The sequence below is a fragment of the Candidatus Zixiibacteriota bacterium genome (genome assembly GCA_036397555.1).
GTDB lineage: Bacteria > Zixibacteria > MSB-5A5 > WJJR01 > WJJR01 > DATKYL01.
In genome coordinates, this window is the sequence record DASWIS010000008.1 from 173015 (window position 1) to 288357 (window position 115343).

General features: G+C 60.3%; 94 protein-coding genes, 2 tRNA genes and 2 pseudogenes (2 of these 98 running past the window's edge). 51 read left to right on the forward strand and 47 right to left on the reverse strand.

Features of this window, described 5'->3' with window-relative positions; translation table 11 throughout:
- From moeB to VGB22_02245, 3 genes are all read left to right on the forward strand, one after another.
- On the forward strand, nucleotides 1-785 hold the 3' portion of the coding sequence (gene moeB, locus VGB22_02235) for a molybdopterin-synthase adenylyltransferase MoeB (protein HEX9750099.1). It extends 421 nt beyond the left edge of the window; only the last 785 of its 1206 coding nucleotides appear in the window; its start codon lies beyond the left edge, outside the window; the stop codon is at nucleotides 783-785.
- 5 nt (nucleotides 786-790) lie between these two features.
- Nucleotides 791-1045, forward strand: coding sequence for a molybdopterin converting factor subunit 1 (gene moaD, locus VGB22_02240; protein HEX9750100.1), 255 nt, complete (start codon nucleotides 791-793; stop codon nucleotides 1043-1045).
- A gap of 76 nt (nucleotides 1046-1121) precedes the next feature.
- A complete protein-coding gene (locus VGB22_02245) occupies nucleotides 1122-1553 on the forward strand; it encodes a molybdenum cofactor biosynthesis protein MoaE (protein HEX9750101.1) in 432 nt (143 codons plus the stop codon).
- 121 nt (nucleotides 1554-1674) lie between these two features.
- On the opposite strand, the gene VGB22_02250 is transcribed toward VGB22_02245, so the two are convergent.
- The 5 genes from VGB22_02250 to selD all read right to left on the reverse strand — a co-directional run bounded on the left by VGB22_02250 (nucleotide 1675) and on the right by selD (nucleotide 7875).
- Complete coding sequence (locus VGB22_02250; protein ID HEX9750102.1) at nucleotides 1675-2463, reverse strand: class I SAM-dependent methyltransferase; 789 nt, start codon at nucleotides 2461-2463, stop codon at nucleotides 1675-1677.
- 216 nt (nucleotides 2464-2679) lie between these two features.
- Entirely contained in the window at nucleotides 2680-3774 is a 1095-nt protein-coding gene (locus VGB22_02255; GenBank protein ID HEX9750103.1) for a VWA domain-containing protein, read from the reverse strand.
- 7 nt (nucleotides 3775-3781) lie between these two features.
- Nucleotides 3782-5257 carry a magnesium chelatase gene (locus tag VGB22_02260; protein HEX9750104.1) on the reverse strand — a complete coding sequence of 492 codons (1476 nt, stop codon included), beginning with the start codon at nucleotides 5255-5257 and terminating at the stop codon, nucleotides 3782-3784.
- A gap of 261 nt (nucleotides 5258-5518) precedes the next feature.
- The gene (locus VGB22_02265; GenBank protein ID HEX9750105.1) at nucleotides 5519-6826 is read right to left on the reverse strand and encodes a DUF1015 domain-containing protein; all 1308 of its coding nucleotides are present in this window, start codon (nucleotides 6824-6826) and stop codon (nucleotides 5519-5521) included.
- Nucleotides 6827-6882: 56 nt separating this feature from the next.
- Nucleotides 6883-7875 carry a selenide, water dikinase SelD gene (selD, locus tag VGB22_02270; protein ID HEX9750106.1) on the reverse strand — a complete coding sequence of 331 codons (993 nt, stop codon included), beginning with the start codon at nucleotides 7873-7875 and terminating at the stop codon, nucleotides 6883-6885.
- A gap of 778 nt (nucleotides 7876-8653) precedes the next feature.
- On the opposite strand from selD, the gene pruA reads away from it, so the two are divergent.
- The 3 genes from pruA to VGB22_02285 all read left to right on the forward strand — a co-directional run bounded on the left by pruA (nucleotide 8654) and on the right by VGB22_02285 (nucleotide 12086).
- On the forward strand, nucleotides 8654-10279 hold the full coding sequence (pruA, locus tag VGB22_02275) for an L-glutamate gamma-semialdehyde dehydrogenase (GenBank protein HEX9750107.1): 1626 nt from the start codon (nucleotides 8654-8656) through the stop codon (nucleotides 10277-10279).
- Between the two features lie 91 nt (nucleotides 10280-10370).
- The gene (locus tag VGB22_02280) at nucleotides 10371-11111 is read left to right on the forward strand and encodes a hypothetical protein (protein ID HEX9750108.1); all 741 of its coding nucleotides are present in this window, start codon (nucleotides 10371-10373) and stop codon (nucleotides 11109-11111) included.
- 180 nt (nucleotides 11112-11291) lie between these two features.
- Entirely contained in the window at nucleotides 11292-12086 is a 795-nt protein-coding gene (locus VGB22_02285) for a PhzF family phenazine biosynthesis protein (protein HEX9750109.1), read from the forward strand.
- Nucleotides 12087-12358: 272 nt separating this feature from the next.
- On the opposite strand, the gene VGB22_02290 is transcribed toward VGB22_02285, so the two are convergent.
- Entirely contained in the window at nucleotides 12359-12754 is a 396-nt protein-coding gene (locus tag VGB22_02290) for a spore germination protein GerW family protein (GenBank protein ID HEX9750110.1), read from the reverse strand.
- Between the two features lie 16 nt (nucleotides 12755-12770).
- Entirely contained in the window at nucleotides 12771-13409 is a 639-nt protein-coding gene (locus VGB22_02295) for a DUF2953 domain-containing protein (GenBank protein HEX9750111.1), read from the reverse strand.
- 148 nt (nucleotides 13410-13557) lie between these two features.
- On the opposite strand from VGB22_02295, the gene VGB22_02300 reads away from it, so the two are divergent.
- The 4 genes from VGB22_02300 to VGB22_02315 all read left to right on the forward strand — a co-directional run bounded on the left by VGB22_02300 (nucleotide 13558) and on the right by VGB22_02315 (nucleotide 16817).
- Entirely contained in the window at nucleotides 13558-14343 is a 786-nt protein-coding gene (locus VGB22_02300; protein ID HEX9750112.1) for a hypothetical protein, read from the forward strand.
- A 409-nt stretch (nucleotides 14344-14752) separates the two neighbouring features.
- Complete coding sequence (locus tag VGB22_02305) at nucleotides 14753-15757, forward strand: amino acid--tRNA ligase-related protein (protein HEX9750113.1); 1005 nt, start codon at nucleotides 14753-14755, stop codon at nucleotides 15755-15757.
- A 126-nt stretch (nucleotides 15758-15883) separates the two neighbouring features.
- A complete protein-coding gene (gene mscL / locus VGB22_02310; GenBank protein ID HEX9750114.1) occupies nucleotides 15884-16327 on the forward strand; it encodes a large conductance mechanosensitive channel protein MscL in 444 nt (147 codons plus the stop codon).
- 121 nt (nucleotides 16328-16448) lie between these two features.
- A complete protein-coding gene (locus VGB22_02315; GenBank protein ID HEX9750115.1) occupies nucleotides 16449-16817 on the forward strand; it encodes a hypothetical protein in 369 nt (122 codons plus the stop codon).
- 14 nt (nucleotides 16818-16831) lie between these two features.
- Here VGB22_02315 and VGB22_02320 read toward each other — a convergent pair.
- Nucleotides 16832-16917 (reverse strand) — tRNA-Leu (locus VGB22_02320).
- Nucleotides 16918-17027: 110 nt separating this feature from the next.
- Nucleotides 17028-17099 (reverse strand) — tRNA-Lys (locus VGB22_02325).
- 200 nt (nucleotides 17100-17299) lie between these two features.
- On the opposite strand from VGB22_02325, the gene lpdA reads away from it, so the two are divergent.
- The 4 genes from lpdA to VGB22_02345 all read left to right on the forward strand — a co-directional run bounded on the left by lpdA (nucleotide 17300) and on the right by VGB22_02345 (nucleotide 20431).
- Complete coding sequence (gene lpdA, locus VGB22_02330; GenBank protein HEX9750116.1) at nucleotides 17300-18706, forward strand: dihydrolipoyl dehydrogenase; 1407 nt, start codon at nucleotides 17300-17302, stop codon at nucleotides 18704-18706.
- A 142-nt stretch (nucleotides 18707-18848) separates the two neighbouring features.
- Nucleotides 18849-19139, forward strand: a complete 291-nt coding sequence (locus tag VGB22_02335; GenBank protein HEX9750117.1) for a nucleotidyltransferase family protein — start codon at nucleotides 18849-18851, stop codon at nucleotides 19137-19139.
- On the forward strand, nucleotides 19136-19471 hold the full coding sequence (locus tag VGB22_02340) for a HepT-like ribonuclease domain-containing protein (protein ID HEX9750118.1): 336 nt from the start codon (nucleotides 19136-19138) through the stop codon (nucleotides 19469-19471). The genes VGB22_02335 and VGB22_02340 overlap by 4 nt, the downstream gene beginning before the upstream one ends.
- A gap of 144 nt (nucleotides 19472-19615) precedes the next feature.
- Nucleotides 19616-20431, forward strand: coding sequence for an alpha/beta hydrolase (locus VGB22_02345; protein HEX9750119.1), 816 nt, complete (start codon nucleotides 19616-19618; stop codon nucleotides 20429-20431).
- Between the two features lie 16 nt (nucleotides 20432-20447).
- Here the strand turns inward: VGB22_02345 and VGB22_02350 are convergent, their stop codons facing one another.
- Complete coding sequence (locus VGB22_02350) at nucleotides 20448-21338, reverse strand: hypothetical protein (GenBank protein ID HEX9750120.1); 891 nt, start codon at nucleotides 21336-21338, stop codon at nucleotides 20448-20450.
- 179 nt (nucleotides 21339-21517) lie between these two features.
- Between VGB22_02350 and pdxS the strand changes: the two genes are divergently transcribed.
- The 5 genes from pdxS (at nucleotide 21518) to ccsA (ending at nucleotide 27703) form a co-directional block, all read left to right on the forward strand.
- Complete coding sequence (gene pdxS, locus VGB22_02355) at nucleotides 21518-22396, forward strand: pyridoxal 5'-phosphate synthase lyase subunit PdxS (GenBank protein ID HEX9750121.1); 879 nt, start codon at nucleotides 21518-21520, stop codon at nucleotides 22394-22396.
- A gap of 152 nt (nucleotides 22397-22548) precedes the next feature.
- Nucleotides 22549-23223 (forward strand): pyridoxal 5'-phosphate synthase glutaminase subunit PdxT, encoded by a 675-nt coding sequence (gene pdxT / locus VGB22_02360; GenBank protein HEX9750122.1) that lies wholly within the window; start codon nucleotides 22549-22551, stop codon nucleotides 23221-23223.
- 105 nt (nucleotides 23224-23328) lie between these two features.
- Nucleotides 23329-24240: a lipoyl synthase gene (lipA, locus tag VGB22_02365; protein HEX9750123.1), complete on the forward strand. Its 912-nt coding sequence runs from the start codon at nucleotides 23329-23331 to the stop codon at nucleotides 24238-24240.
- A gap of 8 nt (nucleotides 24241-24248) precedes the next feature.
- Nucleotides 24249-25427 (forward strand): flavodoxin-dependent (E)-4-hydroxy-3-methylbut-2-enyl-diphosphate synthase, encoded by a 1179-nt coding sequence (gene ispG / locus VGB22_02370; GenBank protein ID HEX9750124.1) that lies wholly within the window; start codon nucleotides 24249-24251, stop codon nucleotides 25425-25427.
- A gap of 11 nt (nucleotides 25428-25438) precedes the next feature.
- Nucleotides 25439-27703: a cytochrome c biogenesis protein CcsA gene (gene ccsA, locus VGB22_02375; protein ID HEX9750125.1), complete on the forward strand. Its 2265-nt coding sequence runs from the start codon at nucleotides 25439-25441 to the stop codon at nucleotides 27701-27703.
- 77 nt (nucleotides 27704-27780) lie between these two features.
- On the opposite strand, the gene VGB22_02380 is transcribed toward ccsA, so the two are convergent.
- The 9 genes from VGB22_02380 to VGB22_02420 form a co-directional block, all read right to left on the reverse strand.
- The gene (locus VGB22_02380; protein ID HEX9750126.1) at nucleotides 27781-30417 is read right to left on the reverse strand and encodes a M1 family metallopeptidase; all 2637 of its coding nucleotides are present in this window, start codon (nucleotides 30415-30417) and stop codon (nucleotides 27781-27783) included.
- A gap of 146 nt (nucleotides 30418-30563) precedes the next feature.
- Entirely contained in the window at nucleotides 30564-31367 is an 804-nt protein-coding gene (locus tag VGB22_02385; GenBank protein ID HEX9750127.1) for a DUF4846 domain-containing protein, read from the reverse strand.
- Between the two features lie 2 nt (nucleotides 31368-31369).
- Nucleotides 31370-32122: a glycerophosphodiester phosphodiesterase gene (locus tag VGB22_02390; GenBank protein HEX9750128.1), complete on the reverse strand. Its 753-nt coding sequence runs from the start codon at nucleotides 32120-32122 to the stop codon at nucleotides 31370-31372.
- Nucleotides 32119-32478 carry a hypothetical protein gene (locus VGB22_02395; GenBank protein HEX9750129.1) on the reverse strand — a complete coding sequence of 120 codons (360 nt, stop codon included), beginning with the start codon at nucleotides 32476-32478 and terminating at the stop codon, nucleotides 32119-32121. The genes VGB22_02390 and VGB22_02395 overlap by 4 nt, the downstream gene beginning before the upstream one ends.
- A gap of 1 nt (nucleotide 32479) precedes the next feature.
- Nucleotides 32480-33286: an NADPH-dependent oxidoreductase gene (locus VGB22_02400; GenBank protein HEX9750130.1), complete on the reverse strand. Its 807-nt coding sequence runs from the start codon at nucleotides 33284-33286 to the stop codon at nucleotides 32480-32482.
- 16 nt (nucleotides 33287-33302) lie between these two features.
- Nucleotides 33303-33824 (reverse strand): type 1 glutamine amidotransferase domain-containing protein, encoded by a 522-nt coding sequence (locus tag VGB22_02405; protein ID HEX9750131.1) that lies wholly within the window; start codon nucleotides 33822-33824, stop codon nucleotides 33303-33305.
- Between the two features lie 26 nt (nucleotides 33825-33850).
- Nucleotides 33851-35509 carry a phosphoglycerate dehydrogenase gene (serA, locus tag VGB22_02410; protein HEX9750132.1) on the reverse strand — a complete coding sequence of 553 codons (1659 nt, stop codon included), beginning with the start codon at nucleotides 35507-35509 and terminating at the stop codon, nucleotides 33851-33853.
- A complete protein-coding gene (locus VGB22_02415) occupies nucleotides 35496-36584 on the reverse strand; it encodes an alanine--glyoxylate aminotransferase family protein (GenBank protein ID HEX9750133.1) in 1089 nt (362 codons plus the stop codon). The genes serA and VGB22_02415 overlap by 14 nt, the downstream gene beginning before the upstream one ends.
- Nucleotides 36585-36711: 127 nt before the next feature.
- Nucleotides 36712-37608: a cysteine synthase family protein gene (locus tag VGB22_02420; protein ID HEX9750134.1), complete on the reverse strand. Its 897-nt coding sequence runs from the start codon at nucleotides 37606-37608 to the stop codon at nucleotides 36712-36714.
- Nucleotides 37609-38814: 1206 nt separating this feature from the next.
- On the opposite strand from VGB22_02420, the gene ppdK reads away from it, so the two are divergent.
- The 8 genes from ppdK (at nucleotide 38815) to VGB22_02460 (ending at nucleotide 52654) form a co-directional block, all read left to right on the forward strand.
- The gene (gene ppdK / locus VGB22_02425) at nucleotides 38815-41550 is read left to right on the forward strand and encodes a pyruvate, phosphate dikinase (GenBank protein ID HEX9750135.1); all 2736 of its coding nucleotides are present in this window, start codon (nucleotides 38815-38817) and stop codon (nucleotides 41548-41550) included.
- Between the two features lie 151 nt (nucleotides 41551-41701).
- A complete protein-coding gene (locus VGB22_02430; GenBank protein ID HEX9750136.1) occupies nucleotides 41702-42037 on the forward strand; it encodes an STAS domain-containing protein in 336 nt (111 codons plus the stop codon).
- Nucleotides 42038-42074: 37 nt separating this feature from the next.
- The gene (locus tag VGB22_02435) at nucleotides 42075-42512 is read left to right on the forward strand and encodes an ATP-binding protein (GenBank protein HEX9750137.1); all 438 of its coding nucleotides are present in this window, start codon (nucleotides 42075-42077) and stop codon (nucleotides 42510-42512) included.
- A 60-nt stretch (nucleotides 42513-42572) separates the two neighbouring features.
- Nucleotides 42573-44807: a SpoIIE family protein phosphatase gene (locus VGB22_02440; GenBank protein ID HEX9750138.1), complete on the forward strand. Its 2235-nt coding sequence runs from the start codon at nucleotides 42573-42575 to the stop codon at nucleotides 44805-44807.
- A 204-nt stretch (nucleotides 44808-45011) separates the two neighbouring features.
- Nucleotides 45012-45458: an NUDIX hydrolase gene (locus VGB22_02445; protein ID HEX9750139.1), complete on the forward strand. Its 447-nt coding sequence runs from the start codon at nucleotides 45012-45014 to the stop codon at nucleotides 45456-45458.
- On the forward strand, nucleotides 45455-47170 hold the full coding sequence (locus tag VGB22_02450; GenBank protein HEX9750140.1) for a BamA/TamA family outer membrane protein: 1716 nt from the start codon (nucleotides 45455-45457) through the stop codon (nucleotides 47168-47170). The genes VGB22_02445 and VGB22_02450 overlap by 4 nt, the downstream gene beginning before the upstream one ends.
- 183 nt (nucleotides 47171-47353) lie before the next feature.
- Complete coding sequence (locus VGB22_02455; protein HEX9750141.1) at nucleotides 47354-49129, forward strand: ATP-binding protein; 1776 nt, start codon at nucleotides 47354-47356, stop codon at nucleotides 49127-49129.
- Nucleotides 49130-49180: 51 nt separating this feature from the next.
- Nucleotides 49181-52654 (forward strand): serine/threonine-protein kinase, encoded by a 3474-nt coding sequence (locus tag VGB22_02460; GenBank protein HEX9750142.1) that lies wholly within the window; start codon nucleotides 49181-49183, stop codon nucleotides 52652-52654.
- A gap of 576 nt (nucleotides 52655-53230) precedes the next feature.
- Here the strand turns inward: VGB22_02460 and VGB22_02465 are convergent.
- From VGB22_02465 to VGB22_02500, 8 genes are all read right to left on the reverse strand, one after another.
- The gene (locus VGB22_02465; protein HEX9750143.1) at nucleotides 53231-55534 is read right to left on the reverse strand and encodes an efflux RND transporter periplasmic adaptor subunit; all 2304 of its coding nucleotides are present in this window, start codon (nucleotides 55532-55534) and stop codon (nucleotides 53231-53233) included.
- A gap of 78 nt (nucleotides 55535-55612) precedes the next feature.
- On the reverse strand, nucleotides 55613-56860 hold the full coding sequence (gene glp, locus VGB22_02470) for a gephyrin-like molybdotransferase Glp (GenBank protein HEX9750144.1): 1248 nt from the start codon (nucleotides 56858-56860) through the stop codon (nucleotides 55613-55615).
- Nucleotides 56853-57458, reverse strand: coding sequence for a molybdenum cofactor guanylyltransferase (locus VGB22_02475; protein ID HEX9750145.1), 606 nt, complete (start codon nucleotides 57456-57458; stop codon nucleotides 56853-56855). Before VGB22_02475 ends, glp begins: the two co-directional genes overlap by 8 nt.
- The gene (locus VGB22_02480; protein HEX9750146.1) at nucleotides 57455-59269 is read right to left on the reverse strand and encodes a chloride channel protein; all 1815 of its coding nucleotides are present in this window, start codon (nucleotides 59267-59269) and stop codon (nucleotides 57455-57457) included. Before VGB22_02480 ends, VGB22_02475 begins: the two co-directional genes overlap by 4 nt.
- A gap of 78 nt (nucleotides 59270-59347) precedes the next feature.
- Nucleotides 59348-60157 carry a carbon-nitrogen hydrolase family protein gene (locus tag VGB22_02485; protein HEX9750147.1) on the reverse strand — a complete coding sequence of 270 codons (810 nt, stop codon included), beginning with the start codon at nucleotides 60155-60157 and terminating at the stop codon, nucleotides 59348-59350.
- A 221-nt stretch (nucleotides 60158-60378) separates the two neighbouring features.
- Entirely contained in the window at nucleotides 60379-61446 is a 1068-nt protein-coding gene (locus VGB22_02490; GenBank protein ID HEX9750148.1) for a 3-isopropylmalate dehydrogenase, read from the reverse strand.
- A 446-nt stretch (nucleotides 61447-61892) separates the two neighbouring features.
- The gene (locus VGB22_02495; protein ID HEX9750149.1) at nucleotides 61893-62465 is read right to left on the reverse strand and encodes a transposase; all 573 of its coding nucleotides are present in this window, start codon (nucleotides 62463-62465) and stop codon (nucleotides 61893-61895) included.
- A gap of 35 nt (nucleotides 62466-62500) precedes the next feature.
- On the reverse strand, nucleotides 62501-62947 hold the full coding sequence (locus VGB22_02500) for a hypothetical protein (GenBank protein HEX9750150.1): 447 nt from the start codon (nucleotides 62945-62947) through the stop codon (nucleotides 62501-62503).
- Nucleotides 62948-63114: 167 nt separating this feature from the next.
- Between VGB22_02500 and VGB22_02505 the strand changes: the two genes are divergently transcribed.
- Nucleotides 63115-63801, forward strand: a complete 687-nt coding sequence (locus tag VGB22_02505; GenBank protein ID HEX9750151.1) for a zinc ribbon domain-containing protein — start codon at nucleotides 63115-63117, stop codon at nucleotides 63799-63801.
- Between the two features lie 8 nt (nucleotides 63802-63809).
- On the opposite strand, the gene VGB22_02510 is transcribed toward VGB22_02505, so the two are convergent.
- From VGB22_02510 to VGB22_02550, 9 genes are all read right to left on the reverse strand, one after another.
- Nucleotides 63810-64556, reverse strand: a complete 747-nt coding sequence (locus tag VGB22_02510) for a hypothetical protein (protein ID HEX9750152.1) — start codon at nucleotides 64554-64556, stop codon at nucleotides 63810-63812.
- On the reverse strand, nucleotides 64556-65857 hold the full coding sequence (locus VGB22_02515; protein ID HEX9750153.1) for a LeuA family protein: 1302 nt from the start codon (nucleotides 65855-65857) through the stop codon (nucleotides 64556-64558). Before VGB22_02515 ends, VGB22_02510 begins: the two co-directional genes overlap by 1 nt.
- Before the next feature lie 14 nt (nucleotides 65858-65871).
- Nucleotides 65872-67038, reverse strand: a complete 1167-nt coding sequence (locus tag VGB22_02520) for an acyl-CoA dehydrogenase family protein (protein ID HEX9750154.1) — start codon at nucleotides 67036-67038, stop codon at nucleotides 65872-65874.
- A 26-nt stretch (nucleotides 67039-67064) separates the two neighbouring features.
- Nucleotides 67065-67850 (reverse strand): enoyl-CoA hydratase-related protein, encoded by a 786-nt coding sequence (locus tag VGB22_02525; protein ID HEX9750155.1) that lies wholly within the window; start codon nucleotides 67848-67850, stop codon nucleotides 67065-67067.
- 17 nt (nucleotides 67851-67867) lie between these two features.
- Entirely contained in the window at nucleotides 67868-68728 is an 861-nt protein-coding gene (locus VGB22_02530; GenBank protein HEX9750156.1) for a 3-hydroxybutyryl-CoA dehydrogenase, read from the reverse strand.
- Nucleotides 68729-69158: 430 nt separating this feature from the next.
- A complete protein-coding gene (locus tag VGB22_02535) occupies nucleotides 69159-69386 on the reverse strand; it encodes an inorganic diphosphatase (protein ID HEX9750157.1) in 228 nt (75 codons plus the stop codon).
- 12 nt (nucleotides 69387-69398) lie between these two features.
- Complete coding sequence (locus VGB22_02540) at nucleotides 69399-70217, reverse strand: prohibitin family protein (protein HEX9750158.1); 819 nt, start codon at nucleotides 70215-70217, stop codon at nucleotides 69399-69401.
- A gap of 119 nt (nucleotides 70218-70336) precedes the next feature.
- Complete coding sequence (locus VGB22_02545; GenBank protein HEX9750159.1) at nucleotides 70337-71596, reverse strand: right-handed parallel beta-helix repeat-containing protein; 1260 nt, start codon at nucleotides 71594-71596, stop codon at nucleotides 70337-70339.
- A 4-nt stretch (nucleotides 71597-71600) separates the two neighbouring features.
- On the reverse strand, nucleotides 71601-72809 hold the full coding sequence (locus VGB22_02550) for a 2,3-bisphosphoglycerate-independent phosphoglycerate mutase (GenBank protein ID HEX9750160.1): 1209 nt from the start codon (nucleotides 72807-72809) through the stop codon (nucleotides 71601-71603).
- Nucleotides 72810-73081: 272 nt separating this feature from the next.
- Here VGB22_02550 and VGB22_02555 point away from each other — a divergent pair.
- Nucleotides 73082-74008, forward strand: a pseudogene (locus VGB22_02555) (NUDIX domain-containing protein).
- 44 nt (nucleotides 74009-74052) lie between these two features.
- Here the strand turns inward: VGB22_02555 and VGB22_02560 are convergent.
- Complete coding sequence (locus VGB22_02560; protein HEX9750161.1) at nucleotides 74053-75558, reverse strand: insulinase family protein; 1506 nt, start codon at nucleotides 75556-75558, stop codon at nucleotides 74053-74055.
- 190 nt (nucleotides 75559-75748) lie between these two features.
- Between VGB22_02560 and VGB22_02565 the strand changes: the two genes are divergently transcribed.
- Nucleotides 75749-77689 (forward strand): sialidase family protein, encoded by a 1941-nt coding sequence (locus VGB22_02565; protein HEX9750162.1) that lies wholly within the window; start codon nucleotides 75749-75751, stop codon nucleotides 77687-77689.
- A gap of 8 nt (nucleotides 77690-77697) precedes the next feature.
- Here the strand turns inward: VGB22_02565 and VGB22_02570 are convergent, their stop codons facing one another.
- The 3 genes from VGB22_02570 to VGB22_02580 all read right to left on the reverse strand — a co-directional run bounded on the left by VGB22_02570 (nucleotide 77698) and on the right by VGB22_02580 (nucleotide 81828).
- Complete coding sequence (locus tag VGB22_02570) at nucleotides 77698-78831, reverse strand: N-acetyltransferase (protein ID HEX9750163.1); 1134 nt, start codon at nucleotides 78829-78831, stop codon at nucleotides 77698-77700.
- A gap of 41 nt (nucleotides 78832-78872) precedes the next feature.
- Nucleotides 78873-80585, reverse strand: a complete 1713-nt coding sequence (glgP, locus tag VGB22_02575; protein ID HEX9750164.1) for an alpha-glucan family phosphorylase — start codon at nucleotides 80583-80585, stop codon at nucleotides 78873-78875.
- Between the two features lie 106 nt (nucleotides 80586-80691).
- Nucleotides 80692-81828 (reverse strand): pyridoxal phosphate-dependent aminotransferase family protein, encoded by a 1137-nt coding sequence (locus tag VGB22_02580; protein HEX9750165.1) that lies wholly within the window; start codon nucleotides 81826-81828, stop codon nucleotides 80692-80694.
- 235 nt (nucleotides 81829-82063) lie between these two features.
- On the opposite strand from VGB22_02580, the gene VGB22_02585 reads away from it, so the two are divergent.
- The 14 genes from VGB22_02585 (at nucleotide 82064) to VGB22_02650 (ending at nucleotide 99641) form a co-directional block, all read left to right on the forward strand.
- Nucleotides 82064-83083: an NAD-dependent epimerase/dehydratase family protein gene (locus VGB22_02585; protein ID HEX9750166.1), complete on the forward strand. Its 1020-nt coding sequence runs from the start codon at nucleotides 82064-82066 to the stop codon at nucleotides 83081-83083.
- A 13-nt stretch (nucleotides 83084-83096) separates the two neighbouring features.
- The gene (locus VGB22_02590) at nucleotides 83097-83519 is read left to right on the forward strand and encodes a hypothetical protein (protein ID HEX9750167.1); all 423 of its coding nucleotides are present in this window, start codon (nucleotides 83097-83099) and stop codon (nucleotides 83517-83519) included.
- 35 nt (nucleotides 83520-83554) lie between these two features.
- A complete protein-coding gene (locus VGB22_02595; protein HEX9750168.1) occupies nucleotides 83555-84742 on the forward strand; it encodes an aminotransferase class V-fold PLP-dependent enzyme in 1188 nt (395 codons plus the stop codon).
- A gap of 20 nt (nucleotides 84743-84762) precedes the next feature.
- A complete protein-coding gene (locus VGB22_02600; protein ID HEX9750169.1) occupies nucleotides 84763-86274 on the forward strand; it encodes a hypothetical protein in 1512 nt (503 codons plus the stop codon).
- 126 nt (nucleotides 86275-86400) lie between these two features.
- Complete coding sequence (locus tag VGB22_02605) at nucleotides 86401-87930, forward strand: TlpA disulfide reductase family protein (GenBank protein ID HEX9750170.1); 1530 nt, start codon at nucleotides 86401-86403, stop codon at nucleotides 87928-87930.
- Between the two features lie 348 nt (nucleotides 87931-88278).
- The gene (rpoN, locus tag VGB22_02610) at nucleotides 88279-89826 is read left to right on the forward strand and encodes an RNA polymerase factor sigma-54 (GenBank protein ID HEX9750171.1); all 1548 of its coding nucleotides are present in this window, start codon (nucleotides 88279-88281) and stop codon (nucleotides 89824-89826) included.
- A 128-nt stretch (nucleotides 89827-89954) separates the two neighbouring features.
- Nucleotides 89955-90929 carry a class II fructose-bisphosphatase gene (glpX, locus tag VGB22_02615; protein ID HEX9750172.1) on the forward strand — a complete coding sequence of 325 codons (975 nt, stop codon included), beginning with the start codon at nucleotides 89955-89957 and terminating at the stop codon, nucleotides 90927-90929.
- 37 nt (nucleotides 90930-90966) lie between these two features.
- Nucleotides 90967-91332 carry a ribosome-associated translation inhibitor RaiA gene (raiA, locus tag VGB22_02620; protein ID HEX9750173.1) on the forward strand — a complete coding sequence of 122 codons (366 nt, stop codon included), beginning with the start codon at nucleotides 90967-90969 and terminating at the stop codon, nucleotides 91330-91332.
- Between the two features lie 47 nt (nucleotides 91333-91379).
- Nucleotides 91380-92348: an HPr(Ser) kinase/phosphatase gene (hprK, locus tag VGB22_02625; GenBank protein HEX9750174.1), complete on the forward strand. Its 969-nt coding sequence runs from the start codon at nucleotides 91380-91382 to the stop codon at nucleotides 92346-92348.
- 119 nt (nucleotides 92349-92467) lie between these two features.
- A complete protein-coding gene (locus VGB22_02630; protein ID HEX9750175.1) occupies nucleotides 92468-93370 on the forward strand; it encodes an MlaD family protein in 903 nt (300 codons plus the stop codon).
- Between the two features lie 136 nt (nucleotides 93371-93506).
- Nucleotides 93507-95258 carry an ABC transporter ATP-binding protein gene (locus VGB22_02635; GenBank protein HEX9750176.1) on the forward strand — a complete coding sequence of 584 codons (1752 nt, stop codon included), beginning with the start codon at nucleotides 93507-93509 and terminating at the stop codon, nucleotides 95256-95258.
- 4 nt (nucleotides 95259-95262) lie between these two features.
- A complete protein-coding gene (locus tag VGB22_02640; protein HEX9750177.1) occupies nucleotides 95263-97098 on the forward strand; it encodes an ABC transporter ATP-binding protein in 1836 nt (611 codons plus the stop codon).
- Nucleotides 97095-97904 (forward strand): inositol monophosphatase family protein, encoded by an 810-nt coding sequence (locus tag VGB22_02645; GenBank protein HEX9750178.1) that lies wholly within the window; start codon nucleotides 97095-97097, stop codon nucleotides 97902-97904. The genes VGB22_02640 and VGB22_02645 overlap by 4 nt, the downstream gene beginning before the upstream one ends.
- 9 nt (nucleotides 97905-97913) lie before the next feature.
- Nucleotides 97914-99641 carry a cation:proton antiporter gene (locus VGB22_02650; protein ID HEX9750179.1) on the forward strand — a complete coding sequence of 576 codons (1728 nt, stop codon included), beginning with the start codon at nucleotides 97914-97916 and terminating at the stop codon, nucleotides 99639-99641.
- On the opposite strand, the gene VGB22_02655 is transcribed toward VGB22_02650, so the two are convergent.
- Both VGB22_02655 and VGB22_02660 read right to left on the reverse strand, forming a co-directional pair.
- The gene (locus VGB22_02655) at nucleotides 99613-100377 is read right to left on the reverse strand and encodes a response regulator (GenBank protein HEX9750180.1); all 765 of its coding nucleotides are present in this window, start codon (nucleotides 100375-100377) and stop codon (nucleotides 99613-99615) included. The two genes, VGB22_02650 and VGB22_02655, sit on opposite strands and share 29 nt — an antisense overlap.
- A gap of 40 nt (nucleotides 100378-100417) precedes the next feature.
- The gene (locus VGB22_02660; protein ID HEX9750181.1) at nucleotides 100418-101824 is read right to left on the reverse strand and encodes a phosphomannomutase/phosphoglucomutase; all 1407 of its coding nucleotides are present in this window, start codon (nucleotides 101822-101824) and stop codon (nucleotides 100418-100420) included.
- A gap of 153 nt (nucleotides 101825-101977) precedes the next feature.
- Here VGB22_02660 and VGB22_02665 point away from each other — a divergent pair, with 153 nt between their 5' ends.
- Nucleotides 101978-103048, forward strand: a complete 1071-nt coding sequence (locus VGB22_02665; protein ID HEX9750182.1) for an ABC transporter ATP-binding protein — start codon at nucleotides 101978-101980, stop codon at nucleotides 103046-103048.
- Nucleotides 103049-104013: 965 nt separating this feature from the next.
- Nucleotides 104014-104388 carry a response regulator gene (locus tag VGB22_02670; GenBank protein HEX9750183.1) on the forward strand — a complete coding sequence of 125 codons (375 nt, stop codon included), beginning with the start codon at nucleotides 104014-104016 and terminating at the stop codon, nucleotides 104386-104388.
- A 76-nt stretch (nucleotides 104389-104464) separates the two neighbouring features.
- On the opposite strand, the gene VGB22_02675 is transcribed toward VGB22_02670, so the two are convergent.
- From VGB22_02675 to VGB22_02690, 4 genes and pseudogenes are all read right to left on the reverse strand, one after another.
- Nucleotides 104465-105022 (reverse strand): hypothetical protein, encoded by a 558-nt coding sequence (locus tag VGB22_02675; protein ID HEX9750184.1) that lies wholly within the window; start codon nucleotides 105020-105022, stop codon nucleotides 104465-104467.
- Between the two features lie 11 nt (nucleotides 105023-105033).
- Nucleotides 105034-105579 carry an outer membrane beta-barrel protein gene (locus VGB22_02680; protein ID HEX9750185.1) on the reverse strand — a complete coding sequence of 182 codons (546 nt, stop codon included), beginning with the start codon at nucleotides 105577-105579 and terminating at the stop codon, nucleotides 105034-105036.
- 86 nt (nucleotides 105580-105665) lie between these two features.
- Nucleotides 105666-106628 (reverse strand): squalene/phytoene synthase family protein, encoded by a 963-nt coding sequence (locus VGB22_02685; protein HEX9750186.1) that lies wholly within the window; start codon nucleotides 106626-106628, stop codon nucleotides 105666-105668.
- 51 nt (nucleotides 106629-106679) lie between these two features.
- Nucleotides 106680-106853 (reverse strand): annotated as a pseudogene (locus VGB22_02690) (Rdx family protein).
- Between the two features lie 351 nt (nucleotides 106854-107204).
- Here VGB22_02690 and secD point away from each other — a divergent pair.
- From secD to VGB22_02715, 5 genes are all read left to right on the forward strand, one after another.
- On the forward strand, nucleotides 107205-108926 hold the full coding sequence (gene secD, locus VGB22_02695) for a protein translocase subunit SecD (GenBank protein ID HEX9750187.1): 1722 nt from the start codon (nucleotides 107205-107207) through the stop codon (nucleotides 108924-108926).
- Between the two features lie 22 nt (nucleotides 108927-108948).
- Nucleotides 108949-109878, forward strand: coding sequence for a protein translocase subunit SecF (gene secF, locus VGB22_02700; protein HEX9750188.1), 930 nt, complete (start codon nucleotides 108949-108951; stop codon nucleotides 109876-109878).
- A 109-nt stretch (nucleotides 109879-109987) separates the two neighbouring features.
- On the forward strand, nucleotides 109988-110434 hold the full coding sequence (locus VGB22_02705) for a cupin domain-containing protein (GenBank protein HEX9750189.1): 447 nt from the start codon (nucleotides 109988-109990) through the stop codon (nucleotides 110432-110434).
- A gap of 181 nt (nucleotides 110435-110615) precedes the next feature.
- Nucleotides 110616-111188 carry a DUF4159 domain-containing protein gene (locus VGB22_02710; protein ID HEX9750190.1) on the forward strand — a complete coding sequence of 191 codons (573 nt, stop codon included), beginning with the start codon at nucleotides 110616-110618 and terminating at the stop codon, nucleotides 111186-111188.
- A 227-nt stretch (nucleotides 111189-111415) separates the two neighbouring features.
- Complete coding sequence (locus VGB22_02715) at nucleotides 111416-114820, forward strand: DUF4175 family protein (protein HEX9750191.1); 3405 nt, start codon at nucleotides 111416-111418, stop codon at nucleotides 114818-114820.
- A 9-nt stretch (nucleotides 114821-114829) separates the two neighbouring features.
- On the opposite strand, the gene VGB22_02720 is transcribed toward VGB22_02715, so the two are convergent.
- Nucleotides 114830-115343, reverse strand: partial view of a sigma-70 family RNA polymerase sigma factor gene (locus VGB22_02720; protein ID HEX9750192.1) — the end only. 677 nt of this gene lie beyond the right edge of the window; 514 of the gene's 1191 nt are visible here — the last part of the coding sequence; the start codon falls outside the window, past its right edge — the gene reads right to left on this strand; the stop codon is at nucleotides 114830-114832.

Genomic DNA, 115343 nt, shown 5'->3' on the forward strand with positions numbered 1-115343 from the left:
GCAACGATAACTTTCCGACACGATACGCGGTCAACGACGCCTGTGTCCTGTCGGGCAAACCGAACGTATACGGGAGTGTCCTGCAGTTCGAAGGTCGGGCGTCGCTGTTTGTGCCGGGCCACGGCCCGTGCTACCGGTGTCTCTACGCCGAGCCTCCTCCTCCCGGACTGGTGCCCAATTGCGCCGACGCGGGCGTGCTCGGAGTGCTGCCGGGTGTCATCGGCTCGATCCAGGCCGCCGAGGCGATCAAATGGATCTGCGGGATCGGTGAAACATTGGTTGGACGTCTGCTGGTCATTGATATGCTGGCGATGAGCTTCGATGAGTTCGAAGTCGCGCGCAACCCGCAATGCGCGCTGTGCGGAGACACGCCGACAATCACCGAGCCGGTTGCGTACACCGAGTTTTGCGATACTTCGGCGAATGCGGGCGAGTATCCCGATGATGACTACGATCGGGACGATCGCATCACGCCGCGCGTCGCCAAGCGGCGTATCGATGCCGGTGATCCGATTGTTCTGTTGGATGTGCGTGAGCCGATTGAATTGCAGATGGCGGCCGTGCAACCGTCGCAATGGCTGCCATTGGGCGAATTCGAACAGCGCTGGCAACGGGAAATCTTGCCGCATCGCCACGACGAAGTCATCGTGCTCTGCCATCACGGGGTCCGGTCGCGCATGGTGGTCGATTTCCTCCGCGAACAGGGATTCGCCCGCGCCAAGAATCTCGACGGCGGAATCGATCGCTGGTCCACCGACGCCGACCGTTCGATCCCACGGTACTGACCGACATGACAGAGACGATCACTGTCACAGTAAAGCTGTTCGCTGCCTACCGCGACATGTTGGGACGCAAAGAGCAGTCGGTGACCATCAACCCCGGCGAGACAGTGGCGTCGTTGTATGATCGGCTGATCGCGGAGCGCGCCTCCGAGGCACTCCGGCGTGCCACGCTGTTTGCCGTGAATGAATCGTACGTCCCACGTGATATGGTGCTCAAAGACGGCGACCGTGTCGCGTTCATTCCGCCGGTGTCGGGAGGTTGATGGGCGCGAGGAACTCGGTCTGGTCCGGGTGCCACGGGCGTTCGGGCCCGAGCGTCAGCGATCCCGAAGGCGAACCATGAAAGCAGCTCCGCACATCGCAATTACCGATCAACCGTTCACCGTCTCCGAAACCGAATCGCTGGTCGCCGATCCGGCCAATGGCGCGGTCTGCTCATTCTCCGGACTGGTGCGCGACAACTCGCATGGCAAGACTGTCACCATGCTTGAGTATGACGCCTATGTCCCGATGGCCGAAAAACTGATGCGCATGATCGCCGAGGAAATCGACCGCGAATTTCCGGTCAACCGGCTGGCAATGGTGCACCGCATCGGACGGATGCAGGTGGGCGAATTGGTCGTGGTCGTCTCCGCCGGCGCAGCGCACCGCGATGCGGCCTTTGGCGCGGCGCGAGCCGGGATCGACCGTTTGAAGAAGACCGTCCCGATCTGGAAGAAAGAATACTTCGAGGATGGCTCGCAATGGGTGGGCGAGACACCGGAGGGGTAAATTGGTTTCCCACCAGCTTGATTCGGTGCAGTGTAGGGTGGGCCCAGCCCTCCGACGTGTCTTCCGCTGCCCAATAATGGTGGGCTGAGCCCACCATACGGACCAAGGACGGCTTGAACAATCAGCTCTGCTTGCGGGCCAATACGAGCGTGTTTTCGGCGGAGTGCGAAACCGAGTCGCTACCGTTGGTCAAACCGGCCAGGGTCTGTTCAAATGCGGCGAAGGCCCGCTCGAACTCTTCGGGGGGATACAAGGCAAAGGTGGAGTAGTGATGATGGCGGGCGCGTTCCTTGAGGATGTCGGTCGGCTCACTGCGACGGAATGAAAACTCCTGCACGCTATCGAGCTTCAAAGCTGCGACCGGACGAATCGCGCCTTCCAATTGCTTGCGCGTGTAAAGGCGCCGTTCGTACTCGTTGAATCCGGGAAAGTGTTGCCCCCAAATGGTTCGCGCATTCTGCTCCGGTGTGCGCGTGTAGATCGCCAGCACTCCACCCGGGCTCAGGACGCGGGCGGCTTCACGAACGAACGGTTCCAGATCGAAATGGTGAACGGCATTGAAGGTGACGACAGCATCGAGAGAATTGTCGGCCATCGGGAGGTTGTCGGCGCTGGTCTGCACGAATTCGACGTGCTTGCCGATCATCGTTTGACGGAGCGTCTGACGGCACTGCATGAGCATCTCCTCGGAGGCGTCGCAGCAGAACATGCGCGCGTTGCCGTTGAGATGATCTAAAATCAGCGCCGAATAGCGCCCGGTGCCGCAGCCGACATCAGCCAGTTCGATGTGATCGCGCTGGGGAAACCGTGAGGCGATTGTTTCAACGATCTCAGGGTCGGTATTGCGCAGCCGCGTGTAGACCGGGGCGACCCGTGAAAAATGCGTCTTGGCTCCGCGCCCGATGGTCATAAGACCCTCTCTTCGAACTGTGCCCCCTAAACCTAATGCCGGTAAGACCCGCAGATTCAGTGCCAATATACGACTTCCTGCGGTTCTACGCCATAAGCTGCTGAGCCGCTTGGCGGTCAATATCTTATTGAAGACCAAACGCCGACCGCGGTCGTCACCTGGGCCGCCCGATGGTACCCGACCCTCGTCAGTGTGCAATGCGCCGCACACTCGCACTCAGCGGATGCGTCGACGGCGGTGCGAGATGAAATCCCAAAAGATGAAGCCGCCGAGGCGATCCGGCGGCGTGAAGTAGGCCCGTCCCTGATTCAACTCCGTGAGCTTGCGGACGAATTGCTGCAAGTATGGATCGGCTGTCACCATAAACGTGGTAATCGTGATCCTCTTCTTGCGGCAAATGACTGCTTCTTCAAGCGTGCGATTGACAATCATCGGGTCCAAGCCGACGGGATTCTTGTAGAGCATCCCGTTGCTGCGCCGGATCACCGAGGGTTTGCCGTCAGTGATCATGAAGATCTGTTTGTTGTGGTGTTTGCGGTGCAGGAGAATCTGACGCGCCCGCCGCAGCCCCGCCTGCGTGTTGGTGTGGTACGGTCCGACGCCCGCGTAGGGGAGTTCGGCCACGTCGATCTCCTCCGCATCGTCGCCGAATAGCACGACATTGAGCGCATCTTTGGGATAACGCGTCATGATCATCTCGGCGAATGCCATCGCCACCTGCTTGGCCGGCGTGATGCGGTCTTCACCGTAGAGGATCATCGAATGCGAAACATCCAACAGCAGGACGGTTGCGCAGGACACGGTCGCTTCGGTTTGCCGTACCGACAAATCGGGCTCAGTGAGCGAGAAGTCGCCCAGCCCGCTGCGACGCATCGCATTCGTAAAGGACTGGTTGAAATCGATGTCGGCGGCGCTGTCGCCGAACGAAAATGGGCGTCGTTCGGGCAACGGTTCCGGCGATGTTCCGCCCTCTCGCGGGATCGAATGATTGCCGCGCGCATCGGGCTTCAGCGACGAGAACACGCGGTCTAATGAATCCTGCCGAATCTGTTTTTCGCCCTTGGGCGTCAGGACACGGCGCTGGCCATCCTGTCGGATGATGCGGTCGTCGCGCAGACGCTTCTCGAAGTCGTCCAAATCGACGTTGTTGGGGAGAATGCCGCGTTCTTTCAGATAGCGCATCCAGCGCAGCGCTTCATCGACATCACCGTCTGTCTGCAGGAGCAGGTGGTTGAACAGACGCATCAGGTCGCGGTTCGCCAACACGCGACGGACCGCATCTTCGTCCCATTCGGAATAACGGAACTTCACGGCTGCCTCAATCGTCGGGCTGTACGTTGTGCAACATCGTGGCCAGCATGTCGGTGTAGCGATAGATCGAATCGACCGCGGTTTTGGCGATCAGGTTTTGCTGATGCAGGCCCTCGAGAATGAACTCCATTCCCAGAGCGGTCTCATGCCGATCCGTCGTCTTGAGGAATTGCTGCGCCACGGTCTTGAGCGTCGGCACCGCCGCGAGCGAGTGCTCGTATCCATCAAACGGCATTTCATCGGAGAGTTCGACCATCTCATCACCCGAGAAGTACGAGATGATCTTGCCGAACACGGCATCGGCTTTCGCCGGCAGGCCATTGTCCTTTTCGACCGAGGGAAACCGGGATGCGAATGCTGTCTCGACCGCGCGACCGATGACATTGACCGCGATCATGCGCGGACCTTCGCGTTCGCCCTCATAGACAAGTTCCAGCTTTCCCGACACGGCGGGAATCGCCGCGTGCAGATCGGCCATGCGCGGGTACGGTGTCTTGTCGGCGTTGCGAATCGAGCGCCGCTCGATGTTGGAGATCACATTCTCCAGCGCGGCGATCGGCAGGCGCGCCGATACGCCGGAGGACTGATCCACATACTCCGAATCGCGGGCGGCGAAGGCGATCGACTCGACAATCTCGCGATAGAATCCCGGAATCCCCAGCGTGATCCCGCGCTCGATCCAGGCCTCCTGATCGGTGATCCGGCAGGAATCGGCCAGCGAGGTCGGATAATGTGTTGCGATCTGCGAATCGATGCGGTCTTTCAACGGCGTAATGATGTTGCCGCGGTTGGTGTAATCCTCCGGATTGGCAGTGAAGACCAGCACCATATCCAGTTCGATTCGCACCGGGTAGCCGCGAATCTGCAGGTCGCACTCCTCCAGGATGTTCAGCAGACCGACCTGGATACGTGGCTGCAGATCGGGCAGCTCGTTGATCGCGAATATGCCGCGATTGGTGCGCGGGATGATGCCGTAGTGAATGGTCTCCTCATCAGAGAAGTCGCGTTGTTCGCGCGCCGCTTTGATCGGGTCCAGATCGCCGATCAGATCGGCAATGGTGACATCGGGTGTGGCCAGCTTCTCTTGATAACGCTTGTCTCTTGAAATCCACTCAATCGGTGTGCCGTCACCGCTTTCGGCGATCACACGCCGCGAATAGGCGCACATCGGTCGTAAGGGGTGGCAGTTCAGCGGCGACCCGGCGATCACCGGCGTTTCATCATCCAGAAAGCCCGTCAGCGCCCGCACCAGACGGGTTTTGGCCTGGCCGCGCAGTCCCAGCAGAATGAAATTGTGTCGCGATAGAATCGCGTTTTCCAGCGCCGGAATGACCGATTTGTCATAGCCGACGATCCCCGGAAACAATGTCTCGCCCGCGCGGATCTTGGCGATCAGATTGCGCCGCATCTCGTCTTTGACCGACTCATAGGCCCGATCGCTGCGTTTGAACTGCCCCAATGTCATCGGGCGCTTTTCACTCATCGATGCTGATCCTTTCCCTGGGAATTTGACTCGGCGTGAATGTCGTAAACACCTCCTGTTACGGCCGGGTGCTGAAATACGGCTTGAATTGCCATTCTGAACCCCGCCGCTCGCCGGCGGACTGAAGAATCTGTCTTATTCTCACAGGTGAAGAAAGCCAATGCTTTGCTTCCCTCGGCTTCGCTCGGGACAAGTCGCTCAGCACGGCAGTAGTCGTCTTCCGGCGCGGGTCGGATTTTGTCAGCAATCGGCAGATCAATCTCAGTCACCCGCCGTCGTCCCAATTCGGTGAACCGTCAGGCCGGTCAGGAGTTTCGGGAAAAAGAATGTCGACTTTTGCGGCATGTTTTCACGCAGCCGCGCCATCTCGAAGATGGCATCCAGCGGCGTCGGCGAAAGGACGAAACCGAGCTGGTTGTGGCCGGACCGGACCGATTCGACGACCGCGCTGGCGTCTTTCAAGAACTCGACTCGCTCTCCGGCCTCGATCAAATGTTCTTCGAATTGGAGGACTCCGCGCAATACTCCGGTCTCGAAGATTGCGGTCGGCAACGTGCGGCCGGTCGTGGATGTTTCCTTCGGCCAGCGCCAGTTCGCGGTGTCCGCCGGGGTTTCCAGCAGGATGATTGCGCTATCGTCGCGGACGACCATGGCGATCGCGCCGCGGCCCGACTTGCCGCGCTCACGGACCAGCCCCTGCATCTGTGCGGCGATCCCCCCCGCATCGCGTTCGACTATCGGGTACCGGCGCACGTCGAAGTGACCGCTGAATCGCTCCAGCAACGGGTCCCGCCGCGACGCTTCGGACAGATGCACGGCACGGTGAATCGGCATCACGGTCATGCCCGGCGCTTCGGCATTGAAGAACGCCATCATCGTGAATGCCCAACGTTCGTCCCTGGCCTGCTGCCAGGTGTCGAACGCTGCGGCGGTGCGATGATGCCCGTCGGCAATTACACAGTCGAATGCCGACATGGTTTTGATAATCCCGTCGATCCGTTTCGGGTCGGAACATCCGTAGAGACGGTGCAACGATCCGTCGGGCTGTTCGGCGATCAGCAGCGGCGCGGTCGCCTCACAGTCTCGCAGAAAACGGTCAATGCCCTGCGAGGGGTCCGAGTAGACCATGAACACCAACCCGAAGTCGGCTGCGGTTGCACGGCGCAGGCGCGCGCGATCATCGCGGATGTGGCGGTGTGTTTCTTCGTGCGGACGGATCGCCGTGTCGCGCAAATCGCCCAGTGCGATAAACCCGTGCCGAGTCAGGCGCTCTCCCGCCACCGAATACGCCTGCGAATACGGGTACACGCCCGGTGCGGCATCACACGTGAGCGCCCGTTGTGCGACCCATGTCTCCAGAATCCTTCTGGCCTCTTCATAACGCGCGCCGGTCTCGTCCGGGGAGATCTTCGGCGCTTTGACGATTCGGGCGATGTTGTACGGGCTCTGGGCTTCGAGCCGGGCCACCGTCCCCGACGTGAATTGATCGTACGGCGGACTTAAACACATTGACGGGTCGCCGACGACCTTGGAATTAAAACGCCAGGCGGCGAAGGGCTGAATGCGAATGGGGACAACTCCTGACTGTCACCGGCCCGATGACCGGCGCGTAGGGTAATAGTAACCTACAAAACGATCTCCAAGTGAGGTTCATCTGTAGCAAAGACCTCTCCGCAGATCGCGGCATCCTCGATTCCCATATCGATCAGGCGGTTCAGGAGCAATTGTGCCTGCCGCTCATCGATTGTAATCAGCAAACCACCGGAGGTTTGGGGATCGAACAGAATGCTTCGCTGAATCGGATCGAGCGACTCGGTAATTCTGATCTTCCCATCCAACGCTTGCGCATTCGACGCGGTGACCCCGGTTGAGGCGCCTGCGGCGATGAGTTGCTCCGAGATCGTCCAGCGGGGAATATCCGCAAATCGGAAGCGAACGCCGACACTCGATGCCTGGGCCACCTCAAATGAATGTCCCGCCAACCCGAACCCGGTGATGTCGGTGACTCCGTGTGTACCGTCGAATCCCAGCATCGCCTCACAGGCGCTCTTGTTCAATTCCGCCATCTTTTTCAGAACTGGGTGTGCGACGGCCCAATCGATCTGCTCCGCCCGCAGGCCGTTGACGATGACGCCGGTTCCGATCCGCTTGGTGAGGATGACCACGTCACCCGGTTTGGCGCCGGCGTTTGTCTTCAAATCGGCATCCCGCACGATGCCCGTCACCGACAAGCCATACTTCAGTTCATTGTCTTTGACTGTGTGGCCGCCGATCAGGACCGCTCCGGCAAGGGTCGTCACTTCCAATCCGCCGCGCATGATCTCGGTGAGCAACTCGCCGGCGATGCCGCGCGTCGGAAAACAACAAAGATTGAGAACCGCCTTGGGAGTGCCTCCCATGGCGTACACGTCGGAGAGCGAGTTGGCCGCGGCGATCTGGCCGTACAAGAATGGATCGTCGCACGGCGGCGTGATAAAATCCGCCGTCAACACCAGCGACAGATCAGGGCCGATGCGATACACGCCCGCGTCGTCGGATGTCCCCAATCCGACGATTACCTCGGGCGGCGATGGGACGTCCAACTCGTCTACGATGCGATGCAGGTCCACCGGACCGATTTTACCGGCTCAACCACCGGAGCGGGCAAACTGTGTAAGCTGTCCCGGCGTCGATATGCGGCATTCCGACACTGTCACTCACCTCCTCTCCGTCTCGCGGCCGGCGCCATGGATCGACGTCGACCGGTTTTGCAAGATACGCGATCAAGTCGGTCCGAATGAGCCCCAAGTCAGGGGTCTTTTGTCTCACGCATAAGATAACGTCCCGCGCCCTGACCGGGCGCGGGACGCCACGCTGTAGGTTTCTGCCTGTTGATGATGCTCTTGTCGGACTTCCGGCACCTCCTGACCGGTGTCGATGGCGGCCACCGGTCGCTGCCGCCTTGATTTTTGTGCGGGACTTGCACGCGCCCACATGCCGTGATTCGCATGCGCACCGCACAGTTTCTATGGGAGATGATTCTGGAGAACGCAGGCCGACGTCCGGGCGCGGTCAATGTCCCGGCACTATGGTCAGGCCCGCCCGGTACAGATACACTTGTTACGGGAACCGAAGCCGACCAGTGAGATGTCGGCGATGAGGATGTGGTATGCGATCCGCTTCATTCGATCACAACTTTCAACTCTGTAAAGTATACGCAATTGGTCCGATCTTTGGGGGATGAATCTTTGACGCCGCGATGCCCCCTTTGCCACAGCGCGCTCGTCGCAACAGGAAGGGCGGGGGTCCCCCGCCGAGCCGGAAGAGAAGCTTGGGCGGATTGGCACCGCCGTCCCGGATTTGGTATCATCCCGGCGCAGGGAAGGCAAAGCGAACGCCTGAACGCAGGAGCAACGAATGAATAATGCCATCGTCAATGTCCCGACACCCCGCAACGAGCCGGTCAAGTCATACGTACCCGGCAGTCCGGAACGCAAAGAGCTGCAGGAGGAAATCCGAAATCAGCGCCGGGAGCGGATCGAAATCCCGCTGATCATCGGCGGCGAGGAGGTCCGTACCGGCGACTTGGCCGACTGCCTCATGCCGCACGAGCACAGTCATCTCCTTGCACATTTCCACAAGGCGTCACGAGCGCATGTGAAGCTGGCCATCGAGGCGGCCAGGGCGGCGCAGCCCGCGTGGGCGGCGCTGGATTGGGAACATCGTCTCGCGATCTTCCTGAAAGCGGCCGATTTGTTGTCCGGGACGTATCGGTCCATCATCAACGGCGCCACCATGAACGGCCAGAGCAAGAATGTCATGCAGGCCGAGTTGGACGCCGCCTGCGAGTTGATTGACTTCTGGAGGTTCAACTGCTCCTATGCCCGCCAGATTTACGCCCAGCAGCCCGAATCCTCAACGGGGATATGGAATTACATGGAATACCGGCCATTGGAGGGGTTCGTGTTCGCGGTGACGCCCTTCAACTTCACCGCCATCGGCGGCAACCTGCCAACCGCCCCGGCGATGCTGGGCAATGTGACGTTGTGGAAGCCCGCCTCCAGCGCCGTTTATGCGGCGTGGTTTGTCATGCAGGTGCTGATTGATGCCGGGCTGCCGCCGGGGGTGATCAACTTCATCCCCGGTTCCGGGGCCGAAGTCGGCGATCCGGCGCTCGATTCCCCGGACCTGGCGGGGGTCCATTTTACCGGTTCGACCGCGACCTTTCAGGGGATGTGGCGCCGCATTGGGCAGAACATTGCCAATTACAAGTCGTACCCACGCATTGTCGGCGAGACCGGCGGCAAGGATTTTGTCTTCGCGCATCCGTCGGCCGATGTCGAGGCGCTGAATACCGCACTCTTGCGTGGCGCATTCGAGTATCAGGGGCAAAAGTGCTCGGCCGCGTCACGGGCCTTCATTCCCGAGTCGATTTGGCCGAAGCTCCGGGACCGCCTGCTCGATGAGGTCACGCAGATGAAGATGGGCGACCCCTTGGAATTCGACAACTTCATCAACGCTGTCATCGACCGCAACGCCTTCAAGTCCATCAAGTCCTATATCGACTTTGCGCAGTCGTCGTCCGACGCCATGGTCCTCTGCGGCGGACGCTGCGACGACAAGAAGGGATACTTCATCGAGCCGACCGTGGTGCAGACCACCGATCCGAAGTTCAAGCTGCTCTGCGAGGAAATTTTCGGTCCGGTCCTCACGGTCCTTGTCTATCCCGACAATAAGCTCGATGAAGCGCTGACCATGTGCGACACCGGCTCGCCCTATGGGCTGACCGGCGCGGTTTTCGCGCAGGACCGTTATGTCATCGCGCGGATCGCACGGCGTCTGGTCAACACGGCGGGGAACTTCTACATCAACGATAAACCGACCGGCGCGGTGGTCGGCCAGCAGCCCTTCGGCGGCAGCCGCGCCTCCGGCACCAATGACAAGGCGGGCAGCTTGCTCAACATGATCCGCTGGGTCACCCCGCGCGTGATCAAAGAGAACTTCGTCCCGCCCAAGGACTGGCGGTATCCGTTTTTGGGGTAGGAGTTGTCCGTAGGCAGAGGAATCTGGTGTGGATTCAAACCCAGACAGATTGAAATCTGAGCTTCATTGGCTCGTTTTGATTGGGGAGTCGATGGAACTTGATCTCATGCTTCGCCGCCGAGCTGAGTCCGGCGCACCGGTTCTTGATAAGGAACCCCAGCGCGCGGCGGAGAAGTTTAAGCCGTCCTTTGAAAGAGATTACCAAAAGTGGTATACGCAAGCGGACGCTGTAATCCGCCTGATTCTGCCGAGCAGGCTGCCCGAATTCGAACTACTTTACAGGAGCGAAGGAAAGCGTAAGGCGATTGACGCCCAGAACTACTCTATCCAAGATTGGCTCTTGGGACTTCGAGTGACGCACGGGTACCCCGCTACGGAGTCGTTTGACCATCTTGGTTGCGCCGCCTCACGACTCTCATTGCAGCGGAAGATCTTAGAATCCGCTCGCGCCAAATTCGATGGCAGCCTGCTCGATATACGCCACATCGTTCAAGCCGATCTCTTCGACTCTGAACTGGACGCGGCTAGAGAGTTGCTAAAGCACGGATTCCTTCGGCCGGCAGGAGTCGTTGCTGGGGTTGTCCTCGAACGCCACCTCAGTCACGTGTGTTTGAGCCACGACGTGAGGAGCAGGAAGCAGAATCCTACACTCAGCGACTTCAATGATCTTCTGAAAAATAAAAGCGTCATTGACATTATTCTCTGGCGCAAGGTGCAGCATTTGGGCGATCTCCGTAATCTCTGCGCTCACGACAAGGAGCGTGACCCAACTAAGGAAGAAGTCCTTGAGTTGATTGATGGGGCAGGGAAGATTACAAAGACACTCGTGTGACACTGGATTGCGACAGGGCGGCCCGTCCCTCAATCAGGGTTTCACGTTTCGGAAGCGTGATGGGCACGATACGTCGCCTGTCCCGAATGCAGTGAGGGGTGCCCCTACAACGACACGACGATTCGCTTACGGAGGGCGCGGGGACCGCGCCCCTACAGTCTGAAACGGAGTAGCGGCGCAATGCCTCTCACCATCCACCAAGTCGACGCATTCACCGACACGCTGTTTGCGGGAAATCCGGCGGCCGTGTGCATTCTGCCGGCGGTGGGCGACGAGACGTGGATGCAGCATGTCGCGCGGGAGATGAACCTCTCCGAGACGGCCTTCCTCGTCAAAACCGACGACGGATACGATTTGCGCTGGTTTACCCCCGTGCACGAGGTCGACTTGTGCGGGCATGCAACACTGGCGAGTGCGCACATTCTCTACGAAACAGGAGTACTCGCGCGGTCCGCTGAAGCGCGATTCCACACCAAGAGTGGACGGCTCACCGCGCGCCGTGATGGCGACTGGATCGTGATGGATTTCCCCGCGACGCCGGTCAAGCCCACCGATCAACTGGACGCGCTCAACCAGGGGCTGGGCGTGACTCCGAAGTTCACCGGCCGAAGCAAGTTCGACTATCTGTTGGAGCTGGATTCGGAACGGACAGTTCGACGGTTGCAGCCGGACATGTCGAAGCTCGGAGAGATCGTGACCCGTGGGATCATCGTGACCGCCAATTCGGATTCACGAGACTACGATTTTGTCTCGCGGTTCTTTGCGCCGCGGTCGGGCATCGACGAAGACCCGGTCACCGGCTCGTCACACTGCGCGCTCGGCCCATTCTGGAACGGCAAACTCGGCAAGGACCACTTGATCGCAAAACAAGTCTCCGCCCGCACCGGAATTGTCCGGGTCACGATCAAAGGCGAACGTGTCCTCCTCGGCGGCCAGGCGGTTACCGTGATGCGGGGGGAGATGCTCTCTGTATAGCTCGACAAATCAGAGTCTCTCATGTCTGGAATCGGCTCGATAAACGAAGGGACTCTGTGATGCATCGAGTTCCCTCCCCGCGTCGATCCGCCGGTGACGGATCGACTCGCCCCTCCTGCCAGGCGGGGATATCGGCTCCCTCTCCCATCGGGAGAGGGTTGGGGTGAGGGACAAACAATCGTCACACGTGATGGGTCATGCAGCGACTCGCCTCGAAAACCGTGCGGGACTCAGAGTAACCGGCTTGAAGACACGACTGCGGAGTCGAGAATTCACGACTTCGTGGTACTGTCTTTGGGCGATTCCCCGCCGTCCTTCTTCGCCGTCCACTTCTTGATCAGTTCGACCACCTCCGGCGCAGCATCGAGGAGCGCGTCGAAGGAGCCCTTCTTCTTCGCGGGTAGGACGGAGACTTTGTCGGGTTCCAACACTAAGAAGACTGCCGGCTCGACCATCGCGCCGCCGCCGCCACCACCGCCGAATCCGGTGGCTTTGTCGGTCTGGCTGCCTTCGCCGCCGCCGACACCGAAGCCGACCGTGATGCGCGTGATGGGGATGACCGTCCGCCCGCCGACACTGACCGGCTGGCCGACCACGGTCTCCGACCGCGCAATCGTGCGCAGTTCACCGACAATACCCTGTAACAGTTCCGTAATGTTGTTCGCCATCGTTCCTCCCTGAGCGTCAGGTCGTCCTGGTCCGCCTCATCCGCCAAATGCCGCGCCATGGCAGTGTGGCCACGGCACGGGCGACATGGATGAGCGGTGTGAGCGGAATGACCCGCCAGACCAAGTCGGCCTCTCCATGAAATGTGGCACGGTCAAAAGTGCCCCGAAGTTCCCATTCTAACTGCGGCCAGCGCCGCAGAATCATGCCGCGCGCCGCGTACAGATACCCGATGGCCATCCCGGTCGTTGCCGGATCACCGGTTCCGACCGCCATGGCGATGCGCCCCCGCTCCAGCCGCCATGCCCGCAGCAGCCGTCCGGCCAACCGCAAGGCGACGCGTGTAATTTTCAAGAGAACCGGACGATTCTGCCGCGCCGATTCGATTCGTTGAGACAGCGTCCGAACGGGTTTCTTGAGTCCCGGCTTCTTCGGGCGAGCCCCTTTTTCGCGTACGGCCCCAATCGGGGTGCTGGAGACCTGCCATCCGAGGATGGACACAATCCTCTGTCCACCGATAACCGTCACCGTCAGACCGAACCACGATACCGCCACCCGCACACCGCCAATCGTCGTGAACCGCAGCCGTACGGGGGAAAGTACCGCGACCGCCATCACGGCTGCAAACGCGAGCAGCATGCATCCCAATAGAGTCATCAGCACCTATCCCCGATCATCGACGATTATTCCCAATATAATGTTTCGGCAGACTGGACGTGGCCCGCAGCCGTCAAATCCCCGCTCAGACCGGGCAAGGTCGCGTCCGATATAAGAATCAAGAAGGCGTAACGGTCCGGGGAGCGCTATGAAGGCTATCATTCGTTTCAGCAATGCGATACTCTGTTCGCTGGGCATCTTGCTGATCGCCTATGGGTGTCCCAGTTCACCAGACGGCAACGGCAATGGGATCGCCGATTACGAGTTGTGGGTCGTGCTGGAAAAGAATCTGGACGCCAACAGTGATAATTTGAGCGTGGAGTTTCGACACGACGGCGATCCGGTGTCGGGCGGCAGTGTCTCGGTCGCCGGCGACCCGATCATTACATTCGACAACAATGGCAACGCGCAGAAGTCATACTCCCTCGGCCAGTGGACGACCGGCGCCTGGATTCATATCATTGCGCGCGATTCGACCGGGGCCGCGGTCTATCGCGATTCGATCGTGATCCCCAGCGAGTTTTTGGTCAACGTCTTCCCGGAAGATCAACCCTGGCGTCCGGGCCAGACGCTCCCGCGCATCGAGTGGGGCACCTCGATCATGGCGACCAACTACGCGATTTCAGTCAGAGCGCGCACCGCCGGCAACGCGCCGCGCGGTTTCGCCGAATACTATCAGTCAGCGCAGGCGCTCTCACAAACATTCCAGCAGAGCGTTTTCAGCGACATTTTTGACAATGTCATTCCCGATATGTACGACATCCACGTTGTGGCATCATCTCCCAATTTCATTGAGCCATCGACCGCGCACGCATATCGGACGCCCGATTTCGACGATATTCCGCAGCCGATCGATGACGACGATGTCACCGGCGCGATCGCGGCGCTGTGTGTCGCCGAGCGGGTCACCGTTTCGGTCGAGACCTTACAGTAGTGGTTGAAGTGCGCGGGTTCGCGGCGACTTTTTTAGATTCGATGAAGTTTTGGGCTTGACAACCATCCCCGGAATCAGCACATAGGCCACGGCCGACACGGTTGTTGTTACTCGGCACTGTCTTCGAAATGTTCGTTTTGCGAGTATAGGATATTCCGAGAGGGGGGCCTTCGGCGGTTCCAGCGAGCCGGGGACCCAGGTGAGGCAAGAGCACAGACGCATGCCAGATTCGCAAATCGGCGCTTTGCCAGTCCCGGGAATCGGGACGCGCCGTCCGGTTTTTTGAAGTTACGTCCCGCTTCGGCGGGACGTTTTTTTTGCGTGATGCGCATGAGATAACTACTGCTTCTCCCACCATTCACCGTCCCCCCGTGCCGTGACGCGAGGGGCTTTGCTACGGGAGGTTTTAGTGAACAAGAATCAGATTTACGACCGCGTCCTCAAGGCGCTGTGGCAGTGGACCATCGAGAAGGACTATCAGTTCCGTCCCACGCCGCGCATCGTCACCGCCACCGGCGCCTGCGAGAATGTCGACACGCTCTGGGAGGTGACCGCCGAGAGCGTTCCGGGCACTTACTTTTTCGCGCAGACCGGGCAGCTCTATCTCGAAATGGGTCTGGCGGAAGTGCCGCGCGCGTTTACCGTCGGTTCCTCGGGGCGCGCCGAAGCGGAGATTGACTCGCGCCACCTGCGAGAGTTCACGCTCTTCGAAGTCGAAGGACGCGGCGGGTTCGAAGATCTGGTCGCCACGATCCAGTCGCTCTTCGGCGCGATCGACAAAGTCTCGGCGTCGTGGGGAGCCGATCCGATCGCCTCGCGTCTGAAACTCATCAGTTACAGCGAGGCGCTGGAGATTCTCGGCTTGGGCAGCAGCCACTGGGGCGAAGACTTTTCGCACGCGCAGGAACTCAAGCTGTGCCAGGGTGGCCCGGTGCTCCTGACGCATCATCCCGATCCGCAGCCGACACACGGTCCGGCGCCGAAACTGGAGAAATTCTTCAACATGAAGCCCGCGCCGTCGCACAACGGCGATCGTCCCACCGTGCAGTCGTGCGATCTGCTCTTGCCGATTTCCGGCGAGTCCCTGGGCGGCGCGGTTCGCATCCACCAAAGCGAGGTCCTGCGAACCCGTCTGCAGCGATCCGGCATGTTCGCCACACTGACACGCCGCGGGCTGGGACTGGCGCAGTTTTCCGACTATCTCGGCCACATGTCCGAGCATGGCCACACCATCGGCGAGCACTACGGATTCGGGGTCGGGATTGATCGCGTCGTGCAGTATCTGATGAGCGCATCGGACATTCGTGACGCCGCTGGATTCCTTGTCGGAATGGATGCCGACATGGCCGCCGATTCGGCGGAGTTTGTCCCGGCCGCCGTTGAGTCGGCCGAACCGGCTTATGCCGACGCATAATTGTCGTTGATCCGAGAGTGGGGTTGTAACCGGCGCGTCCCGTACACTGCGGGGCGCGTCGTCTTTTTGGGTCTCGCATCAATGCGGTGTCATTGTATTTTGACCGCAAACCCGGAGGGATCGACCATGATCAATGAATTCAAGAAGTTCGCCATGCGCGGAAACGTTCTCGACATGGCGGTCGGCATCATCATCGGGGCCGCGTTCGGGAAGATCGTCTCGTCGTTTGTATCCGACGTGCTGATGCCGCCGATCGGCCGTCTGATGGGCAATGTCGACTTCAGCAATCTGTTCATCACCCTCTCCAGCGGCAGCTATGAGTCGCTGGAGGCCGCCAAAACCGCGGGTGCGGCGACGCTTAATTACGGAATCTTCATCAACACGATCATCGATTTCCTGATCGTCGCGTTTGCCGTGTTTCTTCTCGTGCGCGCCGTCAACCGACTCAAGCAGAAGGAAGAGGCGCCGGCCGCGCCGACGACGAAGGACTGCCCCGAATGCCTGTCGAAGATTCCGATCAAAGCGAAGCGCTGCGCGCAATGCACAGTCGTTCTGGCGACCGCCGGCTGAGTCCGGCCGGTTTTTGACAGCGCGTTGGGATTAGCCCTTGTATGGGGCCGCGGTATCAGGCGATCATCGGGGTGAGGTCGTCGGACTTGCATTGGTTTGACACGATACCAAGGGAGCGCCCATGTTTCGCGTAGGATACCTCGAAGGAACCGATCCGCTATTCCTCAATGAGCTGGTCGCGCGTGAGATCGACACCATTCCGCTCGGCAACGGTGTCGACAACCACGGCAAGTTCATCGGCCACATCACGCGGGCCGACCAGATCACGGTCGTGGTCGGCTATCTGCACAAGGTGATGCCGCTGGCCGACTCCGGGCTCTCCGCCCTCGACATCATCCACTCCTGCAAGGTGCACCGGATCCCCACGCTGATCATCGCGCAGAAGGCGCTGCATGCCAAGGCCGAGAAGGCCTTGGGCGACGCCGGCGATCATATCACGCTGGTCGATCCCGCCGACCTGCGCAAAGAACTCGACCGCGTGCTGGGATAGCCCTTTCGGGCTAATGCGAAAGGGGGGAGTCGAACCCCCATCCCGAGTTCACGGGACCGGATCCTAAGTCCGGCGCGTCTGCCAGTTCCGCCACTTTCGCATAGTGGAGTCTAATTCACGTCCTGAAAAGAATCATGTGCGTGAATTGTTGCACGTCAATCTGCGTCTTTGTGGAGTGCGTCCGCGCGAGATGAACGAGTCGGTACTCAGTGAGGGTGGATGGGATCGAACCATCGGCCACCTGCTTAAAAGGCAGATGCTCTACCACTGAGCTACACCCCCACCAATCCGCCGTAAAGTATCCCGCCCGACACCCGGCAGTCCAGCCCTAACACGCCCGCAGCGTGCGACTTCGCCGCCCTCGAATGGGGACCTTCGGCGTCTTGACTTGCCCCATTGGCGGCGGTTGCTTGTCCCGAGCGCGTCGGGGGATTTGCTTGTTGGCGGTTGGAATGCGTGACGATGACTGAAGAGGAGTGACGATGGAATTTGACGTTTGCGTGATCGGCGCCGGGCCGGGCGGATATGTCGCCGCGATTCGCGCCGCGCAACTGGGACTGAAGACCGCCATCATCGAACGCGCCAAAGCGGGCGGCATCTGCACCTCGTGGGGGTGTATCCCGTCGAAGACCCTGCTGCACGGCGCGGGCATACTCACCGCGATCCGTCACGCGTCGGAGTTCGGCATCAGCGTCGCCGAGCCGAAAGTCGACCTCAATAAGCTGCGCGCCAAAAAAGATGACGTGATCAAACGGCTGGTCGGCGGCGTCGAACTGCTGCTGAAGAAAAACGGCGTCGAGTGGATATCCGGGGAAGCACAATTCGAGTCGCGATCGCGTGTGACGGTCAAACACGCCGATGGCAAGTCGTCGTCGATCAACGCAAAGAATTTCATCATCGCCACCGGCGCGCGCCCGGTCGAACTGCCGCATTTGAGGCCGAACGGCAAGACGATCATCACGTATTTCGAGGCGCTCGAAGTCGAGGATGTGCCGAAAGAGTTTGTCGTCATCGGCGGCGGCGCGATCGGTCTGGAAATGGCCGAGGTCTATGCCGCGCTCGGATCGAAGGTCACCGTCGTCGAGATGATGCCGCAGGTGCTGCCGGGATTCGACTCCGACCTGACGCGCGGCGCGGCCGATGCGCTCAAGAAGTCGGGGGTCACGGTTCTCACCGGCACGAAAGTATCCGCCGCAGCGCAGGAAAAGTCGGGCCGCTGGAAACTGACGCTCGAGATGTCTGCGGGGAAAACGTCCGATCCATTGATTGCGGATAAAGTACTGGTCGCAGTCGGTCTGCGCCCCAATTCCGACAATCTGAATCTTAAGGCGCCCGGCGTGGCGACCGATCCGCGCGGCTACATCTCTACCGACGAACAGATGCGCACCAGCATCCCCAATATTCTCGCCATCGGCGATGTCACCGGACGCCTATTGTTGGCGCACAAGGCCTCGCGCGAGGGGCATGTCGCCGCCGAGGTCTGCGCCGGGCACAATGCCGCGATGGATTATCGCAGTGTGCCGGGCACGGTCTTCTTGCATCCGGAAATCGCGACTGTCGGTCTCTCCGAGCACGAGGCGAAAGAACAGGGGTATGAGGTCGCCATCGGCAAGTTCCCGCTGACCGCGCTCGGACGTGCAGTCGCGACCGGGGCGATGACCGGATTTGTCAAAACAGTCGCCGACAAAGCAACCGACCGCCTCTTAGGCGTGCACATCGTCGCGCCGACCGCGGGCGATCTGATCGCCGAGGGCGCATTGGCTCTCTCGATGGATGCCACCGCCGAGGATTTGGCGACCACGATCCATGTCCACCCGACCTTCTCCGAAGCGCTGATGGAATCAGCGGCCGCCGCCCGCGGCGAAGCGGTGCATATGGTGAAACTGTAGTGTGCTGTCATTCCGAGCGAAGCGAGGAATCTCCTATACGGTATTGCCTCCAACGGCGCGAGACTCGGAGATTCCGCTTGTGGTGAGCGAAGTCGAATCACGCTTCGCCGGGAATGACATCCGACGTATCATTCACGCTGTCATGGGCATCGACGATCTAATCAAAGACAAGCGCGAGCAAATTCTGCGCATCGCCGCCAAGCATGGCGCGACCAATGTGCGCGTATTCGGCTCCTTCGCGCGCGGCGAAGCCGGACCCGACAGCGATGTAGATTTTCTGATCGATCTCGAACCGGGACGCAGCCTGCTGGACATGAGCGGTCTGCTGATTGACTTGCAGGACCTGCTTGGCAGGAAAGTCGATCTCGGCACGGATCGCAGTCTGCGCCCGCGCATCAAAGAGAGAGTTCTGCACGAGGCACGCCCTATATGAGAAGGGACCGTGACCGGCTACAGGATATCATAGAGGCGATCGAAGCCATCGAAAAATATACCGCACGCGGGAAGGACAACGCACTTGGTGATGAGCTGGTCAACGTCTGGATAGTTCATCACCTTCAGACAATCGGGGAAGCGGCTCGTCTGTTGTCACCGGAGCTGAAGGAACAGCGTCCCGATATACCGTGGTCCAAAGTCGTGGGAATGCGCAATCTTCTGGTCCATGAATACTTCATGGTCGACACCGAGGCGGTCTGGATGGCTGTCGAGCGGGATCTTCCGTCGCTCAAGGGGGCAGTGACAAGTCTATTGAGCGAATTGCCCTGACGGCGAAGCATTGATGGAATCGTCCGCCCGCCGCCAGTGGCGAAGCGGTGCACATGGTGAAACTGTAGAATCGCACTTCCACGACTTACGTGCTTCATACCGAGTATGCAGGTCGAGGTCAACGGGACTCGGATTTGGTTCGATGTGGACGGGCCGTCACTGGTTCCGGCGGGCGCCGGGATGTGCGAGCGCCCCGTGGTGTTGTTGTTGCATGGGGGGATGGGATACGATCACACCTACTTCAAGCCCGATTTCCGCCGTTTGACAGATGTTGCGCAGATTGTTTATCTCGATTTCCGCGGAATGGGCCGTTCGGCCGAGGCCGACCCTGAGTCCTGGGATTACGAGCTGCTTGCCGATGATCTCCGCGCGTTCTGCAATGCGCTTGGAATCGTCAAACCTATCGTCTTTGGCCACTCGATGGCGGGCCCGGTGGCCATGCTGTTTGCCGGCCACTATCCCGATCATCCCGGTGGTCTGATTCTGCAATCGTGCATGGCACGATTTGATCTCGATCGTGTAGTAGCCGGCTTTCGACGGATTGCCGGAGATGAGGTCGCTGCGATCGCCAGACGTTTCTATCGCGGCGATTCATCGGTGACGATGCAGGAGTGGTCGCGCTGTCGAACGGCATTTGGGCCGTGGTCACCCGACGAACAGGTTCGCGCGAGAATTCAATTGCATCCTGAGCTGGCTGCCGTCGGAATGATCCGACTCTGCACGTTGAATATCACCGATCAACTCGGGAAGATTTCCTGCCCGACGTTGGTGTGTGTCGGAGATCGCGACCCGGTCACACAACCGGACGACGCTCGGGAAATTGCCGACGCCCTCACCTGCAGTGACAAGCGACTACGGGTGCTTCAAGGCGGCGGGCACTTTCTCTGGAAGGATGTGCCGGATTCTTACTGGCCGTTGATCCAGGGGTTTGTTGTAGAAGCGAACCCGACGAAGAAATGAATAAGTTCCAAGATCATCACCACTCCCGCTCCAGATATTCTCGCACCACCATCGCCGTGTTCCAGGCGCAGGCGTACTCGAGCGCTTTCCAATGGCCGACGTCGGTCGGGCTGAGGTTGCCGGTTGGAAAGATGAAGCAGGATTGCACCGACGCGACCGGGATGCTGTGACGTTGCGCCACGCGGATCACGCCCGCTGCGGTCGAATCGACCAGCGACGCCTGTTCGGCGCCGTGCATCTGCATGCGCGCCTGCGGTGAGTCTTCAAATCCGTGCAGCGAGAACCCGACGCCGTCGTCGTAGATCTCCGGCAGACGGCGCTCGACCGAACGCAGCCGAAACGCGATCAGTTGTGCGGCGGAATCCAGCCGCGCGTGCAACGCCGAATCGATGGCCAGATCAAGAACCCCGGGCTTGGCGCCGACCTGTTCTGTCCCCAGCAAGACCGTATCCACATTCTGCTCCGACCACCGATTGACCCTGTAGTAGGCGCGCCATGATTTGGGAATGACCACATCGCCCAGGAGGTAGGAAGGATCGCTGCCGACACCCAGGCCGACGTGGATGATTTCAATCGGCTGATAGGTGTCGATCATAAATTGTGTGACCGCTTCGGCGTCGGCAATCCCATGCACCCCGGTCATACCGGCATACTGGCCCAGCCAGCCATAGACGAGGCGCCGTCCGTTGGCGGTCGTGTCGGTGCGGATGTTCGCCCACTCGAAGAAAAAGTCGCCGATTTGCGGGTTATCGAACAGCACGACCACGGTGGGTTGCTTCTCTTCGGGAACGGCGGGCTGATCCGTCCTTGTGGCTTCGGACGCGGATTGGTCCGAACTGTCCGAGCGACACGACACCATCGATATCGAAATTACCAGTGTCAGGACCAGTTGCGGGTACGCTGCCATGTGTCGTGCAAAAGTGCGTCGCAAGGGAGACCTCCAACGTATCAGGGTCGGGATACTCTTCTGCGGGGCAATGGGTCTTCGGTGAAGCATTTGCCTTTGCCCGTAAGCCCCGGTAGATTACCGGATTGGCCGGCTTGTCCCGTGCGTAGCCACGGGCGCAAAGCGATAAGGAGCATACGATGAACGCTGATGACAAACGCAAAATAAAGATCGGACTGGCGGAGATGCTTAAGGGCGGGGTGATCATGGATGTCACCAACGCCGAGCAGGCGCGCATCGCCGAGGACGCGGGGGCCTGCGCCGTGATGGCATTGGAACGCGTGCCCGCCGACATCCGCGCCGAGGGCGGCGTGGCGCGCATGGCCGATCCGGCGAAGATCGAAGAGATCAAAGAGGCCGTCACGATCCCGGTTATGGCCAAGTGCCGCATCGGGCATTTTGCCGAGGCGCAGATTCTCGAGGCGCTCGAAGTGGATTTCATCGACGAGTCCGAAGTGCTGACTCCGGCGGATGAGAGCCATCACATTGCCAAAGATCAGTTCCGGATTCCGTTCGTCTGCGGCTGCCGCGATCTGGGAGAGGCCCTGCGCCGCATTGGCGAGGGCGCGGCGCTGCTGCGCACCAAGGGCGAAGCCGGCACCGGTAACATCGTCGAGGCGGTCCGTCACATGCGCGCGGTGCAGGACGGCATTCGTCGGCTGACTGTGCTCCCGAAAGAAGAACTCATGACCGAAGCGAAGAATCTGGGAGCACCCTATGATTTGGTCTGCTGGGTTGCCGAGCACGGGCGCATCCCGGTGCCCAACTTTGCCGCCGGCGGCATCGCCACGCCCGCGGATGCGTCGCTGATGATGCAGTTGGGGGCCGAGTCGGTCTTTGTCGGATCGGGCATCTTCAAGTCGTCCGATCCGTCGCCGCGCGCGCGCGCGATTGTCCTGGCGACGACGCATTACAACGATCCGATGCGGCTCGCCGAGGTCTCCAAACATCTGGGCGATCCGATGCGCGGAATCGAGATCGCATCGATTCCCGAAGAGCAGTTGTTGCAGGTACGGTGATCGTGGGGGCGGCCCTTGGGCTGACCACGGGCCGCAGGCCCGAACGATATTTGTCTCGCGGCCCACTTATCGCTTCGGATTGACGTCAGCTCAAGCGCTGACCGGCACGGGAGTGCGCACAAGCTGTTGCACGCGGAGTGTTGTTTGGCCAGATGACATCCACCACTTCCAACATCACAATCTCCCACGCTTCGGGTGGATCGCCGATGCGCGTGGCGGCGGATCGTCGTGTGCCAACGCGCCTGAAGGTCGGTTTGCTGGCGCTGCAGGGCGACTTCGAACTTCATCGGAACATGGTTCGCGGACTTGGACACGCACCGACTGACGTAAGGACAGTTGCCGAGTTGGACCGCATCGATGCACTGATCATGCCCGGCGGTGAATCGACCACGATGCGCAAACTGATGGCCGGTGAAGATTGGTTCGGCGCGTTGCGGCGGTTTGCTTCGCAGCGTCCGATTTTCGGTACCTGCGCCGGGCTGATTCTGCTGGGGCACTTGCAGAATGGCCAGCCACGGGAGACAACGCTCGGATTGATCGACTGCGATGTCACGCGCAACGCTTACGGACGACAGTACCAATCGTTCCGACAAGTCGGCGAAATCAATCTTGGATTCGGTGCCCGGCCGCTGGAGATGGTGTTGATCCGCGCACCACGCATCACAAGGGTCGGTAAGGATGTCACGGTTCTGGGAACACTCGACCGTGAGCCGACATTGGTCAGGCAGGGGAGTATCCTGGCGGGGACATTCCACCCCGAACTCTCAGGAGACGATACCGTACACCGGTACTTTTTGACAGAGATGACAGAACGTGTGAGCGGGTAATCGCTTCGGTTGCATCAAGTTGGCACATGCCACTCACGCCGCCATCCGTGCCGAATTCGATTCCAAATCTCGGAGTATCCTCGTAGCATTAGAACGATGTCGGCCGTGAGCGAACAGATCGGACTTCTCTACAACGCGCCCAAGCCCGCGTGGCTGCGCACGAAGGCGACCTTCACGCCGGAGTATCTGCGTGTCAAAGGCGCGCTGCGATCCAACCAGCTGCACTCAGTGTGCGAAGAGGCGAATTGCCCCAACATCCGCGAATGTTTTTCGCATGGCACCGCGACCTTCATGATCTTAGGCAACATCTGCACCCGCGGTTGCCGATTCTGCGATGTGATCAAGGGTAAACCCCTGGGATATGACCTCGACGAGCCGCGCCGATTGGCCGAGGGGGTCGCCCAGTTGGGACTCAAGCAGGTCGTGATCACCTCGGTTAATCGCGATGATCTGCCCGATGGCGGCTCTTGGGTGTACGCCGAGACAATTCGCGAACTGCGCCAACGCGATCCGGACGTCAAAATCGAAGTCTTGATCCCCGACTTCGACGGGATCATGGAGAATGTCGACCGCGTGCTCGATGCGTGTCCCGATGTGCTCAATCACAACACCGAGACCGTGCCGCGTCTGTACTCCTTGGTGCGTCCCCGCGCCGAAGTGGGCCGATCACTGGCCATTCTGCGTCGCGCCGCTTCGCGCACCCCCGCGCCCATCGTCAAATCGGGAATCATGGTCGGGTTGGGGGAGACCCGCCAAGAATTGCATCACGTCATGCGCATGATTGTCGACACCGGCTGCCGGATTCTCACTGTCGGACAGTACCTGCGGCCATCCGAAGTACACCTGCCGGTGATCAAATACTACGAGCCCGACGAATACAAAGAACTGGCGCATGACGGTGAGGCAATGGGGTTTGCACATGTTGAGGCGGGACCGCTGGTGCGCTCGTCGTATCATGCATTCGATCAGGTTCAGAAAATGGAAGCATCGTTGGCCGCAACGCATGCGGTGGCGTGAGATGCGTCATGCAGATACCCGTCGCGACCATACCAACGACGCCCGTTGAAGTGAGAGACTCGCGTCCCGATGAGCGCCCCTGGGGCGTTTTGCCGCGTTCTTCGACGCGGTGCGTGACAGTCGGCGGTGTCCCTGTCGGCGGTGGCGCGCCGGTGGCGGTGCAGTCGATGTGCGACACCGATACGCGCGATGTCGCCAAAACAGTCGCGCAGATTCACGACATGGAAGAGGCGGGATGCGAGATCGTCCGTGTCGCGGTGCCCGACAAGGCCGCGGGCGAGGCGATCGCGAAGATTCGTCCGCAAATCGGCATCCCGCTGGTCGCCGACATTCACTTCGATTGGCGGCTGGCAATCCTCGCCGCCGAGAAGGGCGCCGACAAACTGCGCATCAACCCGGGCAACATCGGCGGCAGGCAGAGGATCGCCGAGGTCGTTGCCTGCGCGAAGGATCGGGTGCTGCCGATTCGCGTCGGCGTCAACCAGGGCTCCATCGAAAAGGACTTACTGGACAAATACGGCGGCAACAATCCCGATTCGCTCGTTGAATCGGCTCTGCGCAATGTCGCGATTCTTGAGGAGCACGGTTTTCAGGACATCATTCTGTCGCTGAAATCCTCCAATCCCGGCGAAGCGATCGCCGCCTACCGTTCGGTCTCGCAGAAGTGTCAGTATCCGCTCCATTTGGGGGTCACCGAAGCGGGTCCGGAGAAAACCGGCACGCTCAAATCGGCAGTCGCGATGGGCACGCTGTTGGCTGAGGGGATCGGCGATACGATTCGTGTCTCACTGACCGGCTCCAAAACCGCCGAGATCGAAGCGGCCTATGGCATCCTGCAAGCCCTGGGCTTGCGCCGTCGCAGTCCGGAATTGGTGTCGTGCCCGTCGTGCGGACGGATCGAAATTGATCTGATGTCGTTGGTCGATGAGGTTCAACAGACGTTGAAACAGTTGAAGACGCCGCTGAAAGTGGCCGTGATGGGGTGTGTCGTCAATGGCCCCGGCGAGGCGCGCGATGCCGACTGGGGCATTTTCGGCGGCAAGGGTGTATACCTGTTGACGCGCAAAGGGGAGTTGGTCGAACGATTCACCGACCGTGAGGCGGCCAAAAAGGCGCTGACGAGCGCCCTCATGGAATCCGACGCGAACGCACAGAGCACGTCCGTGGCATTGACCGCCGTTTCTTAGGAGACCGTATAATGGAAATACTCGGGAAGAGCGCAATCTGGCTGGCAACGTTCGGCGTCGCCGTCGCCATCATCTTCAACTGGCTCGGTGAGCGCTGGGTCGGCCAGGCGCGGTTGGCGTTTCGCGCCGGGGCGATCGCCATCGTCTCGGCCCTGTCGCTGCTGTTGCTGCTCATCCTCACACACCGATTCGAGTTCATGTATGTGCGAAACTACTCGTCGACCGATCTTCCGTTGTACTACCTGATTGCCACACTCTGGGGGGGACAGGAGGGCACGCTCCTACTGTGGATCTTCTATGTGTCCCTGTTGGGACTGCTGCTCATGCGCACGGCGCGACAGTTCGAGCGCGTCTCGGTCTCGGTCGTGGGGCTGTTTATCCTCTCGGTTCTGGTCATCCTGCTTAAACGCAGTCCGTTTGCCACCAGTGCAGCCGCTCCCGCCGAGGGGGCCGGCCTCAATCCGTTATTGCAGGACTTTTGGATGACGATTCACCCCCCGATCATGTTCCTGGGATTCGCGCTGGTTGTGTTTCCGTTCGCACTCGCCATCGCCGGCTGGGTGCGCGGAGAATACAAAGCATGGGCGCCGCACGCGTGGACCTGGCTACTGGGCGCCTGGTGCACACTCGCCACGGCGTTGGTCATGGGTGGTTACTGGGCCTACAAAGTTTTGGGATGGGGCGGTTACTGGGCATGGGACCCGGTCGAAAACTCCTCGCTGATCCCGTGGTTGTTTGCCACCGGCGGAATCCATTCGCTGGTGATGTTCAAGAAGAAGAACTCGCTGGGACGTTCGGCCTACCTGTTTTCCATCCTGCCGTTCCTTGCAGTGCTCTATGGCTCATTCCTGACCCGCTCGGGCGTGCTCGGTGACTTTTCAGTCCACTCATTCCTCGATCTGGGGATCAATTCGTATCTCATCGCGTCGCTCGGTGTCTTCCTGACACTTGGATTCGGTGTGCTGGCCTGGCGCGGACGCCACGTGCGTTCGACCGTTGCCTACGGTTCGATGGCCACCGTCGACTTCTGCGTGTCGGTCGCCGTGCTATCGCTATTGGTTGCCGGGGCGCTGGTCCTCATCGGTATGTCGACGCCTCTGTGGACCCGGCTGTTCGGGCCGCCATCGAACGTGACTTTGCGCTACTATTTCCTCGCCACCACTCCGATCGCGTTGATACTGTTGCTGTCGCTTTCCATTTTTCCGTTCATGAAGTGGATCAAGCCGTCGAAGCCGTTCATCTCGCCGCAGGCCGCGTATCCGTATTCGTTCGCGATGATCGTCGGCGCGGTTGCAATTATCCTCGGCGTCACCGAGCCGCTGTACCTGGCGCTGTTAATCCTTGGCGCGCTCGCGGCCGCCTCCAACACCTGGCTCATTGTCGAACGCTGGCGGCAAGTTCGACGCATCCCTGGCGCGTATGTCGCCCACGTCGGCCTTGCTTTGATCATTGTCGGCGCGGCCGTCTCGACCGCGTACGAGACCAAGGAACAGGTGCCGCTGCCTCTGGGTCAGCCGGTGGAGACATTCGGCTGGGTGTTTACCTATCAGGGCAAGGACCTGGATGTCGCCGACGGCAAGACGCCATTTCACATTCTCGTCGAGGAACCCGGCACAGACAACGCGTACATCGCTTCGCCCCGTCAATTTGAGCTGCCGTACGGCAAAGGGGTCATGCGCAAACCCGCTGTCAAGAAGTTCTGGGGTCACGATCTGTATATCTCACCGATGGATGAGGTCGGCGGTGAGGGTGCCGGTGAAGTCGCGACCGCCACACGCGGGCAGACTCAGTCGGTGGGCGGGTTCGACATCACCTTTCTCGGATTCGAAATGGGAGAGCATGGCGAAGGGGCGATGACACACGTCAGTTGTCCCTTCGAGATCGTCGGCGACATGGTCACCGACACGATCGTGCCGGCCATCGTTGCGGATGTCTCCGGCAGCATGTCGGAGGTCCCGGCGATCTTCGGCAACGGGCGCTACGCGCTGGCGGTCGAACGGATCGACGCCACCAATGCCGCCGTGCAACTGCGATTCGTCGATCGCGAGAATCCTCACGTCGAGCCGCCGGTGTTTTGGGTGGAGATCGCCGAGAAACCGCTCATCAATTTGTTCTGGGCGGGCACGACGATCATGGTGTTCGGCGGCTTGCTGGCCCTGCGCAAACGGGCGCGGCAATTGGATGAGCCCCCGACCGCAACAGCCGCTTCAACTCCGCCCAAGGTCGCGCGATCTGCCGCTCAGACGTATCGTCCGGCAGTAGTACCCCGGCAGTAGATTTCGTTGATATGCGGAAATGGAACCGGCGGCGTCAATGACGCCGCCGGTCGTGTCTGCGGACAATTTCGATCGGGCTAATCCATTGTCGCCAAGTGAGTCAAGTACGCCGCGACCGCTTGGCCTTCGCGTTCACGCAATCCCGCGCAATCGGTCACCTGATCGGTGACCTTGGCCATTTGATCATCGGTGCCGGGGACATTATGCGCCGGGTCGGCGAAGAATTCTTTGGCCACGGCAAGCCGTTCGCGCGAACAGCCCCCGGCGATGAACGGCATAAACGAACGAAAGTGCGGCGGGATGCGCCCGGTGACATCGTCGTAATGCTCGATCATCCAGTCAAAGATCAACTGCTCGTATTCATCATCGGATCCGATATCGAAGGGAATCGTGAAGATCTCGGTTGGACGCAACGGCCCCTCCAGACAATAGCGCAGCGCTTCCTGCACCAGGGCGCTGTCGCGAAAGTTGCCGAGTAAGCCGAGGTAACGGCTGCGTTCGCGCGGTGCTTGTGCCTGTTCGAAACGCGTTCGGAACTCCTCGAACATGACCTGATCGCCGTGGCGCGCCGTCAATCCGAGCGCCACGCCGGCGATCTCCGGGCTGACCGATGCGGGATCATCCATGAACGCACGCGTCAGCGAATCCGCATATGCGATGACCTTCGGGTCTTCTCCTTCGTCGCCCAGCCAGCCGATCAGTTGGGGACGAAACCGGGTGACGGATTCGTTTTCTTCCGGCTGCTCGGCCAGACCGAAGCGCTTGAGGGCAGGCCCCAATGTGCCGCGGACATAGGCCGCAAACTCGTCTTCGTATTCGGGCGTGACGAAGGCGTTGCGGACTTTGCCCAGTCCCGACAACAGGGCCGAAACGACTTGGGGCTCCTCAGCATCGGCGAAATGATTGAGCGTTCTCAGGTACTGATCTCCGCTGATCGTTCCGGCGTCCAACTGGGCGGCAAGATTGTTGAGAAGACCGACGCGCTCGCGTGTGTTGAGCCATTCGGTGGAGTGCTCGGCCAGGGTCGCCAGCATCGGCGGGGGAACCTCCCAGCGGTAATAGCCGTCCATGTCGGCGTTCGGCAGCACCCATTGCAGTGTGCCTTCCAACTCCAGTGGCACAGTCATCTCCGGCTGATCCAGCAGAACCGACACGCTCTTGACGCCGGTACCATCGTAGTAACTGAGCGTCACCGGAATGTGCCACAACGGTTCATCCGGAGGTTCGACACCGTAGTTGGCGAACCGTCGCTGCGTGAGCGTCACCGCATGATCGAGCGCCGGGGTGGCGCTGACCAAGGGCACACCGCCCTGATCCAAAAATGTCGACATCGCGGCATCGATATCCCGACCGGATACCTTGGCCAATGAGGTCCATAGGTCGTAGGCGGTCGCGTTTCCCCACGCGTTGGCGTTTAAGTAGTCGACGATGCCTTGACGGAAAACTTCCGGACCGAGCCACTGCTCAAACATCGAGAGCACGGCCTCGCCCTTGCTGTAGGTCAACCCGTCGGCCGATTGCATGATGTTGTCGGTCGCCAGCACCGGCTTGCGGATCGCGCGCGTCGACGGACGCGCGTCGGTGTTCATCGCCCCTTGCCCGGCCCGGACCTGGCTGACGTCCAAATCGTATTCCGGATGCAGCTCATGGCAAATCTTGGTCTCCATCCACGAGGCGAACGACTCATTGAGCCAGAGATCGTCCCACCACTCCATCGTCACCATGTCGCCGAACCACATGTGTGCCAACTCGTGCGCCGTGACGATCGCCTGCGTACGGCGCTGTCCCAGTGACACCGTCGCCGGGTCCAGCAGCAGGATGCCCTCTGCGTAGGTCACCGCGCCTATGTTCTCCATCGCACCGGGCCAGAATTCCGGCACCGCGATCAGATCGAGCTTTTCATAGGGGTACGGCATGCCAAAATATTCTTCGAGCTTGGCTAAGATCGGTGGCGTGCTCTTGATCGCCTCGCCGGCCAGATGCGTGCGACCCTTGACGGTGATCACGCGTCCCGGAATCGACATGCCGGGAATGTCCACCGTCTCCAGCGTGCCCGTCGCGATCGCGATCAGATACGCCGGCATCGGCTTGGACTTGGCGAATTCGTAGGTCCGCCAACCGTCCGCGACACGTTCGTTGACGATCGACGTGTTGGTCACCGCCGTGTGGCCCTCCGGCACCGTCAACGTCAGTTGATAGGGTATCTTAAACGCCGGTTCATCCCAGCAGGGGAATGCCTTGCGCGCCTCATCGGCCTCCATCTGCGAAAAGAGATACCCTTGCCCCTCGACCTCGGTCTTATAGAGACTGACCGCCGTCGTGTCGTAGCGGTTCATAAACTCGATCACCAGCCTCCCGGGGCCGACCGGCAATGGAGCATCCGAGGCAACCTCCAGAAGCCCGTACTCGAGGTGTTTGTACTGAACCGGGACCTCCTTGCCGCCGGCCGTCAGGACCAGCTTGACGAGGGAAGGGCCCATCGAGTGGAGGGTGAAGGCCCTGGTCGGCTCTTTCACTTCGATCGCGATGTCCACCGTGCCGGTGAAGTCATCCCGATCGGCGTCGAGTTGCAGCGATACCTTCTGGTATGTGGGGACGACCTGGTGACCCAATCGCGCCTTGTCCTGCGCGGCGACGCCGTCGCCGGAGGACACCAGCAATGGGATCATGAGAAGCGCGCGCCCGATACGCGCAGGTACACGAACAGCGCTCATACTGCGGTCTCCTTCAATGTTTGATGGTGTGTTTCGTTGTTTGTGGTCCCGGCCATCGGGTCGCGATGGCAACGGTAGGGAATCTAATCGACTGCTGCTCTCAAATCAATCCGTTCGGGGTCTCCTGAGGTCTCCGACCGGGAGTCTCAGTTGACTGGCGGACGGCAAAACTCACCGGGCCCGAAACGGGACTGTAGCTGAAGATATGCTTCGGCGGTCATCCAAACCGATATGGCCGTGTCGCTTGTCCGCTGTCGTACGATCGGAACGCGTGCCGGGGTGTAGCCGTCGATGAAGATGTATCGCCTGTCCCCGTCGCGGTCCTCGCAGGCATCCACGATGACCGACAAATGCCCCATGCCGACTCCGCTGCAGTATGGCTGGATCAGGACATCACCGATCTGAAGGTCGGAATCAGGCACCGTCGGCCAGTCGCGGGCGAGTGAGGCGGTGTTGGCGTATGTCATGACGAATCGCAGGTACGATGCGTACTCATCGGCCGTTGCAGGTCGTTCTGATGCCGCTCGATAGCTGAGGGAACTCGCGTCGGCGTTTAATTCGTAGCGGCCGTGCAGCCAATCATTCCATCCGATGACATCGCCCGACAGGGACCGAACAGAGATGTCATCCCCCTGTGCCATCTGATAATCCGCAACAAGCCGGATCGCGATGTCGGCGCACTGCTCCATGGAGCCGAGCAATGTCCATTCGAGCGCGCCACCGATCTCGGCCGGCGAGAATACGACGTTGCCCTGCCAGTCCAGTGCCGGTGACGTGTCGGGCAGCAGTCTCAGTGATCGCAGCCGTTGTTGAAACGAATGGTCGCTCACCGCAACACGTCCAAACCCCTCCGGGGCAGCGAAGCGATCTTCGATCGTCTCTGCTGCCACGGGCGCTGTCATGGTCAAATGCGCCACGGAAATCAGCAGGGACGAGACAATTCGGGACATCGTCACTCCGGCGTCACAACCTCGGTTCTCGTCGAGATGCCGTCGACGATCTTCCGTCCCAGACTGGGGCAGTTGGTGATGATGGCATCGACTCCGAGGACCGACAGCATCGCGATGCGGTCCGGCAGATCGACCGTCCAGATCGCCAGGTCCAATCCCCTGCCCTTGATCTCTGCGACGATGCTCGGCTTGACCCAGCGCTCCGCCATGCTCAATGCCGTCAGTTTGTTTTGCAGGGCCCAGCGCAGGATCGGCCCCAGGAGCAGCCGCCGCGCCGCGCCGAGCTTCGGATCGCCGACGATCAGGGCGGTTCGCCACTCGGGACGGCGCGATGCGATCTCCTGGATTGCCGGACGGCGAAACGAGGAAAAAACAACCGGGCAGTCGAAGCGAAACTGACCGACTTCGGCGGTCAGTTCGGCGATGCCGTCGGTGTCCTTGATGTCGAAGAGCAGCGCGACATTTCGTGTGCGCGCCCACTCGAGAAACTCAGTCAGCAACGGGACCCGGTCGTTATCCGAGCGTGTCGCCTGTTGTATCTCGTTGGCGGTCAACTCCGCGATCAGGCGACGCGTGCCCTCAATCGCCATGTCCTTGTCGTGATGCACGACCCAACGCCGGTCGCGCGACAGCCGCAGATCGAACTCGATGCCGTCGGCGCCGTCGGCAATCGCCTGCTCGAACGCGGACATCGTATTCTCACGCCGGGCATAGGAACTCCCGCGATGGGCGATGATTTGCGGACGGTTGGTCATGTCACTGAGTCTTTGTACAGACGGTAATGCGAGACGTCGGTTTTTTCGATGACGATCGTGTCGCCCGGCTGCGGTTTGGCCTCATTCATCCAACGGCGCGTCCCGTGCGATTGATTGCGCAAAAAGAAGCCGTCGCGCACGATGTCGGACGTAAACTCAAACCCCGCATCGGTGGCGAAGTTTAAGATCATCCCACGCTTCGACATCCCGCCTTCGGGTTGCGATTCGGCAACCGCCTCGATTGGAAAGAATTCCAGGAAATCAAATACATTGAAGCGCCGTTCCCAGAACCAGATATCCTCCCGGGAATCCAGTGTGATGCGCACCGCATCCTCGGTCACTTTGATCCGGGCCATGTCACTTCAATTCGAACCCCTGCGCGTTTAAGAACGGGCGCAGCGGGACTCGCTGGGCGGCCGGGTCGATCAAACGGCGCGCGGAATGCTCGATCCAGCCGTACTGGCCCGGCGGCGTCCGGTCGGTCCAGCCGGGGACGCGCGCGCCCAGGTCGATCCGGCGCTTGTCATAAATCCCCGTCGCGCGCATGGTCTCATCATACGTGCTCATTGCCGGCTTGAGATGCTCCGAATCGTAACGCTCGTAATGGACGACGCCGTCTGATGGCAATCGCGGTCGCACACCGTACTGGTGGTCAGGATCGGGGTGTCCCACAGTCATGCCGAACGTCACGAATACCAACGGCGGAAGTTCAAGCAGTTCGGCGATTTCATACGGATGGTTGCGCGCGCCGCCGATCATGCAGCCGCCCAGGCCCAGTCCTTCGGCGGCCGCCAATGCCGTCTGCGCGAAGATCGTGGCGTCGATGACCGCCGTCAGGAAATACTCGAAGTACGTTGCCTTGAACTCATACCCCGCTGTCTCGCAGACCATCTTCGCACGATTGAGGTCGGCGCAGTGCGCCATGAATACCGAACAATCGACGATCTGCCGTTGCCGCCCGCAGAGCTCCGAGAGTTTTTCTTTCTTCGCCTGATCGCGCACGACAACCACTGAGTACGACTGCAGATTTGACGACGTCGATGACTGTTGCGCGGTCGTGATGATCGTCTCCAACTGCTCGTCGGTGATCGGCTCCTTGGTGAACCGTCGCACCGAACGATGCGAGCGCAGGGAGGCGATGACGGGGTTGGTGTCCGATTTCATGGTTTATACCAGACATCTAACGCGTCAGTTGCCCGAGCAACGTCTTCATGAACGCCGGCAAGTCGTCGGGTTTGCGCGATGTGATCAGATTCCCGTCGACGACGCACTCTTCATCGACCCAGTTGGCGCCCGCGGCGATCAGATCGTCTCTGATCGCGACAAACGATGTGAGCTTCTTGCCGCGACAAATCCCGGCGGATACCAGCATCCAGCCCGCATGGCAAATCGCCGCGACGGGCTTCCCGGCGGCGTAGACCTGCCGCACCAGATCGACCATCGCCGGATGCTGTCGCATCTTGTCGGGCGCCCAGCCGCCGGGGATAACGAGCGCATCCAGATCATCGGCCGCAACCGACCCGGCGGGACGATCGACCGTAACCGGATAGCCGTCCTTGCTCCTGTACGTGTTGGAAGTGCCGCTGCCGATGACGATGACATTGTGGCCCGCTTCTCGCAGACGCAGTAGGGGATACCAGACTTCCAGGGTTTGGTATTCGCTCTCGGCCAGGATTCCGACCGTTTTGCTTGGCGAGGCCATGTTTGTGTGCTCCCCTCTGACAGTGTCTACGAATCAATGGGCTGAGCCCATCCTGCGTTTTCACGTTCATCCCAGGTCACCTGGACGACATCCGCCATGTGCGGCAAATCGCTCAATTCCCTGATGACCGCCGCCGGGACCGGATCATCGACCGTGACAATCCCCAGCGCCGTGCCGCCGCGGTGTCTGCGTCCCAGCACCCAGGAGGCGATATTGATCTTCGCACGTCCCAGTACCACACCCGCTGCGCCGATCACGCCGGGGCGGTCTTGATTGGTGAAGATCAGGACTCTCCCGCTCGGAATCAAATCCAGCGGGAATTCGTCGATCGCTGTGATCTTCGGTGTGCGCCCCGTTTCGGCCACGCCGACAATGCGCCGCTTGTTCTTGCCGAATTGCCCCTCGAGAGCAATGGTCGCCGTGTGCGCTTCCAGGTTGCTGCGATCGACGGTCGCAACTTTCAGGTGACGCTCGGCGGCGGTTTGTGCCGCATTGACCAGCGTGATGGTCTCTTCAACCTCTGCAGAGAGAAACCCCTTCAGGGTGGCCGCGATCATCAAGCGCGACTCCCCGCCGGAGGCAGAGCCCAGCTCAATAGTCAGTGTCTCGCACGGGCCCGATTCCAGTGCCCGGAGCAGCCGCCCCATGCGTTCCACCAGATCGACATACGGCTGCAGTCGCGGCAGATCGGAAATGTCGCCGACCGGAAGATTGACGGCGTTTTGATAGATACCCTCCAACAATGCCCGACAGACCGCCTGAGCAATCTCGATACTGACTTTGGTCTGGCTTTCGGTGGTTGCGGCTCCCAGATGAGGCGTGACGATCACATTGTCCATTCCCGCGAACCAACGGTCATTCGGGGGCTCGTGTTCGAAGACATCCAGCGCACATCCCGCGATCGTCCCGCGTTGCAGTGCCGTTCTTAATGCGCCCTCGTCGATAATACCGCCGCGCGCGGTGTTGATCACATACGCGCCGGGTTTCATGCGTTTAAGCTGTGCGGGGCCGATGATATGACGTGTTTGATCGGTCAACGGCAGGTGCAAGCTGACCACATCGGCGCGCGCCAATAGTTCGGTCAGTTTGACCAGCGAAATATCCGCGGCTTGCGCGGCCGCCGGGGTGATGAACGGGTCATATGCGATAACGTCCATGCCGAACGCGCGCGCGCGCAATGCGACCTCGCGGCCGATGCGTCCGAATCCAACCAGCCCCAACACCTTGCCGGAGAGTTCATGCCCGGCAAACTGCGAGCGATCCCAGGCGCCGTCTTTCAACGAGCGGTCGGCCAGGTGGATTCGTCGAAACAGCGCCATCATCAGTGCCATGGCCAGTTCCGCCACGGCGATGGAGTTGGCGCCGGGGGCATTGAGCACCACGATTCCGCGCGCAGTCGCCGCCGCCAAATCGACATTCTCAACGCCGACACCGGCGCGCGCGATCAGCCGCAATTGCGGCGCGGCTTTGATCAATTTGGCATTGAATTGGTGCTCGCTGCGAATGATGACTGCGTCGGCATCGGCCAGAGCCTTCGACAGTCCGGCGACGTCCAGTCCCGGTTTGCTGATGACCGATAGCCGGGGCGTCGACTTGAGAATTGCCATGCCTTCGGGTGCCAGACGTGTCGGGATCAGCACGCGCACCCGCGGGCTGGTTTTCGATGTGCGTCTACGCGTTGGCAAAGCGATCGATCTCGTCTAACAGTGTTTGCAGTTGCTCGGGTCGTGTCTCGCCGACATGTCCGATTCTGAACGTCGAGTCTTTCAGCGGACCATATCCGCCCGCCACGACCATCCCCGACTCGGCCAGATGCGCGTTCAGCTTGCCGATGTCGAGGGTTCCCTTGTTGATCACCGCCGTAACCGCATCGGAGCGATATCCCGCTTCGGCATAGCAGCCGTAGCGCTCATCGGCCCATTGCTGCGACATCTCCGCCAGACGGCGGTGTCGCGCCCAGCGATTCTCCAATCCCTCGGCGCGGATACGGTCCAGCTGCGTATTCAACGCAAACATGTGCGAAACCGAAGGTGTCGTCGGAGTGTTGGAACGCTGCGCAAACTCCTCAAACACCAGGAAGTCGAAATAGAAACCGCGCCCGGCCACCCCGCGCGCGCGTTGCATCGCTTTCTCCGAAACCGAAAACACGGTGAATCCCGGCGGCAGGGCAATTCCCTTCTGAACCGAAGCGAAGCAGACATCGACGCCCCACCGGTCGACCTCGACCGGCGACGCGGCCAATGCGCTCACGGTATCCAAACAAAAGACGACGTCGGGAAATTCACGGAGCACCTCAGCCATTTCCGCGATGGGATTCTGCACCGATGTCGAGGTCTCCGATTGCACCATGCAGACGGTGTCATAAAGCCCGGACATCAGCATCTCGCGCAGTTGTTCCGGTCGGTTCGCGCATCCCCAATCGACTGCTTGCGCATCCGCCTCTTTCCCGCAGGCACGGGATATCTCAAACCAGCTTCCCGAAAACGCCCCATTAACCAGATGCAACGAGCGCCTGGCGATGCAGTTGCGCGCGGCCGCCTCCATGATGCCGACCGCCGACGATGTGGAGAAATAAACCGGATTGGAAGTTCGAAACAGCCATTGCGTCTTCGGGCGCAATGCCTCAAAGAGTTGCTTGAATTCGGCGCCGCGATGGTTGATCGGCGGGTGGGCCATCGCCTCCCGCACCGCGCGATCGACATTGACCGGGCCAGGGATGAACATCCAGTGATCGGCGAATTTGAGCGGCTGTACGGGCATGATAGAGTCCAACCGGCAGCGCGCGGCGGCGAAGCTCCCTGCGCTCGTCGAGTATGCACGACCATCACGCGTGGGTCCAATGGATTCCCCGACTCAACAACTCCGTCGAGCGGTTGGCTGGACCCCGCTATGCGAATAGGTCGGTGGACAAGTACTTGTAGGCGTGATCGGGGAAGATCACAACAATGCGTCCGCTCGACATCCGACGGGCCATCAGTTGCGCCCCGACGAGTGCGCTGCCGCACGAGATGCCCCCGAAGAGTCCTTCGACCCTGATGAGCTCGCGAGCGGCCCGGTAAGCGTCGGTGTCGACAACGATCAGTCGCTCATCGACCGCCTGCGGGTCCCAGATCACCGGTGTGCGCGAGTGATCGACATTACGGATGCCCTGCTGCGTGTGCTTCCCGGGAGGCGGTTCGACTGAGACGATGCGTATTCTCGGATTCTTGAGCTTCAGGCGTCGCGATACCCCGATAATCGTCCCGGTTGTTCCCAGAGTCGCCACGAGACAGTCGACGTGACCATCGGTCTGCTCCCAAATCTCCTCAGCGGTTGTCTCTTCATGTGTGCGGATGTTCGCAGGATGCTTGTACTGGTGTAGCCGGACGTATGCTTGCGGGGCGGCGGCATGGATCTCATCGGCCTTGTCCCATGCCTCATCAGAACCGCCCTCCTTCGACGTCAGAATCAATTCGGCGCCCAATGCCCGCATGATCTTGCGCCGTTCCTCCGAAACTCCCTCTGACATCGTGATGGCGACTTTGTATCCCAGCACCGCCCCGGCCAGCGCCAACCCGATCCCAGTGTTTCCTGAGGAAGACTCGATAATGGTTTTATCCACGGTGAGAGAGCCATCGGCGATTGCTGCCTGAATCATGGCCACGGCGATGCGCTCCTTGACACTGCCGAGCGGATTATACCACTCCAACTTGGCGACCATGTCGACCCGGGGATTCGGATTGAGCTTCCGAATTCGCACCAGCGGCGTCCGACCGACCAGTTCGAGTATCGAGTCGTGGATCATGACAATGGGGATAGCGACCGGGCCATCACGGCGCGTGTACCTGGGTTTTCATGGGCTTCTGACTGTGCCGGCGTCGAAATTCTACAACTTTCGGCGTGTTCCGGCAGTATCTATTGCTGAGGGGGGCTCCCTCAGACAGGCAATTCACAGAGTTGTCCTACGCGACTGAGACTTTCGCCTTGGTTCCAGTCGTGGATGTCGGAAGGGCTGCCCGTGTGCGCGGATGCAGTTGGCCACCCTGGCCACTGGAGCCGGAGAGGGCAGTTCTGTCCGTGTAACCCTCATCGTAATAGAAACTAAGCACTATCTGAGATTTCAACATTCTGTGCAATCTCACCGTTTTCCTGTTGACTTACAGTTGTTGTTGTGGCTAAACTCCTTACCGATATCTCTTGAGCCACCATTGAAATGAGCTGCAAGATCCAACGAACCATTACTCGCATTCTTTGGGATGACCGGGGGGGCATCACCCGGCTCACACCCTAACAGGGAGGTGGACCGTGGGCAGACGTACTGCCGACAAGGACACTTGGCGCAAGAAGGGGCAAGGGCAAGGAAAAGCAGTCGCGGTACCGAGAGCGATGGCTGATAAGCGGAGTTCCCGACCGCGGGGAAAGTTGACCGAGGAGTTCAGTGCAAAGATCGTAGTCAACCACCTTGGTCCCGTGGGAAAAGGAGAGGTCCCCGAGGGGTTGCCCACGAAGTTTCAATCCAAGAGTACCTTCAATACTCACGACATCATGCACTCGCCGGTTGAGAAGACATTCCAAATGATCGACGACATCCTCTCGGGACGACGTCTATTTACTATGTAACGCGTCCGTTCAATCGTCGTCGTGTACAAACTGTCAAACAGGCCCCTGGGGGGCCTGTTTTGGTTTGGGAAAGCGCTTGCCGACCGGGGCGGGCGATGTCTAAATTGCATGATTGATCGGAGACGAAAGCCGCAGAGCGTTAACATGTTTCTATTCAACGGCTTGGCGATGTGCGCCAGGGCTGTTCGCTCGCTTCCTTCGGTCTTTGGAGGACTAAATGGCAACAAAGACAGCGAAATCAGCCAAGTCGCGGGCGAAGACGACACCAAGTCGCGCCAAGCGCACTAAGAATTCGAACGCAGCTCAACCAGCCAGAGCCACAAAAGCCAAGACCAGGAACATCAAGTCAGAAAAGCCGGCGAAGTCCAAGCGCCCGCCGACGAGGATCTCCATCCCGGCGCCGGGGAGCCGGACACGGCGTTCTCCACGGACCGTCGATGCCAAACTCCCTGAGCAGCCGGTCTATTTTTTCGCACCCGGGGAGGCGGATGGTGACGCGACGATGAAGGACGTCCTGGGCGGCAAAGGTGCCGGGCTTGCCGGCATGGCGAAGAACGGGCTGCCGGTACCGCCGGGATTCACCCTCTCGACGGAAGTCTGCAATGTTTTCTATGAAAACCGGATGCGCATGCCATCGGCTCTCAAGCCACTCCTGAAGGAGTACATGGGCCGGATCGAGAGGGCGATGGATCGCAAGTTCGGTGGCGCATCACGGCCGCTGCTGGTTTCGGTTCGTTCCGGCGCGAAGTTCTCCATGCCGGGAATGATGGACACCATACTGAACCTGGGCCTGAACGCCAGGACCGTCGAGGCGCTCATCGAAGAAACCGACAATGAGCGTTTCGCATACGACAGCTACCGCCGGTTCATTCAGATGTACTCCAGTGTGGTCCTCGGGATCGATTCGGAGGGTTTCGAAGAGGTACTGGAAGAGCGCAAGAAAGCCAGTCGCGTCCGACGCGATGCCTCGCTCTCCGTCGACAATCTCAAAGAGATCATCAAGCGCTACAAAAAAATTGTCCAGCAGCACACTCGTGAACCGTTTCCCGAGGATCCGTGGACACAACTTTTTATGGCCGTCGAAGCGGTGTTCAAGTCCTGGAACAACCCGCGCGCCATCACCTACCGCAAGCTCAGTGGCATCTCCTCGGAGCTGGGCACGGCGGTCAACGTCCAGGCGATGGTCTTCGGCAACACCGGCGAGGAGTCGGCGACCGGAGTCGGCTTTACACGTAATCCCTCGACGGGCGTCCGCGAATTTTACGGCGAGTTTCTCACCAATGCGCAAGGGGAGGATGTTGTCGCCGGCATACGGACACCACGGCCGCTGGCGGAGCTGGAGGGCCTGATGCCCGAGGCATTCAAGAAACTGAAGTCCATCACGGATCAGTTGGAAAAACAGTATCGCGATGTTCAGGATTTCGAGTTTACGATTGAACGCGGCCGTCTGTTCATGCTGCAGACGCGCAACGGGAAGCGCACGGCGCAGGCGGCCGTCAAGATCGCCGTCGACATGGTGAGCGAAGGACTGATTACAAAGAAAGAAGCGCTCCTGCGGCTGCGTCCCGAAGATCTCGATCAAATGTTGCACCCGCGTCTGGACCGATCGCAAGAACTCATACCGATTGCCAAAGGACTGGCGGCGTCGCCGGGCGCCGCATCGGGTAAAGTCGTGTTCACGGCCGAGGATGCCATCCGGCTGGCGTCGAAGGGTGACAAGGTCATTCTCGTACGGACCGAGACCAACCCCGATGACATCCAGGGCATGGCGGTGGCCGCGGGAATCCTCACCGCGCGGGGCGGGATGACTTCGCATGCGGCGGTGGTGGCGCGCGGCATGGGACGCTGCTGTGTCGCAGGCGCCGAAACGCTGCGTGTCAACGAGGAACGACGCACCTTCACGGTTGGGCCGACGGTCGTACGCGAAAAGCAGGTCATCACGCTCGACGGCAGTTCCGGAGAAGTCTTCCTCGGCGAAGTTTCGACCATTGAGCCTGAGCCGACCAGCGAATTCGCCACCCTGATGTCATGGGCGGATGGTGCGCGCAAGCTGGGTGTTTATGCCAATGCCGATACCCCCGAGGATGCGATTCGTGCGGTCCGTTTCGGGGCCGAAGGGATCGGTCTCTGTCGCACCGAGCATATGTTCTTTGCGCCCGATCGCCTTAATCACATGCGCAACATGATACTCGCGGATTCGGCGGAGGAACGGTACCTCGCGCTCAACAAGCTTTTGCCGCACCAGCGCAATGACTTCAAAGGCATCTTCCGCGCAATGGATGGGCGGCCGGTCATCATTCGCACGCTGGATCCGCCGTTGCACGAGTTTTTGCCGCATCGTGAGGACATTCTCAATGAAATCGCCGAGCTCAAAAAGAAGGAAGACGAAGTCTCCTATGAAGAGTCGCTGACGATCCACGAAGACATCGCTGCCAAGGAGAAGATGCTGACCCGCCTGGCGGAATTGGTTGAGATGAACCCGATGCTGGGGCATCGCGGCTGCCGTCTGGGCATCACCTTCCCCGAGATCACCGAGATGCAGTCGAAGGCCATTTTTACCGCCGCCTGTGACATGGTCAAGGAGGGGATCAAGGTCAAGCCCGGGGTCATGATACCGCTCGTCGGAACCGCGAAGGAACTGGAGCACCAGCGCGCGATCGTCGAGCGCACCGCCGAGGAAGTGTTCAAAAAACGCAAGGCACGGGTGGAGTACCAGGTCGGAACGATGATCGAAGTGCCGCGCGCGGCCCTAACGGCCGATGAAATCGCGCGGGTCGCCGATTTCTTCAGTTTCGGCACCAACGATCTGACCCAAATGACGCTGGGCGTCTCGCGCGACGATTCCGGTGACTTCCTCGCGGCCTATGTCGAAAAGGGCATCCTGCCCGAGAATCCCTTCGTTTCCCTCGACGAGGTCGGCGTCGGTCAATTGGTCGAAATGGGAACGACACGCGGCCGCTCGGTCAATCCCAAGCTGTCTGTCGGCATTTGCGGCGAACACGGCGGCGATCCGAAAACGATCCGGTTCTGCCATCGCGTCGGCCTCTCGTACGTGAGCTGTTCGCCGTTTCGTGTACCGATCGCGCGATTGGCCGCGGCGCAGGCGGCCATGGCCGACGAGATGTAACGCAAACGCTCTCGGACCGCAGCCGATCACACCCGATCGCACGGAAAAACTCATGGTAGCCGTCTGATCGGTTCGATATATTCGCGCTGTTTGTGAGCGGCCGGCGGCGACCGCCGACCCAACAGACGAGTCAGGCAAGGGAGAACAGTCGATGAAACTGACACACCGCGAGCAGGATGGCGTCGTGATCCTGGAACCCAAGGGCAAGATCATGGGCGGGCCCGATGCCACCGTCTTGCATGAACAGATCCACGAGTTGATCAGCCAGAGCAAGCTGCGCGTGGTAATCGATCTGGCCAAGGTCGATTGGATGAACTCGACCGGGCTGGGCATTCTCATCGCCGGGCTGACGACCCTCCGAGACAACAAGGGCGATCTCAAGCTGGCGTGCGTCACCGACAAGATTCAGAGTCTGCTGACTATCACCAAGCTGATTACGGTCTTCGACGCATACGACACTGTCGAAGAGGCCATCGCGGGTTTCTGACCCATCGGCATCAATCCCGGCCGGACTGTATTGAGCCATGGGCCCCCCCCCCACGGAGACCGCACGATTAGTCATCCCCAGTGATCCGCATCGGGTTACGGAAGCCGACGAATTTCTCGAGTTAGCCCTGCGCAAACATGGCGTTCCCGATTCGATCGTAACGGATCTGGCCATCGTTGCGACCGAACTGGTCAACAACGCCATCATGCACGGCAACCGTCAGAATATCGACAAGATGGTCACGCTGACCGTGCAGTTCTCAGGCGACATCGTCGAGATTCGCGTCGCGGATCAAAGCGACGATGGCCCGTTTGATCCCAGCACGCTCCCGGATCCATTGGCGGAGGAAAACCTGCTGAAGGAAGTCGGTCGCGGAGTGTTCATAGTGCGTTCGCTCATGGATGAGGTCACCTTCGAGAAGGGGCCGACCGGGGGCACGGTCGTCGTCGTCCGCAAAAGCGTAAAGTCGGAGTGACGCAGGCCCGGTCCGCCACGCCCTCCGCCGGCGGCAGATAAGTACGCGAGGGCTCTGCGGTTGAATTGGCTCATCGTCATCACAGTTCTTAAGCTCGCGTTCGGCGCGGGGCTCCTGTGGCTGGCCGTCGTCGTTGTCCGCGAGAATCGCCGCAGCCGCATCAACCGCATCACGGCGTTGATGCTCTTCTTCGCGGGGCTGGGTCCTATTTTTGCCGCCGTCGGCATCACGCTGCGCCCCGATGAGCCGGCAGCGTACTTTACCACGCAACGATTCCCTTACAGCCTGGTCTATGTCTGGGAACTGTTCTTTCCGCAACTGCTGCTGTTTGCGCTGACGTTTCCGGTTGAGCATGGATGGGTGGCGCGTCATCGCCGCCTCAAGCTCCTGATATTTCTTCCGCACGTCGTGCACGTCATCCTGATGGTATTCTGGACGACGCCGGATTTTTCCTGGCTCCTGTTGCGCACGGATTCGCAGCTGGTCCAGCTTCTGCTGGCGCCGGTCAATCTCGTGTTGGGCATGCTCGCGTTCGCGCTCTCGCTGATCTTCCGTTCGCACATCAAGCTCTTCTCGCTGGTGAACCTGTGTTACATCGCGTTGGCGGTGGCAGCGCTCATTCGCGGCTATTCACGGCAGATCAATCCGCAGCTGCGCGACCAGGTGCGCGTGCTCATCTGGGGGATCCTGTCCGCGGTGGGACTCTATGCAGTGGCGTTCAGCGGGCCCGCGCTCGGCCTCTACACCCTCCCCTATCCAGCACACATCACGCTCTTTCTGGGCGGACTGTTCATTGGCGCGATGGCGATCTCGTGGTCGATCATCCGCTACCAGTTTCTCGACATCCGGCTGCTCGTCCGCGAATCGCTCGTATTCACCGTCTCCTCGGCGCTGCTGGTCGGCGCCTATCTGCTGCTGGTCACCAAAGTCTCAGTCCTGATCAAGGATCTGCTGGAGATTCAATCACCCCTCGTCGACGTCGCCTTCGTTCTGTTGCTGCTCATCTTCTTTCAACCGCTGAAGGACCGCATCGATGACGCCATCAAGCGGCTGTTTCTGCGCAGCCGGACCGATCCGCGCGCGATCTTGGAGTCGTTTTCGCGCACGATCACGTCGGTTTTCGACATGGGGGAGATGAAACAACGCATCACCAACGTCATCTCCGGGCAGTTGATGATTGAACGCGCGATCCTGGCATCGCGCGACGATGCGACCGGACGGTTTCGCCTGGAGTTGGCGGGTTTGGACAGAGAATTGCTCTCGCCCGACGATCCGTTCTTCGTGACCCTCACCAGCCGGGCGCGGCCGGCCGCATTCGCGGAATTCCTGTTGGAACAGTCGCAGACGCCCGTGATCGAAATCCTGGCGCGCTGGCGCTGCCGGCTGGTGGTGCCGGTCATCGACCGCGGCGAACTGCGCATGGTGCTTTGCCTGCGCGACAAAATCTCCGGTGCGCGTTACACCGGCGAGGACATCAATCTTCTCGCCACGCTGGCCAATCAGATGGCGGTCGCGCTGACCAACGTGTCGTTGTATCGCGATGCGCTCGAGCGTCAGCGTCTGGAAGACGAGATGAATGTGGCGCGGCGCATCCAATTGCAGTTGCTCCCGAAGGCGCCCCCGCAGGGGGCGTCATTCCAGATCGCCGCGTTTTCGCATCCGTCTCGGCAGGTGGGGGGCGACTACTACGACTTCTTCGAACTGGCAGTGAATCGGCTGGGAATGGTCATTGCCGACGTCTCCGGCAAGGGCCTCGGTGCCGCCCTACTGGTCTCGCAGTTGCAGGCGGTCTTACGATCGGAGCTGCGTGTCCGACGGGCTGTCTCCGATTATGTGGCCAGTGCGAACGATCAGATCTTTCGGGTCACCAGCTCCGATCAGTACGCGACGCTGGTGTATGCCGAATTCGATCCCGTCACCGGACGGCTGGAGTATTCGAACGCCGGGCACAACTACCCGGTTGTGGTTCGTGCCGATGGTGAGGTGTCGTTCCTGGATCGGGGTGGGCTGGTCATCGGCGCGTTTGCGCAGTCGGCGTACGACATCGGCCGTGTTCAATTGCAGCCGGAGGACTTGTTGTTGTTCTTTACCGATGGGCTCAGTGATCTGCGCGATCGTCACGGGGCCGACTTCGGCGAAGAACGGATCGTTCGCTTCCTGCGTGACCGTCGGCACTTGACCGCCGACACGCTCAAAAACGAACTGGTGCGGGAGGCGTCGGAGTTTGCCCACGGAGAATTGGGATTCGATGATTTGACGATGATCGTGATGAAATTGTCGCCGCCGGCGACCTGACGTACGATCCATGTCGTCGGGGAAAATTCAAATGTCGGCATCTCTGACAACGGGTTATAATCGAATACTTGGCCTGGGCCCGTGTTCGCTATGCATGATTCGGTGATGAGCGAGAGTTTTCGATTCTGCCCTCTGTGCGCGTCGGGGCTGAAGCCCGTTGCGGATGGAGGGAGGACCCGGCCAACGTGCGAACAGTGCGGTTTCGTGCACTATAGTAATCCCACGCCGGCAGCCGGATGTCTCGTCAGAAGGGACGGCGCCATACTACTTGTCCGCCGCGCCGTCACGCCGCGGCGCGGCGACTGGACATTGCCCGCCGGGTTTGTCGAATACGATGAATCGGCCGCCGAATGCGCCGCCCGCGAGGTCGCCGAGGAGACAGGGCTCGCGGTACGGGTTGGTGGGCTGTTGGGTGTCTACCCGGGCAATGACGATCCTCGCCATCCGGTCGTGCTTATCATCTATCACGCAGACGAGTCCGGTGAGGGCGTCTTACGACCCGGCGACGATGCCGACGATGCCCGTTTCTTCAAACCCGATGACGTTCCGAACAACATTGCTTTCCGCGCGCATCGTCAGGCGTTGGCCGATGCATTGGATGGGTCGGGGCTTGATCCCGCCGGACAGACACGGAGCAGAGCCGACCGATGAATCGATCCGGCCTTGCATTCCTCTGTTGCCTCCGTATCACTCTATCCATCGGTGTCTTATCGCTGACCGTATGGCCGGTTCCTTCGTCAGCGCAGGAACCCGACAGACTGGGGACACTGGTAGCCGAGACCGAACGCTTTGTTTGGATCACTGCGCAGGGTGATTCGATCACCGGACGGCACGATCACATGGGCATTCTGCCGTCGGATCGACAGTTGCTCTCTTCTGTTTTCACCGGGGCAGGGTTGGTCTCAGATGGGTCAGTTCTCGCTCCCGAAAACCTCGCAGTCGAAGTCAGCATTGCGGGACAACAAATGGTGCGGGTGTCGTTTTCGCGTGCCGCCGGCCATGGCTACCCGATGCCTTTGCGCTGGTCGACGGTCGGCGACGCGCGCATTGACGCGGCTGAGTTCTGGGCAGGCAGTGTCTTCAGTTTCAATGGTCCCGTCATGATCGCCGGAGAAGTGGCCGGGAATGTGATCGCCATCGGAGGCGACATCACGCTGCGAGAAGGTTCGGTTGTCCGAGGAGCGGTAGTGGTCGTTGGCGGCATCCTTCGCCAACGCGGAGACGCCAAGGTTTACGGCGGCGTTTTTGCACCCGCAGGGCACCGGCGGCCGCGCCTGTCGATCTCTCGCGCCTGGGAATTCGAGGACGAGGGTTTCAGTTGGCGCCCGGACCTCGCCTACGACCGTGTCGACGGATTCCGGCCGGGGGCGTCGGTCCGTTGGCGCAGCACGCCGTTCGCCCCGCAATTTGAAGTGTTCGGTGCGTATGCATTCACGTCGGAGACGTGGCAATACCGTTTCGAAATGCGGCAACGGCTCATGCGCACCGCCGATATTGAGGCACGCCTGGCGATCTTTCGCCAAACACAGCCCGACGAGCAACCGTGGATACCGGGCGCGGAGAATTCGATCTTCGCTCTGGTGGCCGGTTCCGATTATCGCGATTACATGGGTGTCGACGGAGGCGAAGTCGCTGTCACATACAAATACCGCGAGCGCGGTGTGCTCTCGGCCGCCTATCGCAATACCGATTATCGCCGGCTCGATGCCGATCCCGACCTGTGGCACTTGTTCCGTCCCGACCACGACTTTCGCGCCAACTTTTCGACGCTCGACAGCGCGCTGCTCGACACGGCGCGCATCGAGCGCAACACGTCGGCACTGCTCCTTTCGCTGCGCGTTGACCCGCGCGAACAGATGCGTGACTTCGTGGGGTTCAATGGATCGCTGGAACTCGTGTACGAAATCGCCGGTGGTGGGCTGGGCGGCGACTTCGACTATGACCGGATCACATTCAGGGGCCGGGGGTGGTGGGATACCGGCCGATGGCATCGTATTTCACTTTTTGCCTTCTATGGGAACAGCAGACGCGACCTTCCCCCGAACAAACATTTTTTCCTGGGCGGAGTCGGAACCCTGCGCGGGTATAGCGGAAGAGCCTACCCCGGAACCGAGGCACTCTTTGCCACGTTCGAATACCGGTTCAGTTATTGGGAAAACGATGTCTTTGACGGGGCGATCATATTCTTCTCCGACCTGGGAAACGCCACGTTCGCCGATGACCTCTGGGACCTCAGTGACTTTAAGTCGGACATCGGCTTGGGGTTGGGCCTCGGACGGGCCATCCGGGTCGACATTGCCAAAGGGTTGGATCGTTCCGATCGAGATCTGCGTGTGACCGTCCGTCTCGCAAGCTCCTTGTAGTCATCGTCTTCGCTGCAGCTAACCGGCGCGCCACGATGTCGATTGGACGCGTGCTGTCCTCGATTGCACCCTGCCGTACCGGCGCAAATTGCTGTCCGGCGCGGGCTTCAGAACCTCTCCGGCGCTGTCGATAATCTCCTACAGGGTGATGTCTTACCCGAACGCACCGGGGGAATCGAAACTATGCGCACCGTCAAGGATCAGCAGACCAGGAAGGGCAGACGGGACTCTTTCGGGGCGCCCGCGGGTGCCGGTGTCAAGACAGAGAATCCCAATTCATCGATCTTCGATGATCTTTCTGATTTGGACCGCCCGTCGAAGGGGACAGCCGAATCGGGTGAGCCGCCCACCCTGCGACCGCGGAATCTGGAAGCGTTAATCGACATCTCCAAAGCCATCAATTCGACGCTCGTTCTCGATGAAATCCTCAAACGCGTCATGAACCACGCCATCGAGCTTTTGAACGCCGAGCGGGGATTCCTGATGCTGTTGGACGACGAAGGCGAGTTAAAAGTCCGCATCGCGCACAACATCAAAAAGGAATCGCTCAGCAGTGCCGCCGATTTGCAAATCTCGCGCACGGTGGCCGACCGCGTGGCGGCCAAGGGGCAGTCGGAATACACCTCCAACGCGCAGGAAGACTCCCGTTATGCGGGCTCCCGTTCGGTTGCCGAACTGGATTTGCGCTTCATTATCTGCGTGCCGCTGAAGTTGCGCGAGCGTGTGATCGGCGTCTGCTACCTGGACAACCAGTCCCGCGCCGGACTCTTCGGCAAAAGCGACCTGCGGCTCTTTGAGCTGTTTGCCGAGCAGGCCGCCATCGCGATAGAGAACGCCAAGCTCTATGAGCGGCTCCTGTCGTTAACCCGTTACAACGAAAACGTCGTCAACAAGACGCCGTTGGGTATCGTGGTCGTCGACGACCAATTGCGCATGATCACGATCAATGACGCCGCGCAGCAAATCTGGCGCAGCCCCGACCGACTCTGGGATGCCAGGCAAATGGTCGATGAGTCGCGCTCGCTGCTCGACATCGTACCCGAATCGGACCGGCCCTGGTGGGAGCACACGCTCTCGGAAGTCCTCAGCGGACACAAGCCGTTGACAAAAGACAAGTACTTCCTGAAAATCGGCGGGCGCGAGTCGGTGCTGTCGATCAAGATATCCCCGCTCAACGGCATCGAAGGCGAAAAGCAGAAGATGATCATCGTGACCGAGGACATCACCGAAAAGGTGGTGATGGAAAAGTTCGTCAACCTCTCCGAACGAATGGTCGCCAAGGGAGAGATGGCGGCTTCCATCGGGCACGAACTGAATAATCACCTCGAGATTCTATCGGCGCACGCCGAGCTGTTGCCGATTCATCTGCGCGCGAACCACCTCGGCAAGATTTCAGAGAGCTGTCAGAAAATTCAGGATTCCATCGACGCCATGGCGCGGTTTACCCGGGGGCTGATGGACTACATCCAACTGGATACCGAGCTGGTCGAGCAGAATGTCCAGGAAGTGATCGAGGAGCATCTGTTCACACTGCGTCCGTTGCGCGCGTTTGCTAGCGTGCGCTTCCACTGCGACTTCCGTCCCGAGTTGCCGCCGGTCAAGCTCGATGTCGGACAAATCCATTCGGTATTGCTGAATCTCTACAACAACGCCGTGGAGGCCGCCCAGCCGGGGCGTCCGCTGCAGGTCGACATTGCCGCACAGACGTGCACGGATGAACCGTGCATCGAACTGACCATTCACGACAACGGGCAGGGAATGTCGGCCGAAGTACGGCAACGATTGTTTGAGCCGCGTTTCACCACGAAAAAGGACGGGCACGGGCTGGGTTTGGCTAACTGCCGCAAGATCATCGAAAATCACGGCGGCACCATCCGGTGCGAGAGCCGCGCCGGCCAGGGCACGACCTTCTTCATTCGGCTGCCGATCAGCCAAACGTACTCGTCGTTTGATAGTTAAGCCCCGGCGTCCTTCTCCAACCGGGCCCGAGCACTCGTCGGGGATCGCGCCATGTCCGAGCAATTAATTCCCATCGGCACGTACAAGGGAACCGCTGTTGCACAAGGCGGGTTCGGTCGCGTTTATCGTGTCGCTCTTCCGGACGGTCGACCGGCTGCGCTAAAGTGGATTGATGCGACGGCAGACGACGGCGCACGCCGCTCACTGCAACACGAATTCAACGTCCACGGCACGCTGCATCATCCGCAATTGCCGAAGGTCCGGGACTTCGGAATCGCCGACGGACGCCCATTTCTGGTCATCGACTGGATTGACGGACGGTCACCCACGGAGTGTTCAGAGGACGAGTGCGACTTTGGGTCGCTGCTGCGACACCTGGCGCGTGTGTTGTGGTTTGTGCACCGGCGCGGCTGGGTTCATGGCGATCTAAAACCGGAGAATCTGCGCTGGGGTCTGTCGAACGGGGAGCCGCTGCTGTACATGCTGGATTTTGGGTTGGCGCGACCCATCGGGGACGATTCCCGCCCGCGAGGCGCCGGAACGGTCGGCTATTGCGCACCGGAATTCCTCAACCTCCAGTCCGCCGACGGTCGCGCTGACTGGTACTCAACAGGGGTCATACTCTATGAGTGGCTCTTCGGGACGAGGCCGTTTGCATCCGATGAACCGGCCACGGAAATCGCCGGTCATCTCGAGACCCGGCCCGATCTCACGCGAACGCCACGCAGGCGCGCACCGGCGTGGGCAGCGGACGTCGTCGCGCGACTGCTGGCGAAGTCCCCCGATGAACGCGGCGCAGACGAGTGGGACTTGCTGGATTGGATTTCGCAGTACGAACCGTCGGTCGATCCGGCACGGTTGCTCAACCACGATCTTCAATGGCATCTGAGCAGTGGGATGACGTGCCTCTCGGATGCTGAGAAAGCCGTTGTCGAAACGATTGTCGACACGCTCGAGTCCGGCGCCGTCTCCGAATGGCGGATCGGCACCCAATTAGATGACCCGGGCCGTTTGGCACGATTTCTCATCAGCCGTTTGTCGGCTGGCGGTTGGTCGATAGCGGATGCCGTGAATCTCCTGGATCCTGATCTGGCCCGCCAGGGAAGGTCAAACGATGCACCGATCAAGCTGGATGCCTCACGTATAGAAGCTGGGAGATCGCTCCGGGCGTCGGTTTCCGTTGCACCGCTCCCGATTAGGGATGCAGAGTTAGGCACGCCTCCGGTCGGCTTACACAGCGCGTGCATCAACCTCCTCCCCTGGGATGGCAATCGTGTTCACGACTTTCTTCGAGGGTTGACGGGGGAAGACGAAACGGTCCGATCGCTTGCCGATGACATGCTGCTTGTGACCGGCGGGCTGCCCGCGGCGATCTCGGCACTCACAAACATGCTGATCGATACGTCAGCCATGTACGTCGGTGACCGGCAGTGGTCTGTCGACGAAACCGCTGTGCTGGCGTGGCCATCTGCGGAGGCCGCGCGATTGTGCTTTGACCGATTGATCGGCGCTCTTCCCGACGACCAGCGGCAGCTCTGCCTTTGGCTGGCGCTCGGACGAGGATACGGGTGTTCTTCGCTGCTGCCGGTGCTGGCGACCGACAATGCCGGTCCCTTGCAACAGACGATCGGACAATTGGAATCCCGTGGAATCGTCGTCATGAACCGGCTGCCTGAACAGTCGGGATCATTGGACATGCGGTTGCGAATCCCGGCGTGCAGAGATGCCATTCTTGCCGGTCTGTCGGCTGACGACCGCCGTCAGAAGGCCGCGGCCCTGGCCGATCGCATGTCGGAGCATCCCTGTGCCCCGGCCGATCTCTATCACGAAATCCTGGCACGATGTTGGGCCGACGCGGATGAGTTGGAGAAGTCGTCTGAGCAATTCGTTCAGTGCGCCGCAATCGCGGTCGCGTCCGATGAACGCCAGAGGGCGGGACGATTGATCGCCGATGCCGAGCGCGTTGCCGAGTCGATCCCCGATGCCAGGGTGCGCGCGTACTGGTATGGTCGCGCCCGCATGGTGCGCGCGGATCGCCTGAAAGCAGCCGGTGAAATCGACGGTGCCGGGGCCATCTATCGCGAACTGCTGGCGGTCGGCAGGCACTACCACGACCGGCACTTGTTGGCGGAGACGCTCTCCGATCTGGGCGATCTGTACCGTCAGACTCGGCGGTTCGAAAAGGGCATCCGTGTCTTGCGCCGTGCGCGGCTCATGTGGGGCGAAATCGGCGACCGTGAACGGGAGTCGCGCGCAACGATGAACTTGGGCAACATGTATTGGGTGTCCTCCGACCTGACCCGCGCCCAGCAGTTTTATGAGAACGCGCTGGTCATTCAGCGCGAGTTGGGATCGCACAAATTGGCGGCAACCACCCTTTCAAATCTGGGCGCGATCCACCTGTTTCGTTACGAGTACGACGCCGCCGAGACTTGCTTTCGAGAGTCCTATGCCGAGCACGACCGGCTGAATGTGCCTGTCGAAAAGGCGCGTACCCTCAACAATCTGGGCGGCATCGAGTTCCTGCGCGGACGGTTGGACACCGCCGAGCAGTACTTCTTACGTGCCGCTGACTTAAATCAGGAGGCCGGCGCCCAGGCGGAAGAAGTGTTCAATCACCGCAACCTGGTCGAAGTCGCGCTGGAACGCGGCGATTTGCGCAGCGTGGTCACACGCGGCAGCAATGTGCACGGCGTGGCCCGTGATTTGGGTGACATCGCCACGGCCGCCGAAGTCGGGATCCTGTTGGCGGAGGGGTATCTGCGGGCCGGCGACTTCCGTCGCGCACGCCAGTATTTGGACGATGTCCAGCAGGCATGCCGCACGATCACCAACGTTGATCTTGCAGTTCAGGCGGCGATGCTCTCCGCCGCATTTCCATTGCGACTGGGACAGAATCGCATCGCCCGTGATTTATTGGATTCGAGTTGCCCGCATCCGGAGGAACTGTCCAACAGGCATTTGCGCCTGGACCTGACGATCCTGCGCATGCGTCTGGCGCTCCGCGAAGAGAATCCGGCGGACGTCGACACGCTCTGGAACACCATCCAGCAGGAATCGCACGCCACCGGCACGCCACACAAACTGGCGCTCGCCGTCTGCGTGCGTTTGCTGGATTCGCCTCATGACGATGTCTTCGCCGGGGCGTCCGGGATGATCGACGCATTTCTCGGAGAATTGCCGCAATGGCACTGGGTCGGTGAGTACCTGACTTGGAAGGCGCAGGACGCACTGCGACGCGGCGACACCGGCCAAGCCGAATCCTTCGTGGCCGATGCCGTTTCGCGCCTGCGCCGTGATGGAAACTGGGATGCCTTGTGGCGGGCGTTGGGCGTCGCCGGAGAAATCGCTCACGCGCGGACCGACTACGAGCCGGCGGTTACGGCATTCGACGAGGCGCTGCGCATCCTGCAGGCGATCGGACGGACAATTGATGACGAAGCCGGTCGCGACAGCTACGGGCGGCATCCGATGGCGGTGTCGCTGACTCGCTCCCGCGAGCGGATCATGGAATTGGTGGGTTGATGGATGGGGACAAAAAAGGAGCGGCCGCCGCTGTAACGACGGCCGCTGGTGACGGAAGGAAGTTGATCAACCGCCGCCGACGCTGATTCCGATCGGGGCCAGCTTGTCCTCCAGGACCTCAACTTCCAAGGTGTAGACCTCCATCAACTCACCTCCCTTCTTCTTGGGGTTTCAGGTGGTTGACTGAGCCGGACACCCGCCGACTCATATCTGCACGACATCAATCATCTATCTCGATGAATCCTCCCGACTTGGTCCTGTTTCGTTCTGACTCCAAACATGCACAACCGCTGCATGTTAACGCAGCGGGAATTGATTGACCTCCAACGTCCAAGCACTGCAAGATAGGAAATAGATCGCCGCAGGCAGGACCCGTCGGCGGGACAAGTAAGCGAGATTCCACCTTCGGATTCCGAATAAACATATGTCGCGCTGGCCGATACGTCAAGCGTCGATAGCGATTCATTAAACGCGCGGGACCAGCAAGCACAATATGGACACAGGATGTGGTATAACGTTGCCAGGCAAGCACTACCGGACGTGTAAACTACATCGCGGCGTAACGATCTTGAGGAGCTACCACCACGACCAGAATTCGACCCGGATGAAGTGCATCAAACGCCGGGCGACCAACGAGAGGATGGGCCGCTTACCACACGCGACTTTTGCATATCCGGTCATGCCAGGTTGAAGAAGACGCGCAGCGTTATCGAGTTCAGTCGTGACCAGAAACTCGCGTTGTGAACTGGCGGTATCGGCGCGGCTGGCGATGGTGATGACGCGGCCATGAAACGTGTCGCGCGGTCGCGAACGCACCTTCAACGACACTGGTGCATCGTGTCCCACATCGGCGATGTCGTCCTGATCGACATACAATCGCAGCCGGACCGGATCGAGATCGGCCACTTCGACGAGGGTGCGATCATGCTCGACGCGTGTGACGATTCCCTCGATCGGTGACAGGATCGTTGAGGACGCGATCTGGATCTGCAGAAATTCGACCTCGGCATCAAGCGCGGCAATCTGCGCTTCCTTGACCGCCAGCTCCTCCGCCTTGGGTCCGGCGATCAGGAGGTCCAACTCGCTCTGCTTGGCATCACGCGCCGACCCGGCCATTTCCCGCTCGGTGCGGCGCGCGTCGAATTGCTCCTGCGCGATCAGTTGCCGGTCCAACAGACGCTGCCCACGATCCAGTTCCGCCTGCTTGTTGCCGACCTGTGCTTCCAGCTCGGAGAGTTCGGCGCGCAACTGAAGGATCCTGTCTTTCTGTGGTCCGGATACAAGAACACTGCGCTCGGCGATGATGCGATCGCGTTCCGCGGTCTTCTGCATCAGCAGCGCACGGTACCGATTAGAGGAGATCACCAGCAGCGTGTCGCCGCGCGCGATCGGTTGATTCGGCGCGGCCCGCAGCTCGTAGGCGATGACCGAGAAATCGGCGGCGTTCGCCTGCACGACGGAACGCTCGCGGCGCTCCTGCGGGTGGCTGATAAATAATTCGGTCTCAATGGTTCCGCTCGCCGAGTTGCTCACCGTGTACCGCGCGCTCGCCTCGACCTCGCAATGCGATCCGACACGCCGTTCCAGCTTGATCACAAACGACAGAGCAACGACAAGGATGATCGTGCCCCAGACGACAATCGGCTTAGCGAGACTCGTCGGGGCTTGTGCGTCTTCGGCACCATCCCCTGACGACTCCGCACGTGTGTCGGACTTGGCGGAGCCCGATGTCATGGCAAGCGCCATCACCGAGGCAAACAGCAGGAGCACTCCCGCCAAACCCCAGTGGCCGTGGAGGAAGCGCACGGCGTGATACCCCAGCCAGCCGACCAGAGCGCCCGTGTACAGCGCCGAAGCGATGCCATAGATTCGATACGCCAACCGATGGCGTGTCTCGTCCGTCGACAGCGTGCGCGCCCGGCCCCAGAGCCAGGAGTGAATCACGCCGCGCCAGTAGGCAAACGACTTATCGCGGAGATTGGGAATGCCGAGCGCATCCACCAATAGATAGTAACCATCCAGCTTGATCAGCGGATTGAGATTGAAGAGAAACAGTAACAGCGAGATCGCCGGGATCACCCACAGGAAATCCGAGAGCCAATTCCCCGGTTCGACAACCCGCCACATGAAGACCGCCACGGCCGTCAAAAGCCCCTGAAAAAACAGCCCCGCCAGCCCGACATAGACACGCGGACGGCGCCCACTCAACAAGTAACTGTCGGAGATGTTGCTGTAGAATGACGGCTGGAAATAGAGTAGCAGGAATCCCATCTCATGGATGCTGCCGCCATAGTATTTCAACGTCAGCGCGTGTCCGAATTCGTGCACGATGGCAATGACGAAAATGGCGGCGAGCACGAGTGGAATCGAGGTCAAACGCCAGATATCGGCGAGGTTCGATTGCCACAGCGACTGCTGCGATGACGCAATGGCGGTAGCACCGGCCATCAACAACAGCACGATGACGACCGATCCCGGCGCGAAAAGGAAACGCAAACGCCTGACCCATCGTGACAGAGCGGCGTCGGGATCAAACGCTTTGATCGGTATCATCCAGAGCGATCGCCGCCGAATATGGATCGGGTTGTTGCGATAACGTTCCAGTGCCGGTCCCTCGAAAAACAACAGCCGCTCCATCCGCTCGAAGAACTGGTGCGCGACTTCCAGCCGCAGCTTGATACCGAATCGTTCCTCGGTGAGTCTCGCCGCCTCGGCGATTGAGGTGCCCCCATCGGCGCGCGTGAGCATGTAGTGCTCAGGAGCGCGCAGGCGAAAGAAGCGCCCGGTCAGTGGGTCCTTGACCACATAGAGGGTGCGCGCACCGTCGGATTCGGCGTGCACGATCAAATCTGAGCGAAGTCTCAGAAGGCGCTCACTCATGTGAATGTCTCCCCGCCAGCGAGAGAGTAACGCGCCCGCCGTTGCAACGGCAAGACGTTTTGTTGTTGCGCGATGCGTCTAAGTCGCGAACGGAACGAATTGCACCGTGCCGCCGCGACGCGGTGCGTCCTGATCGGGCGGCAGCACGGCGTAGCCGTCGGCATCGGTCATCGACTTCAGATCGGAGGAGCGCTGCGAACGGGTCGGCCGCAATCGCCACTGACCGTCCCGTTGCTCGGCGATGACCCGGGGAAATTCCCAGTGACGGCTCTTGTGAGTGAAGTCGCACTCCGCAATTGCGGGAATCGTCATTGGATCGAGTTGTCGACGTCCCGCCATCCTGGAGAGCGCCGGTCGCACGAGAAAATCGAAGACGACCATGCACGAGACCGGATTGCCGGGCAAGCCGAAATACGGGACGCCGCGAACCGTGCCGAATGCCTGCGGACGACCGGGTTTCATGGGAATGCGATACAGATCGACGCCGCCGATCTCCCGAAACAACAGCTTGACGACATCGAAGTCGCCCGCCGAGACACCTCCGGTCGTCACGATGAAATCGCACGCGCGCGCCAATGCAGTCAGCCGTTTTTGCAGAAGACGCGTGTCGTCACGGCAACGCCCCGCATCGTCTGGGATGCACCCCGCCGATTCGACCTGCGCCAACAGCGCATAACGATTCGAATCGGGAATGTGTCCGAATGCACGCTTCCTTCCGACTTCGCCGAGTTCGTCACCGGTCGAAAGCACGCCGACTTTCGGCCGTCGATGAACTTTGACTCTGGTCTGATCCAGCAACGCCAGCATCGCGACCTCCGCGGGTCCCAACATCGACCCTTGCTGCAGGATTCTCTCGCCTTTGCGAAAGTCGCTGCCGCGCTGGCGCACATCGTTGCCCGGTGCCACCGAGCGGCCGATCGACGCCATACCGTTCCGTTCATGGACCAACTCGACGCGTACGACCGCGTCGGCACCCGATGGCAAGGGTGCACCGGTCATGATGCGGAGCGTGGTATGTGGCTGTAGCCCGACTCTGCTTGAGTGTCCCGCGCCGATCGTGCCGACGATAGCGAGCGCGACGGGTCGCCTGCTTGACGCACTCTCAGTATCGACGGATCGCAGTGCGAATCCGTCCATGGCCGATCTGTCGAATGGCGGCTGCGGGCCCGGCGCACGCACATCGATCGCCAGCACCCGTCCCCGCGCCTTCGAAATCGGTATGGACTCGGCGGGTAGCGGCGACACCGAGCGCAGCACGCGGCGTCGCAACGCCTCCAGCGAGGTCCTTCTGATGCGTGACTGGAAAGTGGAACCTTTCTTATTCATCGGCCATGAGCACAGAGACGCGTTTCAAATCATCGGGTGTATTGACATTGATCAGCGAACGGCGCTGCGGATCAACCGCTCCATACTCTGGTCCAGTGATGATCCGCGATCTCACACGCTCGAACAGTTTGTGCGTTCGGATTTCCCCTGAGTCGATCATCGTGCGCGCGACCGGCGCGCAATCGGCGTGATAATACGCCACGAGGGGCTCAAGGTGCGTGGCGGATTGTCCGCAGACCGCCTGAAATCCATCCGCTGAATCGAGCAACAATCTCAGAAACTCCAATGTGACCATCGGATAATCGACTGCGAGCACAAGATGGTGCGCGCATCCGGATTTCTCCAGCCCCGTGACGATTCCGCCCAGCGGCCCGAGCCCGGGAGGGTCATCGTCGATCCGCCGAGTTGCCGAGCCGGTACCGGGCACGTTGACGTTTCCCACCAACAGGACGCATCCGACCAGCGGCGAGAGCGTATTCGCAGCGATCTGCCATAGCGGGCGGCCGCCCAGCTCGAGCAGCGCCTTGTCGCGTCCCATCCGCTCCGACCGGCCCCCGATCAGCACCAACCCGGCGATTTCTTCCATGCGCCTCGTCATGACCGAATCGTCGGATGAAATGTCGGTCCCATAGGCGCCATGTCTTCGACCAGGCAGCGATTGTAAAACGCCGTGATCGCGCCGCGCGTGACGATGCCGACAATCCGACCCTCGTCTTGGCGATCCACGACCGGCACCGCGCCGACTTCATCGGGACGAAACAGATCCCATGCCTCGGTCAAATGGTGATCGGGGTACAGCTTGTATCGGACTGGCCGCATGATGTCGGAGGCAATGACCAGCGTGTCGATCTCCGGCTTGGCCAGCACGACGCGCAGGTCCTGGAACCCTACAACGCCGACGAGCCGTCCCTGGTCGTCGACGACCATGAAATCCGACTGGCCGCTGGATTCCAATTCTCGCAGAATCTCCGGCACGCGCATGGTTTGTAGGATCGTTGCAAAATCCTTCTGCATGACCTCCGAAACATGGTGCCTCGCCAGCACATTGATATCGCGTCCCTGACGCAGGACGATCCCGCGCCGCAGCAGTTTGAGCGTGTAGATCGATTCGGGGGCCATGCGCATCGCGATCATGGTCGCCACCACGGTGGCCACCATTAACGGCAGGATGATTTGATAATCGCGCGTCATCTCGAAGATGATCATCAACGCGGTCATCGGCGCGTGCGTGGCGGCCGCTACGACCGCCCCCATGCCCACGGCGGCATACGCCCCCGGCGTCGCGGTGACTGCCGGAAACCAGCCGTGGACCAATTGCCCGAAGCCGCCGCCGAGGCATGTCCCCATAAACAGCGATGGGGCGAAGATACCGCCCGAGTTCCCGGATCCGAGGGTCAGGGTCGTGGCAATCATTTTGGCAACAACCAACACAGCCAGAAGCCAAAGCACGCCCTCGCCCGCCAGCACCTGTGTTATCGTCTGATAACCATCGGCGAAGACTTGCGGGAACGACAGCCCCAGCAGTCCAAGCAGCAGCCCGCCGGCGGCCGGCTTGAGGACTCCTGGTATGGGCAGTTTTTCGAAGAGGTCCTCTCCTTTGTAGAGTATCCTGACAAATGCCCGGGCGGTGAATGCCGCCAGCACGCCCAAAAGCGCGTACAGCGGAATCTCCCAGGCCGAAACGAGCGCGTATTTCGGCATCGAGAAGGCCGGGTTGTTGCCCAGCAACGCGTGCGAGACGACCGAGGACACCACCGAGGCGATGATCACCGGGGCGAATGCGCCGATGCCGAAGTCGCCCAGAATGACCTCCAGCGAAAACAGCACGCCCGCGATCGGCGCGTTGAACACCGACGCGATCCCGCCGGCCGCGCCGCAGCCAACGAGGATCTTCACCAAGTCCGCCGACATCCGGAACCGCTGGCCGATCATCGACCCGATCGCCGACCCGATCTGGACGATGGGACCTTCGCGTCCCGCCGATCCTCCCGAGCCGATGCAGATTGCCGACGCGACCCCCTTGGCGGCGGCGACCCGCGGACGGATCAGCCCGCCGCGCCGTGCGACCGCATCCATGACTTCAGGAACACCGTGGCCGCGCGCTTCACGGGCGAAGTAGTACACAATCGGACCGACCAATAGCCCGCCGACCAACGGTACGATCGGGACCCAGAAGCGCCAGTCGAAAGGGACCGTCTTTGTGAGCAGCTCGCGGCTGTAGCCGAAGAAAAACTCGCGCGAGGTCTCCACCAGCCAGATGAAGATCGAAGCGCCCACTCCGGTCATCAGACCGACCAGCACCGCCAAGGCGATCAGGGCCGTTGGTCCGGTCGGACGCCACCAGTGCCGCGACCAGGGCAACAGCCATTTGGGATCGACCGGCAGCTTGTCGGAGATGGAAAAGTTCAACGGTCGGCCTCGCGCAGGTATGACACGCCGGGCTCCCAATCTAATCCCGACGATGGGCGCTACAAGCCGGTTTTTGAACTATGAGTGTGACTGTTGTGCGATCAACGCAGGAGACGGGGCTTCCCGTTCGCTGAGGGTTCTGACCTGGCCGGCGAATTCGCGGATTTCGGCGATGTCCAGCGCCTCGGTGAGCACGAGCTTTTTGTCTTCGCTATCAGGTGTCACGTTCTTGAGGATTCCCCACGGAGCAAAGATGCCAGAGCGTCCCTGCAAGCGACCCCCGAAAATCGTGCCGATGCCGCAGGTCTTGACCACGTACGCCGATGCGCGCCGTGCGCCGGCCACGAAGATTTCCTGATCACGCTTCTGCTTGGCAAAGACCGTGTCCCCCGTCCGATACGGCGAGACCGTCGGCGCGAAGATCATGTCGGCGCCCATCTCGGCCATGGCGGCAAACGAGTCGCCGGTCAGCACATCGGCACAGATAAGCACGCCGATTCGCAGACCGCGCACATCAAACGTCTTGTACTCGTCGCCGGGGATGATCCCGCGCCGCTTCTCGTGATCGGTCGGATTCATCTTCTGATAGAATCCCACCGGCTCGCCACTGTCGAATACCGTCGCGATGTTGGCGAATCCGCCTTCGGCCGGGTGCGCGATCGTGCCGCCGATCAGCACACATTGCAAATCGCGCGATACTTGGGAATAGAAGTCGAGCTGTTGCCGGATGGAGTCGGTCCCGTCGCGATGGCTCTCCGCGTCGCGACGGACCGCGAAGTACTCCGGAAGGCAGATGAAGTCCGGCTTGCGGCGAAATAGGTACAGCAAATCCTCGAGTCCGAGCGGGACTCCGACTGGGAACTGCAAGGCGGCGACTGAAACGACCATGGATGTCTCTGTCGACGGTGAGGTCTCTTCCTTACACGTTGGAGCACTTCGCGAGTTTCACGGGCCCCAGAGATATACGATGGCGGCTTGACGCGGTGTGAAGATTCTGCGAGAGAATGAGTTGTAGAGTGACCAGCGGACTTCGGATTTGCAGGGACGGCTCAGCCCACCGATCCCGCAAATGATGGGCGGAGGCCCGAATACGGGACCTGCGACCCACCCTACGATACAATCGTCTCGCAGACCAAATCCCCGATCTGCGAAGTCGAGAGCCCTGAATCGGCGCCCAGCGAGGGAATCTTGCGGGTGACGAGCAATTGCTCGATCGCATGCTCGATCTTTTGCGCCGCCTTCGCCTCACCCAGATAATCGAGCATCATGGCGCCCGCGGCGATTGCGCCCAGTGGGTTCGCCACGTTTTTGCCTTTGTACCTGGGCGCGGAGCCGTGGATCGGCTCGAACATCGAGATTTGTCCGGGATGAATGTTGCCCGATGCGGCGATTCCCATGCCACCCTGCACCATCGCTCCTAAATCGGTGAGGATGTCGCCGAAGATATTGGAGACCACCACCACGTCGAACCACTCCGGATTTTTGATCATCCACATGCAGGCAGCGTCGATGTAGGCGTGGTCCTGTTCGATGTCGGGGTATTCCGCGCCGACCTCGGCGAATGTCCGGGTCCAGATGTCCATGGCGCGGATGGCATTGGCCTTGTCCACCAACGTGACTTTTTTCTGCTTGGCGCGTTTGCGCGCGGTCTCGAAGGCATAGCGGATCACCCGCTCACATCCCTTGCGCGTGAAGATCATCTCGGCGACCGCGACCTCGTCGGGCGTGCCTCGCTTGAGAATGCCGCCCAGTCCGGCATAGAGATCCTCGGTGTTTTCACGCACGACGACGATGTCGACGTCGGCGGGTGTTTTGCCTTTGATGGGGCAGAGATGCTCGGCATAGAGCTTGATCGGCCGCAGGTTGACATACAAGTCGTAACCAAAGCGCATCCCCATGATAATCGGCCGCTCGACCAGCCCCGGTTCGACCCGCGGATCGCCGATCGCGCCGAGCAGGACCGCGTCCTTGGTCGTGCGGATGCGTTCGCGGAGATCGTCGGGGAAGAGCTCGCCGGTCGCGAGGTAATGATCGGTCCCGTGCGGGAATTCCTCAAACTCGACAGCGAACCCTCCGGCCTTCGCAACCGCACGAACGACCTTGACTGCCTCGGCGGTGACTTCGGGGCCGATGCCGTCTCCACCTATGACAGCAATGCGGTGAGGTATGGGGATCATCACTCAGTGGGATGAGTGACCTTCGGAGTGATTCCGTAGGTTTCCTCAACGCATTTCATTAATGATTTCATATAGTAATTGTGAACTGCTTCGAATTCGGCCACGAAACGATCGACTACCCCCTCAGGATCGGACAGAATCAGCCTCATAATGGAGCCGCGCCTCGAATCGAGCGACCGTATTTCCACACCAAGAATCCGTTCCCTCGGGGCCATTATTTCAAAGTCCGCTCCACGGTAATTACTGTCCTCATCCACGAAGTGAATGAGTAGTCCGCTGGGTTGGTACTCAATTGTAGCCATGATCTGTCCCGTGGCCGGGAGGTCAGGGATGTCAGTGTCCAAAAGCCGGAATCTCGGTTTTGACGATTGAACAGTCATCGTGACATCCTGGCTGAGGTTAGCTCGACTTTGTGCCCCAGCGGCTCCGTGGCCCTGACGCCCTCGTCAGGGCTTGCAAAGCTCAGTATCGATCAACCGAGCAGCTTCTGCAACAATATCGATGACCAATGGAACATCTGAATGTCCTGCGCGCGACCTTGCGCTCGACCAAGTCCAATCCGTTGGTTCCGCCACCAGTCCGAGCCGCACCGGATTCCATTCAATATAGTCCATTGCATTGGCAATCGCATCCCAGTCAGTCAGGTTGCGGTCGTGTCCGCCTCCGGCTTGCCACAGTCGATGCACAACACGTTTGCCCTGCCGTGCCAGCATCAGTCGAAGACGCTGTTGCGCCGTTTCCTTCCACTCATGCACGAAATGATGTGCGACGGGGCTCTTGATGCGATTCAGGATTCTTGGGATCGAGTACACGTCGCTTCCGGGATGAACGAGGAGATGCACATGGTCGGGCATTAAGACGTACGCCCAGAGCGTGAAGTTTTCGAGACGTCTGGTCAGGTCGATTGAGTCGGCAAGATGGCGACGCACTTTGTCGTCGGTGAGGAACTGGTGTTTGTGAAAGCACGAGAAGGTCAGCAGATGAGCGTGGCCGGGAATGTTGTAGCTGCGACGGGGCATTGTGCTCGCAAGGTCTGAGATGACTACGGGTAGGGTCAATCATCTTTCGGAGTGGCCCATGCAAGCCCTGACGAGGGCGTCAGGGCCACAAGTACAGATTCACGTCGCCGTCTCTTCGGGGGGCAACCCCAGCCACGCCCGCGCTTCAGCCATCGTACGAAGACGCAAAACTCGTCTTTGGGATCGATGCGGCCCAGTTCGAACATCCGTGCCATGCCGTAGACCAGATCCTTCGGCGCGACCAATGCGCGTTTGGCGCCTTCACTCCATGGATTTCCTGCAATGACCGCCCTGACGCCCTGCGTTGTGACCTTGACCTCGGTGGTCGAACGAAAATCGAGGAGTTGGAGCATGTTTGGATGGAAATCCGGGTCGTCGGTGAGTGAACGCTGGTGCGCGACGAGGTCGCCGTCGGTGATTGCGCCGGATGCGACCGAGTAGGCGATTCCCTGCGTTGTATCGACCTCATATGACCAAGGCATGGGCTCAGTCCAAAGCGTAGCTGGCACAATGAATCGCACTCATCTGACAGTGTCCAACGATTTGTGGGTCGAGTGGTCTGCCGGGATGGATTGATCGATCTTGACGCTTCCACGTCGTTGATCTTGATTCTGCACATCCCCAGACGGGGCATTCGGAGGGAACCGATATGTTCTGCTCACATTGCGGTGCGCAGATTGAAGCCGGAGCGTCAACATGCGGGATGTGCGGCAAATCGGTGGCGAGCGTGGGCGCGGCCGCCGGACGTGCCGCCGAACAGGCGCAGGCCGCCTCGCGCGACGCGATGCGCGTCTTGGGACGGCTCGCGGTCAATCCGGTCGGCACACTGGCGCAGTCGTACAACGAGCTGGGCGACAAGCGTGCGTTCGGCGCGGGAATCGCGTTCGGCGTCATCTTTGTGATCGCGATGACCATCGGGACGCTGCTGTTCGTCCGTCGGGTCTGGCTTCTCAGTCCCGAACTGATCGATTACTTCGGAGTGCCGCTGGGCGGTGCGGCTGCCTATCTCGCCACATTTGTCACGCTGCTGATCGTGCGCAAGGTCGGATCGGGGGGCGCCTCGCGGCCGGGATTCGGCGGAGACGCATTTGTCGCGGGGGCGGCGACCATGCCGGTCGCGGTGATGTCCTTGTTGGCCGGGTTGTTGGGAATGGGCAATTTCGAGGTGATGGCGCTGATGTGGGTCTTCGTCGCGTCGTACTGCGTGCTCATTCTCTACACCGGCTGTACGAAGATCAGCGGCCTCTCCGATGGCGCAGCGGCGGTCTCGGTGCCGATCGTGCTGCTCATCTCGACTTGGCTGACCAAGATCGTGCTGACAGCGATCATCTTCTGAGTCCGGTCTCAGATCGGCAGCGACAAGACATATCCGCCCGTCACACGCAGCGTGGTCCTGTCGCCGGAGTAGGTCGTGATGTCGTCGCTGAAGGTCACCGCTGGTGTCAGATACAAGTCGCCCAGCGGATGCAGCATCCGTGTGGCCGTCGCCGAGATTGTCCAGGCAAATGAATTCCTGCTGAAATCGTCCTTAAACCCAAATACCGATTCGCGGTTGCGGTCGGCGGTCGAGTATTCGACACCGGCCCGGCCGATGATGCCGATCACCAACGGCAGAGCAATCGATTTGTACAACCAGACGCCCAGTCCGAACGTCTTATCGCGATCACCATCGAGCAACCCGGGGTTCCCCTCTTCGTTCTTGTTCAATTGCAGAAAGCCCGACAGCGCCAGCCCCGGCCGCACAGCACCCGGTGAGAACACATGGATTGCCACTCGTCCGATGACAGACTTGTCATCCATGTCGAGAAAGTCGTCTTCGTCATAGCCGAGGTTCAGATACTCGACGCCGACGTCGACTCGTCCGAAGAACGACGCCCCGATCTGCCACGACGTGCCGTCGCAGGCGGAATTGGATATGTACGATCCGGCGACCGTGACCGCGGTTTTGCCCTTCTCCGGGATGATGGGCTGGGCGATTGCCTGTGTACTGACAAAAATGGCAGCGGCTACACAAACAAAAACCCTCACCCGAACACTCTCCCACGGGGAGAGGGATGGGGTGAGGCAGTCGGAGGCGCGAGAGCGGTTCATCACTTCTTTGCGATCCGTTGCTTCCATTCGTCGAGCGTGTCGGTCAGCAGCGTCTCGTTTTCGAACTGGTGATATTTCACGATTCCCCAGATTTGATCTTCGGTGAGGTTCTTGTTGTGCTGCTTGGCGGCGGTGAAGATTTCATCGACCAGTCTTTTCTCCGGCTCAATTTGATGCTCGCGCAGCCAGTAGACGATGTTTGATACACCCGACATGAACCCGATATCGATTTTCTGGCGCAATCCGAAGATCCCGGCGGGAACGCCAGAGTACACGCGGTCAGCAAGCCAGTCGTCGCCCTTGTTCCGCGCTTTGATGATCGCAGCGGCGTGGACTCCGGTGGCAGTGCGAAACGCATCATTGCCGAAGACCGGATAGTTGTGCGGCAAGGGAACATCGCACATCTCCGCGACCAGTCGCACATACTCGCCCAGTCGTGACGGGTTCCGATCGGAGATGCCGTCGAGGATCAGGTTCACCAACAGTTGGTCCATCGGCGTGTTGCCGACCCGTTCGCCGATCCCCAGGCCGGTGGCATGCACGCGATCGGCGCCCGCCTTCATCGCCGCCAGCGTATTGACGACCGACAATCCGCGGTCGTTGTGGCCGTGCCAGTCGACTTTGACATCCTCGCCGGAGTCGGCGACGATTTGGCGGACAAATGTCACGAGATTGCGGACGCCGTACGGCATCGCGTGCCCGGTCGTATCGGCAATGCAGATGCGTCGCGCTCCGGCTTCGATGGCGCACGTATACAGTCGCTTCAGGTCCTCCGGACGGGAGCGTGTCGTATCCTCGGTCACGTACATCACCGGGAGCCCGTTGTCGACCGCGTACCGGACCGCGTCGTCAGTCAGCTTGAGAATGTGATCGATGGTCCAGTCCTCGGCGTATTGACGGATCGGAGAGGAACCGATGAATGCCGCGGCCTCGATCGCGAATCCGGTCTTCCGGACGATCTCGATCAATGGGGTGATGTCGGCTTTGACAGTACGTACTGCCGCATTGGGAAAGAGTCCGAGCTTCTCATCGCGGATCACTTCGGCCATGCGCGTGATGTCGGCGCGGGCGCGCGGTCCGGCGCCGGGGAGACCGAGGTTGACCGCGTCGATACCGAGCGACGACATCAGCCGCAGCAGTTCGATCTTTTTTTCAACAGGGGGATCGGTCACCGAGGGGTTTTGCAATCCGTCGCGCAACGTCTCATCGTCGAGCTCGACGTCGCGGATCGAGTCGGCGACATCCGCTGCGTGGACGTTCCAATCGTAGATCAGTTTGTCGATTGTCGGCGTCTTCGCCATGCGAATGCTTCCGGTCAGGTCGCCACCGTGTCGTACAGTCCGTGCTTGATCAGGTTGCGAGCGATCACCAGCCGCTGGATTTCCGAGGTGCCTTCGTACAACTCGGTCACCCGCGCTTCGCGATAGAGCCGTTCGACATCGTACTCGCGCAAATATCCATAACCGCCGAGAATCTGGATCGCGCGATGCGTGACAAATGTCGCCATTTCCGAGGCGACCAGCTTCGCATTCGCCGCCGCCGTGATGTGCTCGCGGCCCGAGTCTTTACGCCAGGCGGCCTCGTACACGAGCCACCGGGCCGCCGACCAGCGCGCATACATATCCGCCAGATGCGCCTGGATCATCTGAAACGAACTGATCGGCTGGCCGAATTGCTTGCGTTCTTTGGAATATTTCAATGCGAGATCGATAGCGCGTTTGCCGATGCCGACTGCGTGCGCGCCGACGGATATGCGACCGGAGTTCAGCGACTCCATCGCGACCTTGAATCCCTGCCCCGGCTGGCCGAGCAGATTCTCCTTCGGCACACGCATGTCGGTGAAGATCAACTCCGTCGTCGGCGAGGCGTGCAAGCCCATCTTCTCTTCGATGTGCCCGACCGCGAAGCCGGGCATGTCCTTCTCAATGATGAACGCGCTGATCCCGCGCCATCCCACCGACTTGTCGGTTTTGGCCATGAGGATGATGTAGTCGGCGAAGGCGCCATTGGTCACGAAGATCTTGTTGCCGTTGATGACATAGGAGTCGCCGTCGGGCACCGCCGCCGTCTCAATGGCGGCCGCATCGGAACCGGCGTTCGGCTCCGATAGTGAGAATGATCCGAACTTCGCTCCGGAGCAGATCGGGGGAAGGTACTTCTTCTTTTGTTCCTCCGTTCCGAAGGACAAGACCGGATGCGCAAACAGTGAATTGTGTGCGCCGATGATCGTGCAATGCGAAGCGCAGCCCGCACCGAGCTCTTCGAGGACGATGGCGTACGAGAGCGTGTCGAGTCCGGTGCCGCCGTATTGCTCCGGCACGATGATCCCCAGAAACCCTGTCTCGCCCATCTCCCGGGCCAAATCAAAGTCGATGGTGCCGGATTGGTCGAACTCCTGCGCACGCGGGATGAGCTTCTTCTCGGCAAAGTCGCGCGCGAGTTGACGGATCGCTTCGTGTTCTTCGGAGAGGGCAAAGTCCATCGGATCTGTCGGCGCCGTAGCGCCGGTCACTTCCCCTTAAAATTCGGCGGACGCTTCTCCAGGAATGCCGCGCATCCCTCGGATTTGTCCTCACTGGCGCAGATGACCCCGAACTGCGTCGCTTCGTTTTCCAACCCGCTGGCGAGATCGACACTCATCCCGAAATTGATGCACCGTTTCGATGTCGAAATGGCCAAAGGGCCTTTCGCGGCGATCTTCTGCGCCATGTCCGTGGTTTTGGCGAGCAGTTCCGCCGCAGCGTAGACTTCATCGACCAATCCGATGCGATGCGCCTCGGCGGCTGAAATCATCTCGCCGGTCAAGGTCAATTGCTTGGCCTTGCCGCGCCCGACCAGCCGCGGCAAACGCTGCGTGCCGCCATAACCGGGGATGATTCCCAGATTGACCTCCGGCTGGCCGAATCGAGCCGTGTCGGCCGCCAGACGAATGTCGCAGGCCATCGCCAATTCGCAGCCGCCGCCCAGCGCAAAGCCGTTGACTGCCGCAATGACGATCAGCCGGGAGCGTTCGATTGCATCCAGCAGTTTTTGCCCGCGCAGCGACTTGTGGATTCCGCCCTGCACGTCAGCGATTTTCAATTCGTTAATATCCGCTCCGGCCACGAACGCTTTCCCGCCGGCGCCGGTCAGGATGACGACGCGGATGGTTTTGTCCGTCTCCAACGCCGCAAAGGCACCGGCCAGTTCGGCAATGGTCTGATCGTTGAGGGCATTGAGCAGCGCGGGGCGATTGATCGTAACCGTCGCCAGGGGCGCCGCACACTCCACGAGGATGTTTTCATAATTCGGCATGATGCGCTCCCCCGTCGTTATGCCTTCTTCTCGTAGGTGTAGATGCCACGTCCGGCCTTACGACCGTGATACCCCGCTTCAACCAACCGTCGCAGCAGCGGCGGTGAGGCGTATCGCGTGTCCTTGAACTCGCGAAACATGATTTCGGCGATGTAGTGGGTCGTGTCCAGGCCGACGAAATCCAGCAGGGTCAACGGCCCCATCGGGTGTCCGCAGCCGAGCTTCATGCCGTTGTCGATGTCTTCCGCCGAGGCGACCCCGTTTTCCAGCGCGCGCACCGCATCAAGCAGGTAGGGGACCAGCAGCAGATTGACGATGAATCCCGGCGTATCCTTGGCGGTGACCACCGTTTTGCCGCATGACTCCGCGTAACTTTTAGCCGCCCGATATGTTTCGTCAGAAGTGTCGATCGAACGGGTCAGTTCGACCAGCGTCATGATCGGCACCGGATTGAAAAAGTGCATGCCGCAGAAACGGTCTCGGCGTTTGGTGACGGCGGCCATGTCGCCGATGGGAATCGATGACGTGTTCGATGCGAAGATCGTCGTCGGCGGGCAGAGGTTGTCGAGCTCTTTGTACTGTCGGGTCTTCTCCTCGAAGTTTTCGACGACCGCCTCGATGATCAAATCGCAGTCCTTCAGGTCCGACAGTTTGGTCGTCCCCTTGATGCGTCCCAATGCCGCATCGCGGTCCGACGCGTTCAGTTTTTGCTTCTCGACGAACTTATCGAGCGAACCCTTGATTCGCCCCAGTCCGCGCTGAAACAAATCATCGGTCAGTTCGCGCACGATGACTTTGTAACCGGCATGCGCGGAAACCTGCGCGATCCCCGATCCCATCAGGCCACAGCCCAAAACCCCCACTGTCTTGATAGCCATGCGACCCTCCGTTTGCTCACGATGCGACAGTGCCAACGATCTTGTCAATCCGCCGCAGATGACAGCGGGGGCGCATGATAACAAAAACCGCGGCGGCGGTCTGCCGAAAGTCTTCTGAATTAAGCGTATTTCGGCCGCGGCCCTGCGACGTCCGAGCCATCCTGCGTAACCCCAGCGGCAATCACGGCGCGGACATCGGGGGCCGGCTTGGATTGTGCGACCGTCACGGTTTTGTTTTCGTGCAACTTGCAGTCCTCGAAAAATCGACGGATTTCGCGGCTCGTGTGGCGCGGCAACTGGTCATGTCGGTGTAATCGGCAACCCCCACGGCGATGGTATTGTCGTCTTTGCGGCTGTCTTCCCGCATGCGCATCAAGTCGATGGCGCGCGCAATCAGGACCGTCGTCGGCGCCACTGCCTCGGTCGCCAGTCACATCGTGTCGCGCGGATCATCATCGAGGCAAAACGTCCGGAGAATGAATCCATAGTGGGCCGGATACAGCACCGGGCTGTGCAGGATGCGATCCACCGGCAACAGCCCGGTCGTCTTATCCAGCCCGGATTTGACCTTGGAGCCCTTGGGATTCTCGATCACCGCTGCTAACAGCGACGGGTCGCCGGTTGGGCACGTGGCCAGATCGTGCCAGGGATGCGACATGACGGCGGGCCCTCATTGCCCGCCCAGTATCAACGGTAGTCCATCCTTGGTATTGCCGACCACAACGATCTTGGTGTTCGGCGATGTTGCCAGCTTCTCGGTTGCCTCGATCCCTTTCCACTGCAACAGCATTGGATTCAGACCACTGGAGACGATTTTCTGGAAGTCGGCGATGCCCTGCGCCTCAACGCGTTTGCGTTCGGCCTCCTGCCGTTCGCGGTCGAGGATGAACTTCATCCGCTGGGCGTCCTGGTCGGCGGCCAGCTTTTCATTGATTGCCTCGGAGATACGCGTCGGCAGCCCGACATTGCGAAAGATGACATTCTCGATCGTGATGAACTGATCCGTCAGTTCCTCCTTCAGAGCCACCAACAGATCGTGAGCGATGGTATCGCGTTGGGTCGCATAGATCTCTTCGGGGGTGTATCGGCCCGCGATTCGTCGCGCTTCGCCGCGCAGGGTCGGCGCGATGATCACATCGTAGTAGTCCGGTCCGACGGTCACATGCAGCGAATCGATGTACTCCGTGACCGGACGAAAGATGATGGAGACCTCCAACTGGATGGTGGCGCCGTCCGACGAAAGCACCGTCAGGTCTTCCTTCCGTTCGGCGATGCGCGTCTGGTAGACATTAATCGAGTTCCAGACCAAATGCCACTGGAACCCCTCGCCATAAATTTGGCCCAGTTGGGTGCCGCCGCTGAAACGCAGATACTTTACGCCATGGTGACCCGCCGGGACCTGCGTGCCGCATCCGCCCATTATGGACAATCCGACAATCAAGACCATCAAGCGAATCGGATTGGACAGTTTCGGTTCTGGGTGTTTCATGTGTCCTCCCTCCCTGACATGACGAACAGTGATCGGCGCGAGCCCTCTGACCCCGTGGGTCGGAGTGATTCGCGATTGCATGACGGTTATGTCAGGAAGAGCCAGGCGGTGTGCAAGCGCTATTTCTTCTTGCGGGTATCGATTGGTCCTGTGCGTGGCACATCGAGCGATCGGCGGAATGCGTGCGGGCCGCCGTAGATGCCGATGTCCGATGGTGTCCCGTCGGGATCACTGCATTCAGCGTTGCCGTTGTCGATGAGTGGTGATCCGGGCTGCGGAAAAAACGTCAGCGTGTCCCACAACGGATCGACATGCACGTTGCCGTGCTCATCGGTGTAATCAGGCATGTCGCGCCAGTCGCCCTCGACGTTTTCCCACAGGACATTGTGCGTCATCGGCATCTGCAATGGGTGGCCGTAGTTCCACACGCCCACCGGCGGGCAGACCCATTGGTCCTTCCAGCCGTTGCAGGCGATGACGTTGTTGGTCAGTCGACCGTGCACCTCAGGACCCCACAGCCCGAAGCCGCAGTTGCCGTTGCGGAAGATCAGATTGTTGGCGCAATCCATATAGGATGTCCCGGTGGCGATGATCCCCCAGCCGAGATTGTCGAAGACGAGATTGTTGTGGCAGATCACGCGCGTCGCCCCGAAGGAGCCGATCCCCTTCCAAAAGTGTGAGACACGGTTACGGAAGACGGTCGCGGTCGCATCCCAGGTGATCCCGATCCCGGCGCCCCGCCCCGTGCGGATCTCATTGTCGATGATCGTCGCGCTCGCGCCGCGGTACAGGGCCACGCCGTCCCAGGTGTTGTTGATAATCCGGTTGTTGACGATGTAGAGCTCGGCGCCCTCGCGTCCCATAATCCCGCCGATCCCGACGATGATCGAGTCGGGATACTCGGTGTTGTCGCGTATCAGACAGTTTGAGACAGTCAGCCGTGTGTTGCGCGCGACAATTGCCGCATCCGTCGCCATGCCGCAGGTGTCGCGGATGCCGCCGGTGATCGTGAGATTGGAAATGCCCGCTTCGCCGCAATCATCGAAGAAGACGCCGTACCCCGCCCCGGTAACGAGGATCGTCTGATCCGGCCCTGCGCCGACGATCCACAGCGATTTGCCGCGCACGAGAAACCCATAGGAGGCGCGATGCGCCGTGCGGTGCTCCGCGCAGTTGCCGCAGAGCGAGTCGACGAATTCGACCGGTATGGCTTCGTAAGTGCCGGGGGCGAGAATGAGAGTGTCGCCGAGTCGGGCGGACTGAATCGCGGCCTGAATATCCTGCGTGACCGCCACCATCGCGGCATGTGCCGAAAGCGTGACGAGCGCGACGACGGCAAGGGCCGGTCCAAGCAGTTTGAGGGGCAGCAGACGATTCACGATGCTACGCCCCGAACTTGGCCAATTTCTGCGCATGGGCCAAAGCAATCGGCAAGAGTTGCCGCATCGGCAGTCGCCCGAGTCCGCCGACCTGGCAGGCACGCTCTCCGAACTGCGTCGAGCGGTCATGACGTACCGTGGCGGGTGCGTAAAGCAGCGCCGGGACCGGATGCCACGAATGCGCCTTCAGTTTCACCGGCGTCGAATGATCGCCGGTTATCACCAGAACTTCCGGGTTGCATTTCATCAAGTCAGGCAAGTGCCTGTCAACTTCCTCGATCACTGCGACCTTGCGGTCGAAGTCGCCGTCTTCCCCAGCTTTGTCCGTTCCCTTGACATGCACGAAGAGATAGTCGAACTCTCCCGGCGCGTCGCCCGCCGCTCTCATAGTCGAAGGGACATCCTTCGGCGGGTCGAGCACCGTCATGCCGACCAGCCGCGCGATGCCGCGGTACATCGGATAGGTCGCAATCGCGGCGGCGTTGATACCGAAACGCTCGCCCATCCGCGCAATCTGGGGTTGCTTGTCGATGCCGCGCAAGAGCAGCCCGTTGGCCCGCGTCTCGTCCCTGAGAATCATTTCAACCTGTCTGACAAAGTCATTGAGATACAGCGCCGTGGTTCGTGAGTCTGTGTCGCCGGCTTCAGCATCCAACGGCGCGACGCCGGTTGTCTGCGGATCGGTGTCGGCGACATCGCCGCCCAAATTCTTGCCGCGCAGCACAACGAGGCCACGGTGTTCAGAGACGCTGCGGACCATGACTTCGACCGGGGCATCGAACTTCAGCCCGGCGCTCAGCTTGTCCACCAATCGGCAATTATCATCATCGCTGATGCGCCCCGCGCGGCGGTCGATGATGTGCCGCCGGGCGTCGAGAGTGCAGAAGTTAAAACGCGCGGCGACATCGTCGTCGCCCAGCGGGAAATCGATCCCCAGCGCCTCGAGCACTCCGCGTCCGATCGGGTGACGGCGCGGGTCGTAGCCGAACAGCCCCAGATGGCCGGGGCCCGACCCCGGAGTAATCCCCGGCTCGACCGGATCGAAGAGGCCGGTTGCCGAGTGCGGCAGCAGCGCGTTGATGTTCGGTTTGCGTGCCGCCTCCAACGGCGTCATGCCATTGTCTGCGGGCAAATCGCCGAGACCATCCAGCACCAGAAAGACGATCCGTTGCCCGTTTTTCTGAATGAGCTGCTCGGCGGTGTGCTCGATCATGTCTTGTTGACGGTCCGGTTGCATCAACCATAAGCGGTCTGCGGTCTGCGTTCCAGTCGCATTTCATCAGCAACCGTCGTTAGATCGACGTTGAACACGACCGCCGGTCCCGACTACATTCGCGTTCCGTGTCCGTTCCCGCAACCCGAAGAAAGCAATCGCCGACGCCCGTCGCGGTCTACAGCCGTCTGCGCCGCTGGTTTGGGCACAATGCGAGAACGCTCCCCTGGCGCGGCGACACAGATCCGTATCGCATCTGGGTCTCCGAGGTGATGCTGGTCCAGACTACCGTGGCGGTTGCGGTCAGGCGCTATCCGCGATTTCTCAGACGATTCCCGACGCTCGCCGCCCTGGCAGATGCGCCTCTGTCGCAGGTCATGAAGGAGTGGGAGGGTTTGGGCTACTATCACCGTGCCCGTTTTTTGCACCAAGCCGCACGTCTGATGCGCGACCGGCACAACGGTCGCTTTCCATCCGACTACGATTTGCTCCGTGCATTGCCGGGCGTGGGCGACTACGTCGCCGCATCAGTCAGCAACTTCTGCTTTGGTGCCCGCATCCCGGCGGTCGACGCCAATGTCGCCCGCGTCGGAGCCCGGCTGCTCGGGCTGCGCGGAGACGTGCGTTCGGGCTCGTTGCGACGCAAGCTCCGCGAAGAGCTGGCGAAACTCATGAACCTCGGCAGGGGCTCGCTCTGGACCGATGGCCTGATCGAAATCGGCGCGCTGGTTTGTACGCCACGACAGCCACAATGCCCGTCCTGCCCGCTGAAAGGCGATTGTGTCGCCTATGCGAGCGACCGCGTCGAATCGTATGGCCTGCCTGTCCGCCGACCGTCCCGCCGTGTCGTCTCGGTCGCCTGCGGTATCGTGCGCCGGTCGGACGGACGCATCCTGATCGCGCAACGCCCGGCGACCGGGTTGTTGCCGGGTCTGTGGGAGTTTCCCGGTGGCAAACGCGACGGGAATGAATCACTGGCGGACACGTGCCGCAGGGAAATCAAGGAGGAGCTGGGAGTCACCGTCGCGGTCGATTGCCGACGCTTCCTGATCCGACACGCGTACAGCCACTATGCAGTCCGGCTGTCGGTGTTCGAATGCCGCATCCGGTCGGGAGCGCCCCGGGCGCTCGGATGTCAACAGTTTCGCTGGGTTACCCCCGGGACACTGACGCGATACTCGTTTCCGTCGGCGAACCGGAAGATCGTAGCGTCTATCGCCGTTGAAGAGAACGGACGGCGCCGTCAGCGGAACATCTCTTCCGCGGGGACGACCCGCACACGGCTCGGACTCCACGGCAGCCGTTCCGAGAGGTATCGATTGTCTTCCTCACGCAACGCGCGAATCGAGACCGCCGGGGGATAGGTGTAGGTCAGTTTCTGATCGAGCAGTTGCCGCGCGAGGGCGTTGGCATCAGGAACCGTCATGACAATGAGCATATTATTGGCGGAGAGGTGCTCCACCATCGCGTCACGCACTGCTCCCGGCTCGACTTCGGCAATCCGGGCCGCCAACGAGTCATCAGTCACCGTCAGCCGGTACGATTCCAACCGCGTGAGCATGCGATGGTGCGCCGAATTCCGCAGCCGTTCCGGGTGTCCCAATCGTTTCCTCAATTGTTCCTTGGCCCGGGCGATGTCGGCATCGGTCGGGCCGCGCTCGAGCACGCGCGCCAATTCGATCAATGCGATGTGCAGCGCAAAGGTCGCATTCGTCGTGACTGTCTCTGTCTCGACTATGAACAAGGGGCGCTGATGACTATGATCGTCGGTATCGAGGATCGGCCGTCCGACCAATGGCGCATACGCCAGCTCGACATTCAATCCGGAGCAGATGGCGCGCAGCTCAACAAGCGGGCCGGTCAATCGGCCACGGATTCCTCCCAGTGTCGAGACACCCACATACAGCGGCCACAGCGATGAATCAGCGATGCCGCAGTCGACCGGAGCGCCGATGGCTATGCGAACGTCTTCCGTGCCGGGACGCTCGATGAGGTACAGGGTGAGTCCATCGACCGACGCGGTCGGTACGCGGCGTCGTGGCACGAAAGCCTCGCCGTGCAGCTTCGATCTTATCGTAGCCTCGAATGTCCCCGCCGATGCGAGGTCGATGGGACCGGCCAGGCCGACCATCAGATTGGATTTGCCGAAGTGATCCCGCCAGAATTCAATCGCGTCATCTCGACGCAGCAAGCGCGCCGTGCCGTCGCGTCCCGCCGGCGGCAGCGCATACGGTCCCGGCCGATAGATCCAATACTCCAGTGCCGCTCGCGCCAGCGAACGGTCATCGTCGCGCAACGTCTGCAGGTCGCGTAAATGGTCTCGGATGTTCAGCGCGTTGTCGAACGGATCGTAGACCGGTCGCGTGATCAGATCGACCAACATGCTGGAAAACGCCGGCCAGCGGTTATTGGGGCAGCTGCCGTCGATCGTGATCGTTTCACGGCCCACCTGAGACCGCATCGATGCGCCCCAGCGCTTGAGCGAATCGGCGACTGCAGCCGCTGCGTAGGCACTGCTGCCGCGATGCAATCCCAGCATTGAAAAATGCGCCAATCCCTCACGGCCGGGGGGGTCCTCGGCGCTACCGACCGGGAACATCACCCGCACCCAGACCGAGTCGGCGGATGAGTCCGGAACGATGACGAGCGCCCCTTGTGCCGAGTGGGGGCTTGTAATTGATAACGAGATCGCGGCCAGAGATACGATTATCGCCAGCATCGGTCGACGGAATTGTGTCAGATTCAACATGTCAGCCATCATGCAGACGATTCAGACAATCAAACCGCTTGCAATGGCCCAATATGGCGCTATCTTTGGTCCGGACAAGGGAGTATTGATTACCTCATCGTCAGTCTCTCCAGCCGAAAAACATCAGACTTCTGACAGGGAGTATATCCCAATGCAAACATGCCAATGCGTTCGTGGTGCGTTAATTCTGTTGGCAATCTCTCTTGCCAGTCTTGTCCTGCTGACGCCTACGAGCGGGTTTGCGCAGACAACGGCGACCGATCTGCCGATGTGGTTTGACGTTTCATCGGAGCAGCCGCCAAATATAAAGATCAATACCGATCTGACCACGCAGCTTCAGAATGAGGAGCAGGTCGCGGTCGATCCGACCAATCCCGACAATCTCGTGGCCGTGTGGCGCGATTTCCGTATCGGTTTCCGGCAGGTGGGCTGGGGATACTCGCACGACGGCGGCAGCACATGGACTGAGGGCGGATTGATCCCCGCCACTCCCTACAATCGCGATTCCGATCCCGGCATTGTCGCCGGCTCGAACGGTGTTTTCTACTCAATCATATTGTCGTTTGACGAATTCAGTGCCGCCAACGGGTTGTGGATGCCGTTTTCTGTCGATTCCGGGTTGAGCTTCCTCGCCTCCATTCCGGCCATCGATCACCCGTCCGAAGAACAAGACCCGCCGTTTGAAGACAAAGAGCTGATGGCAATCGATAATACCGGTGGCCCCACAGACGGCAACCTCTATGTCGCATGGACGCGGTTCGGTACAGTGGCTGACATTTACTGCGTGTCATCGACAGATGGAGTGGGATTCGGACCGGCGGTGCGAGTCTCCGACATCAGCAATGGTCTGCAGTGGCCGACTCCCGTCGTCGGTACCAATGGCACGGTGCTGGTCGCCTGGGCAAGCTCGGCTGGAATTCGTTACGATCTGTCGTTCGACGAAGGCGTGACGTTCGGCGCAGACCGGCTGATGCAGCCGACCGGAGTTTTCTCGACGATCATTCCCGGCAACATTCTCGTCTTCGCGTATCCGGCGCTGGCCTCCGACATCACCGGCGGGCCATTTGACGGCAACTATTACTGTGCGTATTCAGACATTGCCGTCGACGGTGCGCTGGACCTGCTCTTTACGAAATCGGTCGACGGCGGCGACACCTGGTCGACGCCGCAGCGGATCAATGACGACCCGGTAAGCAATGGGGCCGACCAATTCCATCCATGGACAACCGTCAATCCCGACGGTGTGGTCTCGGTCGCCTTCTATGATCGGCGTCTTGACCCGAACAATCTGATCTTCGACTTGTGGATCACACACTCGTTCGACGGCGGCGACACCTGGACCCCCGATCAACGCGTCTCCGACATCTCCTCATCCCCGTTTGATGCAGCTCCCGGCTTGGCGAAAGACGGACAACCGGGGATTGTTGAACCTTACGATCCCGATCGTCCCGGCGAGTTGCAAAGCCCGCAGGCCGGGCTGATCGGCGAATATATCGGGCTGACCAGTTCGCGGCTTCGCGCGACCCTTGTGTTTACCGATACCCGCAACGGCAACCAGGACGTCTACGCGGCGAACATGCCGCTGCGGCTGTTCCCGCCACGGCATCAATCGCCTGTCGACGGCGCCGACCTGATTCCACAATCGACACTGTTTGAGTGGGACGACTATTCGATCTATGACGCCGATTTGACCTATATTCTGGAATACTCGACGGATCCGACGTTTGCGGGCGGCGTCGTACGCCATGATGGGATTGTCGGCCACAGCTTTGCGGGCGACATGCTCGACCAGGGACTGCATTACTGGCGGATGCGCGCGGTCGACCCGGCCGGTGATTCCTCAGCATACTCGGCAGTCTGGACATTCGAGGTCGGGCCGTTTTGCGGCTGCGATTGTTTTGCCGATCCCGCCTGCGACGCGATCACGAATGTTTTCGACGTCGTCGCCGGCGTCGATGTCGCATTCCGCAACGCGCCGCCGATCCTCGACCCTGATCCCAGTTGCCCGCGCGAAGACACGGACATCAACTGCAATAACGTGACGAATGTCTTTGATGTGGTGGGACTGGTCGATGTGGCGTTCCGAAACGCCGAGCCGCAAACGACCTTCTGCGATCCCTGTGCCCAGTGACCGAAAACTCACGGGAGCGGCAGATCGTAAATCCGGTACGTCTTCTTGTAGCGACTATGTCCCAACGATTCGCTGACCGCCTTCATCAGGGTGTTGGTCTCCAGCACCCAGGACAGTTCCGCTGTGTGGTACCCGGCCGCGACGCCGCGCTGACGTGTTTCGAAGTGCAGCAACTGATCGATGCCGCGTCCGTGATACTCGGGGAGAATCCCCATCGCCAACACACGCATTTGATCGATTCGCCTCTGAATCTTCGTCCACCATACGAGCTTCAGCAGTCCGAATGGAAACAGACGTCCGTGCAGCCGGATCAGGACCTGATTAATATCAGGGAGCGCCAATGAGAAACCGACCGGCCTGCCATCGACTGTGGCGACGAGCACGATTCGCGGGTCGACAATCATCTTTAAGTCTTTGGCCATGTGGAAGAACTCTTCTTCCGTCATCGGCACGAAGCCCCAATTCGGCGCCCACGCGGCATCATAAATCGCCTTGATCGTTCGGACTTCTTCATCGAATTGTCTCATTCTGATTGGTCGAACCACAACTCCCGAGCGAGCGCGGATCCGCTCGACAATGCGTACGACGCGTTCGGGTAGGGGCGTGCTGTCCTGGGCAAGATAGGCGTACAGGTCCATCGCCTTGGCAAAGCCGTAGCGCTCGGCAAATTCAGGGTACTTCGACAGATTGTAGGGCATCATGACCATCGGCGGACGGTCGAATCCATCGATGAGCATTCCCACTTCGTGGTTGGTCGTGAAATTCGCGGGCCCCCGCATGCGTTTCATTCCGCGTTGCGCCAGCCAAGCGCGAGCCGAGTCCCACAATGTGGCGGCGATGTCATATTCCAACTCGCAATCGAAGAATCCGAAGAATCCGGTCTTCTCGTTGTGCGTGCGGTTGTGCGCGGGGTAGATGTGCGCGCTGATGCGCCCGACCGCCCGTCCATCGTGTTCCGCCAGGAACAATTCGACTTCGGCATCCGCGAAGAACGGGTTTTTGGCTTGGTCGAAAAAGTCCCGGCGCTCCATGCGCAGGGGACAGACCCAATGGGGGTCGTCACGGTACAAACGCTCCGGGAGCCGCCGGAAGGTGCGCCTGTCGCCGGCTGTTTTGACCGGGCGAACGGAGATGCTGCTCATCGCGTTTGCGCCGTCGGGATACCCGCCATCACCGCGTCGGGTCAGTCGGCGGGGACGATGTACGCCGAACGAATGTACTGCTCCAGCATGCGTTGCGCATTGAAGTGCGCCCCGTTCAGTGAGATCGCGTTTCGACCGATAGCGGTATAGCCGTCCTGATCGGTATGGAACAACCGGGCAATCCGATCAAGTTTGTAGTACAATGCGTCGGCATCGTCACCATCACTCGATTGTGGCTCCCACGATTCCCCGATCGACCATCCGGTCACTCCCTCGACGTGTCCTTCGATCCACCAACCATCCAGAATACTGAGCGACGGCACTCCATTGAGTGCCGCCTTCATGCCGCTGGTACCGGAGGCTTCCTTGGGCCGCTGCGGCGTATTGACCCACAAATCGACTCCGGCGCAGAGTTCGTGCGCCAGGGCCATGTCGTAGTTTGGGAGATACACGATGGTGACCATGTCTTTCAATTCCGATGCGTTGCGGAAGATCGCACGAATCAATTCCTTGCCGCCCTCGTCTTTGGGATGGGCTTTACCGGCGAATATGACCTGGAGCGGATGTTTCGAGGCGATCTCTCGCAGCCGGTCGGGCTGCGACAGAATCAGATTGGCACGCTTGTATGAGGTGGCGCGCCGCGCAAACCCCAACGTCAACACATCGGGATTGAGATTGACGCCGACTTTTCGAGTGACCGTCTCAATCAATCGCTCCTTAGCGAGACGATGCGCCTGCGCAATGTCCGGCACTGGAATCGTCACGGCGTGGCGCAAGCTTTGAACCTGGCGGTGCCAGCCGGGGATGTATCGATCGAACAATTTCTGAAACGGCGCGGCGACCCAGGTGCCGGCATGAACACCATTGGTGATCCCGACAATGGAATGCTCGGGGAACATGGAGCGTGAAATCTGCGCGTGGCGCGCCGCGACCGCGTTGGCAAAACGCGAACATTTCAGCGCCAGACGGGTCATGTTCAGCTTGCCGTCTTCACACCCTCCAATGTGGGTGATCTGCTCGGCCACGTCATCGCCGGCAATCCGACGTACCACGTCCATTCCAAAGCGGTCATGTCCCGCCGAAACCGGCGTGTGGGTTGTGAAGACACACCGTTTCTTTACTTGGGCCCGAGCCGCATCGAAGTCGGTCTCCTGATGCGACAGCAATCCCAGCCCCAGCAGGGCCGAGTGACCCTCATTCATGTGGTACGTCTGGATCTGCGTATATCCGACGGCATGCAATAGCCGCACACCGCCGATACCGAGAATCGCCTCCTGACACAATCGGTATCGCTCGTCGCCGCCGTACAGATGATCCGTCAGTCCGCGATGCTCGGGGGCGTTGCTTGAGTCATCGGTGTCCAGAAGGTAGACCGGGATGCCGAAGCCCGATGCTCCGCGAATGAGATACGGCCAGGCACGGATGCGGACCCGTCTCCCTTCGAGCGTGATCGATGCCTGGGCCGACACCGCCGGCAGACGGTCACCCGGGTCCCAGCGCTCCGGCTCCTCTGTTTGATTTCCGTGTTCGTCGAGGTGCTGACGAAAGTGGCCGGCGCGATAGACGAGTGTCACCCCGACCATGGGGAATTCCAGGTCTGCGGCGGCGCGCAACGTATCGCCGGCCAGCACACCCAGCCCGCCGCTGTAGGTCGGAATGTCGCTTTCCAGAGCAATCTCCATGGAGAAGTAAGCGACCGGTGTCTGTTGCGGCCCCACGGTCCTCCCCATCGGTGTCGATTTAGTCGTTGTCATGTCTCTGCTTATAGTCTTCGGCGATCGATCGCATCTTCAGCGCCTCCCGCGGAGACCGTTGCACACGGTATGGGGAGGCGCAAGTAAACAATGTCGGGGAACTGACCTATGAAATCACACCGAACTGTTTGCCGAGTTCTGCAAACGTCGCAATCACAAAATCAAGCTGCTCGTCGGTATGGGTCGCGGTATAAGAAGTCCGAATCAGCGAGCTGCCCTTGGGAACGGCCGGTGAGACAATCGGATTGGCGAAAATTCCGCGCTCGGTCAGCGCGCGCCAGAATCGAAATGTCTGCAAATCCTCACCGATCATCACCGGAATGATCGGTGTCTGTGTCGGGCCGATATTGAATCCGAGACCGCGAAATTCGCGGTGCATGCGCCGGGTGATCTCCCAAAGCCGTTGGCGGCGCTCCGGTTCGCTCTCGATGATGTCCAGCGCGGCGAGACAGGCCGCCACAGATGCGGGCGGCATCGATGCGGAGAATATCAATTCGCGCGAGAAATGCTTGATAAAATGGATGACGTCCTCATCCCCGGCGATGAATCCGCCCAGCGACGCGAACGACTTCGAAAACGTGCCCATCACCAAATCCGTCTGATCGATCAGGTTGAAATGCTCGGCCGTGCCGCGACCGCCAGAGCCCAGGACGCCGACGGCATGCGCATCGTCGACCATGACCCGCGCCCCATGCTGGCGTGCCAGGCGCACGATCGACGGCAGGTCGGTTATGTCCCCTTCCATCGAGAAAACCCCATCGACCACGATCAGCCGACCGCCGCCGTTGGGCGTGGATTGCAGCAGACGGCCCAAGTCGGCCATATCATTGTGCGCGAATTTGACTGTTTTGCCGAACGAGAGGCGGCAACCGTCGACCAGCGACGCGTGGTTGGCGCGATCGGCGAAGATCGTGTCGGTGCGTCCGACCAGGCACGAGATGGTGCCGAGATTGGTCTGAAACCCGGTAGAGAAGACCAGCGCGGCCGGGCGCTTCATAAACTGCGCGAGCCGCTCCTCAAGCTGCACATGCAATTCGAGCGTCCCGTTGAGAAACCGCGACCCGGTGCACCCCGAGCCGAATTTGCGGGCGGCGTCCGCGGCCGCTTCGACAACTTTGGGGTGGTTGGTCAGCCCGAGATAGTTGTTCGACCCGATCATGAGCAGTTCCTGCCCATCGACCGTCACTACTGTGCCCGGAGCCGATTGGATCACGCGGAAATAGGGATAAATCCCCATCGCCATGACTTCGCGGGCAGTCTGAAACTCGCGGCATTTCTCAAAGAGATCAGTCGCGACCGACTGCGTGTCTGCCTTCGGGATTGCCAAGAGCGCGTTCCGTAGTTTGATTGTCTGGGCGTCCAACTTGTTCGGTTGGCGCGGGTTACGACTCTCTCGGAAGTCGGCTGGCCCCGTAACATGCCCGTGCATCGCGCAAGAAAGACGGCCCGAAACGGCACAGTCAAGCCATTTGTCCCCGATGAACATCGCCGAAGCCCCGCCCCCGCCGCCGCCCGCACGGACCGTGTTCCTGACCGGTGCCAATGGGTTTGTCGGCTCCCATGTTGCGCGCCACCTGGTCGGTTTGGGTCACAGCGTGCGCGCGTTGGTGCGGAAGGATTCCGACCGTCAACGTGCCGATGATGTTCGACTTGAATGGCTGACCGGTGATCTGAATGATGTGGAAGCGTTGCGTCGCGGATGCGACGGCGCCGATTGGGTGATCCATTCCGCCGGACGGGTCAAGGCCCCCGATGCCGCGACGTATCATCACACCAACGTCACGGGAACGAAGAATCTGCTGGCAGCCGCGCGAGCATCGGCGCCCAACCTCCGGCGATTCTTGTATATCTCGTCCCTGGCGGCCGGCGGGCCCGCACCCGAGGGACGGCCGCGTCGGGAATCCGACCCCGACGCACCGATCAGCGACTATGGCCGCAGCAAACTGGCGGGTGAAATGGCGGTCCTGTCGCACACCGACACGCTGCCGATAACCGTCGTGCGTCCGCCCGCGGTCTACGGTCCCGGCGATACCGAGACGCTGGCGATTTTCAAAGCGGTGCGCTGGCATATTAAGCCGACGTTCGGCGCGCGGCCGGTCCGGGCGTCGCTCGTCTATGTCACCGACCTGGCGCGCGCCATCGCCGTCGCTTGCAGCCACCCTTCGGCTGTCGGCGAGATGTTTTATGTCGCGGACGAGACCGTCTATCGTTTAGATGACCTGGAGGATATGATGCAGCAGGCGATGGAGGTGGCGGCAGTCCGTGTCCGGCTGCCCGCGCCGATTTTCATATCGATTGCCGCTGCCGTCGAATGGTCGGGACGCATGCTCGGTGTCCGGCCGGCGCTCACTCGCAGCCGCGCGCGCGACTTCATGCAGAGCGAGTGGACTTGCAGCGTCGAGAAAGCCCGGCAACGGCTCGGGTTGATCACGGCGTTTCCATTTTCGGTGGCCGTGCAGGAAACCGTACAATGGTATCGGGATCACGACTGGCTTTGAGTGTGGGACGATAATGAACGTCAACGTGCCCCTGCCATCGTTTTGGACGGTTATTCCGCCGTGGCTGTACGCGGTCGTAGTTACCTTGTTGGGACGCTGGGGCGCACGGTTGTGGCTGCGGCGAGGGTCGATCGGCCAGCCCTCAGACGGCGGCATTCTCGATCATCTGGGGGCGGCCATGCTGGCCAACCTCGTCTTCCTGTCGCTGCTGCCGATGCTGGTCCTCTTGTCGACCGGTCCGATGTTGCCGCTGAGCGGCGCGCGCGCCGGACTCGCGCTGGGAATGGCGGCGTATCTGTTCGGATGTGTTCCTACTCGTTTGCTGGATGTCGGACTCCACGGATGGGATCGCTCTCTGTGGAATCTCCTCGTCGATCTCCTCCGTGTCGGTGGCGCGTGTTTGTTGGTGGGATGGCTGGCGCTGCCTGATGTCTAGCAAGCCGATTACGACGCATTGACGGACTCCGGCCCATGATATCACCGGCTGTGATCACGCGATTGGCGAAGCGAGAGTTTCGATTCGCGCCGGGTGTCGTCTTCCTCAATCACGCTTCGTTCGGACCGGTCCCTGAGAGCGGACGTCGTGCGGTGGAATCGCTGCTGGCGACTCAGGGACGCCTGTCCGCTGATCCGGAGGTCGACGACGAGTCGTATTCGCTGTTGGCGCAATCCAAGCGCCATTTCGGACGGATGATCGGACAGCGCGCGCAGCGAGTGGCCTTCGCGCAAAATGCGTCAGTCGGGATCAACTCCATCCTGTGGGGGCTGGCTCTTCGCAACGGTGAGCGCCTCCTCATCCCGGCTGTCGAATTCCCGTCGTTAGTGTATGCCGCAAAAAACGTCGCCGACAAACGAGGACTGCGAATAGAAAAACTTCCCTGTCCGGATGGATACCTGGACACGAAGACCCTGCGTCGCGCGCTGCGGCAGAAAGCCGCCGTGCTGGCGATGTCGTGGGTACAGTATTTTAACGGCTGGCGCCATGATTTACAGGAGTTGACCGAGATCTGCCACAACGCCGGATGCTTCGTATTGGCCGATCTTACGCAAGGCGCGGGCGCGGTTCCGTTCTCGATGCAGCGTCAGGGTGTCGATGCGGTTGTCTGCGGCACACAGAAGTGGCTTTTCGGGCAGACCGGCGGCGGATTCTTCGCCGTCGCGTCTGCGCCGATCCGTCGGGTCAATCCAATCTTTGCCGGGTGGCTCGGCTACGACTGGCGGTACCGCTGGGAACGCCTGCAAAGCTGGGACAGACGGCCCCATCGCGATGGGCGCGTCTGGGAGGTTGGGACCTATCCGTTCTATTCCATCCGCCTGATGCACGCGGGGCTGCGTCTACTGGATCGTGTTGGCGTGCGCCGGGTGTTTTCACGCATCGATTCTCTCACTGGAATTCTCGCGGAGCATCTCGCAACTGGGGAGTATCATGTGTGGCGTCCCTCGCAACGATCCCATCGGTCCGGGATCGTCACAATCAGCGGCCCGCGCATCGCAGCCCTGCATCGGTATTTGACGGGACGGCGAATTTACACCTCCTTGCGCGAGGGAACAATCCGTGTGTCGCCTCACTTTCACAATACGACCGCGGATATCGATGCCCTCGTGGAGGGGATTCGACAATTCGCACGCGGCGGATATCGCTCCACGCGCCGCAAATGATCAGAGGGCCGTCACGCCATATGACTGCCGGGTTCCTATACTGTCGCACATCCGCTATTGCAACCTGGGTGGTTGTGGCGCTGCTGGGTTTGTTTATGGATGTGTGGTCCCAAGTCAATCCGCGTTACCGCCCCGGTGATTGGCGCAACGTCACTTGTGTCCGCTATGTGACCTCGTATGCCGAGTCGGCCAACACCATCTATCTGGGCACGCGTGGCGGCGTGGCACGCTATGATCGTTACAACCAGGATTGGCTGCCGACTTTGACAAATGCCGAGGGCCTGCCGTCCAATGCGATTGACCGACTTGCCTATAATCCGAATACCGACGAGCTGTATGCCGAAACCGACGCTGGCATCGCCGTCTACAACCCGACACTTGCCGAATGGCGCGGCACGCTGACTTTTCCAGACAGTCTCGCATCGCCTTGGAACTCGTTTAACCCGCTGAACTACCAACTCCCGTTCGGCTACGATGCGCTCATCCCGGGCGCGTTGACCGATCCGCACTTGCGGTCGTATGAGTACGCCGGCGGCATGACCGATTCCTGGGGGAATCTATGGGTCGGAACCTGGGGCGACTTCGTCTGGCACAACGAACAAGGGGCATTCGAATTGTCGCCGCAACGATGGGGTCTGTATCACGACAATGTCGAAGCGCTCCATCTCGACGACAGCGCCATCTATTTCGCCGGTCCCAACTACGACGGTCCGGAGGGAGCATTGAGCATCTACGACACGTTGCAGAAAGAGTGGCAATGGATCGAGGCGCGCTATACCTCCGGGTTTCAGACGGATCGCATTACACAATTTGCGGGCGTTCGGGGCGGGCGATTCCTGTGGATGGCCACCCCGGACGGCCTGATTCGATTCGACAGGGCGAATACGGAATTCCGCACCTATCGGAAACGCGACGGACTCAGCGATGAGCGCGTCTACGGGCTGTGCCTTGACGGTGACATTCTCTGGATCGGGACAGAAGTCGGCGTCGACGGGCTCTATCTCGTCAACGATTCGGTCTTCTCAGCAACGAGTCCCTCGGTTGACAATGCGCGCGTCTACACCATCGAGGCCACCGGCGAAGTTGTCTGGCTCGGCACCGATCGCGGTCTGTATCGATTGGCCAAGCCGGTTCCCGAGTGGTTCGCATTCAACGACGGAACGGGTCCGCTCTCGGGGGTGATCCGGGCCATGGCCCACGACGATCGAACGCTCTATGTCGGATCCGATCGCGGGCTGGCGCTGGTCGATCTTGACGGGTCTAAGCCTGTCCGTCTCTTCGAAAATCCCAGTGTGCTGCCCGCCGACGACATTTACGCTTTGGCTGTCACCGATACGATTGTCTGGGCAGGAACGCCGTCGGGACTGCTCCGCTTTGTTCCTGCGACTCTGGAGACACGTCTGTTCACTCCGGCCGACGGAATGCCGGATTACACGGTGCAAGCGATTGCGGTGGACGGCGACTATCTATGGCTGGGCACGCCGGAAGGTGCCAGCCGATTCTGTTGGAACAATCCCTCTCGAATCGACTGACGTTGCAGGCGACGCCTCGGCTTTTGGGGCATAAATGAGGAACCATCCGTGCGCGAATCCGTTATCATGCTCAGTAACCTGTTCGGTATCGTCCGTTCACTGACCCATGTATGGGAGGATAGAGCAATGAGAACGAATCTGATCGTGCTGTTTGTCAGCGCGGCCGGACTTGCGTTTGCAGGCTGCTCCGGCCAGGAAGCGACCAGCCAGACCAACGCCTCGGGGCTGGATATTCCGACGTTGTACGACGAGGCGACGGCAGACCAGTATGGATCGTACGGCGATGACGGATATCGACTGCTGGACGAAGGTAAGCTCGACGAGGCGGTTGCTTCGTTCACCAAACAGCATGAACTCATACCCACGGGTAAGTGGGGCGCCTACAACGTTGCGTGCGCCTATGGCAGGACGGGCGATCTCGAACAAGGATTCGTGTGGCTGACACGCGCCGTCGACAGCGGCTGGGATGATCCCGATCATCTGCAGAACGACGGCGACTTGGAATCATTGCGCGCCGACGCGCGTTTTGCTGCGTTGGTCGGGAAGGCCGAAGCGACCCGGACGCGGCGTGAAGCGGCGTTCGCCAACGGACTGCCCGAGTTCGAACGTCCGCCGATCTCCTTTCCCAGTGCAGACAGTCTCGAGCAATGGTCTGCGGCGCAGCGCGCACTGATCAGGACGAACCGTTCCATCTGGTTTGCCTGGCAGAACACGGCCTATCAATTCGACTTTGAAGCACGCCGGCTGGCGGCGTTGCGTGAGCTGGAGAAGGATAGTCCCGACTTTGAATACGGCCTGGAACGCGTCCGTGCCATCTCCAAGACCCGTTCGATTTGGAGCGCCTGGGGACCGTTGGCGCAGGGTGTCCTGCGGGAAGTCGGCAACTACAAGGTGGGCGACCCATCGGTCGAGGGTCTGAGCGAAGCCGAATACCGGGCCGGGATTGCCGCATACTGCGAGATGCGACCGATGTCTCCGGCCGAAGCCGGCTGGGCGACAGCAACCGCGGCCGCACGTGCGCATTTCGCGCAAGTCAAGCCCGGCACCAAATACGAAGGCGCCGCACTGGCATGGCAGTTGGGGATGGAGTTGGATGAAGCCGGCGAAAATCGCGATGCCGTTCTCCCGAAAGTGCGCGACTTCGCTTCGCGCTTCGCCAGTGATGAAATTGCCATGGACATCGCCGGCTCATTCTTCCAGAGTACCGTCGTGGCGGCGGTTTGGCCGATTCCGATCAATGGAACTGACATCGATGGCCAGGCGGTATCGCTGGACGATTTCAAGGGCAAGGTCGTCTTGGTAGACTTTTGGGCGACGTGGTGCGGGCCGTGCCGCGCCGAGCTTCCGCACATTCTCGCCGCCCATGAGAAGTACCAGAGCGATGGCTTCGAAGTGCTCTCGATCTCGCTGGATTACGCCAACAGAACCAACCAGCAAGATTATCGTGACTGGATCAACGAGAAGGGCATGAAGTGGCGACACATCTACGATGAGAAAGACTGGTCCGGGCCGTTGGTCGAAGCGTACATGGTCAAAGGAATTCCCAGTCCGTTCCTGGTGGGCCGCGACGGCAGTCTCGTGGCTTCCGGTGAACAACTTCGGGGGGAGAAACTGGCCGAGACAGTTGCCAGGGCTCTCGATGCCAGGGGTGCATAATCCCCCACAAAACTCCAGTTGAAGTGCTACCGGCCCTGCCTGCGGCAGGGCCGGTTTCTTTTGCTCTCAGGTGCTGTCCCGTTAACCGAATACTGTTCAAAACTTGCCGTCAACGCCCCCGTGACCCGCGCCGATATCTAAGAGTGTCAACAGAATCGGTATCGATCCGTGATCCGGTTGATCAAGCGATGTCACAAGAAATGTTTACTCAGGGGGTAATGGCTGTTATCGGTCCATTCCCAAACGTATATTGGTATGGAAACCCCTGTGGGCTTCCGGTCGGATCGACGCTTAAACGACTGCCGTTTAATCGCTTAACGTCGATTCGGTCAGTATTGAGAGGTCACCGTGAAGCTTGAACTTCGCCCCGGTCTCAGGCAAGTCCTCGCCCCGCAGCTTATTCAGTCTTTGAAGATGCTGCAGATGCCGGCGCTCAAGCTCGAACAGACCCTCCGCCAGGAGCTTGCCATCAACCCGCTCCTGGAAGAAGTCGAGGTGGAATCCGACGATTCGGACAGCGCCGACGACGCGCCCGAATCCGAATCGTCATCCGAGGAGGACAGCTTCGATTGGGAAAGCTACCTGGAGGAAGACTCTGAGTTTGTCCCGAGGCGCATGCGGGAAACCCGTGAGGAGTTGCCGGAACGCACACCCGTTGTCGAGCGCACGCTCTACGATCATCTGATCGAACAACTTCAGCTCACGAAGTTGCCACAGGATGAACTGGAGATCGGCGAGTATCTCATCGGGAACATCAACGAAGATGGGATCCTGCCGATGACCACCGAAGACCTCGCAGCCGACTTGAAAGCCCCGCTCGAGAAAGTTGCCAAAGTGCTGAAGTTGGTCCAGACCTTCGACCCGCCGGGCGTCGGGGCGCGTGATCTGAAAGAATCGATCCTGATCCAGATGCAGCAGCGCGGCGAATCCGATTCACTGGCGGCGCGCATTGTTGCGGAACATTGGCGCGAGCTCGATCGCAAGACGCACATGCAGTTGGCACAGTCGTTGGGTGTGTCGGTCGAACGGATCCACGAGGCGATGAATCATCTTAAGACCCTTTCGCCGCGCCCGGCGCAGGGACGTTTCACCGTCGGCGCGCGCGCCGTCATTCCCGACATGGTCGTCGAGAAAATCGATGATGAGTATGTCGTCTATCACAATGACAAGTATGTGCCGAGTCTGCGGATCAACGACGCCTACAAATCGCTCTTGCGGCGCGGCCAGAATGTCCCCGCGGAAACCAAGACATACATTCGGGAGAAACTCGAGCAGGCGCGGTGGTTGCTCAATGCGCTCACGCAGCGCCGCTCGACAATGGTCCGCGTCATGGAGGCCATCGTCGAAGAGCAACGCGAATTCTTCGAGAAAGGCCCCGCATCCCTCAAACCGCTCATCATGGAAAACATCGCCTCGAAGCTGGGGATCAACGTGGCGACCGTCTCCCGCGTGGCCAGCGACAAGTATGTCCAGACCCCGCAAGGAGTCCGCGAGATCAAATCATTCTTCAACAGCGGCGTCGAGCGCACCGACGGCGAAAGCATGACCAAATCCACCGTCAAACAACGGATCGCGGCCATGATCGACAAGGAAGACCCATCGCATCCGCTCTCCGACCAGGAAATTCACCGTTTGTTGCTGAAGGAAGGCATTAAGCTGGCGCGGCGCACAGTCACCAAGTACCGCGAGGAGCTGCACATCCAGTCGGCCCGGTTCCGCAAAACGGTCTTTGACAAAAAGCAACCGGCGGTCTCGGCCGGGCCGGTCGACGGCGTATCCGATCCTGAATCGGCGGACGATGGGGACACCCAGGAGGGCCGCCGGGAAGTCGAGACGGTCGTTCCCGTGTCGCAGAACCATTCATTGATCGACTGGGGCATCTCACCCGGTCGATGAGTGCAACCGTGACGGTGCGACAATTGCTTCGTACCGATGAACTTCCTATCATGCAATGCGTCGGCACATCCGGCGCCATTGATTCTCGGTCACGCTGCGCGTAGCGGCAGCGAGTGGATCACTCTGCGATGGATCGCAACCTTGCGCTGGAAATTGTTCGGGTGACGGAGGCCGCGGCGCTGGCGAGCGCCCATTGGCTCGGCAAGGGAGACAAGGATGCCGCCGATGACGCCGCCGTGCGGGCGATGCGCGAAGTCTTCGCGGCGGTCGATTTCGACGGGACCGTGGTCATCGGCGAGGGTGAACGGGACGAAGCGCCGATGCTTTACATCGGCGAGCGGGTCGGCACCGGCAATCCGCCGGAGGTCGATGTGGCCCTCGATCCCCTGGAGTGCACCAACTCGGTCGCGTACGCTCGCCCCAATGCGCTGGCGGTCGTCGCCGTGGCGCCGCGCGGACACTTTCTCCATGCGCCCGACACATATATGGAGAAAATCGCCGTCGGCGAGAAGGGCAGGGACGCCGTCGATCTGTCGAAGTCTCCGACCGAGAATCTCAAAAATATCTCCGATGCGCTCGGGCTCAGTCTGGAGAACATGACGGTTGTGATCCTCGACCGCGAACGACACGAACGACTCATCCGCGAAGTCCGCGGCGCGGGATGCCGCATCCAACTCATCCCCGACGGCGACGTCTCGGCAGCCATCGCGACCGCGCTGCCCGATACGGGAGTCGATGTCCTCATGGGGATCGGGGGGGCGCCCGAGGGGGTTTTGGCGGCGGCGGCGTTGCGCTGTGTCGGTGGCGCGATGCGCGCACGGCTCAAACCGCGCAATCAGCGCGAAGTCGAACGCGCCGGGGCCATGGGCATCGCCGACATGGATCGCGTCTACACTGAAGCCGATCTGGCGCAAGGGGACAACATCATGTTTGCGGCCACCGGAGTCACCAATGGCGATATGCTGCGCGGCGTGCACTTTCACAAGCGCGGCGCTGTCACGCACTCGATCGTCATGCGCTCGAAGTCGCAGACGGTGCGCTTTATCGAAACACATTTGACAGCAGCTTCCGACCCGTCGTACCGACGGGTCGATCACGACTGAGCGCGGGTTCATTGAGCGATATGTCAGCAGCGAAAGGATGGATGCCATGCAAGTGCGCATGACCGCCCGGCACTCTCACTTGAACAACGCCACCAAGCAGCTCATCCAGCAGCGTTCGGAAGGATTCACGCGGTTTTTCGACAACATTATCGATTGCCACTGGGTCCTGGATCAAGACCGCCATCTCCACACCGCGGAAACCACCGCGGTTGTGCACGGCACGTTGTTGCGCGGCCACGGCGAGGGAGACGACTTGCGCACCGCCATCGATAATGCGTCGGCTAAGATGGAAGCACAGTTGAAGAAATACAAAGGACGCCTCAAGGACAAAGACCCCAAGGCGATCACCGAGGCAAAAAAGTCCGCGGCACGCACGGTGGGTCCGAGGAACCAGAAGGAATAGTCACGCGACACGGCTGACAAAACGGTTACAACCGGGGCACACAGGACATGGAAGCGGTAACGGCCGAACGGCTCTTAGAAGAGCGGCGCAATCAGTTTGAGCTCACGGTGATCGCCGGGCGCGTCGGGCTCAAGCGCAAGATACTCAACGCCGAGATACACCGACCCGGCTTGGCGCTCTCCGGCTATCTCGAACGGTATCCGCATCAGCGTACACAGGTCCTTGGTGAAACCGAGATGGCCTATCTGGCCTCGCTGACGTCCGAACGGCGCAGCGAAATCTTAGAACCGTTGTTTGCACTCGGACTGCCCATGGTCGTCGTCACGAAGAATCAGGAGTGTCCGGCCGAGATGGCGGCGCTGGCCGATTTGTGCCAGACACCCCTTTTATCATCGCGTCTGTCGACGACCGACTTCATCGCGCGACTGTCGACCTACCTTGATGTTCAGTTTGCGCCGACGACGCAGATTCATGGCACATTGGTTGACGTTTACGGAGTCGGGCTGCTCTTCACCGGCCGCTCGGGGATCGGCAAATCCGAAATCGCTCTGGATATCGTCGAGCGCGGCCATCGGCTGGTCGCCGACGACGTTGTCCGAATCACCAAGCGCGGCGCGCAGGTGATCATCGGCACCGCCGGTGAACACCTCGGGCATCACATGGAGATTCGGGGCGTCGGTATCATCAATATTGAAAAGCTCTTCGGCATCCGCGCGGTCCGCCTGCAAAAACGCATCGAGGTCGAAGTGCGCCTCGAGTTGTGGCATGAAGGCGCCGAGTACGAACGGCTCGGACTGGACGACCGCTTTACCTCAATTTTGGGAACGGAGATTCCGTTGGTCACCGTGCCGCTGTCACCTGGCAAGAACATCACCGTGATCGCAGAAGTGATCGCCATGAACCATATGCTCAAGGTCTATGGGGTCCACACCCCGCGCGAATTCTCCAAGACCCTGCATGAAGAAATGATGCGGCGTCACGCCACGGCTCAGTACCTCGAGTCGGACGCCGAATAGTCGCTGATGCCGACCGATGGAACGGGCGGCTGCTGAGTCGATACACTATAGGGGGGTATCCCGGACAGTGATCCGCGTGCGCTATACAGCGCCTGAGTCCTTTGGGGCCCCGAGACTATATGGAACGTTCCGGCACAGAATTCAAAGTCGGCCTGACCGTCCTTCTGGCACTGGTGATCTTCGTCGGCGGACTGTTGTGGCTGAAGGGGTTTCGGCTGCGCACCAGCCGCTACACAGTTCAGGTCATGTTCCCGAATGTCGGCACCCTCGATGTCGGCGATCCTGCCTCCGTTTCCGGCGTGACCAAAGGCGAGGTGGCCGCCATCGATCTGCAGGGCGGCGAGGTGATTGTCGGGCTGTACATGTCCAACGACGTCAGTTTGCGCAGCGACGCCACGTTTACAATCCGTAACATCGGCCTGATGGGGCAGCGTTTTGTGGATGTGCGCACCGGGTTTTCACCGCACCCGCTGCCACTGGATGTCCCCGCCGACGGCTTCTATGACACGGGCCTGCCCGACGTGATGGGCGCGATGGGCCGCATGACCGAAGAAGTCCGCGACCTTATTCACGCCGTGCGTTCGACCATCGGCTCCGACACGGCGCTGGCGAAGATTCAGGCGATCTCGGCGAGTCTGGAACGCGTCACCAGCCAAACCGCCGAACTGATCGAGGAGCACCAGGATGCCGTGTCGCAGACGGTCGAGGACTTGCGCGGGGCGGCCGGATCACTGCGTCGAACGCTGCAAGAGAACGAAGGGCGCATTGCTCGCACGGTGGATCGATTCGATTCGGCGGCCGTTCGACTCGGGCTCTTTGCGGCGCGCATGGACACGCTCTCCGGACAGGTGCGCGATGTCGTCGATGAACTGCGCACTGGTGACGGCACGCTGCCGCGCCTGATTCACGACGACCAACTCCTGCGACGCTGGGAAGCGACCGCCGATGAGCTCGACGCGTTGGTCGGCGACATCCGCGACCATCCCGGCAAATACCTCAAGGTCAAAGTGTCGCTTTTTTAGCTCCGGAGCGCGCACCGCGCCATCATCACTTTCACCACGCCAACATCCATCGTTCATTTCCGGGCGGGCAGAACGGCCACGCATTAGTTAGATTGCACGTCTGCCGGAAGCTGCGGGCAGACGAAACCGTTACCGCATGTTGCGATATCTCAGACTCGTGTGGCCTTATCTGGCCCGATACAAGCGACACTTTGTATTGGGCGCGGTGGCCATTGCCGCAACCAACACGCTGGCGATGTTCGCGCCATTGGTGCTGCGGCGCGCGATCAACCGGCTGGAGAGCGGCACGGCGATCGACCAACTGGCACAGGATGCGATGCTCATCATCGCGCTCGCGTTCGGCGCCGGTGTCTTCCGCTTTTTGGTGCGTCGCTGGGTGATCTGGGCGTCGCGCCTGATCGAGTATGATTTGCGCGGCGATCTGTTTGCCCACGTCAGTGCGCTGGACCAGACGTTCTTCGATCGCACGTCGACCGGCGACATCATTACGCGTGCGTCATCCGATGTCGAGCAGGTGCGTATGATGGTCGGCCCCGGCATCATGCAGGGGACCAACACGCTCATGGTGGGACTGGCGGCGGTCCCGTTGATGATCCATCTCGATTGGCAATTGGCGCTGTGGGCGCTCGCGCCTCTGCCGCTGCTGGCCATTCTCACCAATCGCCTCGGCGGCATCGCACACCGTCGCAATCTCGCCGTGCAGGATGCGTTCTCACGGATGTCGGCTTTCGTGCAGGAAACGCTGTCGGGAATCCGTGTCCTCAAAGCGCATGCCCGTGAGGACAATCGCTCCGCGATGTTCGACGAGGAGAACAGCGGCTACTTTCACCTCAACATGCGGCTGACACGGCTGTACGGCTCGTTTATGCCGATGATGTCGCTGATATCCGGCGTGGCGATCGTCCTGGTCCTGTACTTCGGCGGGCGCGGCGTTGTTACCGGACGAATCGACTTGGGCACATTGGTCGCATTCGCCGCGTACATGGGAATGTTGATTTGGCCGATGGTAGCGCTCGGCTGGGTGGTTTCGCTGTTTCAGCGCGGACTGGTCTCGGCGCAGCGAATCAATGCCGTCTTGTCGACCCAACCGCGCGTTGTTGATCCGCCGCCCGGTGCCCGGAAAACAATTCCGCAATCGGGCGCGCTGGAGTTTCGGAGTCTGACCTTTTCATACAACGGCAACAGCAACGCGCCGGTATTGCGCGACGTAACCTTCGCTATCGAACCGGGAGAGACGGTCGCGATTGCCGGGCCGACCGGCAGCGGCAAATCAACCGTGGCGCACTTGCTCTGGCGGCGTTACCCGGTCGCGGACGGTGCGATGCTGCTCGGTGGCACCGACGCCAATCGCGTACCCGTTTCCGAGTGGCGACGGCTCGTGGCGATGGTACCGCAGGAAGCGTTCCTGTTTTCCGAATCGTTGGCGTCGAATATCGCGCTGGGATCCGATGATATCCCGCGTGAACAGGTGATGGCGTACGCGCGCGACGCCGCATTCGACAAAGATGTCCAGGATTTTCCGCGCGGCTATGACACGATGGTGGGTGAACGCGGAATCACACTGTCGGGCGGACAAAAGCAGCGTGCCGCCCTGGCGCGGGCACTGGCGGTGGACAGCCGCGTGCTGGTTCTCGATGATGCGTTCAGCGCCGTCGACGCGCAGACCGAGCAGGAGATTCTCACCCGGCTGGCAACCTTGTTCGGCACGCGCATGATCCTGATGATCACACACCGTCTGGCGACATTGCGCAAGCTCGATCGCGTCCTGTTCTTCGAACGCGGTCGCCTGACGGACAGCGGTGCACACGACGCACTGATTGTCGCCGGCGGGCCCTATGCGCGATGGGCCATGAGACGGACGCTCGAAGAAGAATTGGAAGAGATGTGACCCGATGAGCGAACGGTTTTTCGAAGACGAGGCGCTCGGCAAAGCCTATGACCATCGTCTGATGCGGCGGCTGCTGACTTACCTGCGCCCCTATCGCGGGGTTGTTTTCGGCGCCGTGATCATTCTGCTGGGTCTCTCCGCGTTGCAGATTGCCGGGCCATGGATCATCAAACGCATTATCGACGGACCGATCGCCTCCGGCGACATGCAATCGCTGGTCCGCTGGATTCTCATCTATGCCGGTGTGATGGCGCTGCAGTTTGGCATTGAAGTCGGCCACACGGTCATGACCCAATGGATCGGCCAGCGGGCGATGGTCGACATGCGCGCGCAGTTATTCGGCCATCTGATGCGAATGGACATGCGGTTTTTCGACCGCAATCCGGTCGGACGGCTCCTGACGCGCGTGACCGGCGATGTCAATACACTCAGTGAAATGTTCTCCTCGGGCGTCGTGACCGTCTTCGGCGATGTCTTCACACTGATCGCAATCGTCGTGGCGATGGTGTCTCTGGACGCAAAACTGGCATTGATTACATTCGCGATTCTGCCGCTGCTCATGGCCGCCACGTTGGTCTTTAAGCATCTTGTGCGGCACGTATTTCGCGAGGTGCGGCGGCTGGTCGCGCAATTGAATGCCTACTGGCAGGAACGGGTCACCGGAATTTCGGTCATTCAGGGGTTCGCTCAGGAAGAGCGCGCCATCGCCGGCCACCAAAAGCGCAATGCCGAACTGCGCAGCGCCCACCAGCGCTCGGTCCTGCTGTACGCCGTCTTCTTTCCGGTCGTCGAATTGATCGGCGCGATCTCGTTGGCGCTGATCGTCTGGTACGGGGGCGGACGTGTTGCGCTCGGCGCCATGAGTTTTGGCGCGCTCGTGGCCTTTATTCAGTATGCGGAGCGCTTCTATTCGCCGATTCGTGACCTGGCTGAGAAGTACAATATTCTGCAGGGGGCGATGGCATCTTCGGAACGCATCTTCAAACTGCTGGACACCGAGCCGCGCATCAAGATTCCAACGTACGCCGTGGTCGACCCGCGATCGGGCGACGGCGCGCGCGATGTCGGCGCCGTGGAGTTCCGTGACGTTTGGTTTGCATATGAAGGAGAGGATTGGGTTCTCAAAGATGTCTCATTCCGTATTGCGCCGGGAGAAACGGTCGCCGTCGTGGGTGCGACCGGTGCGGGCAAGACATCGTTGGCCAACCTGATCACACGCCTTTACGAGTATCAACGCGGTTCGATTTCCATTGATGGCATCGACGCGCGCGCCTGGGACCCGCGCGCGCTGCGACGGCGCGTCGGTACTATTTCGCAGGATGTGTTTCTGTTCGCCGGAGACGTCTCAGAAAACGTCTCATTGCACTCTGATACGGTCGATCGTGACCGTGTCGCCCAAATCGCCCAGCGCATCGGCATTGGTGAGTTGCTGCGGCGTGACGGCGATGAAACTGCCCGTGCTGTGGGCGAGCGCGGCGCAGGATTGTCGGTTGGCGAAAAGCAGTTGGTGGCGTTCGCCCGCGCCATCGCCTACGATCCGGGCATCCTCATTCTCGATGAGGCCACCGCCTCAGTCGACCATGAGACGGAGGGACGAATCCAAACCGCATTGGCCGAGGTTTTCTCCGGTCGAACGAACATCGTCATCGCGCACCGTCTCTCCACCGTGCGTTCTGCCGACCGGATCATCGTCCTGCACAAGGGGCAATTGCGCGAAATCGGCACGCACATTGAGCTGTTGGCGCTCGACGGCATTTACGCGCGTCTCCATCGCCTTCAATTCGAGGCCGATGCCCCATCCACTGTCCCGTCCCCCCGTGTGAAGGTCGAAACCGCGTGACCACCGCGACGCTGGCCCGACACGACAGGGATTATCTCGAGGCGGCCCTGCCGATTGCACGCGCGGCCGGCGAACTGCTCGCCGGAGAATTGGGACACGCGCGTCAGGTCGAACTGAAAGGATCGATCAATCTGGTCACCGAGATGGACCGCCGCGCCGAAGAGTTGATTGTCGAACGATTATCCAGAACATTCCCCGATTTTGCAATCATTGCCGAGGAGGGATCACAACATCAAGTCGGCAATGAGTATCGTTGGTATGTCGATCCGCTCGACGGCACAACGAACTATGCTCATGGCTTGCCGGTGTTCTGTGTCTCCATGGGGTTATGGCGGGGCGACCGACCGGTCTGCGGCATCGTCTATCACCCCACGGGCGATGAATTGTTCACCGCTGTGACCGGTGGCGGCGCGTATCTCAACTCACACAGACTGTCTGTTTCGACCACATCGGAATTGGGACACGCGCTGCTGGCGACCGGCTTTCCCTACGACATTCGCACGACGGCAGACGACAACCTCGACCATTTCGCGCACTTTGCCAAACGGGCGCGCGCGATCCGTCGCATGGGCGCGGCCGCGCTCGATCTGGCATGGACCGCCGCCGGGCGCTTCGACGGTTTCTGGGAGATGAAGCTATCGCCCTGGGACTTTGCAGCGGCCGTGATTCTCTGCCTGGAAGCCGGCGCGGTTGTGACCAACTTTCGGGGAGCACCCTTCACGTTGGCGGAAGGGCAAGCCGTAGCGGCCAACCGCGTGTTGCACCCGCAGCTCTTGGGTGTCCTGGCCGAAGGACGCCTGCCGTAGGAGACCCCGATGGACGAGTGGGGAGTTCTCGGTGATTTGGTCATCGTCTTCACGGTGGCCGTATTCGTTGTCCTGATCCTGCGACGGGCCCGGATTCCCTCCATTGCAGCATTCATCGTCGCGGGTGCGCTGGTCGGCCCGCGCGCCTTCAGTCTCATCAAAGATTACCACCAGGTCGAGTTGCTGGCGGAAGTCGGCGTCGTCCTGCTCTTATTCAGCATCGGCCTGGAATTGTCGTTGGAACGGATGCGTCGATTGTGGCGCCCCATTGTCATCGCCGGCGCCTTTCAGGTCGGCGCCACGATCCTCATTGCCGTGGGGGCGACGACCGCAATCGGCTTCGGTATCCGTGCGGCCATCTTCACCGGATTCCTGGTGGCGCTATCGAGCACTGCCATTGTCTTGCGGTCACTGCAACAGCGCGATGAGTTGGAAGCGCCGCACGGGCGCTTCACCATTGGCGTGCTGGTGTTTCAGGATCTCTGCGTCGTGCCGATGCTGCTGGCGATTCCGTTCCTTTCCGGCTCCGCGGGCTCGATTGGTGAGGCGGGTCGCGCGCTGGCCAAGACCGTCATCGTGATTACGGCCGTGCTGCTCGCGACGCGGATCATTGTTCCGCGCATTCTCCATCTGGTAGCCAAGACACGGCAACGCGATTTGTTCGTTCTCGTTGTGTTTACCGTTTGCGTAGGCACCGCCTGGGTGCTCTCGCTCTTCGGCATTTCCGTCGCGCTCGGGGCCTTCATGGCTGGGCTGGTCGTATCCGGCAGCGCGTATCGTCACCAGGCGCTCTCGGATGTGATCCCGTTTCGCGAGGTCCTGACCAGCTTGTTTTTCATTTCAGTCGGAATGCTGTTGGACCCGCGTTTCCTGATGGCCAACATTGCGGGTATTCTGTTGATTCTTGCCGCCGTCCTCGTTGTCAAGTTCCTGATCGTTCTCTGTGTCGCCCGGATGGCGCAACTGCCGTTGCGCGCCGGCATTCTGGCGGGCACGGCGCTCGCGCAAATCGGGGAATTCGCCTTCGTCCTGCGATACGCTGCCGAGGGGACCAACCTGCTGCCCCCGACAATCGATGAATCGCTGCTGGCCGCGGCGATCCTCTCAATGCTCATCACACCCCTGCTACTGGCGGTCGGGCCAAAGCTGGCGGCCGGTGTCGGGCGAGTCCGTATGCTCAATCGAATGCTCGATATCCCCTCCAGCAATGAATTCGGAGACGTGACCCGCCTGCTGCGAGATCATGTGATCATCGCAGGATATGGGGTGGCTGGTCAGGAATTGGGCCGATCACTGGATCGTGCCGACATTGAGTACGTTGTCGTTGACCTGAACCCGGAAACCGTACGTTCGGCATCGCGCAGCGGCGTGCCGATTTGCTTCGGTGACATCACCAGCGCCGAGGTCCAACACCAATTGGGGATCGATCATGCCAGAGAGTTGGTCATGGTGGTCAACGACCCGGCGGCGGCGGAGCGTGCCGTCAAAGCCGTTCGCGCCAACGGCGCAACGCTTCATGTCATCGTCCGCTCGCGGTACCTGCTCGATTCCCCGACATTGCTGGCCGCCGGGGCCAGCGAAGTCGTGCCTGCCGAGCTGGAGGCCGCGGTGCAGGTGACGCAACGGGTGCTGGCGCGCCACGGAGTCGCGGGTGCAGTGATCGGGGAGCAGGTGGTGCGGATTCGTCAGCGCGGCGACGATCAGCCACTTAAGGCGCCGGATTCTCGAGAGACTTAAGCAGATCGCCGATCCGATCAACGCGGAACGGTTTGATCAGGAAAGCATCGGCCTGACCGTTGGCCAGGTCACGGCCGTCGGTCGATATGGCTGAGCCGGTCATCAGCAACACCGGAAGGTCGGGATGCTGTTCCTTGATGCGGATGATCAATTCTCCCCCGGAAATCCCGGGCAACTGATAATCGACGATGATCGCGTCGGGAACATCATGGCTGATTGCTGAGAGCGCATCTTCGCCCGTCGGAACACTGCGTACCTTGTAGCCCATCGCTGTTGTCAAATCCGAGAGCATCAGCCGAAACTCCATGTTGTCTTCGACAATCAGGATACTGCGGATGCGGTGTTTGGCCGACTCCGCCCCGTCGCGCGGCAGCACTTGTGCGAGGATCTCCTCGATGCGCCCGAGCCGGAACGGCTTCATCAGGAATCCGTCGGCCCCGGCGCGGGACGCGGCTTCCTTGTGATCCCGATACGCCCATCCGGTGATCATCACCACGGGCAGTGATTTGTTGGACGCTTTCAATCGGGACAGCAGCGTGAGGCCATCGACATTCGGCATCTTGATGTCACTGATGACGCAGTCGACCGGACGGCTCGCCACGATATCGAGCGCTTCCTGCCCGTCACCGGCGACCAGGGTTGTGTAGCCGACCGACGTCAGCGCCTCAGAGAGCATCGCTCTGAGATATTCGTCGTCCTCGACAATTAACAGTGTGGGTTGGTTTGCGGACTGCATCCGGAACCCAAAGCGATTAGAAGGATTCCGGCCGTGCTGCCTATTCGGCTGCCGTGCTGGATTTCTTGCGACGATGTCCCTTGATGATCACCAGCAGCTCGGCCGTCTTCTCCTCTAAAAGGTCGGCCGAATCGGCTTCGACATTGAGTCGCAGGAGGGGCTCGGTGTTGGACGGGCGTACGTTGAACCACCAACTCTCAAAGGAGATGGTGATCCCGTCGGTGCGATCGACGATGGCCTTGGGGTAGGCCTTGACGACCCGCTCCAGTGTCTTGGCGATCGATGAGACCTTGGTATTGATCTCGCCCGAGCGGACATACGGGTCGACCGATGCCACCAGCTCCGAGAGGGGCTGGCCGGATTCCGAGATTGTCTCGAGCGCAACCAACATGGCGATCAGTCCGGAGTCGGCATTCCAGTTGTTTCGAAAGTAGAAATGCCCTGAGTGCTCGCCGCCGAAGACTGCTTCTTCATGCTTCATAATCGGTTTGATCAACGCGTGGCCGACCGGCGTACGGACGGCCCGTCCGCCCGCCCTGGAAATCGCATCCGGGACCGCCTTGGAACATATCAAGTTGTACAGGATCGCTTCTCCGGGATGTTTCTTGAGCAGGTTCAGTGCCACCAGCAGCGTCACGATATCCCCGCCCAGCGGTCGTCCCTTCTCGTCGACCAAAAACATCCGGTCGCCGTCGCCATCGAAGGCGACGCCGAAGTCGGCCCTTTCCTCCACGATCCGTTTTTGCAGCTGACGGAGGTTGGCGGGATCGATCGGGTTGGCTTCGTGGTTGGGGAAGGTTCCATCAAGCTCGAAGAACATGGGGATCAATGTGCAGGGCAACTCCCCGAACACACGTGGAACGGCCGCTCCCGCCATACCGTTGCCGGCGTCGACCACGATGCGAAACGGCTTGATCCGGCTGCCGTCAACGAACGACAACGCGTGCCGCACATAGGCGTCGGAGATCTCCCGTTGCGAGACCGCTCCGGTGCGGGCCGGTGGATCGAAATCGTCCAGTGCGATCGTTTCCCTGATCCGCCCGATCCCATCTTCCAGCGAGAGCGGCTCGGCTCCCTGGCGGCAGAGTTTGAATCCATTGTATTCGGGCGGATTGTGCGACGCGGTCACCATGGCACCGCCGTCGAGTTTCAGGCTGCCCACGGCAAAGTACAGCGCATCGGTCGGCACGCGGCCCACATCGACGACATCGCACCCCTGCGCCGTGATGCCGTCCGACAGGGCTTGTGCCAATTCGTCGGAGTGGATGCGCATGTCGCGACCCAGCGCGATCGTCCCGCCCCCGATTTCCTGCGCGAACGCGCGTCCAATCAGGTTGGCGGCATGGGCATTGAGTTGCTCGGGCACAATTCCACGCACGTCGTAACTTTTGAAGATGCCCGCGTCGATCCCGGGCAGGGTTGATTCGCGGCGTCGAACTGATCTCATCGGCAGTCGTCTCCCGTTGTGTGTTCCTGCTTGGTCCCCCGGCGGGGACAGAAACGTGAAATGAGCGCGGCCGTGGGGCCCCGGTCAACCGCTATTGGGTTTTGCTCGAGGATTGACGCGGCGCCGATATGAGACGAACTTGCCGCCACGACGATGGCGACCGTACAGTTGGAAAATGTCACCAAACGATTCGGTTCGACAACCGCGCTGGACGATGTCAGTTTCACTGTATCTTCCGGCACGCTGTTAACCATCATCGGTCCGTCGGGTTGCGGTAAATCGACCTTGCTGCGGGTAATCTGCGGTCTGGAACGGGCCGACTCGGGACGCATTCTGATCAACGACATTGATGTCTCCCGCCGTCCCCCCAAAGATCGCGGCTGTGCGATGGTTTTTCAGTCATACGCATTGTACCCGCATTGGACGGTGCGGCAGAACATCGGTTTTCCGTTGCGCGTTCGCCGCCGCACGTCCTCTGACATAGCCGAGCAGGTGAATCGAATCGCTCGCGACCTGGGCCTGACGCCTAAGCTCGACCAGCGTCCGCGCTCACTCTCAGGCGGCGAACGGCAGCGTGTCGCACTCGGTCGTGCGATGGCGGCCGATCCTCAGGTGTTTTTATTCGATGAACCGCTCTCGAATCTCGATGCTCCGCTGCGCGCCGGTATGCGCGCCGAGATCGTGGCCCGCCAACGTGGGCTGGCAAAGACTGCGTTGTACGTCACCCACGATCAAACTGAAGCGTTGACGATGGGCGATTGCGTCCTGGTCCTCGATCAGGGACGAATGATGGGCCTGGGATCCCCCGAAGCACTCTACTGCAATCCCCCCAACCGATTCGTTGCGTCGTTCCTGGGACGTCCCCCGATCAATCGCATCCGCGGGCGGCTGATCCGCACCGATGATCGGCTCAGGTTCGATCCGTTGGGATGGGATATACCGCCGGGCGCAGCCCCGTCCGACAGGGCGTCCGGTGAGCTCGAGCTGGGAATCCGCCCGGAACATCTGCATCTGACCGCGACAGGGAATGCGTCGGGGTGGAGAGTTGTCGCGCGCGAGTTTGTCGGTGAGCGAACTGAGTACCGCGTCTCCGATGGTACGCTGACCCTGGCCGCCGTCAGCGACAGCGGTGAATCCGTGGGTATCGATGCCACGGTGTCGCTGCGCGTACAATTCGACCAAGCCCTGTTTTTCGATCCAGACAGCGGAGATCGCCTGCGCTGAGTGGCCCGACGGTGACATGCCCGAACTTCCCGAGGTCGAAACAGTCGTACGTGCTCTTCGGAACGCCGCCATCGGACGACGGATCGAGCGGGTCGCCTTCGCATCCCGGCGGGTGGGTGTCAACAACCCGCGTGGCTGGAAAGCCAGGATCAGTGGCCGATCACTCGTCGCTGTCAGCAGGCGCGGGAAGTATATCATCATGGGATTCGATGACGACTCTGCGTTGGTCATTCACCTGCGCATGTCGGGACGTCTCTGGCTGCAACCACGTGGAACGCCACGCAATTCACACACACGGTTGATTCTCCTGCTCTCTCGCCTGCCGAATGCCGACTGGGAGGAATTGCGGCTGGTCGACACACGTCAATTCGCCCGCGCCGACTGGTGTCCCCGAGGTGCGCTTGAGAGCCACCCCGGGCTCGCACGGTTGGGGCCTGAGGCCAACACGTTAACACCAAGCGACTTAGGGAGAATCCTCGCGGGATCGGGAAGGCCGATCAAATCGCTGCTCCTCGATCAAACACGTGTCTCAGGACTGGGAAACATCTATACCGATGAAGCTCTCCATCGGGCCGGAATTCATCCACTGATGCCCGCTCAGAGAATTGAGAGTCGAGGGGTCCGGAAGCTACAGACAGCGATCTGCCTGATCCTCGATCAAGCCATCAAAGCATGTGGAACAAGCTTCGACACCTTCTCCGGCCTCTCCGGGCAGTCAGGCGGCTTCGGACCGAGACTGCGCGTCTACGGGCGTTCCGGGCTGCCCTGTCCCACATGTGGAAATCGCATCGAGCGCATCGCTATCGGCGGGAGGGGAACCCATGTATGCCCTGTCTGCCAGCCAAAAGTCCCGATTGACAGTTAACTCAGGGCATCTGCGCGCCGATTCTACAAGTAAGGCCGTTTTGCCAGGCAGCGATCAAATGACAGTTCCATCCACCGACTCGAAAAGGACACCTCGCCCCATGGACATTTTGGTGGTTGACGACGAAGAACTGATCGTTGAACTGGTCCAGCACGCCCTGAGCATCAAGGGCTATACCGTCCGCAGTGCCGGTTGCGGGACGGAGGCCCTGGACGTTCTGCGCGAGGGTCCGGCCGACTTGGTCATATCGGACATTCGCATGCCGCATATGGATGGACTGGAACTGGCTCTGAGGGTCCGTCAGGAATTCCCCACCACGCAAATCATCCTGATGACGGGATACTTTTCCGAATTCTCGCAAAGCAGCGCCGATGCGATCGGGGTTGTCGAGATCGTCAAGAAACCGTTCCGTACGTCGCAGATTGTCTCCTTGGTCGAACAGGTCGCTGCCTCGAATTCCGTCACGCCGAGCTAAATAGCCACAGATGAAGAATCGGCCCCGAAGCTCTCGCATCGGGGCCGTTTGCTGTTGACATTCCTTCAAGCCCGGATCAACCGGCCGAGAAAGTAATCATAATGCGCGAGCCATCCTCGTCGATGCCGGTGATGGTAAAGTCAAACGGTGCGCTCTCGGCAATACCGTAAATGCAGAAGAGTCCGTCCTCGATCAGGGTCAAAACTTCGTCGAGATTCGAAATGAAATCGGCCGACTCGGAGAAAGTGATTTCACGCTCCGAGTTGCCGTCCACGATGATCTCCGAGAGAAACAGGACGCCGTTGTCGATGACATCCTGGACGCTCGGCGTGCCGGGAAGCTCCGCATCCAGAATGTAGACTTGTCCGGTAATGCTCGTTCCCAGATGGTTTATGATCTTCGCTTCGAACTTGATGTCCTGGATGCTTTGAATGTCGTCCTTGTGGTCGTCCCAGTCGTCGTCGTAATCGGCGATGTCGATGCACAGCCAATCGAGTATTTCATCGGTCGAGTGAATGTTTGCATCGGGCGAAATTACGATCACAAACTGGCCGGAGACGATGCATCCCACCGTTAGCAGGAGTCCGATCGTGATGAGGGCTCCCTGACGCCAAAACCGTCTGATCGTCTTCATGGATTCCTCCATCACATGACCCCAAAGTAGTAGTTCAGCCCGCCGCGGATATGCGCCCACTTACGTGAGCCGTCACCATCCAACGGCATCAATTCGAACGAACCGCGAATGTCGAATGCCAGCGGGCCGCCGCCGATTTCAAACCCTGCCCCCGCGTTCCACCCCATCTGGCTGTCGGAAAAATCGCGGAAGTCATTATCTTCGTTGAAGTAGCCAACGCCCCCGACCAGATAGGGTCGGAATCCGGCACGCGGACCGCCGCCGAGTATCAGATTGACCCCGATCTTGTAGAGACTGGACCCCTCGAATGTCTCATCTGGCACGTCGTCCGATTTCCAATCACCGTTGCTGAAGAACATGAAGTGCGGTTCCAACATGATCATCCCCATCGACAGGTGCAGATGTCCGCCGTACACCGCGCCGTTGGAGGCGTCATCCTGCACCAACGGGATGTTGATCCCGCCGAATCCGCCGATCCCCCACGATGTTGCCTGGCTGGGTGTCGCAACAGCCGTCGCCAACGCGAACACGGCCAATCCGACTAAAAGTTTTCTCATGGTCACTCCCTTTCCCGAAAGTTTGACCCGATGGGGGGCCAATGACGCCATCCATCGGCGCGGCGTCAACACCATTTGGGGGCCACTCAAACGCGTTCGCGGACGACTGATCGGCCGGACGGGTTGGTCTTGGAGAAAACATCGAATCCGGAAGACTCCAGGTCGTCCAGAACAGTTTCGTATGTCTCGACCAGATACCGCAAGGCGGCATCGTTTCCCTCAGGCGCCGCACTGCAGATAGAGGGCAGGTTGCGCTTGCCCGCCGACAAATGGCGCCGGGCGCGCCCGGCTTCAAACGCCGCCAGTCGCCGATAGGGCTCGGACGTCTTTCCCTCCTGTCGCATCTCACGGAGCTCGCGGACCGGCAGGCCAAACCGGTCAAGATCAGCTACCGGGATATAGATGAGACCACCATCCACGGCGTCCAGATCGATCGCGACATCACGCAGGATGTGCGTCCAATAGCAGAAGATCGCCAGATCCGCGGTGGCACTCTCGACCTGTTCGTAGCCCCAGGGACAGGCAAACCGGCCGTCCCCCGCTGGGTGCATCAACACCAGGTGCATAAAGACAATCGCGGGAGCGATGGACGCGCCTGTCATATACTGCTTCAAGTGCGGCCAGTCGGAGAAGCGCGGGGTGAAAAGGTCGCTCCTCATCGCGGCAGCCAGATTCCGCCATGGATCCAGGGGGATGGCGAAGTTGCTGAACGTGTCGGAAAGGGCCCGCCACAATGGACCGTTGACCGTCCCGTTGTTGGCTGCCTGCTCGACATTCACAAGCCAGCCGTCGACGCGCGCGACCGCGTCTTGTCGGGCCGACCCGGCTAAACGCGCGCGATCGGGAATGCCGTCGACATAATCGTCGATCACCCGCATCGACGCATACGCCGATGCAAACGCCCGTCTGGTTTCCGGAAAAACGAATCGCTGTGCCGCCGCGTAGAGATGCGGTTTGTCGCGCTTGGCGATCTCCTCGCAATGGTCGTACGCGTCGTGCAGCGCTCGCGCGATGAGCGGTGCCGCCTGCCCCGCCGATGGCGTCAACATTGCGCCCAAAGACGCGACCGATGGGGTGCAGGTCAAGGGCGGGAGTTTGATTTACGAGGGAATTTGGACGAGGATTTCCGCATCCTCCGGGAATCGACCCGTCTCCTTCTTTGAGTAGACCAACTTGCCGTCGACCCTCACATCAAAGATGCCATTGGAGCCCTCGATCAGTTTCGAATCGATACTGTGGTCTCTCTTGATGGCGGCCGCCAAACTGGCGGCTTGAGGTCGGTAGTTTCACATGCCGCAGTATGTAATTGTGACACGCGTCATGGTAGTCTCCTTTGTTGGCTGCTCTGCAATCCCAAGTGTGTCTTAGTTACGGTCGCCGAGCGTTGGCATTTGACAGACCTCGTAATAGGCACCCGAGGGTGAGGTTGCCCGCCCAGGCCATAGGGGCGCCGACCAAAGCGTTTTGGCGACAACATCTTGAAAGATGACGCACACAACGCCCTCCAGCGCTTGGGTGCGGTAGAATCGTTTGACAATAGTAGGTCGAGTCATATATTGGCGGTCTGCTTGGGCCTGGATGGCACAATACCCAGGCCCGCTTCTTCATTTGGGGACCACATAACGATGGCGCGCGGACAGGGCTGGAAAATCGGGCTGATTCTGGTGGTGACACTCGGGTCGCTTTGGTTTCTGTGGCCGACCATCCGGCTCTGGCAGATGAGTCCAGAGGATCGAGACGCTTTCGCGCAGACCGACCCAAAGGGATGGCAACAGCTTCAAAAGAAGGCCATGAAGCTGGGGCTGGACCTCCGGGGCGGAATGCGGGTCGTCCTTGAAGTCGACAAGTCCGAACTCAATCCCGATGAAGCCAAGGACGCGGTCGAGCGCGCCAAAGAGATCCTCCGCAATCGGGTCGACGAGTTCGGCGTCACGGAGCCGCTCATCCAGATTCAGGGCGAAGATCGTATCGTCGTCGAGTTGGCCGGCATCACCGATGTCCATCGCGCCGAGGAATTAATCGGACGCACCGCACAGTTGGAGTTTCGGTTGCTGGAATCACCCGAGCAAGCGCAACTCCTCCTCGACCGCATCGACCGCACACTGGAAGCAGTTGCCGGTCTGGACACGACGCGGCGCGCGCTCCCGTCCGATACGGGAACCGGCACGGATGTTTTGGATGAGCTATTCGGCAGCGATACCGGCTCAACCCAAGCACGGGATACGGCGGAGACGGTGCCGGACCCAGTCTCCGACTCACCGCAGCTTGCGACGGATGCGGCCGGGGGCCGCTTGCCACCACAGGTCCCATCGGAGAGACCGCTGAGTTCACTGTTGTCGCCGAGTGCCGCTGGCCCGGGATGGATTGTCGAGTCCGATGATGTGCCGCTCGTCAAAGTCCTGCTTGCCCGCGAGGATGTGAAGCGGCTGATCCCCGCCGACGTGGAATTCGCCTGGGGAACCCGCCCCGAGTTCGTCGGCAGTCTCGAGACCGAGCGGCTCTATTTGGCCAAGCGTCAGGCGGAGATGACGGGGAATTATCTCACCGATGCCCGTCCGTCATTCGATCAGTTCCGCAAGCCGATCGTGAACTTCGAATTGACGCGCGATGGCGGACGAATGTTCGGACGCTTGACCGGCGCCAACATCGGCAAGCCATTGGCCATTGTTTTGGATGGTCGCGTCGAGTCGGCGCCGGAAATTCAGTCACGCATCCGGGACCGGGGGCAGATTACGCTCGGCGGCGGCACCTATGACGATGCCAATGATCTCGCGATCGTCCTGCGTGCCGGCGCATTGCCGGCGCCGGTTTCCATCGTCGAAAGCAGCGTTGTCGGCCCGTCGCTGGGCAGCGATTCGATTCGACGTGGAGTGCTCTCGTCCCTGATCGGGGGAGCGTCGGTCGTGGTCATCATGCTGGTGTACTACCAACTCTCCGGCCTGATCGCCAACTTCGGCATGATGCTGAACGGACTGTTCCTCCTGGGCGTGATGGCGATCCTGCATGCGACCCTGACCATGCCGGGTATCGCGGGGATCATTCTCACGTTAGGCATGTCGGTCGACGCCAACATCCTGATTTTTGAGCGCATTCGCGAGGAATTGCGAGCAGGGAAGACCGTGCGGCATGCCATCGATGCCGGGTATTCCCACGCACTGGTCGCGATCGTTGACTCGCACGTGACCACACTCATCACCGCGCTGGCTCTTTTCCTGTTCGGAACGGGTCCTGTCAAGGGATTCGCTGTGACACTCTTCTGGGGTGTGCTGATCAATCTGTTCACCGCTGTTTTTGTGACACGCGCGGTCTTTGACGTGCGCAAAGGATACGCCAAGCTCTCGATCTGACACGCCCGGAGCCGTTCATACAATGTCCCTGCGAATCGTCGGCGATACCAATATCGACTTTCTCGGCAAGCGCCGGGCCGCCTACGTCGGTGCGATTCTGGTCGTCCTATTGGGTCTGGTCGCCGTGGGCATACTCATGACCGGAGGCGGCAATCTCAGCATCCAGTTTGTGGGTGGAAGCCAAGTTGAGGGGCATTTTGCCCAGGCGGTTGACATCTCAGAGATTCGCGAAGCGTTGAGTTCCGCCGGTCTGGGGGATGCAGAGATCGTCCATCTCCAGGGGCGGCGGCAGGAACACTCGTTCCTCATTCGGTTCAAGGCAGGACAGTTGGAGACCACTCAGCGTGCGCAGCATGTGCTGGCGGCACTGGCCCAGTTTTTTCCCGACAATGCTTTTACAAGGGAGTACGTTCACGATGTGGGCCCGGCCGTGGGCGCCACCCTCAAGCAGGACACGTTCAAGGCGATTGCAATCTCCCTGATTGGAATCTTGATCTATGTGGCGATCCGCTTTGACCTGCGATTTGGTCTGACGGCAACGCTCGCGACGTTTCACGATGTGATGGCGGTGATGGCTTTCACCTATCTGATTGGTATGCAGATCGATATCCTTGTGGTCTCAGCCATTCTGACCGTCGCCGGGTATTCCTTGACGGACAAAGTCGTCGTGTACGATCGCATCCGTGAAAACCTCCGCAAGTTTCAGCGCAAGAGCGACTTTCTGCCGGGGGTCAATCGGTCGATCAACGAGGTCCTGTCACGCACCATCATGACCGGGATGGCGACACTCTCGGTGCTTGTCGTGATGTTGTTCTTTGCCGGGCCGGTCCTCTTCGATTTTAGCCTTGTTCTGCTGACCGGGATTCTCGTCGGCACATATTCCTCCTGTTTTGTGGCGGCGCCCATCTATGTCGACTGGGAAAACCGGCGCCCCAAGCGTTTCAAAGCATAGTCCTCAGGATTTCTGCCGCGCATCGCCAGGGCTCCGTACTGGCGGTGCCAACGGTTTGCACCGATATTCTGTGCATGACGTATAACAGTTCCGAGCGGGGGAGACGATCATGAAACGCATGCTGTTTGGCACTCTATCGGGCCTGATCCTGTTGATCGCAGCGTCCTCGGACGCGCTGGCGCAACAGTTCGACGGCCCTGGTATCTACAATGTCGATTCGTTGCTGGAAGCCCACCCGCTGGCGAAGGATCAGCCGTCGCGATCCGACGAGATCGGATACGATTCGCTTTCGAGTGTCCATCTGATCCAGGTCCGCGACGCTGTGCCGCGTCATCATCACGCGCACCACGATGAAAACGTGATGATCGTACGCGGCGCCGGACAAATGGAGTTGGGCGGGGTCAGGCAACGCGTCAAAGCCGGTGATGTCATTCACATTCCACGCGGGACGCCGCATGCATTCCACAGTCTCGGCTCTGTCCCGGCCGTGGCCATCGTCGTTTACGCTCCCGGATTCGATCCGAAAGATCGCATACCCCATCCCGATTCGGAGTAGGCCCCGGCGCTCATCTATGATGAATTCGATTCGGATACGGCGGTTGATCAGCATCTTTAGAACAGGATGCGTCTGCGTTCTACTTAACGTGGCCGCCCACACGGCCCAGGCACAGACTCGCGCGCCAGCCCTTCCGGACGCTCAGAAACCGGCCAACCCATCGACATTCACCGTTGCCCGCATGCACTACCAGGGGGGTGGAGACTGGTACTGGGGCGGGTCGGCGATTCCAAACCTGCTGGATTTCATATCCGAGAACACATCCGTTCCGGTCAACATCGAAGAAGTGCGCGTTCGGCCGTCGGAGGACAAGCTGTTTTACTTCCCGTTCGTGTTCGCGACCGGCCACGGCAACATTCGCTTTTCCGACGATGAGATCACGCGGATGCGCCGGTATCTCACCGGCGGCGGGTTTTGGCTCATCAATGATTCTTACGGGATGGACCCGTCCGTCCGACGCGAACTCAAACGCATATTCCCCGACCGCGAATTGGTCGAGTTGCCTTATTCACACGAAATCTACCAGGCACCATATCGCTTCGCATCCGGACCCCCGAAGATTCACGAGCACGACGGCAAGCAGCCACGTGGCTATGCCATCCTCGATGGCGACCGAGTCTGCGTGTTTTATGTGGTGGAATCCGATATCGGCGATGGCTGGGAAGACCCGCATGTCCACGAAGACCCTCCTGACAAGCGTCTGGCTGCCCTTCAGATGGGGACCAACATCGCCATCTACGCCCTGACGCATTAGGGCATCGTAACACATTGTCCGACAATCAGATGGTCCCGGCCATCGGCCCGGCAGCGGGTCGACCGCACCGAAATGGCTCACCCGTCGGTGATTTCCATCACTCGAAAACAATCCCTTCTCAGCGGATTGGTGAAATGTGCGTACAATTCATGTGAACATTCGGTCCGACAGGGCCGTTTACCGCAATAGGATGACACCATCGACCCCGCAGTGAAACGAGGACCACGATGACACCGATGCCCAGCTTGGACACGCTCCGATCACGCATTCGCCGCATGCGCCGTACCGCGGTCACTATGGAATGGCTGACGCACATCAGTTGGATGGTGACCGTCACGGCCGCGGTGTTTGCCGCTGCCGCATTGACCGCAGCGATTGCGGTTCCGCCCTCTCCAGTTCGAGTCGGTGTCGTGTCGCTGTTGGGTCTGGCGCTGCTTCTGATCCTCGCGCTGGCTCTGGCCAAGGCAACGATCTGGTCTCCGCGCGATCAACGTCTTGCGCTGGCGGTGGAACGACGGTATCCCGAACTGCGAAATCGTTTGATCGCGTCTTTGCAGTTGGCCGATCGTGCCCGCTCGAACCCAGAGGGGTACTCTCTGGAATTGGTCGATTTGACCATCCGCCATGCCACTATGATGTCGGAGGCGCTCGATTTCTCGGCAGCGATAGACCGTGCCCGCGCCAAAAGTGCCGCCCGCTTTGCCGGAATTGCGCTGGGGGCCGTTCTGATGCTGGGCATTCTGTTTCCGGGATTGGCACGTCGTTCGTGGGAGGCCTACTCCTCGCCGTTGGCCGACTACTCTCCGGCGATACCATATTCCCTGACGGTCACTCCCGGGACGACCGAAGCCGTCAAGTTCGATGACTTTATCGTCGAGGCGCGGCTCGACGGACTTCAGTTGCCGCGGCGGATTGAAGTGTTCGTGCGCTCCGAGGGGGGCGACTGGCGCGCCAGTGATCCGCAGGCGGCTGTCAGATCTGAGATCGCGCGGGCCGGTCTCCGGAATGAGTCACGCCTGTTTCGCTACATCGTCCCACAAGTCAAACGCGACTTTCAATACTATGTTATAGCCGGCGATCTGACATCGCCGACCTACGAGGTCGTCGCGGTCGACCGTCCGCGCAACACGTCGCTGCGACTGGAGATCATACCGCCCGAATACACGGGGCTGCCGCCGACCGTCATCGACGCCAACGACGGCGCGGTGACTGCGCCCTTCGGCAGCACGGTCGATCTCGGCTTGGAAGCGAACCGTCGCCTGTCGGCGGCGTTGATGGTTTTTCCCGACGGTCAGCGTCATCCGCTGGACGTGCGCGGGCGCACGGCGCAAACGCGGTTTAACGTCGAGAAGAACACCTCATATCATCTCGAGCTGGCCGACGAATCGGGACGCACCAATCCGCACCCGATCGAATACGCCATCGCGGCGATCGTCGATCGTGAACCGTCGGTGGAAATCGTCTGGCCGGGGCACGATGCCGATCTGGACGACAACATGGCCGTCGACCTGAAGATCATCGCCCGCGACGACTACGGATTCTCCGGTCTCACCCTGCACACCCAGTGGATTTCGGAGGGGCGTGAACGCGCGGTCCGCGCGTATGACATCCCCGAGAGCCGCGTGCACGCCGAACGCATCGAGCGCGCCTACTTCTGGGATATGGCGGGCTGGGGTTTGATGCCCGATGATATCGTGCACTATTTCGTCGAGGTTACCGACAACGACCGTCTCACCGGGCCCAAGACTGCCCGCAGCAAGACCTACTCGGTGCGCCTGCCGTCACTTGATGAGATGATGACCGAGTTTGAAGAGAGCTGGGATGAGAATCTCTCGGCGATGGACCGGGTCTTGTCGGGTGAACGCGAGATGGCGCAGCAGATCGAAAAGCTCAGCCGCGAACTCGCGACCGATCAATCGATGGAGTGGGAGCAGCAGCGCAACCTGCAGGATTTGGGCGCGCGCGCCTCCGATCTGGAAAAGCAGCTCGACGACATCACCGCGGAAGTGAAACAGCAGGTCGACGATGCCGCCGAGCGCAAGCTCGTATCGATGGAGATGCTCGCCAAGATGTTGGAAGCGCAGCGTCTTTTTGAAGAGGTCGCCACCGACGAGATGCGCGAGGCGCAGCGCAAGCTGCAGGAAGCGCTCGCGTCGATGGATCCCAAGGACATGGAACGCGCGCTGGCCGACATGCAGATCAGTCAGGAAGAGATGCTGGCGCGGCTGGAACGGACGATCGAATACCTCAAGCGCTTGAAGGCCGAGCAGACAGTCGACTCGTTCGTGAAGCGGATGGAGCAAATGCTCCAGCAGCAGGAATCGCTCAACGAGCAGGCATCATCGACCGAATCCGGGCAGCTTCCCGATTTGGCACCGATGCAGGAGAAGCTGAAATCGCAGTTCGATGCACTCGCAGCCGAGATGGCGGCATCGGAGGAAGCGCTCAATGAGGCGGGACTGGCACCCCCATACGAGATTTCGCAAATGTGCCAGTCGGCGAGCCAGAGCGATGCGCCACAGCACATGCAGAAAACCGCCCAGAACATGCAGCAGAAAGATTCCAAAGGCAGCGAGCAGAGCGGGCAGCAGGCGGCCGCTTCGTTGAGCGAGTTGCTCCAGAAGATGAAGGAAATGCAGAGCAAGATGAATCAGGATCAATTCGCGGAAACCGCCAGGCAGTTGCGCAATGCGCTCGATCAGGTGCTCTACCTGTCCGACAAACAGGAGAGCATGATGGCCGACGCGGAGCAGCTTGATCCGACTTCGCTCTCGCTGCGGGAATTGGCCGCCGAACAGGAAGCGCTGCGTCAGGCGACCCAGCACGTGGCGCGGCAGATGGATGAGATTTCCAAGAGCTCAAGCTGCCTGTCCAACAATGCCGGTCAGGGTTTGCAGAAGGCGATGGGCCAGATGCAGCAGGCGGCGCAGGCGTTGACCGAACGGCAGGGTCCGATTGCCACGCGCGGCCAGCATGAGTCGCTCTTTGATCTAAATCAAGTGGCGCAGGAACTGGTCAACGGGATGGAGAAAAACAATCAACAATGCAACAACCCCGGGCAGTGCAACAATCCCGGCGGCCAGGGCGCCTCGATGGCCCAGATGGAAGGACTGTCGCAACAGCAGGGGCGTCTCAATCAGCAGATGCCGATGCCCGGAGGACAAGGTTCCGGCGGCATGAGCGAGGGCGAACGCGAATTGCTCAAACGGCTCAAGGGGGAGCAGGAAGCGATCCAGCGTGGAGTCGAGGACCTCAATTCGCAGATCGGCGAAGACGAGAGCCAACTCGGACGGCTCGACAAGCTGGCCGAAGAGATGCAAAAAGTCGTCGAAGATATGGAGAACAACGAAGTCTCCGAGGCCACGCGCGACCGTCAGCGCCGCATCTACGCCCGCATGCTCGACTTCCAGCACGCGCTGCAGCAACAGGATTTCAAGGATGAACGGAAGGCCCGTCAGGCGCTGGGCAACTACCGCATGGTCGCTCCCGGCTCACTCGACGCCACCCGCGGCCTCACCGACGAGGAATACGAGCGCCTGCTGACCCGCTATCAGGAAGAGGGCTATCCACCCGAGTACGAGCAGACGATCAAGCAGTACTTCCGCGCGTTGGTTGAAAAACGCGGGAATTGAACGTGTGGATTAGCCGTCAATGAACTGGCGAGCCTTTTTTCGCACGCGTGCCAGCATCTTGGATATAGGCGAGTGATTACTGTAACCAAGCTCCTTCGCGATATCGCCGAGCTTCGTTACACCATTTCTGAGGCAAACGACTACGCGTCTCTCCTTTGGGTTCAGTAGCACAAGAAAATCCTGCCAGAGAAGATTCTCGTGAACTTCGGATTGGGGCCCGTGGACCGGGATTGTGTCGTCAAGTTGAACGAATGTAGGCCTGATCTTCGACCGTTTGCAGTAGAGCTTTCGTTCGAAATCCTCTCGAGCGTATGACCACTTAGCCGAGAAGTCGTCAACAAGCCGATTGCACTTGACAGCATCCAATATAGCCCGCAGGTTCCCCTTCCCGTCTGCCAATTCCACCAATTCACGAAGCACTTCGCGCGCTTCAGCTTCACCGCTCCAAACATTGCCGCCATAGTAGTCCCGCTCAAGGCTGAGTCCTTCGGGCAGAGACGAGTTCACCTTGTACAGAATCCCA

Excerpts from the sequence above, each read along its gene's own strand:
- VGB22_02715 (HEX9750191.1), top strand. The coding sequence starts at position 111,416 with ATGACACCGATGCCCAGCTTGGACACGCTCCGATCACGCATTCGCCGC.
- VGB22_02290 (HEX9750110.1), bottom strand. The coding sequence starts at position 12,754 with ATGGCGAACAACATTACGGAACTGTTACAGGGTATTGTCGGTGAACTG.
- glpX (HEX9750172.1), top strand. The coding sequence starts at position 89,955 with ATGGATCGCAACCTTGCGCTGGAAATTGTTCGGGTGACGGAGGCCGCG.
- VGB22_02580 (HEX9750165.1), bottom strand. The coding sequence starts at position 81,828 with ATGGCGATGGGGATTTATCCCTATTTCCGCGTGATCCAATCGGCTCCG.
- VGB22_02455 (HEX9750141.1), top strand. The coding sequence starts at position 47,354 with ATGCGCACCGTCAAGGATCAGCAGACCAGGAAGGGCAGACGGGACTCT.
- VGB22_02465 (HEX9750143.1), bottom strand. The coding sequence starts at position 55,534 with ATGAGTGAGCGCCTTCTGAGACTTCGCTCAGATTTGATCGTGCACGCC.
- secD (HEX9750187.1), top strand. The coding sequence starts at position 107,205 with ATGGCGCGCGGACAGGGCTGGAAAATCGGGCTGATTCTGGTGGTGACA.
- VGB22_02250 (HEX9750102.1), bottom strand. The coding sequence starts at position 2,463 with ATGACCATCGGGCGCGGAGCCAAGACGCATTTTTCACGGGTCGCCCCG.
- VGB22_02650 (HEX9750179.1), top strand. The coding sequence starts at position 97,914 with ATGGACGAGTGGGGAGTTCTCGGTGATTTGGTCATCGTCTTCACGGTG.
- VGB22_02285 (HEX9750109.1), top strand. The coding sequence starts at position 11,292 with ATGCCTCTCACCATCCACCAAGTCGACGCATTCACCGACACGCTGTTT.
- VGB22_02655 (HEX9750180.1), bottom strand. The coding sequence starts at position 100,377 with ATGCAGTCCGCAAACCAACCCACACTGTTAATTGTCGAGGACGACGAA.
- VGB22_02515 (HEX9750153.1), bottom strand. The coding sequence starts at position 65,857 with ATGGCGAAGACGCCGACAATCGACAAACTGATCTACGATTGGAACGTC.
- VGB22_02245 (HEX9750101.1), top strand. The coding sequence starts at position 1,122 with ATGAAAGCAGCTCCGCACATCGCAATTACCGATCAACCGTTCACCGTC.
- VGB22_02680 (HEX9750185.1), bottom strand. The coding sequence starts at position 105,579 with ATGAGAAAACTTTTAGTCGGATTGGCCGTGTTCGCGTTGGCGACGGCT.
- VGB22_02295 (HEX9750111.1), bottom strand. The coding sequence starts at position 13,409 with ATGACTCTATTGGGATGCATGCTGCTCGCGTTTGCAGCCGTGATGGCG.
- VGB22_02595 (HEX9750168.1), top strand. The coding sequence starts at position 83,555 with ATGATATCACCGGCTGTGATCACGCGATTGGCGAAGCGAGAGTTTCGA.
- secF (HEX9750188.1), top strand. The coding sequence starts at position 108,949 with ATGTCCCTGCGAATCGTCGGCGATACCAATATCGACTTTCTCGGCAAG.
- VGB22_02670 (HEX9750183.1), top strand. The coding sequence starts at position 104,014 with ATGGACATTTTGGTGGTTGACGACGAAGAACTGATCGTTGAACTGGTC.
- glp (HEX9750144.1), bottom strand. The coding sequence starts at position 56,860 with ATGAATAAGAAAGGTTCCACTTTCCAGTCACGCATCAGAAGGACCTCG.
- VGB22_02400 (HEX9750130.1), bottom strand. The coding sequence starts at position 33,286 with ATGAAATCGGACACCAACCCCGTCATCGCCTCCCTGCGCTCGCATCGT.
- VGB22_02605 (HEX9750170.1), top strand. The coding sequence starts at position 86,401 with ATGAGAACGAATCTGATCGTGCTGTTTGTCAGCGCGGCCGGACTTGCG.
- VGB22_02315 (HEX9750115.1), top strand. The coding sequence starts at position 16,449 with ATGTTTCGCGTAGGATACCTCGAAGGAACCGATCCGCTATTCCTCAAT.
- VGB22_02505 (HEX9750151.1), top strand. The coding sequence starts at position 63,115 with ATGTTCTGCTCACATTGCGGTGCGCAGATTGAAGCCGGAGCGTCAACA.
- VGB22_02390 (HEX9750128.1), bottom strand. The coding sequence starts at position 32,122 with ATGACCAACCGTCCGCAAATCATCGCCCATCGCGGGAGTTCCTATGCC.
- ccsA (HEX9750125.1), top strand. The coding sequence starts at position 25,439 with ATGGAAATACTCGGGAAGAGCGCAATCTGGCTGGCAACGTTCGGCGTC.
- VGB22_02415 (HEX9750133.1), bottom strand. The coding sequence starts at position 36,584 with ATGCCCGTACAGCCGCTCAAATTCGCCGATCACTGGATGTTCATCCCT.
- VGB22_02380 (HEX9750126.1), bottom strand. The coding sequence starts at position 30,417 with ATGAGCGCTGTTCGTGTACCTGCGCGTATCGGGCGCGCGCTTCTCATG.
- VGB22_02385 (HEX9750127.1), bottom strand. The coding sequence starts at position 31,367 with ATGTCCCGAATTGTCTCGTCCCTGCTGATTTCCGTGGCGCATTTGACC.
- VGB22_02340 (HEX9750118.1), top strand. The coding sequence starts at position 19,136 with ATGAGAAGGGACCGTGACCGGCTACAGGATATCATAGAGGCGATCGAA.
- VGB22_02640 (HEX9750177.1), top strand. The coding sequence starts at position 95,263 with ATGAGCGAACGGTTTTTCGAAGACGAGGCGCTCGGCAAAGCCTATGAC.
- VGB22_02475 (HEX9750145.1), bottom strand. The coding sequence starts at position 57,458 with ATGACGAGGCGCATGGAAGAAATCGCCGGGTTGGTGCTGATCGGGGGC.
- hprK (HEX9750174.1), top strand. The coding sequence starts at position 91,380 with ATGGAAGCGGTAACGGCCGAACGGCTCTTAGAAGAGCGGCGCAATCAG.
- VGB22_02560 (HEX9750161.1), bottom strand. The coding sequence starts at position 75,558 with ATGTTGAATCTGACACAATTCCGTCGACCGATGCTGGCGATAATCGTA.
- VGB22_02280 (HEX9750108.1), top strand. The coding sequence starts at position 10,371 with ATGGAACTTGATCTCATGCTTCGCCGCCGAGCTGAGTCCGGCGCACCG.
- VGB22_02430 (HEX9750136.1), top strand. The coding sequence starts at position 41,702 with ATGAAACTGACACACCGCGAGCAGGATGGCGTCGTGATCCTGGAACCC.
- VGB22_02535 (HEX9750157.1), bottom strand. The coding sequence starts at position 69,386 with ATGTCGCATCCCTGGCACGATCTGGCCACGTGCCCAACCGGCGACCCG.
- glgP (HEX9750164.1), bottom strand. The coding sequence starts at position 80,585 with ATGACAACGACTAAATCGACACCGATGGGGAGGACCGTGGGGCCGCAA.
- VGB22_02490 (HEX9750148.1), bottom strand. The coding sequence starts at position 61,446 with ATGATCCCCATACCTCACCGCATTGCTGTCATAGGTGGAGACGGCATC.
- VGB22_02510 (HEX9750152.1), bottom strand. The coding sequence starts at position 64,556 with ATGAACCGCTCTCGCGCCTCCGACTGCCTCACCCCATCCCTCTCCCCG.
- VGB22_02450 (HEX9750140.1), top strand. The coding sequence starts at position 45,455 with ATGAATCGATCCGGCCTTGCATTCCTCTGTTGCCTCCGTATCACTCTA.
- VGB22_02495 (HEX9750149.1), bottom strand. The coding sequence starts at position 62,465 with ATGCCCCGTCGCAGCTACAACATTCCCGGCCACGCTCATCTGCTGACC.
- VGB22_02435 (HEX9750137.1), top strand. The coding sequence starts at position 42,075 with ATGGGCCCCCCCCCCACGGAGACCGCACGATTAGTCATCCCCAGTGAT.
- VGB22_02540 (HEX9750158.1), bottom strand. The coding sequence starts at position 70,217 with ATGAAACACCCAGAACCGAAACTGTCCAATCCGATTCGCTTGATGGTC.
- pruA (HEX9750107.1), top strand. The coding sequence starts at position 8,654 with ATGAATAATGCCATCGTCAATGTCCCGACACCCCGCAACGAGCCGGTC.
- pdxT (HEX9750122.1), top strand. The coding sequence starts at position 22,549 with ATGACATCCACCACTTCCAACATCACAATCTCCCACGCTTCGGGTGGA.
- VGB22_02665 (HEX9750182.1), top strand. The coding sequence starts at position 101,978 with ATGGCGACCGTACAGTTGGAAAATGTCACCAAACGATTCGGTTCGACA.
- VGB22_02260 (HEX9750104.1), bottom strand. The coding sequence starts at position 5,257 with ATGAGTGAAAAGCGCCCGATGACATTGGGGCAGTTCAAACGCAGCGAT.
- ispG (HEX9750124.1), top strand. The coding sequence starts at position 24,249 with ATGCAGATACCCGTCGCGACCATACCAACGACGCCCGTTGAAGTGAGA.
- VGB22_02550 (HEX9750160.1), bottom strand. The coding sequence starts at position 72,809 with ATGATCGAGCACACCGCCGAGCAGCTCATTCAGAAAAACGGGCAACGG.
- VGB22_02630 (HEX9750175.1), top strand. The coding sequence starts at position 92,468 with ATGGAACGTTCCGGCACAGAATTCAAAGTCGGCCTGACCGTCCTTCTG.
- VGB22_02685 (HEX9750186.1), bottom strand. The coding sequence starts at position 106,628 with ATGTTGACGCCATCGGCGGGGCAGGCGGCACCGCTCATCGCGCGAGCG.
- VGB22_02675 (HEX9750184.1), bottom strand. The coding sequence starts at position 105,022 with ATGAAGACGATCAGACGGTTTTGGCGTCAGGGAGCCCTCATCACGATC.
- VGB22_02590 (HEX9750167.1), top strand. The coding sequence starts at position 83,097 with ATGAACGTCAACGTGCCCCTGCCATCGTTTTGGACGGTTATTCCGCCG.
- VGB22_02420 (HEX9750134.1), bottom strand. The coding sequence starts at position 37,608 with ATGATCCACGACTCGATACTCGAACTGGTCGGTCGGACGCCGCTGGTG.
- VGB22_02570 (HEX9750163.1), bottom strand. The coding sequence starts at position 78,831 with ATGAGCAGCATCTCCGTTCGCCCGGTCAAAACAGCCGGCGACAGGCGC.
- VGB22_02635 (HEX9750176.1), top strand. The coding sequence starts at position 93,507 with ATGTTGCGATATCTCAGACTCGTGTGGCCTTATCTGGCCCGATACAAG.
- VGB22_02405 (HEX9750131.1), bottom strand. The coding sequence starts at position 33,824 with ATGGCCTCGCCAAGCAAAACGGTCGGAATCCTGGCCGAGAGCGAATAC.
- VGB22_02395 (HEX9750129.1), bottom strand. The coding sequence starts at position 32,478 with ATGGCCCGGATCAAAGTGACCGAGGATGCGGTGCGCATCACACTGGAT.
- VGB22_02520 (HEX9750154.1), bottom strand. The coding sequence starts at position 67,038 with ATGGACTTTGCCCTCTCCGAAGAACACGAAGCGATCCGTCAACTCGCG.
- VGB22_02705 (HEX9750189.1), top strand. The coding sequence starts at position 109,988 with ATGAAACGCATGCTGTTTGGCACTCTATCGGGCCTGATCCTGTTGATC.
- VGB22_02585 (HEX9750166.1), top strand. The coding sequence starts at position 82,064 with ATGAACATCGCCGAAGCCCCGCCCCCGCCGCCGCCCGCACGGACCGTG.
- VGB22_02500 (HEX9750150.1), bottom strand. The coding sequence starts at position 62,947 with ATGCCTTGGTCATATGAGGTCGATACAACGCAGGGAATCGCCTACTCG.
- VGB22_02600 (HEX9750169.1), top strand. The coding sequence starts at position 84,763 with ATGACTGCCGGGTTCCTATACTGTCGCACATCCGCTATTGCAACCTGG.
- VGB22_02300 (HEX9750112.1), top strand. The coding sequence starts at position 13,558 with ATGAAGGCTATCATTCGTTTCAGCAATGCGATACTCTGTTCGCTGGGC.
- VGB22_02335 (HEX9750117.1), top strand. The coding sequence starts at position 18,849 with ATGGGCATCGACGATCTAATCAAAGACAAGCGCGAGCAAATTCTGCGC.
- VGB22_02525 (HEX9750155.1), bottom strand. The coding sequence starts at position 67,850 with ATGCCGAATTATGAAAACATCCTCGTGGAGTGTGCGGCGCCCCTGGCG.
- VGB22_02660 (HEX9750181.1), bottom strand. The coding sequence starts at position 101,824 with ATGAGATCAGTTCGACGCCGCGAATCAACCCTGCCCGGGATCGACGCG.
- VGB22_02460 (HEX9750142.1), top strand. The coding sequence starts at position 49,181 with ATGTCCGAGCAATTAATTCCCATCGGCACGTACAAGGGAACCGCTGTT.
- VGB22_02530 (HEX9750156.1), bottom strand. The coding sequence starts at position 68,728 with ATGGCTATCAAGACAGTGGGGGTTTTGGGCTGTGGCCTGATGGGATCG.
- VGB22_02350 (HEX9750120.1), bottom strand. The coding sequence starts at position 21,338 with ATGGCAGCGTACCCGCAACTGGTCCTGACACTGGTAATTTCGATATCG.
- lpdA (HEX9750116.1), top strand. The coding sequence starts at position 17,300 with ATGGAATTTGACGTTTGCGTGATCGGCGCCGGGCCGGGCGGATATGTC.
- moaD (HEX9750100.1), top strand. The coding sequence starts at position 791 with ATGACAGAGACGATCACTGTCACAGTAAAGCTGTTCGCTGCCTACCGC.
- VGB22_02485 (HEX9750147.1), bottom strand. The coding sequence starts at position 60,157 with ATGGTCGTTTCAGTCGCCGCCTTGCAGTTCCCAGTCGGAGTCCCGCTC.
- VGB22_02710 (HEX9750190.1), top strand. The coding sequence starts at position 110,616 with ATGCACTACCAGGGGGGTGGAGACTGGTACTGGGGCGGGTCGGCGATT.
- pdxS (HEX9750121.1), top strand. The coding sequence starts at position 21,518 with ATGAACGCTGATGACAAACGCAAAATAAAGATCGGACTGGCGGAGATG.
- mscL (HEX9750114.1), top strand. The coding sequence starts at position 15,884 with ATGATCAATGAATTCAAGAAGTTCGCCATGCGCGGAAACGTTCTCGAC.
- raiA (HEX9750173.1), top strand. The coding sequence starts at position 90,967 with ATGGATGCCATGCAAGTGCGCATGACCGCCCGGCACTCTCACTTGAAC.